The following is a 115,343-nucleotide window of genomic DNA, read 5'->3' on the forward strand; positions in this document are numbered from 1 at the left end:
TTATCACACGTACCCTGCACTATCTCAAAGGACTCTTGGATAGGGGAGAAATCACTTATACAGATTTACTTAGAAAATATACCCAAGAGCTTCATGCCAACGAGATTGTCTTGCTCAGTTACTATATCGCAGCTATCAACATCGAAGCAGTCTTTGATGACCTGAATGGTGAGGAACCTTATATCCCGTTTGAAGGCATTGTTTTGACAGACACCTTTGAATCCACTGAAAACGAAGATACCCTTGATGATAGCTTCTTTGGAACAAATGATAAGCGTTTGAAACGTCAGCAGGAACAGCCCATAACAGCTATTATTGGTAATCCACCGTATTCTAAAGGGCAGGGAGCTGAGAGTGATAACAACCAAAACATACATTATGAAAAGTTAGAAGAAAACATCAGAAAAACATATATTGCAAAATCAAAAGCAAATGCTCAAAATGGTACAATGGATAGTTATGTTAAAGCACTTCGATGGGCTACAGATAGGCTAAAAAAGAATGGCATTGTAGCATTTGTTTCAAATGGTAGTTACCTTGATAGTAGCAGTGCTGATGGATTGCGAGCAAGCCTCTACGAAGAATTTAACGACCTCTATATTTTCAATTTGCGTGGAAATCAACGAACGCAAGGCGAGCAATCACGTAGAGAAGGTGGGAAAATCTTTGGTTCAGGTAGTCGCACACCCGTAGCGATTTCTATTCTAGTCAAGGATGGCTCAGAGAGTCATGAACTCCACTATCATGACATTGGCGACTATTTGTCACAGAAAGAAAAGCTCCGCATTATCGAAGAGTTTGCGGATATTTCAGCTATTGATTGGCAGACTATTCTCCCTGATGATAATAATGACTGGCTTAATCAAAGGGATAGAAATTTTAATTTATACAGTAAGCTAGTCTCTGAGCATGATGGTATTTTCAATTATAGTGCCACTGGTATCGTTACAAGTAGAGACCCTTGGGTTTATTCGTTTAATAAGAAAAAATCATTAGATAATGCTAGAAGACTAACTGAAAATTACAATATTGAAGTTGAAAGGCTTTCAAATATTCCTCAAGTTGAACGAAAAAGTTCATTAAATTATGACCCTAAAATCCTAAATTGGAGTGAGGGATTAAAAAAAGACGCTGTACGATTGAATAAGATAGAATTTGTTGAAAAAACAGCATTGATTTCTTATAGACCTTTTGTAAAGAAAAATCTTTATTTTGGTAAGTCATTACTTCATAGACCTTCAAAATACTATAATCAATTCGGAGAAAATAATTTTACAATTGTAACAACTGGGAATGGTAGTAATAAGGAATTTAGTGTGCTTATCACCAATTGTATTCCTGATTATCAATTTATGATGAACGGTCAAGGCTTCATGCGTTACGACAATGAAGTGGATGAAACCCAACTTTTCCAATCTAATGACAACATGAATCAGGCATTTGCTGACAAACTTGGATTAAGTTTAGATGACACCTTTGCTTATGTTTATGGTTTGCTTAATTCTCGTGAATATCAAGAAAAGTATGCCAATGATTTGAAGAAAGACTTGGCTCGGATTCCGATTGTTAAGCAGAAAGACAAGTATGTGGAGGTCGGCAAAGCCTTGATGAATTTGCACCTTAATTATGAGGAAGTTCCTGTCTATGATGATGTGGAGATTCAGTTATCTGCTCAACCGTCTTACAAGGTTTCTAAGATGAAATTCATCAAAAAAGGTGACCGCTCTGCTATTGTCTATAATAACGATATTACCATCAGAAATATTCCTGAAAAAGCCTATGAGTACATGGTTAACGGTCGCTCGGCGATTGAGTGGATTATGGACCAGTACCAAGTTAAAACAGATAAGAAGTCAGGAATTACTGACGATCCAAATGACTACAGCACTGATGAAAAGTATATCTTTAATCTACTGCTTAGGATTATCAATGTGTCTATCCAGACAGTGGATTTGGTTAATAGCCTGCCGAAGTTTGAAGTGGAGGAGTGAGTTATATGTTTTTCTTCTTTGAAGGTGAGAATGAGACTAACGATCAAGAAATTGAATTGCATTATTTATCGAATGCTATCTCATACGGTGTAGATAAAATTAATGACAAGGAGTTTTTTGATTCCAATGGGAAACTCGAAAAACAAGAGTCAAAAGATGGTTCTCAAAATGAATTTCAAGAGATTGATTTTAAACGTTTGATTAGCGAAAAAATTCGTAAAACTATTTATGGAGAGAGGTATTCAAATATTGTTTTCCTTGCAGGTGCGGGTGCTTCGGTGGTTGGTGGCAATCCTAATTACGGTAAAACAGTAAAAATGATAGCCGATGATATATTTGAAAAACTACATGATATGGAGGATATTTATACACTAGAAGAACTGGCAGAAAAATGCAAATACAATAATGGAAAAATATTAGTAGAGGGACAAATTGAATCCGAAGACAGTCCATTACTTAATAGTAGTTTCAATTTGGAAGACTTCCTATCGACCCTTTTTCATTACCGACCGTATGTATCAGAAAACGAGAAAGAAACATTCAATCATTCTATTCAAAAAATATTGGAACTCATCAAAGAAAATACAAATTATTCATATGATAGCAAAGACTTGAAACATGGAGCGTTATTGAACTTTTTATCTAGCCTATCGGGAAAAGATGGCAATAAATTTTCTGTTATTACAACAAATTATGATGTTTTAATTGAGGAGGCTGCTGCAGAAAATAATTTTGTCATTTTTGATGGATTCAATTTTACTCCACTACCTAAATTTGACAGCAATATGTTTGAGTGGAATCTTGTGAGAGAAGTTCAAAATGTTAATACCAGAGAAGTGGAATATAAAGATAAGACATTTAATCTTGTTAAAATTCATGGTTCACTTACTTGGGAGAAACAAGATAACGGTGATATCGTAAGAAAAAATAAAGATAGTATTACTGAAACAGATAAAATGGTTATGGTTTTTCCTAGCTCAGACAAGTTTGCTCAAAGCTATCAGGAACCTTATTTTGAACTATTTACAAAATTTCAAGAGCTGATAAAACGTCCCAATACTTTACTGATTTCGTCTGGATTTAGTTTTGCCGACGCTCATATCTCTAAAATGGTCACACAAGCATTGAAAAATAATTCTAGTCTTAAGTTATTGGTCACTGACTTTAATATTGATCCAAATAGAGAGTGGGATAAGGAAAACAATAAATATAATGAGATTACTGAGGAGAATTCTAAATATAATCAAAATTGGGCAGAACTGCTACAGTTAATGAATGATGGTTATCCAATTTCATTTTTGAAGGCAACGATGAATAACGACTTAGTTGATTACTTGAGCGGAAGGTATTTAAATGACAAAAATTGATAGTTTTTATGATATAGCGGATAAAAGTAATTATTATCTTGGAATGATTTCTCAAGTGAACCGCTCATATTCTACAATTCAAATAGAAAATCTATCGCTATTCTCATATAGAAAGTTAAGAACAGATATACTGTCTCCCAATACCATAAATTTCTATGTTTTGATTGATTCAAGTAATGGTTTATTCTTTGGAGAAATATTTCAATCTAAGGTTCCAAATACGGATAGTGTTCATGAAATGCTGACAAACGGACTACAAGAGAAAATTTTTCCAGAAATAAGCATTGATATACTTGGCTATATACCACTGGGTGAAAAGTATTTTAAACTGAATGGTACAAATACCGTTGGTATAACTGATAGGGTGTATATTGCAAATGAAAAGGTAGTAGAGCTATTTATTAAATCAATCGAAGTAAGTCCAGACGAAGAGAAGCAGTTATCTTCTTTTGCAAAACTTGCATTTAGCTCACAAGAGTACCCAATAAAATTACAACCTAAAACTCTGTTTAATAGACATTTAATGGCAGTAGGAACTACCAATAGTGGTAAATCTACATCAGCCTTGAGCATTTTGGATAAACTGGTCAATGATGGCATAAGAACTTTGATAATAGATCCAACAGGAGAATATTCGGAGTCGTTTACGGAATCAGAAGTTGATAAATACATACTTGGAGAGAATGCTTTCTTACCGTTATCACAAATATCAATGAATCAATGGTCAATTCTTTTTGAGACAAATGATGGGACTCAGCCAGCTGTATTAGCTGAGGCAATACGTTCTTTACGCTATCAGTATAAGAACAGGTGTAATGGAGTATATAAAAAAGTCGGAAAGTTAGTAACAGACGTAGAACAAGATTTATCCTCCTTATCTGAAGAAGATAAAAATTTTAATATTAAATTATTATCAGAGCAGATAGCAATGGAAACGAATCAACAAGATAAAAAGGGTTTTTTAGTAGCAAATACTTTCAACTTTAATACAAATCAGTATCTTATCCAAAAGGTTAATTATAAGTTAACTAATACTACTCTTGTTAATTTTTTTACTTCAAATGGAAGGAACTTAATTGACATTATCAATAATTTTTCGGAGGGAAAAACTGAAAAATCATTGTATTTAGATGTTTCTAAAATTGGAACAACTGATGGAATTGGTGGGATGATTATTGATCTTATTTCAAATCACTTAATTAATTTAGAAACCAAGGTGATAAAACCATTCGTAATGTTTATTGATGAAGTTCATAGATATACGAAGGGAGTTAATGGTGAAGGCTTCACATTTTATACTGGCTTAACTAGTATTGCACGTGAAGGAAGAAAAAAAGGTATCTTTCTTTTTCTAACTACCCAAAGCCCTAATGATGTGGACAAAGTGCTATTAGGACAAGTGGGAACTCTACTTGTACACAGATTAACTTCTCCCGATGAGTTGAAATCAATTCAGAATCATTTATCAGAAAATCAGATGAATCAGATAAAAAAATTAAATACTGGAGAAGCTGTACTTACTAGTATCAATTTACTAAAAGATTTATATATTCAAGTTAAAAAATGTAATAGAACGCATCTCAATAGGACGCCTAGCTTGTTAGGGAAATAATTTTGAAATTTAATTGACAAGGTATAACTATAATAATAAAATTACATTGATGTTAGTCCTCGGTTTTTGGCACAGGAAGTGCCTAGAAGGAGGAAGAGATAATGGAAGTCGATTGGACGAAAATTATTCTAGCCCTTATTGGACTAGCATCGGATGCTGTTGCTTCATATAGAGAAATCACTCTTGCCCAACTTGCAAACAGTCAGATTACCTCTAAGTAACAGCAAAGCATATGGAATTTTAGTTTCATATGCTTTTTTAAGGAGTAAAAAATATGGCGATTACACCATTTGAAAATAGTGATTATGAAGTGTTGATTTCAGACTTAATTTCTGATATTTATTACTCGGAAATTAGTATAAGTAGTAAGATTGTTTTATTGCGTAAATTGACGGAATTAATTACTCGAAGATTTTTAGATTTAGGCATGGGAGAAAAAATGGAGTTGGGTGATATTACTACACCTGAGAAAAATCCTAAATATAAAACAACTGAAAGGCTAAATAGTATAGACAGATTATTACGGAAAGATTTTGAAAGTACCGTAAACAAATTGAGAGAGATAGGCAATAAGCATTCTCATACACAAAATCATGCAACTGCTGATTTAGAAGAGTGGAAAGATGCTGAAAATCTAGTTTGGGATTTATTTTCTTACTTGTTCGTGCAATATTTTTTGGAATATGAGTTAAGTTTAAAATCTGATAAAAATGTATTATCAATGTTTTCGCAGCTTCCACCCGAAATAAGGTTTAGAACTTTACAAAAATTGGTAGATATGAAAGGTTTTGATAATGTTCTATTATTAGATAAATATATGCTATCTTTAGTAAAAAGTAAGTGCTGGGATGAAGCATATTACTGGCTGATTAGAAATAGAGACAAAATTAGTGAAGTCCCCTATCCTACAGAGGCTGAAATAGTTGATTATATAGAGGATTTTGATGAAAAAGAGCTACCTTTGCAATTAAGAAAATTTCAAAATGCATTTGGGGTACTAAGCTCAGTAATACAAAATTCAAAGGTGAAGTCAGCATCAGGTGGTGCCTATTATAGAACCTTTGAAGAAGCTGCAAAATATTATCATGAGGAAAATCTTGATTTCTATTTATCATCAACAAATGAGCAAATTAAATTCAAAGAGTTGTTGTACTTCTGCTTTATAGGAAGAATACCAACGAATTGAGCATTATAAGCTTCAAATCATATTTATAAAAATTAAGTCTTTTCATAAAGAATAAATCCTAGGATGTTTTCATCCTAGATTTTTTGATTTTTAAGAGGAAAAGTGATAAAGTAAAGGCAAGGAGGACATTGCTATGCAAATCAATTTAGAGAATTTAGTCCCAATCACAGAAGCCAATCAAAATTTTTCAAAAGTTGCCAGAATGGTAGATAGCAAGGGGACAGCAGTTATTTTAAAGAATAATAAACCTAAATATGTCTTGGTTGACTATAATACCTTGGTGCGAGAAGAGAAATCAGAAGCAGCTATTGCTGATCAAGCTAGTGTCGATGAAGTAGCAAATTCTATCTTGTCACGCCACTTAGACGCCTTTAAGGAATTAGCAAAATGAAGCGATTAACGGCTAAGCAAATTGTTCAATTGCATAGTCAGCTCATTTCGACTTCTGGCGGTATTGATGGGGTTCGAGATATAGGAATGGTGGAATCCGCAGTTGACAATGTTTTTGAATCTTACTTTGGTGTTGACCAATATCCTACGATCGAAGAGAAATCAGCTAGACTTTGCTATTCACTAATCAAGAATCATGGATTCTTGGATGGGAACAAACGAATCGGCATATTTGCTATGTTAGTTTTACTAGAAATCAATGGCATTGTTCTGGAATGTACAGATAAAGAATTAGTCTCACTAGGGCTAGGCGTAGCTAGTTCAAAATTTACCCATGATGATATTTTAGAGTTTATAAAGAGTCATTGATTATTTGGACTTTTTGTTGAATAATCAATATCTTATCATAAGCATAATGATAGAGATCTAGCGTCGCCTCTTACTTTCGTAATGCCTACCAGTGCTAGGTCGTTTTTTATTGATCATATTAGCCTTGTCAGTTGGCCACCGTAGGGATATTTACTAATTAATGAACATGGAGCTTTTGGAAAGAGTCATTATATCAATACCAAGCACCAGTATCCAATGTTGGTGCTTTTCCTCTTTTGCTATTGTCTGATGATAATCTGGCCGGATAAGCAGACTCCTTCAAATTTATAATCCAATTGTTTGAAATCCCATACTGGGAGCAGTAAAATAAGGGCGTAGTGGAGAGCGGTTACTTTTCACTGCGGCACAGCTGAAATCCTACTAGGAGATTGGCTTTTTGCATCACGTAAACTTAACGAGAGGCTAGCTCAAACCTCTGCCGTATCTTGAGAATTGCGACACTTCGAACCTACGGTCGATCATACCGAAGGTTCGAAGTTAGTAATTGACATAGCAAACTACCATAGTAGTTTGTGTAGTAGAGCAAGACCTAAGGTCTTAGCGATACTTTGTCAATTGAACACGAAGCTAATCTCTTCGGAAAAAAGATCGACTTCCTTGTGTCCAAGGACACAGCGTCTGTCGCCTATTTTTCGGTCAGAGATTTTCGCTAAGCGAACCGCTTCTTTGTATCTTAACTTAACTGAACTCGCCTACGTTCCTGTGGAATTAGAAAGATGTCGCTAGATTCTCAGTGAATCGTCACTCCATTTCCTAAATTCCTTTGGAACGCTTAACGGCTTTGTATTTTATCAGGAGGTCTATATATGGATAAGCAGAAAGTTGTCATTGTCGGAGCATCGCACGGTGGTCATGAATCCGCCATTGAATTGCTGGATCAGTATCAGAATCTGGATGTCACCATCTATGAGGCAGGGGATTTTGTCTCCTTTATGTCCTGTGGAATGGAACTCTACCTCAAGGATGAGGTGACAGCCAAGGATGATGTTCGCAATTTTGCGCCAGCTGATTTGGAAGCAAAAGGCGGTAAGATTTTTAACAACCACCAAGTCACCGCCATTCACCCAGAGCAAAAGACCGTGACGGTCAAGGATACGCACTCGGGTCAGTCCGAGGAAGTAGACTATGATAAACTGATTTTGAGCTCTGGTGTCCGTCCAGTCAGTCTGCCGGTTGAAGGAGCTGGCCTTGATTATATCTACCTCATGCGCGGGTATGATTGGGCGACTAAAATCAAGGAAGCTCTAGAATCACCCGCTATTCAAAATGTTGTCGTCATTGGTGCTGGCTACATCGGCCTAGAAGCTGTCGATGTTTTTGCTAGCCGTGGCAAGCAGGTTAGCTTGGTTGATGTGATTGACCGACCACTAGAAACCTACCTCAACCCTGAATTAGCTGATTTGGTAGCAGAAGAGCTTAAGCGTCACGATGTTGACCTCTATATGAATGCCAAGGTCGAGCGCTTCCAAGGCGCCGACAAGGTCCAAACAGTCGTCACTGACAAGGGAGAAATCAAAGCTGATCTGGTGATCGTCGCAGCAGGAGTTCAGCCTAACACCGACTGGCTGCAAGGAACGGTTGATTTAGAGCCAGACGGTTTTATCAAGGTTGATGAATATTTCCGCACCAATCTGTCTGATGTCTATGCCATTGGGGATGCTGTTCTGCCTCTGTCAATCCCAGCTGGTAAGCCTCTGCCGATCGCTCTTGCAACAACAGCTCGGCGTGAGGCTCAGTATCTGGTCAAACATCTCTTTGAAGCTAAACCGAGTCAAGCCTTTGCGGGAGTTGTTGGTTCCTCTGCTCTCAGTGTCTTTGACTATCATTTTGCAACTAGTGGCCTCAATGCCTTTACGGCTGCAAAAGCAGGAGTCTCTTACAGGACCAGTTTCTACCACGACCGCCTGCGTCCGGCCTATATTCCTGACGACCATAATCCCGAGGTTTATGTTAGCCTGACCTACAATCCTCTGACCCATCAGATCTTGGGCGGAGCTGTGCTGTCCTCCTATGATGTCACAGCTCAGGGCAATGTTCTAGCTCTGGCTGTCGGTCATAAGATGACCTTGGAAGATCTGGCTCAAGCTGATTTCTTCTTCCAACCAGGATTTGATCGCCAGTGGAGTCTACTTAATCTGGCAGCTCAGCATGCCCTAGATTTAGCACCTTTCTGATTAGGGTTCTAGGAGGCTTACCCTGAGTAAATTAGCCTGAGCGACTTAGCCCTAGCCTAATAAGTTTTAGTCTGGCTGTCTTAGGAATGCTAGCTCGTGATAAGGCTAGTGCCAAGTCTCGTGATCTTGACCGATGCTAAATTGGGCTAGGTGGCTATTCTTGTTGATAATCCACTGCCCACGGAAAAGGCAACCGATAAGGCTCGCCTCCTATCACAACAGCGTGTACAGCTATAAATAGACAAAGAAAGAAGCAGCAGAGGCTGGTCTTGATGAACAGGGCTCTTCTGCTTTTTCTATAGTCTCTTTCTATACCGCGTGATAAAAAAATTCAATGGTTCTGGTGTCTCAAAACTGTGGTATGATTAAGGGACAAGAATTTTTTGGAGGCCCTATGGAAAATCACAATTTTGAAAATGAAGGTCAGTTCCAGCGTAAGATGAGCAGCCGACATCTGCAGATGCTATCAATCGGTGGTATCATCGGTACTGGCCTCTTCCTGAGTTCTGGCTATGCCATTGCTCAGGCAGGTCCGCTCGGTTCGGTCTTGTCCTATCTCTTTGGCTCTGTCATGGTCTATCTGATCATGTTTTCCCTAGGAGAGTTAGCCGTAGCCATGCCGGTTACAGGCTCTTTTCATACTTATGCGACCAGATTCATCAGTCCGGGGACTGGCTTTACTGTTGCCTGGTCTTACTGGCTTTGCTGGACGGTTGCTCTGGCATCCCAGTTCATCGGAGCGGCTAACCTCATGCTGCGTTGGTTCCCCGGCGTGCCTGTCTGGGTTTTTGCAACTGGTTTTGCAGCTTTAGTTTTTTTGGTCAATAGTTTGAACGTCAAGTGGTTTGCTGAGACTGAGTATTACTTTTCTAGTATCAAAGTCTATGCCATTATTCTCTTTATCCTATTAGGAGGGCTAGCAATTTTTGGGATACTTCCATATGAGGGAAGTCATCAGGCACCACTTTTGACCAATTTCGTCAAAGACGGGCTCTTTCCCAAAGGTCTCCTAGGAGTCATCACTGTGATCCTATCGGTCAACTATGCCTTTTCAGGGATTGAGTTGATCGGAGTGGCTGCAGGAGAGACTGACAATCCTAAAAAAGAGATTCCCTTTGCCATTAAGTCTACTATTGGACGCTTGGTGTTCCTCTTTTGTCTGACGATGGCAGTGCTAGCAGCCTTGATGCCAGCGAGTCAGGCAGGTGTCGTAGAAGCTCCCTTTGTCGTCGTATTCGACAAGATTGGGATCCCTTTTGCGGCAGATCTGATGAACTTTGTCATTCTGACTGCTATTTTGTCCGCAGCTAATTCTGGACTTTATGCCTCTGGCCGCATGCTCTGGTCACTAGCCAATGAAGGCATGATCAGCAAGAATATCGTCCGTATCAATGATAACGGTGTACCAATGCGCGCTATGATCCTCTCGATGATCGGTGTTGTGATTGCTTTGATTGCCAGTATCTATTATGAAAAGACTATTTTCTTAGCCCTAGTATCAATTGCAGGATTTGCCGTTGTCGTAGTTTGGCTATCCATCCCAATCGCTCAGATCAATTTTCGTAAGCGCTGGCTCAAAGAGCATCGCTTGGATGAATTGGACTACAAAACACCACACAGCCCGATACTGCCTTATCTAACAATCCTTCTCCTTATCGTTTCTATCATCGGAATCGCTTGGGATCCCTCTCAAAGAGCCGGCCTTTATTTTGGCGTCCCCTTTGTCATTCTTTGCTACATTTATCATTTTATCCGCTTTAAAAAGTGGTAGAAAGGACACTTATGGGAGCATTTCAATCATTACTACAATCACAGGATTACATTATTTTGCACGGTGCCTTGGGGACCGAGTTGGAGTACCGAGGGCATGATGTTTCCGGTAAACTCTGGTCGGCCAAGTATCTCCTAGAAAATCCTGATTATATCCAAGATATCCATGAAACCTATCTGCGAGCCGGCAGTGATATTGTGACAACTTCCAGCTATCAGGCAACCCTACCTGGACTTTTGGATTACGGTCTTAGTCAAGAAAAGGCTGAAACTGTCATCGCCCTGACTGTCACCCTAGCCAAGCAGGCCCGCGATAAGGTTTGGAATGAACTTAGCGACCAAGAAAAGGCCAAGCGTCCCTTTCCTTTGATCAGCGGAGATGTAGGGCCTTACGCAGCCTATCTGGCCGATGGCTCCGAATATACGGGACAGTACGGCTCTATCACAAAAGAGGCACTCAAGGACTTCCACCGTCCGCGAATTGCACTCTTGATCCAAGAAGGCGTCGACCTCCTAGCTCTGGAGACCATGCCCAATTTCCTTGAAGCACAGGCCCTCAGCGAACTTTTGGCTGAAGAATTTCCAGAAGTCGAGGCTTATATGAGCTTCACTTCGCAGGATGGACAGACAATTTCGGATGGTACAGATATTGCAACAGTTGCTGAGCTCGTGAATGCCAGTTCACAGATTTTAGCAGTGGGACTGAATTGCAGTTCACCCAATGTCTATCATGAGTTTCTGAGTCGGCTGAGACAATACACTCAAAAGCCCCTTGTCACCTATCCCAATTCTGGTGAAGTTTATGATGGCGCCAGTCAAACGTGGACTCAATCGGCTGACCATTCTCACAGCCTATTAGAAAATACTAGAGACTGGCACAAACTTGGTGCCAAGGTTGTTGGAGGCTGCTGTCGTACGCGACCGCAGGATATTGAAATCCTATCTGGAAATCTTAGATAAAGAAAAATCACCTTCCCCTGCAGGGAGGCGATTTTTTCTTATAAAATTTTATCGACTTTTTCAAAGGTAACCAGAGCCCCACCTACAATGACTGTAACCAAGGCTAGAATCCACAGCAGTGCATCCCATGTTCCAAAAATTTCCTGACTGTAGCCGAGGACAATGGGGCCAATTGAGGCTAAGAGATAACCGCCAGTTTGAACCATTCCTGAAAGGCGAGCCGTATCTTGAGCATGGCTTGTCTTGAGATTGAAACTAACCAGCATATAGGGAAATAACGCAGCTACTGACAAACCAAGGCTGATATGGCCGATTGCCCAAAGGAAATAGTCAGCTGGCGAAAGCAGCAGAATAGCCAGTCCCAGTATGGTCAATCCAACAAAACCAAGCATGATCGCGGTTCTTACTCGACGTTTTTGTCGGCTTACCAAGGAGGGGATTGTCAGAGACATAGGCAGACTGACCAGATTGTAGAGGCCAAGCAGAGAGCCTGCTTGATCGGCCGACATACCAGAAGCTTGTGATAGTGTCGGCAGCCAGGTTAACTCTGTGTAAAAGAGCAGAGACTGCAGGCCTCCGAAGACCAACATAGCAAGGGCGTAGGGGTTCTTCCAGAGATTTTGCGAGTGGCTGTTTTCTTCTTGTGCGCTTTCTTTTTGGATTTGACGAGGATTTCTGGTATTGGGCAGCCAAAGGATGAAGCCTAACAGGATAATACCTGACAGCAGGATAATAAAACCACGCCAGCTAAAAATACTCGATATTGGGGAAGCTAGAGAGGTCAGAATAGTAGAAGAGAGCCCCATAACGCTGGTGTAAAGCGTAGTGTAGGCACCAGCCTTGTGGGGAAAATAAGTAGCGACAATACTGGGGAGCAAGACATTGACACAAGCAATGGTCGCTCCGATTAGGATGGTTCCTAGATAGAGGGTAGGTAATGAGATGATACGAAGCACTGACCCCATTGCCATGATTAAAAGTACCGCGGCAATCAGCCGCTCAAGACCAAAGACGCGTGCCAGTTTAGGGGCTAGCGAGGAAAAAATTGCAAACATGAGCAGCGGAATAGAGGTCAAGGCCCCTAGCGAGCTGACAGACACCCCCAGACTTTTAGCGATATCAGGTAGGATAGTTGGAATAGTGGTAAAAGGTGAGTCTAATTTTACAGAGTCGTAGGCGGGTTCAGTTAAGTTAAGATACAAAGAAGCGGTTCGCTTAGCGAAAATCTCTGACCGAAAAATAGGCGACAGACGCCGTGTCCTTGGACATAAGGAAGTCGGTCTTTTTTCCGAAGAGATTAGCTTCCTGTTCAATTATTAAGATACAAAGGGAGTCCGCGGATCAAGCAAAAATAGGAGGTTCAACGAAGACGCTTGCGTCTAGAAAGAAACTATCTTTTTTGCACAAGTCGCAGCCCGTGTTCAATTATTAAGATACGGCAGAGGTTTGTTATCTAAGTGCTTCTATCATATCAAAATCAGACGAGCTTTTCACCCTAGTCTAAGAAGGATTTTTCATTTTATTTTATACACAAGCCTTGACACTCATTTAGATCCGTGTTAGTATAATGTTTAGGTTTTATATAACCGACCTAAGACAGCAGGGGAGTTCAACTCATAAACATCCTGCCGAGGCACAAAAACGTAGAACTAAAAGACTCAGAATTTTTCTGAGCTGCTATAAAACGTATTTGTACTTTCGTGTCTGGGTTTGGATGCGAATTTTTTCGTTTCCAGACAAAATAATAACGGAGGTAAAACTAATGAGTGAAGCTATTATTGCAAAAAAAGCCGAACTGGTCGAAGTCGTTGCTGAAAAGATGAAAGCTGCTGCGGCTCTTGTGGTTGTTGATTCACGTGGTTTGACAGTTGAGCAAGACACTAATCTTCGTCGCTCACTTCGTGAAAGCGGCATTGAGCTGAAAGTGATCAAAAACTCAATCCTGTCACGTGCAGCTGAAAAAGCTGGTCTCGACGACATGAAAGACCTTTTTGTTGGACCATCTGCTGTAGCCTTTTCAAACGAAGATGTTGTAGCACCAGCAAAAATCATCAACGACTTTGCAAAAGAAGCTGACGCACTTGAAATCAAGGGCGGTGCAATCGAAGGCGCTGTTTCTTCAAAAGAAGAGATCCAAGCATTGGCAACCCTGCCAAACCGCGAAGGTATGCTTTCTATGCTCCTTTCTGTACTTCAAGCGCCAGTGCGCAACGTTGCTTACGCTGTCAAGGCTGTTGCCGACAGCAAAGAAGAAGACGGTGCTGCTTAAGCAGTTCATCGCAATTGGTAGCCTAGAGCTACAGCCTATCTAAAATAAAAACATATTTGGAGGAAATGACAATGGCATTGAACATTGAAAACATTATTGCTGAAATTAAAGAAGCTTCAATCCTTGAATTGAACGATCTTGTAAAAGCTATCGAAGAAGAATTTGGTGTAACTGCAGCTGCTCCTGTAGCTGCAGCTGGCGCAGCTGGTGCAGAAGATGCAGGTGCTGCTAAAGATTCATTTGATGTTGAATTGACTGCTGGCGGTGACAAGAAAGTTGCTGTTATCAAGGTTGTTCGTGAAATCACTGGCGAAGGTCTTAAAGAAGCTAAAGCTCTCGTTGACAATGCACCATCAGTACTTAAAGAAGGTGTAGCAGCAGCTGAAGCTGAAGAAATGAAAGCTAAGCTTGAAGAAGCTGGAGCAAGTGTAACTCTTAAATAATAGGGCCGCTGCTCAAATTGTTAAGCCATCACCATCTGGTGGTGGCTTTTTAGGTGCACTTGATTCATATGATATTGAGATACTGTGGAGGTTGGCACCGTCTGGTGGTAGACGGCCAAAGCCTTCTGCCTAAAAAGAGAAAAGCAGCAAAGCTCTGAACCTTAAAATAAGAGAGCGAGAAAAATCAAAATTGTGATTTTATCATAATTACTGACTGAATCTCCCCTCCTTTTTTAAATTTTTTAGGAATTTTGTCTCGTAAATTATGATAAATAGAAGCTTAGACCTGTATAATGTAGAAGAATTCGTATTTTAGCAGGATGTCCTGATGCGACTTTTACTATGACGAGGCACTTTTTTGACAGGTGATATATCGAACGAATTGTAAAAAGTACGTCCGCAGTAGAGAGGATTCTTGGTCTAAGCAACCCTCATTTCTCCCCTATGTTAGACTGATGGCACTGAGATGTTTACTTGAAAATTTCAGTTTGGTGACATTGTAAAACGTATGTAAAAATGATAAAATGATAAAATGATAAGCGATATCGCTGTATTTTTAATATTATCTGGGAGAGTAATATCAAGGCATGTTTTCTTAGAATAGGAAGTGATAAAAATTTATGGGAAATGGGCTAACATTGGAGCATGAAATAACAGCAAAACAAGGCATCTACAATCGCTATATCAAACGCGGTTTAGACATTGTGGTTGGCCTTGTCGGTACTGTTGTTTTTTTCTTGCCTTTAGCTGTTATCATTCTTTGCTGTTATTCATTTGGCAAGGACAAGGGAAGAGTTGTCTTTACCCAAGAGCGAATGGGGCTAAATGGCCAAACCTTTAAAATCATTAAATTCCGCTCTATGGTGGAAAATGCCGAAGAAATGCTCAAACAAGATAAAGAGCTCTATCAGAAATATCTGTCTAATGGTTATAAATTCCCTGAGGGTGAGGATCCCCGCTTAACTAAAATCGGTGCTTTTATCAGGAAAACAAGTTTAGACGAATTTCCTCAGTTTATCAATATTTTAAAAGGAGATATGAGCTTTGTTGGTCCTCGGCCAATCTTAGCTGCTGAACTCGAGGAATATACAGAGCAAGGAAAGAAAGAATTGCTGTCGGTGAAACCAGGTGCTACAGGCTGGTGGCAGGTTTCTGGACGCAGCGATGTCTTGTATCCTGAGCGTTGCCAGCTAGAACTTTATTATCCGCGGCATTTTTCTTTTAGATTAGATGTCAAAATAACTCTTTTGACGGTGAGACAAGTATTAAGCGGAAGGGGAGCTCACTGATGATAAAGATTTTGCCGATTGAGAAGAGAGTGGTGGAAAGCTGATGGCTGAAAAGAAGATTTCTGTTCAGATGAATATCATCATGAATTTCATTTTGACCATTTCGAATATTGTCTTTCCCTTAGTAACCTTCCCTTACGTCTCGCGGGTTCTTTTGCCGGTGGGGACTGGTAAGGTAGCCTTTGCGACCTCTATCGTGTCCTACTTTGCCATGATTGGGATGCTGGGCATTCCGACCTATGGAATTCGGGCCTGTGCCAAGGTGCGCGATGATAGGGAGCGGCTGTCCAAGACAGTTCAGGAGATTATGGTCATCAATGGCCTAGCCATGGCGCTATCGCTGACTGCTTACCTAGTCGCTATCGCTGCAGTCCCTCGCATGGCTCAGGATAGAACGCTGTTTATGATTAATATTGCTACCCTCGTTTTCAACTTAATCGGCTGCGAGTGGCTCTATAAGGCTTTGGAACAGTACGCTTACATTACTGTACGCTCGATCGTTCTTAAGTTCGTATCCTTAGCGCTTATGTTTCTGTTGGTTCACGATCAGGGAGATTATGTCATTTACGGAGCTATTACCATTCTGGCCAGCGTGGGATCGAATTTCTTTAACTTCATCAATCTGAGACGCCACCTCAAGCTTAAGTGGTATGCTAATATGGATCTGCGCCAGCATCTTCAGCCTATCTTTAGCTTTTTTATGATGACAGTAGCGACGACTATCTACACCAATCTGGATGCGGTCATGCTGGGCTTTATGAAGGGGGATGCGGCTGTCGGTTATTACAATGCCTCGGTCAAAATCAAGGCTATCTTGGTCAGTCTTGTAACATCGATGGGAAGTGTTCTCTTGCCTCGTCTGTCGTACTATGTTAAGCATGAGCGCAAAGAGGAATTCTATCGCCTGAGCGTGAGGTCCCTGCAGTTTATTGGTTTTATTGCTATTCCACTCTGGGTCTATTTTACCCTCTTTGCTAAGCAGGGCATCTATTTCCTGTCAGGAACGAGCTACACAGGCTCTATCCTGCCCATGCAGCTGATTATGCCGACGCTCTTTTTGATCGGCCTGTCCAATCTCTTGGGAATCCAGATTTTGGTGCCGACCGAACGGGAAAATGAGGTCCTCAAGTCAGTGGCCCTAGGTGCGGTTGTCGATCTCATCATCAACATCATCTGCATTCCTCGTTTTGGCGCAGCAGGGGCAGCCTTTGGTACTCTGGTAGCTGAGACCTTTGTCACTGCCTACCAAATCTATGTGCTGCGTGATTTTCTCAGAGAGATTCTATCTCAGCTGCACTACTATAAGAACTTCCTAGCGACACTTTTAGCAAGTTTAGCAGCTCTAGCGCTCTATATGGGGCTCTTGAGCGGAGCTTCAAATTTTCTTATTTTGGCTGTGACAGCGACTGTATTTGGATTGATTTACGTCCTTGTCAGCCTTGCTATCAGGGATGATTTCATCCGCTATCTTTATCATTATTATAAGAAGTAAGGAGTATTTGTGAAAGACATTACGTTGCTTGTGGCGGCGCATAAACCTTTTGTCATGCCGCGGGATACCAAGCTTTATCTGCCGATTCAAGTCGGCGCTAAAGGCAAGCCTGATATTGGTTACACGCCAGACGATAGAGGTGAGAACATCTCAGAACGCAATCCATACTACAGCGAACTCACGGGTCTTTACTGGGCTTGGAAGAATCTGGATTGTGATTATCTGGGGCTGGTACACTATCGGCGGTATTTTGCTAAAGATGGGGTGCGTTACAAGGAAGGTCTGGATATCAATCAGGCCATTCTCACGCAGGCTGACTGCGAGAAGCTCTTGGATCAGGCTGATGTCATTGTTCCCAAGCGCCGTAAATACTATATCGAAACCCTTTATTCCCACTATGCCCACACCTTTGATGGTGGTCATTTGGACGAGGCGAGGGCCATTATCGAGCAAATTCAGCCGGATTATCTGACGGCCTTTGACCGCGTTATGCAGCAACGCTCAGGCTATATGTTTAATATGTATCTCATGTCTAAGGCAAATTCGGATGCCTACTGTGCCTGGCTTTTTCCGATCTTGCAAGAGCTCTACCAAAGGATCGACACCAAGGTTTTAACAGCCTTTGAAGCCCGTCTCTTCGGCCGAGTCAGTGAGATCCTCTTCAATGTCTGGTTGGATAAGCAGGATCTCACAGTTAAAGAAGTGCCCTTTATCTACATGGAAAAGGTCAATCTGTGGAAGAAGGGGCTGTCCTTCCTGCAAGCCAAATTCTTTGGTAAGAAATACGAAGCCAGCTTTTAAAAAGCAATCACTTTTAGGAGCTCGGCTTCCTTTTGTCAAGAGATTATCATAGTAGATGAAATGATTTTAAGTAAGAGAGAGAATACGATGTCACAATATGATTATTTAGTTGTTGGTGCGGGTTTGTTTGGGGCTGTCTTTGCCCACGAAGCGGCCCTCAAGGGTAAGAGGGTCAAGGTGATTGAAAAGCGTGACCATATCGCTGGAAATATCTATACCAAGGAAGTGGAAGGGATCCAAGTACATGAGTACGGGGCTCATATCTTCCATACGTCTGACAAGGAAATTTGGGATTATGTCAACCAGTTTGCAGAGTTTAACCGCTACACGAACAGTCCCATTGCTAATTATAAGGGGGAAATCTACAATTTGCCCTTCAATATGAACACCTTCAACAAGCTCTGGGGTGTGGTGACACCGCAGGAGGCTCAGGCTAAGATTGATGAGCAGCGGGCTGTCTTAGGTGGTAAGAAGCCTGAAAATCTCGAGGAACAGGCTATTTCGCTGGTGGGGACCGACATCTATGAAAAGCTGATTAAGGATTATACACAGAAGCAGTGGGGCAAGCCAACGACGGAACTCCCTGCCTTTATCATCCGTCGCCTGCCGGTTCGTCTAACCTATGACAATAACTATTTCAATGATACCTACCAAGGAATTCCGATCGGAGGTTACACTCAGATCGTTGAGAAGATGCTGGATCATGCCAATATTGATGTGGAGACTGGCGTTGACTTCTTCGCTAAAAAAGAAGCCTACTTAGCGGCTTTTCCTAAGGTGGTCTTCACCGGTATGATCGATCAGTTCTTTGATTACCAACTGGGTGAGCTGGAGTACCGCAGCCTGCGCTTTGAGACAGAAACCCTCGAGCTGGAAAATTATCAGGGCAATGCGGTGGTCAACTATACGGATGCAGAGACACCGTACACACGGATCATTGAGCACAAGCATTTTGAATTTGGCACTCAGCCTAAAACCATCATCACCAAGGAACATTCTAAGACCTGGCACCGTGGAGATGAACCCTACTATCCCGTCAACAACGATCGCAACAATCACCTCTACAAGGAATACAAGAAATTAGCTGACCAAGAAGGTCAGGTTATCTTCGGCGGCCGTCTGGGTCACTATCGTTACTACGACATGCACCAAGTCATCGCTGCCGCCCTGCAGTGTGTGAGAAGTGAAGTAAGGTAATTATCAGCAGCATAGATCAGATCTTAAAGGGTAAAGTATCTACGCTCTATCTTGCTATCTTATTATTCCTTGAAATTGACGCAAAAATCAATAAAAATTTGACCAGAAAAAATTATGTACCTTTATGAACAGAACACAAAAAAGAAATTCCTCATTTGAATTATTAAGGATACTATCCATAGTAATGATTATTTTTCATCATTTTGCCATCCATGGGGATTTTACAATGGTGGGAGAAACAGAGTCTTGCCTCGTTAGAAGCTGGTATTATTTTATTATAATGGGTGGCAAAGTAGGTGTGAATATCTTTATTCTTATTTCTGCCTATTTTTTGAGCGCAAGCCAAAAGAAACTTAATTTATCAAAATTAGTAAAGTTTTGGGGGCGGGTTATATTTTATTCTTTAGCACTTTTAGCTTTAGGAGCAATCTTTGGCTCGGATCAAGTTGATATAAAGTTTGTTATTAAATCTTTCTTACCCATAACTTTTTCTATGTGGTGGTTTGCAACAAGCTACTTTATACTTTATCTTCTGCATCCCTTTATCAACAAGGGGTTGCAGCAGTTAAGCAAAACTAATTACCAGCAATTGTTAGCGGTGCTGATTACCATTTTCTCTCTGGTCCCCACTTTTTCAGGAACCACCCCTGACTATACAGAATTGACTTGGTTTTGTACACTGTATTGTATCGGCGGTTATATCCGAAAATTTGGCTTGTTAGAAAGTTTCAGCAAAAAAATTCTAACAGCATTTGTGACGCTTATTGTTTTGCTAAATCTTGTTGGTACGGTTATTCTTAGTTACTTAACTGATAAATTTGAAATTATTAAAGGGCATGTCATCTATTTCTACGGCGAGAACAAGTTGCCAATAGTGTTGATATCTATATTACTGTTTCTAATCTTTAAGAAGATACAGCTATCTCACTCAAAAGTCATAAACACCATTGCTTCTACCAGTTTTGCCGTATATTTAATTCACGATCACCCGATTGTAAGACCGTTTCTATGGGAAGAGCTATTTCATGTGAATCAGTATCAAGACAGCTGGTTGATTATACCTGCGTCAATAGTGATTGTTCTATTAGTCTACAGTGCTTGTACCGCTATTGATTTAATAAGAAAAAGGATAATCCGCAGCAAAGTCCCCCTAAAATAAAAGGGTTCTCTTAGTTGTGATTGATAGCTCTTTGATAACTGGGATTCAAGAGGATTTGCCTCACTGTGATAGGCACAAAATTTATCGATGCTATTCTAAGAGAGTAAAAAGAAGTAGAAAACTTATATTCCAAGTCAGTTAAGAGAAGGTTTGAAAAGAAAATTCATGATAATTAAAATTAATAAAGACTCTATTTTAGCTTTAATCCTTTATTTGGTTTTAGCTGTATACCTGTTTTTTGCCGTACTAAATGCATCATTTTTTGTTCAAATTATACCTGATGCTGTTTTCAAACTTGTCAATTATTCATTATTGGCAATAATGATCTTGGTAGAAGTAACTGATTTTAAATTGAGCAAGCAATCGTTGCTAGTTGCTCCTATTCTCTTGATTCTCTTACTGATTGCCGTAAGAACAGCAGGTGTTTTTTCGAATATTTCTGTAATGATACTCTTTAGCTTTTTTTACAGAAAATTTCCTTTGGAAAACCTTGTTAAAGTAGCTGTTTTTTCAAGCTCTTTAGCGCTATCTTTTATTGTTTTTAGTAGTTTGTTAGGCATTATTCCTAATTATTTGGAGCAGACTCCTGATCGTATTCGTCATTACATCGGTTTTAGGTATGCTCTCTTCCCATCTGCAGTTTTACTGAATATTATTTCTGGAAGATTTTTTATTAAAAAGAATCAGGTTAGTCTGTTAGAATTATTTGTACTTTTTGCTATAAATTTTTGGGTTTATTATCAGACGAATTCGCGTCTGACATACTATAGTGTCACCTTGTTGCTGATTATTTGGATCATTCTTAAATACTATCCTAATTTGATAGAGAAAATGAGACCTTTGCTGTCACTCTTTATTTTATCTTATCCAGCCTCATTTTTGCTCAGTCTATGGTTTAGCTTTAAATATACACCAGTTAGTTCTTTTCAACTTTTTCTCAATGGTTTATTTGGGAATCGCCTGTATCTAATGCACAAATCTATGGAACTCTATGGTTTCAAGTTGACGGGGCAACAAATTGATTGGGTTGGTAATGGTTTAAATACTCTTGGGCGGATAACACGGTCCAGATATCTCTATGTCGATAATTTATATATGCAAATGTTGCAACAGTATGGTTTGATTATTAGCTTGGCTTTTGTCCTTGGTATGACTATTGTGATGGTTAGGCTGTATCAGCGCAGAGATATGTACCTTTTCATTATCCTCATCAGCTTAGCTCTTCATGGCTTGGTTGATGACCTGATTGGTAATATTCATTACAATATTTTTCTATTAGTTTTTGGAATACTATATATTGAACAGTATAGGCTAAATAGGCGAAATACTGAGGAAATTTAGAAGAAAATAGTCGATCAATTCAATGACATTTAGATAGTTGCTAAAGAAGGGAAATAGATGTTGAATCATAATGATCCGCTAATCAGTGTTATCGTACCCGTGTATAACGTGGAGCAGTATTTGGAGCGCTGTTTAACTTCTTTGGTGAACCAGACCTATTCCAATCTTGAGATTATTATTGTCAATGATGGAACAAGGGACGGTTCAGTTGCCATTGCCGAAAAATTTGCTCAGACAGATTCACGGATTAGAATTATCCACCAAGAAAATGCCGGTCTTAGTGAAGCCAGAAATACAGGCCTCAAATATATCACAGGAAACTACGTTGCCTTTTTGGATTCTGATGACTGGTTAGAGGAAGATGCCTATGCCTGCATGCTTTCTCTGCTGGAAGAGAATAAGGCGGACATTTGTGTTGGTGCTATTAACCGAACAGCTGTTTTTAAACCTTTTTCTCAGAAAAAGGCTCTTAAGGCAGAAGTTCTGACGCAGAAAGCTTATGCCAAAAAATACTTTAAAATTGGAAGCCAAACCATTGAGTATTATGTTTGGAACAAGCTTTATAAGCGTCAGGTTGTTGAAAATATTACCTATCCTAAAGGGTTTTATGCTGAAGATGTTCCGACAACTTTTCGCTATATTTTAAAATCACAGAAGATTGTTGTGACAGATAAGGCCGTTTATCACTATTTTATCAATAATCAAGGACTAACTTCCCGTTTTTCCAAGAAGCATTTTGATGTCTTAAAGGGATGGGATATAGTGGTCAAGGAAGCTGAAAGAACTACTGATTCTGATTACATAGAATGGGCTAAATTGAACCGGCAGAGAGCAGATTTTGCCTTGCTTACCGAAATTTCTTTATCACCGAATTTTGCTTCCTTGAAAAAAGAATTTGCGGGTGAAATAGAAACCTTATCCCGGCAATTAAAGAAAAATAAAAATAATTTGCTTGATGCAAAACTGCCCCTAAGTCGAAAATTATTGATTAGACTTTACGCCAGTAATTATCCATTCTTTGCGGGCCTAATCAATCGATTGATAAAAATTAAAACGATAGTTAAAAGATGACAAAACACGCGTATTTAATCATGGCTCATGCTAATTTTAAACAATTAGCTCTTCTGGTTTCTTTATTGGATGATACCAGCAATGATATTTTTATTCATATTGATGCCAAAGCCCCTTTTACAAAAAACGATGAAAATCTAATCAAGAGTGCCTGTAAACATTCAGACCTTACGATTACAGCTCGTGAAGCGATTTACTGGGGCGGTTTTTCTCAGGTTAGAGCAGAACTTTTGCTGTTTAAAGCAGCACAGGCGCATGATCATTATGAATTTTATCATCTCTTATCGGGGGCAGACTTGCCTATTGTCAGTCAAAAGAAAATGCATCATTTTTTTAATGACCATAAAGGGCAAGTCTTTCTTAGTCGGATGACCTTAGAAGGAGATCCTGAAAATATTAATCGGCTAAAGTATTATCATTTTTTTGAGCGCTTTACCCCAAGAACCATTCCGGGAATTGTTGGAAAAGGCTTATTTAAAATCTATCGTTTTTTGGAAGTAAGCATTCAAAAAATCTTAAGGATTAATCTGCTCAAAAAATTTGATCTGATACCCATGAAGGCCAGTCAATGGGTCAGCTTGCCAGATGATGTTGTTAGGACTTTGCTAAAAAATGAAGAGTGGGTGCTTAAAACTTTTGGCAGGACTTTTATTCCTGATGAAGTTTTTTTACCAATCTTTTTAGATAAATTTGGCTTTAATGAGCGCATTTTTAATGCAGCTGTCAATCATAATACACGTGATGAATTTCAGGCGAATCTGAGGTTTGTCAATTGGTGGGATGGCAATCCTTATGTTTGGACAGGCAGTCAAGAAGATAGAAAAGAACTGCGCAGGATAAGAGATGAAGGCTACTTTTTTAGCCGAAAATTTGATTTAACCGCTTATCCTGAGTGTCGAACACTTATTAAGGAACTGCTAAATGAATAAGGAACTGGTTTATGTATAAGATACTGATGACGGGGATGTCGCCGGTCTTGGCTGGGACAGAAACCTTTATAATGAATTATTACAGGCATTTGAATCCTCAAAAAATTCAGATTGATTTTATCAAGAGAACTGAGGAGCCTATTATTTTTGAAGAAGAAATATTGGCCAGAGGTTCTAAAGTATATTATCTGCCCCGCAAAGGTAAAACAATCTCAGCTTATCAAAACTATAAAAGAGCGCTGACTTCCTTTTTTGACAAACATGCAAAAGATTATGATGCTGTCTGGTATAATGCTATGGGAATTCCTAATATTGATTTATTGGTCTATGCCCAAAAATACGGCATTAAAGAACGGATTATTCACAGTCACAGTTCCCAATGGAAGGGAAATTTTGCCCGCTTAGTCTTTCATACCATCAATAAAAAACGGATTAAAAAGATTGCGACTCGTTTTTTTGCCTGTTCAGATTTGGCAGCACGCTATATGTATTCTGGATCTGCCTTAGAAAAATCGCGTATTATTCAAAATGCTATTGAATTTAACAATTTTGCATTTTCTGCTAGTGTCAGAAAAGATTTGCGAAAAAGCCTGGGCTGGCAGCAAAATAAAATCATCGGTAATGTTGGAAGACTGGATATCCAAAAAAATCAGCCCTTTTTGATTGATATTTTTAACAAAGCCTTGGAATTAGATGATTCATTAAGGCTAGTTATTATTGGGAAAACCTCTGGAACTAACAGTACAGAAGAGCTGATAAAACAAAAAATCAAGGATTACGATATTGCGGATAAGGTACTAATGGCTGGCAGTCAGTCTGATATGAAAACTTGGCTGAGTGCTTTAGATCTTTTCGTACTGCCATCACTTTTTGAAGGATTGCCTCTTTCTGCAGTTGAGGCACAGGCCAATGGTTTGCCAGTACTGGCTAGCGACACTATTACCAAAGAGTTGAAAATTTTGGACAGTCTTAATTATCTTTCTTTGGATGAAGAGCCAGCTGTTTGGGCTCAGACCATGATAGATATGCTTAAGCTAGATCGCAGTAATACAGTTCAGATTAAGCCTCTTTTTGAAGAAAAAGGATTTGATATTAGCAGCCAAGCCAAGGATATCGAATCCTTATTGTTAGGAGAAGAAGTTGAATAAATACCAAATTGTTGAATCATACGGACATCATAAACATGCTGGCAGTAAGGCAACAAATGACTGTGTCGATATTCTGACAGGCCTAGGCTTTAAGAAATTGGCTGTTTCCAAGTCCAATGAACAGTATGATTTTATTTCTAAAGTCAAAAGACAAGTGTCCTATATTAAAGAATGGTCGGCGATTTATTCTCAAATTGAAGAAGATTCGGTTTTAGTTTTGCAGCACCCTTTCCGAAGAAACCAGAGCAATCGCTTTGCAACCTTAAAGAAACTAAAAGAGAAAAAGAATGTTAAAATCATCTCTTTGGTTCATGATGTGGAGCTGATTAGAAATATATTTTCCGATAAGTTTTACCAAAAAGAGCTGAATCAGATGCTGGCTGTGGCCTATAAAATTATTGTTCATAATGATAAAATGAAGCAGTGGTTTATTGATTACGGTGTTTCATCAGACTGCCTCATTTCTTTGGAGATTTTTGATTATCTCAATAAGGAGCAACAGGATAAAAATATCCATTTCTCAAAGCACGTTCAAATTGCTGGCAATCTAAAGGCTGATAAAAGTCCCTATGCTTATCAGCTAGAGAAACTGTCTAATCTAGACTTTGATTTGTTTGGTATTTTTTATGAACCTAAGCAAATTCCTGATAATGTTCACTATCATGGTTCTTTTCCAGCAGACGAGGTTCCTTCTCAGTTAAATTCAGGATTTGGCCTGGTTTGGGACGGGAATCAACTCGATACTTGTTCGGGGCCAACTGGGAACTACCTGAAATACAATAATCCACATAAGCTGTCACTTTATTTATCTTCAGGTATTCCTGTCATTGTTTGGAAAGAGTCGGCTGAAGCAGAATTTGTTGAAAAACACCATCTAGGCCTTGTTGTTTCTTCTCTTTACGAGCTAGAAGAAAAATTGGAACACCTTGCTGAAGAAGACTATCAGAAATATACAAAAAATGTCAAAAAAATTATGAAAAAACTGCAAGAAGGGTATTACCTTAAAAAGGCAGTCACAGAAGCATTAAAGGATGTTACACAATGAGCTTAACAGAAAAAAGCAAGATTGATCTTGTTGTTACTTATGTTGATGGAAATGATCCTGAGTGGCTCAAAGAAAAGTCACGATTTGACGGAAGCAACGAGTACCTAGAAGGAGACACTGCGCAAAGATACCGCAGCATTCCCTTCTTTAATTACTGGTTTCGGGCAGTAGAAAATTACGCTCCTTGGGTCAATAAGGTCTTTTTTGTCACTTATGGACATGTACCGGTCTGGCTGAATACGAATCATCCTAAACTGCGTATTGTTAAGCATAAAGACTATATTCCAGAGGAGTATCTTCCCACCTATAATTCCAATGTTATCGAACTGAATCTGCATAGAATTCCAGATTTAAGTGAGCAGTTTGTCTTGTTTAATGATGATATGTTTCTTAATAGGACTGTAAAGCCAGAAGATTTTTTCCTTAATGGGAAAGTCAAGGACTATGCTATCTATGCTCCCTTAGTTCCAAGGGAAGAATTCAATCATATTGAATTAAATAATACTATCGTTATCAACAAATATTTTGAGGCTAAAAATGTTTTAAAAAGACACCCTCTCAAATTTTTTAATATCCGCTATAAAAAATATATAGTGAATAATCTATTTGCTAGCTTATACAAAGGGATTTTTGGCTATAAAAACTTCCATGTCAGCCTACCGCATTTGAAATCGACCTTCAAAGAAGTTTGGAAAAAAGAAGGCGAACTGCTGGATAAAGTCTGTCACAACCGATTTAGAAATATCGATGATGTAAACCACTTTTTGATGAGCAATTGGAACATAGAAAAGAATCAATTTGAACCGCAAAAAGTTGGCTTTGGCAGCTATTATTCACTGGAAGATACAGAAGGGATAGCAGGTGAACTGCTCAATCCGCAACATTGTGTTATCTGTCTAAATGATGATGTCAATGACCTTGATTTTGATAAGAAGTGTCAATTAATTGTGGATAGCTTTGAGCGTAAATTTCCGCATAAGAGCAGCTTTGAAAATTAAGGGAAACTAATGAAAGCTAAACGCATGGAATGGATTGATTTGGGCTATCTTTCACATTCCTGTATTTTTGCTTAGTCAGGTTATTTTTAAACCTCTAGCCAAGTAAAAAGAATTTTGTCAGCATATTAAGAAAAAAGCTTTTTTAGCGGTTAAGCCATTATCCTGATTGAGAAAGGACTGGTCTTTGTTCTTAGCGTTTTTCTAGCCTTTTTGATTTATCCGCGTCTGCCTCACGACGGCTTTTTCAACTATTTTGCGGATAAGGGAAAATCCAGTCTGATCATTTATATCTTCCATTCACCGGTGCTCAGTGCCATTCGGATTATGCTTCTGCGGCTTGGAGTTCAAAGCATGCTCCTCCATGTCCTGATTGGTATTGCAGGCGGTTGGCTGATTAGCCTCTTTATCGCCTACCTCTTCAATAAGGTGAAATTTCTCAATTTCTTTTCTTTGTTGCTCCGACTAAGTATATTAGATTTTAAAAATAATTATTTTAACTTTTATATTGCAAACACGCAGTGCGTGTGTTAATATATGTATAAGATGACAAACCCCTCACTTCCTTATGGACAGATACGTCTGACGTGGGGCTTTTTTTGTTGTAAAGGAGAAAAAATGAGTGATAAACCAGTTGCACTTTCATGGAAGGAACAGTTAGACCTTTTCAAAAGTAGAGGAATGATTGTCCATAAAGGTGATATTGATAAACTAAAAAATATTAGTTATTATCGCCTAAAGGAGTTTGCTCGTCCTCTGTCCACGGTTAAAAAGTACCAAAATCATACTGAAATCAGTTATGATGGGATAGAATTCAAAGAGGTTCTTAGTCGCTATTATCAAGACAAAAATTTGAGACTTTACCTGCTACACGCTATTGAAAAAATTGAAGTGTCCGTTAAAACTAGAATATCTTATGTCTTAGGAACTCACTATGGTGCTTTTGGTTATTTAAATTTTTCTTCTTGGTCAAATAGGCAAAATTTTTCTCGGTTTGAGATTGAACGGCAACAGTATGGCATCAAGTCAAAATTATTAAAAATTGTTAAGCGAAGTCAGTCCTCTGAATTGAAAAAAGAAACTAACCTAGATAACGATGGGTTCCCATCGGTATGGCTAGGAATTGATTTATTGATGCTTGGAGATGTGGTTTCCATGCTGAAAATAATGAGTGAGAGCAACTTAAAACAGGTGACTTCCTATTATCAATGCAGTGGGGAAGAGCTTGTCTCTTGGATGAAGTGTCTGAATTTTATTCGGAATATTTGTGCTCATAATTCCAATTTGATTGATATTAAGTTGACGACGAAACCTAAAATTAGGAAAGACTGGCAGGATTATCTTTACTTTATTGAGAGTAAAAAGGGTAAATCTACTGTTAAAAAACCTTCCAATAGATTAGCCGTGGTTATTATGATAGTTGTTTATTTGGTGAAGCAAATTAATCCTAAGTACCAATGGAAGGACATCAAGGCTAGTATCCGTGGATTGTGTAAAGAAAATGAAGAACGTGCTTACTTACTTGGTTTCAATACGCTAGAATCAGCTAAAGACGTCACCTCTTTGGTAAAAAATAACTTTAGGTAGGTAGGACTTCTAAATTAAATTTTAACTAGCTATTAGGTTTTGGAGGTATCTCTTAATTGGAAAAAGTTATCCAATACCGTGGCCTAGGCCGATTAAACCAGTTTATGTGAAGTATGTTTGCTCGTTGCTTCTATTAATAAAGTGAATAGGTTCTTTATGACAAGTAGAAATAGTAGATTTGAGAATTTAGTACAAAATTTTTATAAAAGGAATAAATGGTGGCAATATTGACATCATATTCTTTACTAAGTTAGGAACAAGCCCCCGCATTTTTTCTTAGCTCATATATTCATTTATCGTCGTAACTTAATTTTATAAGAAAAGCACCCCAAAAGTTAGACACAAAATCTAACTTTTGGGGTACAGTTTATATAGCAGATGACAAAAGGATCTTTTTATAAAGGGTGCCATCAATGGAATATTATTGCGTACATTCAAGTGGAATTAATTAAACATAACAGCAGATAAGAAAGCAAACTAATTTACAATTTTTCAAGTATTTTACCAAGTAGTTCTTCTAACTTCCCTAAGTCTCCATAGACTGTTCCGTCCATATAAAGATTATAAATGTCATCATTTTGTTCAACGCGTATTTGTGCCGAATATCCTTTTGATAGTGCTAAAGAACGAATAACTTCTCGTTGAGTTCGTCCGTTACCTTCTCGAAAAGGATGGAAATAATTAAGGTTATCAAGGATTTTTGCTAATTGTATTATAGCCTCATCTTTTGAGTTAGCCGTTTGATGATAGGTATGAATAAGCTGGTTCATATAGGTTTCAGCAGTGTTAAAAGATTGTAATGGCATAAAAGGATTACCACTTTTTGAAATATTAACTCTACGATATTGCCCTGCCCAAGAATAAACATCTTGGAATAAATAGTTATGGATAGCTAAAATATCACTAATAGAATTGACCTCAATAGCCTTTAATCGCAAATCTGCGAGCCTTCTAGTAACGAATAAATGCTCGTTTCGATAGGCTTCTTCAATATTTGTAATGTTTTGTTTGTTGATTAAGACTGTAGAATTTGGATAGGTGTATTGATTATGAGGGTCGATGTACTCATAGCCTTCGTATTGATTTTTAACCAAGGTTCAATTCCTTTCGCCTGTTGATAACATAAGCTTTTAAATCAATCACATCTTGAACAGTCGGTTCATAATTTTCAATCATTGATGAACCGATGGCATACCAGACGGTATCAAAATCTGTAAAGTTATCAAAAGGAATCCCTAAAATTGTTAATTCTTCCTTATTTACATCAAGGGTCATAGCACACCTCCTTGTATAACAGTGTCTCTATTGTACCATAAAATAAGTATGTTCACATGAAGAGATAAGAACTGAAAGATAGATTGGGTTAAATTAAATGTAGGTTGTGTGTCCAAGGGAAAATTGAAGGAGCCTACCGCGATGGAAAAATTTGGAGAATACCAGCGGATGCAGCACAGCCAAGTGATGGTCGTTATAAAAAGGCTTCTAGTTTACTATCAGTGATTGAAGAGAAAAAGTCACTCTTAGCAACAAGGAGGCCTTTGACTAGTGGTGAGCTAGATCGGCTAAATGAGGAATTTCTTGTAGAGTACACCTATAATTCTAATGCGATTGAAGGAAATACCTTGACCCTTCGGGAAACTGATATGGTGCTAAGAGGGTTGACCATTGATCAGAAACCTTTGAAGGATCACCTTGAGGCTATTGGTCACAAGGAAGCCTTTCAATTTGTGCAAAGACTGCTCTCAGAAAACCATCCCTTAACGGAGCAAGTCATTAAAGATATTCATTACCTTGTTCTGTCAGATAAAAAGGAAGATAGAGGTGTCTATAGAAAAGTTCCTGTTAGAATCATGGGAGCTGCTAATGAACCCGCTTCGCCTTATATGATATGTCCTAAGATGGAGCAGCTTCTGCAAGATTATCAAAAGGATCAAAGCGCAATCATTACCAAGTTAGCCAAATTTCATATCGATTTTGAAAGTATCCATCCCTTTATTGATGGAAACGGTCGAACAGGCCGGCTTTTGGTTAATCTTGAATTGATGAAAGCAGGATTACCACCGATTGATATTAAATTTACAGATCGTCTATCCTATTATAAAGCCTTTGATGACTTTCATGCCAAAGGCCAAGTGTCTACGATGGAAGATTTGTTTGCTAAGTATGTTAATGAATGTCTGGATGAGTATCAATGTTGGCAGAGTAAAAAGGAGGAAAACAAACCATTTATTGGGATAAGAATTTTCAATAAGGAATGATGTAGGAATTGGCGGGCAACGCATAATGTTCTAGCTGAGTTAAGTATATCAGTTGGTTGTTTGATTTTACTCCGTTATAACTTTCTAAATATGAATATTGTAGTAGCGATTTCATTCGCTATTTGGCTGATGTTGCCAAACTAAAAGGATTGAAACCTGTGTAATACAAGATTCAATCCTTAGCATAAATTTATAATTCAACTTTTTGGGGCCGCACATTATTTTCTGGTGGGGAACCAAAGTAATTTAGTTCCGCTTTCACATTTTACAACATTTAGAAATGCTGTTAAACCAACCATTTCACTTTAATTTAGTCACCTATTCCCACTCCACAGTTGCAGGTGGTTTGCTGGTGATATCATAGACGATGCGGTTGACGTGATCGACTTCGTTGACGATGCGCCTTGAGATTTTTTGTAAGACCTCCCAAGGCAGTTGGGCGAAATCTGCTGTCATGCCATCGATAGAAGTAATAGCGCGGATGGCAATTGTGTAATCGTAGGTACGGCCGTCTCCCATAACACCAACCGAGCGCACACCGGTATTGACAGTGAAATACTGCCAAACATCGCGTTCCAAGCCGGCTTGGGCAATTTCTTCACGTAGGATGGCATCGGATTCACGGACGGTTTCGAGCTTCTCAGGGGTAATATCTCCCATGATGCGGATAGCTAGACCTGGACCAGGAAATGGCTGGCGCCAGACGATTTCATCAGGCATTCCCAGAGCTGTCCCCAGAGCTCGGACTTCATCCTTGAAAAGGGTATTGAGGGGTTCAATTAGTTCAAACTGTAGATCTTCAGGCAGGCCGCCAACATTGTGGTGTGACTTGATGGTTTGGGCTGTCTCAGTACCAGATTCGATAATATCGGTATAGAGTGTCCCCTGGGCTAAAAAGTCTACCCCTTTGAGTTTGCTGGCTTCGTCATCAAAGACGTAGACAAACTCGTTGCCGATGATTTTGCGTTTCCTTTCAGGGTCATCAACACCGGCCAGCAAGTCTAAGAAGCGCTTGGAGGCGTCCACACGGATGATGTTAAGTCCGAATTTGCCGCCCAGCATGTTCATGACCTGATCGCCTTCTCCCTTGCGCAGAAGACCGTGATCGACAAAGATGCAGGTTAGTTGGTCGCCAATTGCCTTTTGCAGCAGCACGCCGACGACTGATGAATCAACTCCGCCCGAGAGTCCCAGTAAAACCTTGCGCTCGCCAACGGTCTCACGGATCTTAGCAATTTCCATTTCAATAAAGTTATTCATTGACCAATCTGCCTTAGCACCACAGATAGTCACAGCAAAATTACGCAGGATATCATTGCCATAGACTGAGTGCCGAACTTCTGGGTGGAACTGGATACCATAAATCTTGCGCTCTGGATTTTCGATGGCAGCATAAGGGCAGTCGGCAGATTCTCCGATAAGCTGGAAGCCAGCCGGGATTTCAGTCACAGCATCGCCATGACTCATCAGGACGACCTGTTCCTTTGGCGTGTCGGCAAATAGGGCTGATTGTTGCTGCAGCTGGAGTGTCGACTGGCCATACTCGCTGTTGCCGGTCTGGTCGGCAGGGACAACCTTGCCGCCCAAACGGTCGGTCAGAAGCTGCATGCCATAACAAATACCTAGAATCGGAATACCAAGCTCAAAGATCTCTTCATCTATACCAAAGGAATCATCGGCATAAACCGAGTTAGGTCCGCCGGATAGGACGATTCCGATAGGATTGAGCTCCTTGACTTCGGCTGCAGTAATTTTATGGCTTTTAAGTTCTGAAAAGACCCCGAATTCGCGGATACGGCGGGCGATCAGCTGGTTATACTGGCTGCCGTAATCCAAGACGATGATCTTTTCAAGGTTGGTAAATTCAGTCATCTTAACCCTTTCTAGTTTGTCAGTTTGCCTGACAGAATGATTACGTCTATTGTAGCACACTTTATGCCCGAGCGCAGTAGAAATTTCGGGTGAATCCCCCTATTCTCGCTAGGCAAACTATGTTATAATGAACTCTATGCGAGAAAAAATTCCCCCTACTCATAAAGAAAGAGAAAGTCATACCAGTCCCTTACTGAGGGAAAATCGACAAAGACAGCGAGGCAAAGGCCTGTTTCGGGTGCAGGAACTGATTGTGTTAGGAGTATTGGTCGTTGCCGCTATCATTCTTTTGGCGGTTACTGACAGTTTTAAGGTTCTCAAGAAAGATGTTCTTAATGTTGCCAGCAATATCCAGATTGGCTCGGAAAATTTGAAACCTAAGTACGCTGAAAATAATACTGTGCAGATTACTGCTGAGGCACAAACTTCCATCGGTGGTAAAAATTTAGAAAGGTACCGCCAGTGGATCGGCAAGATTGATTCTGAGAATCAAGTTGATACCAAGGACGGGGATTCCGTCATGACTTACACGATCAAGTTTGAGAATGGTGATAAGGTCAGAGGTGTCACTGAAACAGATATTACGGAAGCGCCTGATGCTAAATTCGGCAAGGATGCTACGATTCAGATTAGTCATACCGCTGAGACTGATTTAGATGGTTACGATTTAAGCAGCTATCAGGGAGACGCAGCAGAAGTGACGAATATCAGTTATAATTATTCATCTGGTGGCGGTTATAAGTACGATGTTAAACTGGATGACGGTACAGATATTTCTAATATCGCCGAAGCCAGTGTCAACGATATTTACCATGTTCCTTTAAAGCAAGAGAATTCTGCTGCAGACAATAATCAGGTCTTAAAAGATGCCTTTAATTATGCCAAGGATAATCCTGGAACCATTCTAGGCCTTCCCAGCGGAGATTTCACCATTGGGACACAGACTCCGGAAACAGACTATATTACCTTAGCTTCGGATACGCAGATTCGCGGCGATCGCACCAAACTCATTGTCGATGGTGCCCAGTATTGGTTTGGATTTGCGACGGGAACCGGTGCAACAGATGGTGTACAAAATTTTACCATGAGAGATATCACTGTCGAAGCCAAGGATTTAGAAAAAGGAAACCAGTTCATGATTATGGTTAATCATGGCAGCAACTGGACTATCGAAAACAATACTTTTACTATGGTTCATAAAATAGGAAGTCACGTCTTTGACCTTGGTGGTTTGCAAAATTCAAGTTTTGAAGGCAATACCTTTGAAGGTTACGCACCTGAGCTGACTGATAAAACTGATTTATCGGAAGTCAGCAAAGACCATGATATTTACGCTGAAGCCATCCAGTTCGATACATCGGATAGCAAAGGGGAGTGGGATGGCAATTTCTTAAAAAATATTGACTCTAACTATGGCAATTACAATCAAACAAAAGCTATGACCAGTAATATCAGTGTGACCAATAATTCGTTCATTCCTTATAAGGATAAGTCGGGCAAAATTATTGCCTACGGCGCTAGTATTGGTCAGCACTCTGGAGATGTCAGCAATATTACGGTATCTGGCAACACGCTTACCGATACTTTGACCAGCCGTTTCCACCAAGATGATAACTGGATGTTTAAGCCTATTCATTTTACACCTGGATCGTCTATTTCTGTCTATAGCAACACAACTGACTAACTAGAAGTTGTCTTATGTGTGCTAAAGACAATAAATGTTTCAGCAGAAGCGCTTCACGCTATTTTTCTCAAATTGCGAAAAAAGCCAGTAGCCTTCTGCTTTTTTATGCTACAATACTGGTATAGACTAATCAGGAGGATGCCATGCTACCAGCTTATATTCGGATTCATGATGCTATAAAAAACGAGATTGATCGAGGTGTTTGGAAAATCGGCAGCCGCCTGCCCAGCGAGCGCGACCTATCTGATCAATTTGAGGTCAGCCGTATGACTTTACGGCAGGCGATTACTCTCTTGGTAGACGAAGGAATATTGGAGCGCCGAGTTGGTAGCGGTACCTATGTCGCTAGTCAGCGAGTTCAGGAAAAAATGCGGGGAACAACCAGCTTTACCGAAATTATTAAATCTCAAGGAAAAGACCCCTCCAGCAAACTGATCTCGTATGAGCGTACCTATCCAAATGAGCAGGAGATCCGTCATCTTTCGGTTAGGCCAAAATCCTATATTATACGCATGGAGCGGGTTCGCTATGCAGATAATCTTCCGGTCGCTTATGAAGTAACCAGTATTCCCGAGCGATTGATTCGCCATTTTAAACAGGAAGAGGTCACTAATCACTTTTTCCAGACACTGACAGATCACGGTTATATTATCGGTAAAAGTCAGCAGATTATCTCTGCTGATGTTGCTAATGGAGACAAAGCAGATGCTCTGGAGGTTAAGCAAGGGCATGCTCTATTGACTCGGAGACAAACCTCCTACCTAGATGATGGAACCCCCTTTGAATTTGTTCGCAGTCAGTATGTAGCTGGAAGATTCGAGTTTTATTTGGAGAGCAGTAATTAACCCATTAAAAGGTAAAATAAGGTTGAGACAAGAGTTCTCAACCTTATTGATTCAATTTTATTTGCTAGGCGCAGTGGTTGGGAGAAAAACTGGTTGGCTCTGCCAATAAGTCTTTCCCCTGCACAGTTTATTAGGTACTTTAGCACCAATGAACCACTGCTGGGTGGATATCCAATTCTATAAACGTTAGTTCATCTTATTTCCAACCTCCAAAGGTCCCCCGGACCTTTGGAGCTGTGCGGAGGTGGGATAGAAATTATCCAGTGGAGTTTGGCAGTCTGGGGATAGACTGCCAAATCCTGCCACCTAAAAACAGGAAAGTGGCAGAGGGCTGAGCCTTAAAATAGGAGAGCGAGGAAAATCAAATTCTCCGAATTATTGATTTCTGTCCCAGTCTCATCATTTTAATTTCTGGCATTATCTTTTCTAGGAGCGCCAGAGAAAATCCATGAAAAGTGCCATCTGTTTGGCCCAATCAGCTTCGCTATGCCGCCCACCTTCTTGATAAAAGATATAGGTTTTTGCTCCATGCTTTTGAAATGCTGCTTCAATAGTTAGATTGGATTTAGCTGCAGGACTGTCCCAGATGGTGTACCTATCCTGCCAGCTTGAGCTTTCTTGGCTTCCCCAAGATAGATAAGCGCGTGTGTCTTCATCAATCTGGCTAGCCTTGACATCAGCCTCTATATCTCCCAAGATTGCCGAAGATAGGCAGGCTGCCTTGGAGAAAATAAGGTTATACTTAGCTAGAGCATAGATTGACATTAAACCTCCCATTGAGGAACCAGCAATAGCTGTGGCTTCGCGAAAACTATAGGTGCGATAAGTCGCGTCGATATAGGGTTTAACCTCTTGAACAATCCAGTCCATGGTCAGCTGTCCAATCCCCTTGATAGGATCGCCAAAAAAATCTGAGTTGATATCGTAGGGACTGTATTCAGACAGGCGCTCATTACCCTCGTGGCTACATTCTAAACCGACCACAATTATTTTCTTAGGCCAGTTTTGTAAAAAATCATAGAGTCCCCATGATGTACCATAGGTCGCTTGATTGTTAAAAAATAGATTTTGACCATCAAAAAAGTAGGTGACAGGGTAGCGCTCATCGCTATCTTTATAATCATCGGGTAAATAAATATGGAGCCGTCTAACCTTGTTAACGGCTGAAAAAAGCATATCGTGATAGATAATCATTGCAGAGCCTCCCATATTAGTGTTGATATTCATCAAAAAATTTGCGTTAACCGCGTTTGTTTGACCTCTATTATAAAGTAAATCAATTTCCCAAGCAAGTCGTTAGACAAGGCGGAATCTTGCGCATTTCAGCTATAAATTAGATGATTTTTTTGGTATAATGAAGCTTATGGAAATTGAAAAAACCAATCGCATGAATGCGCTTTTTGAGTTCTATGCCCCCTTATTAACGGATAAGCAGATGAACTATATTGAGCTCTATTATGCGGATGACTATAGTCTGGCTGAAATTGCTGATGAATTTGGTGTCAGCCGTCAGGCGGTTTACGATAATATCAAGCGGACTGAGAAAATCTTAGAAGACTATGAGATGAAGCTTCATATGTATTCTGACTACATTGTCCGCAGTGAAATTTTTGATGCTATTATGGAGAAGTATCCTGATGATGCATATCTGCAGGAAAATATTTCTCTCTTAACTAGTATCGATAATCGTGAATAGTTAAAAAGAAGAAAGGAAAAAGGCAGCTGCTTCTGATAGTTTTGAAAAATACTCTTCTGCTGGTAAACTCTGTTTGACGGTAAGTCGGATCGGGTAGTCCAAAATGACAAATACCGGTGTTTGAGGGCAGTTGCTTCTGATATGTATTAATTATGGCTTTTGAAAGTTTAACAGAACGCTTACAAGGCGTTTTCAAAAATATTCGCGGAAAGAAGAAGCTTTCTGAAAAAGATGTCCAAGAGGTCACTAAGGAAATTCGTTTAGCCTTGTTGGAGGCTGACGTCGCGTTACCAGTTGTTAAAGATTTTATCAAGCGTGTACGTGAGCGTGCTGTTGGTCATGAAATCATTGATACGCTGGATCCTACCCAACAGATTATCAAGATCGTTAATGAAGAACTAACGGAGATTTTGGGGTCGGAGACAGCTGAGATTGAGAGAGCCCCCAAAATCCCAACTATTATCATGATGATCGGTCTTCAGGGGGCTGGTAAAACAACCTTTGCCGGCAAACTGGCCAACAAACTCATCAAAGAAGACAATGCTCGTCCTTTGATGATCGCAGCTGATATTTACCGTCCAGCGGCTATCGACCAGCTCAAGACCTTGGGACAGCAAATCAACGTGCCAGTTTTTGATATGGGAATCGATGTTCCTGCGACTGAAATCGTAAAAAATGGTCTAGCTCAGGCTCGGGAAAATCATAACGACTATGTCTTGATCGACACGGCTGGTCGTCTGCAGATTGATGAGACCCTGATGCAGGAACTGCGGGATGTCAAAGACTTGGCCCAGCCCAATGAAATTCTCTTGGTTGTTGATTCTATGATTGGTCAAGAAGCAGCCAACGTTGCCCGTGAGTTCAACCAGAAACTGGATATTACAGGTGTCGTCCTCACCAAGATTGATGGGGATACACGCGGTGGTGCAGCCTTGTCTGTTCGCCAAATTACTGGCCGTCCGATTAAATTTACCGGTACTGGTGAAAAGATTACTGACATCGAAACCTTCCACCCAGATCGGATGTCTAGCCGTATTTTGGGCATGGGAGACCTACTGACACTGATTGAAAAGGCCAGTCAGGAATACGATGAACAACGTTCAGCAGAGATTGCTGAAAAAATGCGTGAAAACACCTTTGATTTCAATGATTTCATCGAGCAGCTAGATCAAGTGCAAAGCATGGGACCGATGGAAGATCTTCTGAAAATGCTTCCAGGTATGGCTGGAAATCCTGCTCTTAGCAATCTAAAGGTTGATGAGCGTGATATTGCTCGCAAGCGTGCGATTGTTTCATCGATGACACCAGAAGAACGTGAGAATCCCGACTTACTCAATCCTAGTCGCCGTCGCCGAATCGCAGCAGGATCTGGAAATAGTTTTGTTGATGTCAATAAATTTATCAAGGACTTTAATCAGGCCAAGTCTATGATGCAGGGAGTCATGAGTGGTGATATGAATAAAGCCATGAAACAGATGGGCTTAGATCCTAATCAATTGCCGAAAAATGGCTCTGGTATGGATATGTCAGCCCTCGAGGGAATGATGGGACAAGGTGGTATGCCCGATATGTCTGCCTTAGCCGGTGCTAATGGTATGCCTGATATGAGCCAAATGCTCGGTGGCGGCTTGAAAGGGAAAATCGGTCAGTTCGCTGTTAATCAAGCCATGAAACGTCAGGCCAATAAACTTAAGAAAGCCAAGAAAAAGCGCGGCAAGAAGAAGTAGTAGCTGGAAGTACGTTTACGCACTGCGTCTTGCTAGAAAAACTACAAAAAATAAAAGAGGCTGAGACTATTGTCTCAGCCTCATAACAGGAAAATAATGACGAGTAATATAATACAACAACCCCAGCCAAATAATCACAGCCCTAGTCCAAGACAAGGGGATAATGTTTTAGATATTCTAAGGAAATTATGGATTATCTTAAAAGGGATCTGTCGGATGTCGATCAAGTATCTTAAATATCGGGCTCCTGATCCGCTAAAAGTGTTTTTAGCAGCGCTATTAGTCAGTTTGATTTATATCATTCCCCTGTTGATGAGCAACGGTGCCTTGTACGGTGACGATCTGCACTTTCATCTTAATCGGGTTCTCAGCCTAGCCAGTATCCATGAAAGCCCGGTTAATTTCAAGTCTTTTTACAAGATCGGACAAGGGGTTAATTTTTTCTACCCTTATCTAACCTATTATCCCTATTATTTGCTTTATAAATTGACCGGTAGTCTCTATAACGGTTGGATTCTGTATAGTTATGCCTTGACAGTAGTGACCTATTTGATTGCCTATTATTCAAGTAAAGGAATCACTCATAATCGTTTTAACTCACACCTTTTTGCGATATTTTATGTGTTTTCAGCCTATCGCCTTGGCAATATTGTGATCCGCTTTGCGACTGGTGAGGTCATCGCGATGAGTTTTCTGCCTTTAGTTTTTTATGGGCTTTATAATATCCTTAGAGGCAATTATCATAGGTGGTATCCTCTGACTTTTGGTATGGCGCTGCTGATTTACAGTCATATTTTAACAGCTTTTATGGCCTCAGTCGTCGTTGGTCTGATCTTTATTACAGCAATTGCTTTTCAGCAAAATAGGCTTCAGCGCTGTTGGAATTTCTTTATTGCCGTAATGGCTAGTCTAGCTTTGAGTGCTTTTCAGTTTTTTACCATGCTGGAGCAGTTTCGATACAGTCGTATTGATAATCCCGGAGGGATATCGCTGAACGACTCTACCAGAACACTCAGTGATATTTTTCGCTTTAGTCTTAATAATGCCATCAAGGAGCTAGTGCCTGGAATTCTTGTCATTGTCTGTCTCGCTTTGATTTTATTTCAATTTCGAAAATTAAGAATTGAAGACTATTACCTTATCGGCTGGATTGTTCTATTTATCTTTCTGGAGAGCAAGGCAGTAAAATGGCCTGATAGTCCTAACAGCAGTGTCAGCGTTATCCAGTTTGCTTGGCGGGTTAATAGTTTTCTCACACTATTTGCTACCTTCTTAGCCTCTAAGTCTTTTCTTCTTAAAAAGCCACCAATGGGTAGGCGACGATTTTTCTATTCTGCGATTGTGATTGTAGCAGTCTTAGTTACCTTATCTGCTGTCAACATCAGCAGCTCGACAGCGATATTCAAAACTCTGTCCAGTCATAAGCCGATCGTTTTTAGCGAACTATCTCATCGCAATACTCAAAAGAAAGTTCTCAATTCTATAGCACTCAGGGATTATGCAAATAGGTCGACCAAAGAAAAAAATGAAGTAGCTGATACTGGCAAAAAGCTGGGGCATCAGGTTATAGTTAAAGACAGTGATATCCTTTTAGAATCCCAATTTCGTTTCAGAGATAGCTATGCGACAGGAGATATTACGAACAATACAGGCAGTGAACAGCAAATCGAACTCCCTTTTTATCGCTATAAGGGACAGGTCGTCACTGTTGATGGTCAAGAAGTGCCGACGACCCTCAGTAAAGCTGGTGCTACGACTATTCATTTTCCTGAGGGCACGCATAAAGTCAAGATAACCTACCACTATACCCAGTTGGCTCGTGTTTCCTGGGCTGCTTCATTAATCAGTTGTCTGTCCATCCTTCTCTACGCTCTTGTCTACGGACTAGCTGATAGAGGGGTTCTTATCTTCCGTAAAGGCGGCTTGGTCATTTATCACCCTAGGTGGAGCTCAGCTGCTACTAAGTGATAAAGATGGATTGATAAAGGAAATTGGGAAAATATAGAAATGTCTGTTTTTATGGACATTTTTATTTTTGTCTGTTATACTAGACAAAAATAAAAGGAGAAGACCATGACCTACCTTGCTCTTATTGGCGATATTATCAATTCTAAAGGACTCAAAGACCGCGCCCGGGTGCAGGAGGAGCTGCTGAATTTGATGCAGGTCATTAATAAGGACTATGCTTCTGTAATCGTCTCACCCTTTACAGTGACAACGGGTGATGAATTTCAGGCTTTGTTACGACCTAGTGATAATATTTTCCAGCTTATTGATAGCATACAGATGGAGCTGTTTCCTACTCAGATTCGTTTTGGATTAGGATTAGGAGAGATGCTGACTCCGATTAATGAGAAACAAAGTATCGGTTCGGATGGGCCAGCCTTTTGGCGGGCCCGTGAAGCCATCAATCACGTTCACGATAAGACCGATTATGGGGTTGCCCGTATCGCTCTGTCCTGTGAGGATCAGTTACTTCAAGAAAGCGTTAATAGTCTGCTATCCTCTGGAGATTTTATCAAGTCGAAGTGGACAGCAAACCAGCAAGCGGTCTTAAGAGCCTTGTTGAAACAGCAGATTTATCAAGAACAATTTGAGCATCAAATCATTGCTGATGCTTTAGGGATCAAGCCCAGCGGCTTTAGTAAACGCCTGAAAGCGAGCGGATTAAAACATTATTTACGAAATCGCAAAACCGCAGCACATTTGATCATTGCAGAAAGCAAAAGCGATCATCAACAACAGAGTCGCAAGGAGGAGAACCATGCTTGAATCTTTGACTTTCTCGGATTACCTCATAAAGAATCCTTTGCTAACCTTGACCTTATTGGCTCATTTCCTAGCAGATTTTCAGTGGCAAAGTCAGAGGATGGCCGATCAGAAATCTTACAGCATCCAAGCCTTAGCGCAGCATCTTATTATTGTTGCTATACCTCTCTTGCTCTGTTTTATTTTGGATCCACAAGCAGGAGACTATTTTTTGCTGGTCTGGCTGAGCCATGTTATCATTGATAGTGCTAAATTTTATTTCCTACCGAACATGCGCAAACCATCTTGGCAGCAAGCTGTTTTTGTCGGTGATCAGATTTTGCACTATCTGGCTATCTTTTTGATCTACCTCTGGCTCAAGCCAGCGGCAACCTTACTTATCAGTCAAAACAGTGAACTGATTCGTTTAGGACTATTTTTAACCTTGATTACTAAGCCGATCAACATTGTGTTTAAACTCTTTTTCAGCAAGTACCAGGTTCCTGAAAGAGCGGATGAACAAACTGTAGCTGGAGCTGGCGCTCTTATTGGGCTGTTGGAGCGCCTGATTATGGGGATTTTTATTATTCTAGGGCAATTTGCAGCCGTAGGTCTGGTATTTACGGCTAAGTCTATTGCTCGCTACGATAAAATCTCTAAAAGCCAAGCTTTTGCAGAATATTACCTGATTGGATCCCTATTCAGCATCATCAGTGTTTTGCTAGTCTATGGTATCTTATTAGTGTGATAGTTTAGTTAATGCATTTCAATTCCATATAAAAAGACTAGCGTATCTTTATTTCAATTGGTATCTCTAAAAAAGCAGTTCACTTCAATGTGAGCTGTTTTTAAATAGGTTCATCTACAAATAGTACTTTTACGATGATATCAGCCATATCAGCTGTACTTTTGTCGGCTCCTTGATTGATCCAATAGGTAATGAGGCTTTCACTACTGGCTAGGTAAACTTCTAAGGCATAGTCTTCCGGAATATCGTAATGCTGGGCGATAGTCTTTTTCCAGTTAGGGTAGCTGATAATGAGCTGAAAGACAAAATCTTTGATGATTTGGGAGAAATTAACATAAGAAGTTTTTGCAATCACAGAGACAAAATCAAAATCCCTAACAAGATAGTCAAGTACCTCTTTTATCACAGGCCTAGGGTCCTCATCTAAATCTTCCTGCAGTAAGATATTAAAAAGCTGAGTCAGCATTTCCTCTTTCATCTGATTGACCATATCATATTTATCCAAGTAATGAAGATAGAAAGTTCCGCGATTAATTCCCGCTGTCTTGGTCAAGTCCGAGATAGTAATCGTTTCAAAATCCTTTTCCGATAGTAGGCGGATTAGAGCCTTCTTGAGATAGTTTTTGGTTTCAGTCTGTCGTTTTTGAGCCATATGCTTTCCTTAAATCAACACTTTGTTTATTTTTGTTCTTGTTAAATCAACAGGCTGATTATATAATATTTCCTGTTATAAATCAACAATGTGTCCAATTAAGGAGGAAAGAGATGGCTTATATCGAAGTTAAACATTCTACTAAGCGTTATCATATGGGGGATACCACTATCTCAGCTAATGATGATGTCAATTTCGAGATTGAAAAAGGAGAGTTAGTGATTATTTTGGGATCATCAGGGGCAGGGAAATCAACCCTGCTCAATATTCTGGGAGGAATGGATACCAATGATGAAGGGCAGGTCATTATTGATGGCACAGATATTGCTCAGCTCAATTCGCACCAGCGGACCAATTACCGCCGCGATGATGTGGGCTTTGTTTTTCAATTTTACAATCTGGTAGCCAATCTGACGGCCAAGGAAAATGTCGAATTAGCCTCAGAAATTGTCAAAGATGCCATGGATCCTGTAACGATTCTAAAAGAAGTCGGACTTGAGAAACGGATCAACAATTTTCCAGCGCAACTGTCTGGCGGGGAGCAGCAGCGTGTTTCCATTGCACGCGCCGTAGCTAAAAAACCAAAGATTCTGCTATGTGATGAACCGACCGGTGCCCTTGATTATCAAACTGGTAAACAGGTTCTGCAAATCCTGCAGGACATGTCTCGCCAACAAGGCGCAACGGTCATCATCGTAACCCATAATTCAGCTTTAGCGCCTATTGCAGACCGTGTGATTCATATGCGGGATGCTAGCGTAAAATCTATCAAAACTAATGATCATCCGCAAGATATTGCAAGCCTGGAATACTAGGAGGGAGCTATGTCTAAAAAAATCTATTGGAAAGATATGCGCAAGGCTATTACAGGATCCAAGGGACGTTTTATTTCGATTGTTCTGCTCTTGATGCTGGGTTCCTTTGCCTTGGTCGGTCTCAAGTCGACCACACCCGATATGCAAACAACGGCCAGTGACTACTTATCCAAGTATCACACGATGGACCTGAGCATTATGGCCGATTATGGACTGAGCAAGAACGACCAAAAGGAACTGTCTGCTATCAAAGAGGCAAAAGTAGAGTACGGCTATCTGGATGATGTCACGATCAGACATCGTTCTGATGCTGTCCGTATTTTCTCCTATGATAATACTGTTAATGACATCTCTCGCTATGAACTTGAATCAGGAAAATTTCCTAAAAAAGCTAAAGAAATTGCCCTATCCAAGGCTTACCGTAAGGATTATAAAATTGGCGATCACATTACTTTTAAAAGGGGCAATAAAACTTCATTAAAATATGATACCTACACGATCACGGGCTTTGTCAATTCAACAGAAATCCTCTCTAAGACAAGCTTGGGCAGCTCAACAGCTGGTGATGGTAGTCTATCAGGGTATGCTGTTACTTTACCAGAAGCCTTCGACAGTGATGTCTATAGTATCGCTCGCATTCGCTATGATGATCTGGCTGGACTTAATCCTTTTAAAAACACCTATAAGAAAAGACTAGCCGACCATCAAAAAGACCTAAATGACTTGCTAAAGGATAATGGTGCCAAGCGTTTGGCTGACCTCAAAACCGATGCTCAGGAAAAAATTGATAAGAAGCAAGTTCAGGTAGATAAGGTCAAGGAGCAATTAGCACAAGCAGGTGCTCAAGCTCAATTACCACCTCAGCAAGCAGCAGAGATCAGCAAGCAAATAAGTCAGGCGCAAGCAAAGATTGCTGCCGCCCAAAAAGAAAAGAACCAGTTAACAGAACCAGCCTACACCAGCTATACACGCGCTACGCTTCCGGGTGGCGATGGCTATACCTCTTTTTCGGCAACAGCTACCAGTATCGCCATTGTAGCTAATCTTTTCCCTATTGTTCTCTACCTAGTTGCTGCCATGGTCACCTTTACGACTATGACGCGCTTTGTCGATGAGGAACGACAAAATTCAGGACTCTTCAAGGCCCTTGGTTACTCCAATCGAGATATCATCCGTAAATTTGTGGTTTATGGCGCTACAGCTGGTATCGTCGGAACAATCCTAGGAGTGATAGCAGGTACCTATTATCTCCCTGTCAATATCGGTAATATCGCTATGAGCGATCTGACCCTAAATAAGATGAAATTGTCTCCTCATGCTTCTTACATTCTCTTAGCATTTGGCCTAGCCATTCTCTCCAGTATTCTACCAGCTTTCTGGGTGGCCTATCGTGAACTGCGCGATAAACCAGCCCAGCTCTTGCTGCCCAAACCGCCAGCAGCAGGTTCTAAAATTTTCTTAGAGCGGTTAACTTTTCTTTGGAATCGTCTCAGCTTCACCCACAAGGTAACCGCACGCAATATCTTTCGTTATAAACAGCGCATGCTGATGACCATCTTTGGGGTGGCTGGCTCAGTTGCTTTATTATTTGCTGGATTGGGCATCCAGTCGTCCATTTCCGGAGTTGCCGACAAGCAGTTTGGACAGATTTTCTCCTATGACATGATTGCCGTTCGCAACAAACAAGCCTCATCGCAGGAGAAAGCAGCTGTCAAAAAAGCCATTGCTTCCAAAGACTTCGGTAAAAACTTGGACATCTACTATGAAAAGAGCGAGCAGAGCATAAAAAATGTTACGGAAGAGCGGACGGTGACAAGCTTGGTAACATCAGGTAAAGATTTTTCTGGTATGATTAATCTATCTTCATCCAAAGGACAAAGACTCAAACTCTCAGACGATGGGGTTATTCTATCTGAAAAACTCGCCCAACTCTATCAAGTAAAGGTCGGCGATCACTTTGACTATATTGATAAGGATGGCCATAAGGTCTCCTTGAAAGTATCTGGCATTGCTCAGATCTATACTGGTCATTTTATCTTCATGACCCAGAATTATTACCAAAAGGCCTTTAAAACTGATCTCTCAACCAACGCCTATCTCCTACAGACCAAAGATCATTCAGACAGCAAGATTAAAAACCTTTCGACGGATTTGCTGGACTTAAAAGGAGTAGAAGCTGCCTCACAGAATATTGCCATGGTCAATTCTCTGAAAAAGATAGTGGACTCTCTCAACAGCGTCATGCTGATTTTGATTATCGTCTCAATTTTACTGGCCCTCGTGATTCTTTATAATCTCACCACTATCAATGTTGCCGAACGTATTCGTGAACTCTCAACTATCAAGGTGCTTGGATTTCACAGCAAAGAAGTCACCATGTATATCTACCGCGAAACCATCACCCTATCGCTAATTGGTATTTTGGTAGGCCTTGCCAGTGGTTTTGGACTCCACAGGCTTTTGATCAGTCGGATGGGCGGAGATGATTTCAACTTTAGTTACTCGTTAACCTGGTCGGTTTATCTCATTCCAGTGGTAGCCATTATCGTGATTCTAAGTGCATTAGGCTGGCTGGTCAATCACAGACTAAAGAAGGTTGATATGCTGGAAGCCCTCAAAAGCGTTGACTGATAAAATAAAAATATTACCAGAACAATTCCTGAAAAATCTCTGCATAGGCAGGGATTTTTTGGCTCTTTGTCAACTGTAGTGGGCGGCATATAGCTAAACACGAGAGGAGACGAAATTCGTCCTCTCTTTTTGGCTCTTTTAAATTTTTAGGAGACAAGCTAAAACGGTCTCTTCCCAGACCGTTTTACTGTTCAAAGCGAGGTAAACACGTTTTTTAAATTATCAAAGTTCTTCTAGCCAAAAGTATTCCGTTTGATATCTTTTATGAATTTATTGGTTGTTTCTAGTTTTGCGTTAGAATAAGGCCGTTCCATGAATGGCATTAGTGATATAGTTTTTATAGCGAATAAAAGTGCTCAAAGTCGTTTTGAAGGTGTGGTTGAGATAAGGAAGTGCGTCTTGAATTACCCCAAAGAATGGCTCAGTCTTGTTAGGGAACTTGAGATAATTCATCACGGCTGCCATACTCATTGCCAAAATGTTTACCTGTCTGATTAACCATGATGAAATTTGCCGAAGGGTTGATCATTTTAACTTTGCATCTCGACTTATTTTTGATGGTGTGATTATGCTATAATGAAATCAAAAATCAGTCAAGGAGAAAACTTATGTATCAATTAATCGCCTTTGATATGGATGGAACACTTTTAACCAGTCAAAAAAAGATCGCAGCGAGCAGTACTGCGGCTATAGAACGGGCATGTGCATCCGACTGCAAAGTTGTCCTTTCAACAGGTAGATCCTTGTCAGAACTGAATCTCTATCAAAAGAACTTGAAAGGTATCCGCTATGGCATTCTGGCTAATGACTCACTTATCTATGATTTTGAGCTGCAGAAAGTTCTTGCCAAGCAGAATTTGCCTGCTCAAGCAGTAGATAATATCCGAGAAATGGCGAAACCCAAAAATTTGATGGTTGTAGGAGTGATTGATGGTCAAGGCTATCTTCAACGGTCTCACCTAGAAAACATTGCTAGCTACCACATGTCAATCTATACAGAGCTTTATCAAAAAACAGCAATCTTGGTAGACGATATTTACAGTCTGATGGCCCGAGAGCGAGCAAATTTTAGCAAGATCAATATTTATCATTTAACGGCAGAGCATCGAGATCAGTCTTATGATAATTTGCTTTCCCAAGACTCTATTGCCATGATTAAGGCAGAAAAAAGTGGCCTTGAGCTGATGGCAGCAGGTGTGGGAAAAGGGGACGCTTTAGTTCGTTTGACTCAGCTGCTTGAGATACCTCTGTCACAGACTATTGCTGTCGGTGATGATGATAATGACGAGGGCATGATTCGTGAAGCAGGATTAGGAATTGCTATGGGAAATGCCAATCCCTCAATTAAAAGCCTAGCTGATATTATTGTTAATGACAATGACAGCGGCGGCTGCGCTCAAGCGATCGATGATTACCTGCTGAAAAAGTCATGACTAAAAGGTTTATAGTATTATTTGGTCTTGAATTTACAATATAAGTGTGCACAATAAAAAACCATAAGATTTTCTAATAAAATAAGGTTGAACAAACATCTGACGAAAGGAAATCTTATGAGCTATCATCATTTTACCATAGACGAGCGCGAAAAGATTCCTATTTATAGCAGGATATATTTAGATTTGACAGAAATACAAGGGTTATGTTATGCTGTATTTGAGGAATCGACCATCGGTCGGTCGGTGACGAAGGAGGAAGAATGAGAATTGTCAAAGGGTACGATGAGCGCCGGGGTGAGATTCTTGCAGCTGCTACCCAGCTCTTTCAAGAAAAAGGATTTGAAAAGGCAAGTGTCAACGATATTTTGAAGGTCGTTGGGATTGCCAAGGGGACATTTTATTACTATTTTAAATCTAAGGAGGAAGTACTGGAAGCTGTTGTAGATGAAGCGACTGCCGTTCTGAAATCAAGAGTAGCAGCTGTTATCAATATGCCAAACAAGGATCCAATGGACAAGCTGGTAGAGGCTTTCCAAAGTATGAATATTACAGATATCTATGGCGGAAAGCTGCTGGAAGATATGCACAAACCCAAAAATGCTCTCCTCCATCAGAAATCCTTACAAGCTATCCTGCACGAAGTGACGCCTCTGCTAACAGGTATTATTGAAGAAGGGGTGCAAGCTGGCCAATTTGACTGTCCCTATCCTAAACAACTGGTGCAAATCGTACTTGCTGCTGTAGCAACCCTTTTTGATGACGGAATTTTTCAGCTGGATAAGAAGGAGCAGCAGCAATTGCTTGAGGCTTTTCAATTCTTCCTCTTCAAGCAACTTGGTATTGCGAATTGAACCATTCACTAAGATAAAATTGCCCTTGTTGCAATTTTATTTTTGACCACAACCGACCGTTGGTCGACGTATAAAGATATGATTCAAAGGAGAGCAAAATTGAAAAAATTTTTCACCCTATGGTTCGGGGAATTGATTTCCAGTATTGGCGGAGGGATGTCTGCCTTTGCTATGACTATTTACGCTTTGAAGGTTACAAATAGTGTAACCGCAGTTTCTCTTATAACCCTACTGGCATTTTTGCCAACTGTTCTGTTAGCTCCATTTGGCGGTTTTTTAGCCGATCGCTATGATCGGAGAGCCTTGATGATGATTGGTGACAGCTTCTCAGTCCTAGGCTTGCTTTATATCGTACTGAACTTGAATATCGGCTCAACCAATTTAAGTCCCATCTATATCGGTGTAACCATTAGTGCTGTCTTTTCGTCTTTGGTTGAGCCAGCCTATCGTGCAACAGTGAGCGATTTATTGACCAAAGATGAGTATGCCAAGGCAAGCGGCATGGTTCAACTGGCAGCTAGTTCACGTTATTTAATTTCTCCTGCCTTAGCTGGATTCTTTCTAGCCTACTTTGATATTCGCTTTATTCTTTGGCTGGATATCCTCTCCTTTCTAGTAGCTGTCCTCTTGATTTTCTGTGTTAAAAAAGGAATAAAAATTTCAAAACAAAAAGACAAAGAGAGAATTTCATTTGGAGAAACTTGGAAACTTAGCCGGAGCTATAAGGGTTTGCAATCCTTAATTGCTATGATGACCTTGGTTTGTTTCTTTATCGGACTAGTTCAAATTTTAGTTGAACCTCTGGTATTGAATATGGCTGATACGCAAACTGTTGGAATCATGGAAGCTCTTTGCACAATAGGACTTTTAGTCGGCAGTCTCTGGATTGGGATCAAAGGCATTCATCGGCAGCATGCAGCAATTTTAGCTCAGGCTGGATTGCTAGCAGGTCTCTTTATTGGATTGTCCGGCTTTGTCATGAATATATGGTGGGTCGGTATCACAATTTTCCTCTTTTTTATGACTTTGGCCTTTGTCAATACTTGTGCCGATGTGCTGGTCAGAGTAACTATTCCTAATGAATTACAGGGCAGAATCTGGGGAATGATTAGTTTTATCACCCAATTCGGTACCATTATTGCCTATCTATGCGCAGGTTTTCTGGCAGACCATCTATTTGAACCCCTGATGGCCAAACAAGGTGCCTTAGCAGGAACTATTATTGGACAATTGATTGGAAGCGGAGCAGGCAGGGGAATCGGGCTTATGTTGATTATTTCAGGAATTGGTCTGATCCTTAGTTCACTATTGATCGGCAGCAACCGCTCAATCACACAAATGAAGGTAGAGTAAGGAGGTGTCACATGTTCTACAAATTCCTAAAAAGCGATCTCAAGCGGCATCCTATCAAAAATCTGTTGTTAGTTGGTCTGACTAGCCTGTCTCTCTTTATCGTTTGTAGCGTTTTCTTTCTCATAAAACAGACGGTATCCAGCATTTCCGATATGTACCAAGTAGCCCAGCCGCCTCATTTTATCCAAATGCATCGCGGTCAGTTAAACCAAGAAGAGATTGATCAATTTAATCAATCATACTCAGGTGTCAAAGCTTGGCAGACTGTGCAGCTATTAAATGTCGAAGGAAAGCAGCTAACCGTTTATCACCAAAACAAAAAGCGTGATTCCTTAGCGGATTCGCAGCTGGATATTAGCTTTGTCAAACAGAATAAAGCCTACGACCTGCTCTTAAATGCACAGCATGAAAAAATAGCGTTAAAATCAGGAGAAGTAGCCGTTCCAAAAATTTTGCGGGATCAATTTTCCGTGAAAATCGGTGATCGGCTTCGTATTCAGGAAGGCGCATTTAGCAAAACCTTTACTATTACAGAGGTTGCTCACGACGCCCAGATGAATTCAACCTTGGCTTCCTCTACACGATTTTTAGTGAGCGATGCTGACTTTGCAGAGTTAACAAAAAATCTTTCTCAAAAAGAAGCCATCATCGAAACTTACTTTAACGATACAGGTCAAGCAGACAGCTATCAATCGGCCTATAAGAAAGCAAATTTACCACAAAACGGGCCATCCTTGACTTATCGCATACTCTTTTTTCTCAGTGCTTTAACAGATTTGGCCACTGCAGCTATCTACTTTCTAGCGGGAGGTTTGCTGCTTGTTATTACATTGATTTGCCTTCGCTTTATCTTACTGGCAGAGATTGAGGCTGAAAGCGGCGAGATCGGACTTTTAAAGGCTATTGGTTTGCCCAGCAGGACTATCAAACAGCTCTATCTACAAAAGATAGTCTTGACGACTGGCTTAGGCAGTTTAATAGGCTATTCTCTGACTCTTGTTTTTCTACCTGTAACGACGCAAAGAATCAGGGAAACCTTTGGCCAGACAGGTCTCTCATTAGTCGATGGCATATTAGGCTTTGTGATTGCAATCTTGCTTTTCTGCATCATCACTTTCTATTCCTGGATAATTTTGAATCGTATTAAAAAAGCAAGTGTTGTGGATCTCCTTGTTCAGGAAAATGGCTTTGTCTCGCGTAGAAAAAAAAGAAAATTTCCTCCTGTCCGTCATCTATCTGCCAACCTCTTAATAACAAGAAGAAAACTCAAAAACGGTTATGCTTTTCCGTTTTGGCTCTGTCTTTTCATAAGTCTAACTATCCTCCTTCCTTCTCGTCTTATTCATACTATGAATGCACCAGAATTCATTACCTATATGGGGAGCGCCAAATACGATATTTCTCTAGAAGTAACAGAAGGAGTCGACGCAAGAGCAAAAACTGCGAGGCAGACCCTACAAAAGCTCTTGCAGAGCCACTCTGTATCTCTCTCTGAAATCAGGAGAACACAACTGCAAGCCACCTCATCACAAGGAGACACAGTCAGTCTCCCAGTAGATATGGGGCAGTATGCAGGAAAAGAATTGCATTATACCCAAGGACACGCAGCTAGAGATGATCAGGAAATTACCCTGTCTCTTTTGGCAGCCGAGGAATTAGGGAAGGGTCTAGGAGACAAGCTCACTCTTACAGTGAATGGGCAATCCATTTCTCCAAAAATCGTCGGACTCTATCAGGATATTACGAATGGCGGAAAAACAGCGAAATTGTCCAGTGATTTCAGTCAGGCACATTCGCAAAAATACATTTTCTATCTCCGGCTGACTAACCACCATCAGAAGGAAAAAATACTGCAACTATTGACATCGAAGCTTGGTAAGAAAGGCTACCGCATTAACGATGCCAAAGGAATTGTTCAGCAAACCCTAGGCGGAATGATCCAAGAGCTGCAAAAGGCTTCAAATACCACTTTAGGAGTGAGTTTGCTGATTTTTAGCAGCCTTCTCTTCTTATTCTTAAGTTTACATGTCAAACGCAACCTCAAAGAATTCGTATTTAAGCGCACGTTGGGCTTATCCTTTAGCTCTGTCTATTTACAGGAACTTTATCCGCTAGCCATCAGCTCCTTGCTTGGTGCTTTCAGCGGAATCTTATTGGTACAGTATCTAGGAGAACCCTTTATTAGTAGTCTGTTTGGTCTGCTAAATTCTGGTATTCAGCAATTATCATTTGTCGCCATGAGCTGGACCGAACTCGCCGTTTATTTTTGCGTTTTGTTCCTTATTATTGCCATCCTCACTTATATGGCACTCATTCCTGTTAAACAGCAGTCATTCTTAGCCTATAGAAACGGATAACTCGGTCATCAGAAAGGAAAAAGGTCATACCATGTTAAGCATTCAGCATTTATCTAAATTTTTCGGAAAGAACCAAGTTTTAACTGATATCAATGTAACCGTTCATAAAGATGATTTTGTGACCATCATGGGACCATCAGGCTGTGGAAAAACAACCTTTCTTTACCAAGTCAGCGGTTTAGACAGAATTGAGTACGGAGATGTCTCCCTTAATAACCAGTCACTCAGCCAGTTATCTGACAACCAATTAAGTCAATTGCGTCTAGAAAATATGGGATTTGTTTTTCAGAAAAGTCAATTTCTCAGTAACTTGTCGATTATTGACAATATCGTTTTGCCAGCTCTCCAGCTAAAAAAGCAAGCCAAAAAAGAGATTTATCAACGTGCCTATGACTTACTTGAAAAGATGGCAATAGCAGATTTGGCAAATGCGGATATTCGTCAGGTATCGGGCGGTCAGCTCCAGCGTGCCAGTATCTGTCGGGCGCTTATTAATCAGCCTAGCATCATATTTGCGGACGAACCAACAGGAGCCCTCAATTCCCAAATGAGCCAAGAGGTTATGGGCATTTTCCAACAACTAAACCAAGAAGGAAGGACCATCATCCTCATCACCCATGACAGCCATGTAGCCTCCTATGGAAAACGCTGCCTGTTCATGAAAGACGGCCAGCTCATTTCTGAAATCATAAAGGAGGAAACAGAAGATTTCCTACTAAATATTGAACACGAAGCGAAAAAATTAGGGATATAAGACTAACTAATAAAAACCAGCTGCATGAATGTCTTTTATGTGGCTGGGTTTAGTTATGCCTCGAAAAGTTTAGGTATTAATCGTTTCAAGTATTTGTTATAACTTCTTTCCGAAAAACTGTAATTTTCTTGAAAAATATATAGAGGCGTGATATACTACTATCTAGATACTAGATAAAAAAACGAAGGAAACAAAAAATGAAACGTCAACGTTTATTAGAAAAAATCGAGGAATTAAAAGCTCTTATGCCTTGGTATGTTTTAGACTATTACCAGTCTAAACTATCAGTGCCTTACAGTCTGACGACCTTATATGAGTATCTCAAAGAATATCGCCGTTTTTTTGAATGGCTGATTGATGCTGACATTGTTCAGGCTGATAGGCTTGCTGACATTCCGTTAGACATCCTAGAGAAACTAACCAAAAAAAACATGGAATCTTTTATCCTTTACCTGCGCGAACGTCCGTCGCTCAACACCTATTCGACTAAAAACGGAGTTTCTCAGACCACCATCAACCGTACCCTATCAGCCCTATCCAGTCTCTACAAGTATCTAACTGAGGAGGTGGAAAATGATCAAGGCGAGCCTTATTTCTACCGCAATGTCATGAAAAAGGTCTCTACTAAAAAGAAAAAAGAAACACTTGCTGCCAGGGCAGAAAATATCAAACAGAAACTCTTCTTAGGTGATGAAACCATGGAATTTCTGGATTATGTGGACAAAGACTATGAAAACAATCTCTCCAATCGGGCCAAATCATCTTTCCGAAAAAATAAGGAACGCGATCTGGCTATTATCGCCCTGCTGCTGGCTTCTGGTGTGCGTTTGTCAGAGGCTGTTAACCTTGATCTAAAAGATATCAACCTCAATATGATGGTTATTGAAGTCACTCGCAAGGGCGGTAAGCGGGACTCGGTCAATGTTGCTGGTTTTGCCAAACCTTACTTAGAAGATTATTTGAAGATCCGCAAAGCTCGCTATAAGGCTGAAAAACAAGATGTGGCTCTTTTCTTGTCAGAATATCGTGGGGTTCCCAATCGTATCGATGCTTCTAGTGTCGAAAAAATGGTGGCTAAGTACTCGGAGAATTTCAAAGTTCGTGTCACTCCCCACAAGCTCCGTCACACACTAGCAACCCGTCTCTATGATGCTACCAAATCCCAAGTACTCGTCAGTCACCAACTCGGTCACGCTTCTACCCAGGTTACCGACCTCTACACCCATATCGTTAATGACGAACAAAAAGATGCTCTAGATAATCTATAATTTACGTATCATAAATTATGTAAACCAATAATTTAGCTTAAAAATACAAATGCGCTATGCACCTCACCCACTATTCCATGAGACGGGTGAGGTTTTTATATCCACCCTCTGGTTAAAAAATAGACTACGAAAGAGTCTAGTGATAGAAATTCTTTATCGCAGAGATTGAAAATTAGAATAGCCAAATCTGTTGAATTTATAGGAAGGGCGAACTATAATTTACTCATCAATTGAAGCTTCTATGTCATTGCTGAGAGTCATCTCTTTTCCTGTATCGCTTGTATCATAGACAGTCCAGCAATGACTCTGCCTATCATTATAAAGGAGGTTCTTATGACAGAAAATGTTTTAGCAAGTCTGATTGTGGGACTTGGTGGTATCGTTCTAGCTATCTTGGCTTATTTGCACCGCAGAAAAACAGGATTCACAACACTTGTCTTCACTGCACTGATTGCGGGAACAATTTTTGGACTACTACTGCAGCTCAGCTTAGGTGCTGATCATCCAGCTCTTTTAACAGCTCTCGATTGGTTGGGTATCGTAGGCAATGGCTATGTCAGTCTCTTAAAAATGCTGATTATTCCTTTAGTTTTCATCTCCCTCGTTAGCGCTTTTACTCAATTAAAAATCGCGCAAAATATTAAAAAAATTGCAGGAACGACCTTAGCTGTTTTACTAGGGACAACTTCTGCCGCCTCTTTGATTGGCTACCTTTCGACCATCTTGTTTAAATTACAGGGGGCTAATTTTTCAGGGATTGCAGATAAAGCAGCTTTGACCAACATTCAAGAACATCAAGATGAGCTGGCAGGCCTGACTCTGCCCCAGCAAATTGTCAACTTTTTACCAGGCAATATCTTTGCTGATTTTTCAGAAACACGCGCAACAAGCACTATAGCTGTTGTTGTCTTTGCTATTTTTGTAGGTGCCGCCTATTTAGCTGTCAAAAAATCGGAGCCAGAGAGTGCTGAGGTTTTTGCTAAACTTATCAAAAGTTTGCAATTGATTATTAATCGTATCGTTAAGCTGGTCCTTTCACTGACACCATATGGTATCTTTGCACTCATTACAAACGCAAGTGCGGTTAATTCTATAAAAACGATTGGACGGCTGGGTATCTTTATTATTGCAGTCTATCTAGCTTTAGTCGTCGTACTCTTGGTTCATACACTTTTATTAATAGCCAGTGGGATCAACCCTGTTGTTTATTATAAAAAGGTTTGGCCTGCTTTAATATTTGCCTTTAGTTCGCGAACCAGTGCAGGTACCCTGCCCCTGAATGTAAAAATCCAAACAGAGTCCCTCGGAGTTGACTCAACCATCGCAAACTTCGCTGCTAGTTTTGGCCTAACAATCGGTCAAAATGGCTGTGCTGGTGTTTACCCTTCGATGGTTGCGACGATTATTGCACCAACCATTGGAATCAATGTCTTTTCATGGCAGTTTATCCTTACTCTCATCTTAATCGACGTGATCGCTTCTTTTGGTGTTGCAGGTGTCGGCGGCGGAGCTTTGTTTACAACTTTGATTGTTCTTGGAACTTTAAACTTACCTGTAGCAACTTTGGGTATTTTGATTGCCATTGATCCAATTGTTGATATGGGTCGTACCCTGGTCAATGTCAATGACAGTATCTTGGCAGGTGTCATCACGGCCAAACGCACAGATCAACTGAATGAAACTCTGCTAAATGATACGAATATTACTGTTTCCGGTGCTCTATGATTTTAGAAACACAGGAAATCAGGCTGATTTTCGTCAGCATCATTCAAATGACTTAAAGCGGAGCTTATTAAAAAATAATAACCAGCTAGAGTAGAGATTCCCTAGCTGGCTATTTCTATGTATCTGATTACCGATTATCAATCGTTTCTGGATACAGGTCATGGTTCATGAGGCGGTAATTAGCCATCTCTTCATACTTGGTTTTTGGTCGTCCATAGTTAAAGTAGGGGTCGATTGAGATACCACCGCGCGGGGTGAATTTTCCCCAGACTTCAAGGTAACGGGGGTTAAGCAGTTCAATCAAATCCTTACCAATAGTATTGATGCAATTTTCATGAAAATCACCATGATTACGGTAAGAAAATAGGTAGAGTTTCAGCGATTTAGACTCTACGCAGAGTTCATCTGGGATGTAAGACAGATAAATAGTTGCAAAATCAGGCTGCCCAGTAATGGGACAAAGTGAAGTGAACTCCGGACAGTTAAACTTGATAAAGTAGTCATTTTCTTGATGACGATTTTGGAAGGATTCCAGAATGCTTGGATCATAGTCGAAAACATAAGGAACCCGCTGATTACCCAGCAAGGTTAAATCTTTCATTTCTTCTTGAGATGTTGTCATAATAAGTGCTTCTTTCTCTTATAATAATAATTTAGACACCGCGTTTATTATCGTAGACAAGGGTATGGAGCTGCGGTAAAACACGGACATTACCCCAGCTATCATCATTTGCAACGCGATCCCAGAGCTCATGCAGGCGCTGCAGCTGATTCTGAACAATGTTCCCTTGCGCTTTTGGCTCTGGATTTCCTGCTGAAAGATAGAGGACATCTGGCTGGTAGCGCTCCTGAATCATTTTGGCAAAGGATAGATCGTCATCGTTAAAGATGGGGATTTTAAAGGTGACACGCTCTCTTGGCAGCTTAGATACGATAAAATCCAAGGTTTCCATATTGACTACCATCTTACTGGAAGGTGGTTTGGGGCTTATCGTCACATCATCGATGTCTAAGAGCCAGTCCTGCCAACGTGAACCTTGCGTCTCAACAGCTAGAGTGACCCCGCGTGCCTTGAGTTTAGAAACCAATTCAGCCATATTGGCAGCTAAAAGACAAGGATTGCCGCCAGATAGGGTGACATAATCGTAGCTTCCCAGCGCATCCAGTGCCTCGATCACTTGGTCGCTGGTCATACGGGTAGGCTTCTCTGAACCATCCCAGGTAAATGCCGAATCGCACCAGTCGCAGTGATAATCACAGCCACCGGTGCGGACAAACATGGTTTTTTGCCCGATCGCACGTCCCTCACCTTGGAAGGTTGGGCCAAAGATCTCTAGAACAGGCAGTTTTAATACACGTTCCTTAGGCATTACTCTTCCTCCCATTCTCGGCGAAACTCCGCATAGGAACTTGGAGTTTCATACAAGCGTACATGCTCCATGCGTAAGCTGCGTTCTTTAGGTAAGGCAGCTTTGACGGTTTGGTAAATCCAGTAAACCATGTTCTCAGCTGTTGTATTCATATAAGGGAGGCTTTCATTGAGATAGCGATGGTCAAGTCTAGGCTCTAAATGCTCTTTATAAATAGCCTTTAGCTCACTGAAATCATAGACCATTCCTCGTTCGTCTAGCAATCCGCTGACAGCTATTTCTAAATGGTAGGTATGCCCATGCAGAGCCTTACACTTACCATCGTATTGAAAAAGATGATGAGCTGCATCAAAGGTAAAGGATTTTGAAACTAAAATACGCTTGGGCGCGTAAACTAATGACTCACCCGTTTCTTCTTTAATTTCCTTGGGTGCTGAAAACATTACTGCACCTCCTTTTGTGTTTGTGCTAAATAGGTATCTAGCCCACGCTGACGGAGCTTGCAGGCAGGGCATTTTCCACAGCCTGCACCGATAATGCCATTGTAGCAAGTCAGCGTTCTTTCTCGAATATAGTCAAAAGCACCTAAGTCATCAGCTAATGCCCAAGTTTCTGCCTTATCTAGCCACATGAGTGGGGTTTGAATGACAAAGTCATCATCCATAGCTAGATTAAGAGTGACATTGAGCGATTTGACAAAGACATCACGGCAGTCCGGATAACCAGAAAAGTCTGTTTCACAAACACCTGTCACAATATCTGTGATTCCTTTTTGCTTAGCTAGAACAGCCGCAAAGGAAAGGAAGAGGTGATTGCGTCCATCCACAAAAGTATTGGGAACTTCGCCTTCTTTTGATTCGATGGTCATATCTGTTGTGAGAGCGTTAGTTGTAATTTGCCCAAGCAGGGACATATCAAGAATATGATGGTCGATTCCTTGCTCCTTAGCAATATCCTTTGCAACCTCTACTTCTTCTTCATGGCGTTGACCGTAGGCGAAGGTCACGGCTTCAACATGCTGGTAGTGTTTCATGGCCCAGAACAGACAGGTTGTTGAATCTTGGCCGCCGCTAAAGACAACCAAGGCAGATTGGCGCTTCATATATGAATTCCTCATTTCTCAACTGGTGCGCATAAGAAAAAGCCTCTACCCAAGGGTAAAAGCCTGAATTTGCTTGTGTCGTAAAGCAGGTTTTTTTTAATGATGGCTTTTCCCAAACATCAGTTATTTGATTAATGCTTTATTATCTTAGCACGTTGAGAGTGGAAAATCAAGCTTTGAACCATAATAAAAGGAAGGCAACTGACTAGCTTGCTGCTTCCTTTTGTAACTTGACTATTTTTAGCGACGGTCGCGGCGTGAGCGGCGCCCTACTGGCCTTGGAATTTCCAATTCTTCAGTGTCAGCTGAGTAACGCTCAGAGCGGCGACCTTGCCGATAATCTGCTGCTTCCTCTTCTTCTACTAATAGACTTTCTGATTCCTCTGCTTCGCTATCAATTACTGTCTCTCTTGCTTGGGAACTGATTTCTTCACGAGTATTTTCGCTTTCAGAAAAAGCGTAATCCACTTCTTCATTTTCATCTTCATCTTCGTAGGCCTGTCTGCGATGGCGAGAAGTTTCGCGTTCTCGGGACGGAGCATCATCAACGCGTCTAGAGCCAGATACGTCTTCATTTTTTGTAGCCTTAAAGAAATGAATCAAAAGACCGAGGAAAAAGAGTAACTGCAGGACAATCCAGGCAGATACCCACCAGACGAACTGCTGAACGGAATCGTCCAGCTGGACGAGCTTGCCTTTACTAGCTGTAAAGTGAAAGCCAATCCTTGTCGCAACCTGTTGAATGTGCCAAACATTCATGACAATAAAAGCAAATAATACAATAGAAGCTAGTAAGGTCAAGATGACAATAACACGTTGAAAAATATTTTTTGAACTTTGTGACATAATCAATCGTCCAACTTTCTTAAAAATCTGCTATCATTATAGCATGATTAAGCCTATTAAGCTAGGGGTTATAAAGTGTTTTCACCGCTATCAAGGGCTGTTTCAGCTGCCGTTTTAGCGTGAACGTTATTTCTAATGAGCTTATAGACCGTTGCTGCAGTCGGAACAGCTAACAGCATCCCCAGAATTCCCCAGAGAGATGCCCCAACAGTAATGGCTAGAAGAACCCACATAGGAGGAAGACCAATGGAGCCACCAACGACGCGCGGATAGATTAGATTGCCTTCAAATTGCTGAAGGACAACTAGATAGATAATAAAGAAGAGCGCTTGTGGGACAGACTGGGTCATAATTAAAACCGCACCGATTGATAAGCCTATATAGGCTCCGACAACTGGAATTAAAGCTGTAAAACCTACCAGTACTCCAATTGTCGCAGCATAAGGGATCTTGAAAACAATCATCCCCAAAGAGCAAAGGCTCCCTAGAATAATGGCCTCAATCGTCTGTCCTCTAAAGAAACCATGAAAACTTTCGTGAGCAATTTGACGTACATAGTGAAACTGTTTCTCAATTTTAGGCAAATAAGCATGGACCAGCATATTACCCTGACGGCCTAATTTTTCCTTACCAGCTAAGACATAAATAGAAAAGACAAAACTAACAAAAACAGATATGAGACCGGAGGCAAAGCTTGTCACAGAAGTCAAAAGACCCGTTAGGATTCCGATCAGGGTTTCTGAAATCTGCTTATTGTAATTGGCTAAGAGATTGTTGGTAGTTTTGTTTAGGTCAATGTCAAAATAAGCTAAGAATCTTCTAATAGAAGGACTTTTTTGCACATCATCTAAATATTTTCCAATCCCCTTGATATCAATATTGGAGAGGGACCTTAAACTAGTCAATAAATCTGGCAAGACAATGTAGAAAATCAGGAAAATAGCAACCGCAAAAGTCATATAGGACAGAACGAGACTGATAGCGCGTTTGCCTGGAATATCGCGGCCAAAAGCCAAGTACATAAGCTTTTCATAGCCACTCAGGACTATGTTAATGATATAAGCCAATCCTGCCCCTGTTAAAAATGGGAGGCTGGCCCGATAACAAGTCAATAAAATATCCTGCCCTACTGACCAATATGTCACGGTAGCGTAAATAAGAGCGATAACTAAAAAAAGATAACCAAAGTGTCGTTTTGTTAATTTCATAGGCTTATTATAACTCAAAAAACTTGCTGGCTCAACAGCTCTTCCTAATAAGGTATAAATGCATTAAAAACTTTATAAAAATGAGTTTGGCGTAAAGTCAATATTCTATAAAATAGACAAACTCTTTTTTCTTGCTATTGCTGTTTTGATTTCTAGACAGAAGCAACGCCTACCCTGATTTGATGAACTTCGTAGAAGCATTAAAAAACAAGCCTACCCTAAGAGGGAACTAAAGCTTGTCTTTTACTTTTCTATAATGTAATTTTTTCGAGATCCGCCAAGGCGCGCTCCGCAATTTTTTCGTAGCGCTCCTTCTTATCACGAATTCGCGGTCCTTCCAGCTCCTTAATAATCCCAAAGTTAACGTTCATGGGTTGGAAATGCTTACTGTCGGTATGAGTGACGTAGTGCGGCAGGCTACCAATAGCAGTTGTTTCTGGGAAAATCAAGGGATCTTCTCCTTTAAACAGCCGAGTCGCATTGATGCCCGCGACAAGTCCAGAAGCTGCTGATTCAACATAGCCTTCAACCCCAGTCATCTGACCGGCAAAGAAGAGATTAGGATTTTTACGAGACTGGAAAGTCTGTGTCAATAGATTAGGCGAATCCATGTAAGAATTGCGGTGCATGACGCCGTAGCGAACGAACTCGGCATGCTCGAGCCCTGGAATCATTTGAAAAACACGCTTTTGCTCTCCCCATTTGAGGTGAGTTTGAAAACCGACCATATTATAGAGACTGCCTGCTGCATTGTCCTGACGCAACTGGACGACCGCGTAAGGCGTCTTATACTCGCCGTCACGCGGTCCTTGATAGTCGTCTGGATATTCCAAACCGACTGGCTTCATAGGACCGTAGAGCATGGTCTTGATCCCGCGTTTAGCCATAACCTCAATCGGCATGCAGCCTTCAAAGTACTTCTCCTTCTCAAAGGAATTGAGCGGAGCTTCTTCGGCATTGATGAGAGCGTCATGAAAAGACATGAACTCTTCTTTAGTCATCGGACAATTTAGATAAGCAGCTTCTCCCTTATCATAACGTGATTTCAGATAGACCTTGTTCATGTCAACAGTGCTGATGTCGACGATTGGAGCCGCCGCATCGTAGAAATAAAATCCTTCCCCGCCATTAAGGGCATGAATCTTTTCAGCCAGCGCATCTGATGTCAAAGGGCCAGTTGCCACGACTGTGATGGCATCCTCTGGAAGTTCAGTGATTTCGCCACGGATAACCTCAATGAGGGGATGCTTGCTGATTTCATCAGTCACCGCTTGGGCATAGCCCTCACGGTCTACTGCCATAGCACCACCCGCTGGAACGCGGTGATCTTCACCATTACGCATAATAATGGAATCCAAGCGGCGCATTTCCTCTTTCAAAAGGCCGACTGCATTGGTCAAGCTATCTCCACGAAAGGAATTGGAACAAACCAACTCTGCAAAATTACTTGTCTTATGCTGGGGTGTTGGCTTAATGCCACGCATTTCGTAAAGTTTAACGGGGATACCACGCTTGGCAATTTGATAAGCAGCCTCGGAACCTGCCAAACCCGCTCCGATAACATTGATATAAGATTGAGACAAAACTAATACCTCTTTGCTAGGGATCCCTAGCTCAAATCTTTCTAAAACTAATAGCTTAAGTATATCAAAAAATGCCTATTTAAGCGAATAAACTCACTAAGTTCAACACTCTCAAAAAGTAACTTAAAAAGATTCGCTTTTGCGAACCTTTTGCTTATATAACACATCAGTCTTTCCTAAACAACTTTTATAGACTAGCCATTATTTATTATAAATACTATTAAATAGTTGCTTTTGGTATTTGTCCTTGACGATGAGATATAGGATCATTTCTATGATGATACACACACCATAGCAAATAAATGCTAGTTCAGTATAAGACGTTAGGGTAACCTGATTGATAATGATCACAAAGAGCCCAGATACCCCGAGAGCAATTGCAAATGGCGCTAGAAATAGCCATCTAAGCGTACTTGCTGTAACAGCTTTTAAACGTGATTGGCTTAGGCCAATCTTCATCATGATGCTGTACTTCTTACTTTCTTCCTCTAGAGCAGAATAGAGTCTTGAGTAGATAATGCTAGCCATTCCGATTAGGAAAGAAACACATAAAATACTGCCGACATAAGAGACTAACTTTCTAGTCAAACTTTCATTGTCATAGTATTTATAATAGGATATCAAGGTCTCTTTCCCTTGTTCAAATCCGATCGCTTTCTCCAGTTCTGCTATTTTTCCTGCTTTACCCTCTTGATAGTGGACTTGGTCAAAGGCATAGATGGTGTCTTTGTTTAATTTCTGGGACAGCTCTTCGTATTTTTTATCGGAGATAACGGTAACACTTGTAAAATAGCCTGACAAGGCAATCACTCTCTTATCTAGTCCACTCTTCTTTGTGATGTGATAGCTTGATAATTTTTCTCTAACATTATCTGGTAAAACTGGCTCTGCTTTACCATCCACTCCAACCAGAAAATAGCTGTCATCTGTAAGGTTGAGCTTATTTCTATGCAAAAAGTCGGCGACTGCATTGTACATGCTATTGGATAAGATAATATGTCTAGTCGTTCTAAGGTCACTTTTTAGCTGAGCATAGTCAATAGTCAGCTGTTTAAAGTCATCAGTCTCGGATAATGTTTTAGAAAGGGTATCTGCCTTTTTAGCGCCATCTGCTTGATTTTCCCAATTAGCGTACATATAAGAGTAAGGGACTACTTTTTTTGTGTCCTGCGCAATATTTCTAGGCGCTCCGACAATATAGACTAGGGAGGTTAAGACGATACTAAATAAAATCACAACGCCAGTCATCGTCTTGATATTTGTATTGATTTTATATTTAAAATTACTCACAGTCACTATGAGTAACGTTTAAAGGCTTTTCGTATGCGGTTTTCATGAGTCTAGCGTACCAGTTTTGGTTGCCGAACAAATCTATTATACAATAATTTAACTCAAATGAAACCGCTCTACTAGGGGAATCAGGCGCTGGGGGAGGTAACTGATCTTCGATCAATTGTGGCGTTTTGAATACGTAAAAAGGGAAGGCCAAACTGCCCCTCCCTCACTGTGGATGATGAGCTCTTTTTGTGAAAGACATAAGAAGCAAGCACCGTTTTTCATTTCTGTCTCTTTCCTTACCAGCCTTCGCCGATAATCTAAACAACTGGACTGTACCGATAGTTATCATAAGTCACCTACTGGTTGGAGTTTTTATAGCTAATATCCACTAAAGCCATAATCTCCTTATCAGTCAGCGTATCATCCATGATTATTGCCATCCAATGCTTGTCCTTTTTATAGAGGCTGGGCAAAAAATACGAATCTCCTCTTTTTTTGAAATCCGTAGGGCAAGAGAGTTTCCTCCGCTAACCTATATTTTATGAATAATTCATCTATCAGCCTCATTGCCCAACCTTTCTCTCGCACTTCATAGTATATTTGAGTTTTGGTGTTTCGAATACTTCATCGATTCTGAATCCAAGTTTGACATAAAGCTTCTTGGCATTTTGATTGAAATCAAAAACAGTTAAGGTGATACTTTTTATATTTTCATCCTCAAAAATTAAATTCACAAATCTGTTCAGTGCTTCTTTTCCAAGCCCCATTCCTGTTTTTCGGGGGTCTAATACAAATCTCCCTATGTGTACATTATCCTTTTTAATCTCTACTTTCTGTATCACACCTATAAATTCATCATTGTTAAAGATTGAAAATATATTTTCTAATTCTTGTATTTTGCCATAACTCAGTGGATAAGAAATCTGCGGTCCCATCCATTGCTCTTGGAAGTCCTTTCCCTCTTTGTTAGACCACTCACATAAAAGCAAAGCATGGTCTTTATTTATCCCTTCTTCAAATCTGATAGCCATCTTACACCTCCACAAATTAAAATTTGTTTGTTCTGTTATACCCACTCTATAAACCCCTAACACGAACTATCACAATCCTGTACGCACAGCATTTCTGTTGAGTTCTGCTTTATCCGCCTTGCAACTGAAAACATTCATTGCCAAGTATTTATTTATTAGCCGATTCGCTCGAGGATTTTTAGGGAAGATAGAGACTCAAACAGCGATTGTCTTCACTTATAGATAGGGTACCATAATTGAAGGATAAAAATCTTCTTTAGTGCGCTCAAAAATAACCCAAACTAAAAACTATTCCATTTTATGTCGAAAAATCAACACTTTGGAATAGTTTCCTTTACTTTAATACCTTAGCTGACTGATATTGTAAAATACCAGTGTTTTTTTGATTCCCGTATCTATAGCAGCTCCAAAGGCATTAGTGATTTTCTTCTGGAGGTGTTCCGTTCCCAGGGAAGGCCGGATGGTGCCCATTTGGCAAAAGCGGCACAGTGTCTTTGGGAATGTGACGACGAGTTTCCGGATGAGGGGTTGTTTCCTTAGTGGCTTTTACCTTTGCCGGATGCCCATCAGCTGTTGTGATAGTATAAGTCTTTCCTTCCTTGAGGTCTTTGCTTGAATAGACAACATTATCAAAATCAACACCAGCCTTAGTTTCGGCCACCACACGTCCCTTCTCGTCTGTAATAGTAATAGTATCACCAACTAAGCCTGAGACGATACCGATAATATAAGCTTGTTTGGTCCCAGTTGAGAATCCTTGAGCAAAGCCCATATGGCCGATTCCCCAGATGGTTCCACCGGAAGCCAGACCGATACCATCATAATCTAAGGCTGAGCTGTAGTCAGTCTTAGACTGAATCTTAAGGTTACCGCCGGTTACAGTCAGATTGCCATTGGAGTCGACACCATCATCATAGCCAATTCCGTCTATATTAGCGCCAGAGAGGATGATAGCAACCTCATTTTTAATATCAGATGGGCTGTTGGTCAGCTGAGAAAGGTCCGCATCATCCTTGGCTGTCCACTCAGTAGCATTGATCACATCATCACCAGAATCAATGGTGATATTCCCCTTTTTCAGCTCGATGTGACGTCCTTCAATTCCTTCGGAATCAGACTTAATGGTCATAGTCGTGGAGCCTTTAACAGTTACTTGGTCATTAACTGTGATGCCTTTACTTGCGGCTGTGATATTCACGGTTGAATCTTTGATTTTGAGATCACCGGCATTGACATCGGTATCATCGCTGACCTGAATACCATCATCACCAGCTGTGATAGTGATATTGGACTCTTTGATAGTCACCTCTGTTTGAGCATTAATACCGTCTTTCGCAGCTGAATTAAGATTTAGATTAACTTCTTTAGCTTTGAGGCCCCTCGCCTTAATAGCATGTGACCCAGTACTGGTCAGCGTCAGGGTACTTTTTTTCTTACCAGTAATGAAGAGTGCTCCACCCGCTTCAATCGTGGCTTCAGACGATGACAGAGAGCTGTCCGCTGAAACCTTGATGGCTAAATCTCCTGCAGAAGAGATAGTAGATTCCGTCAAATTAACGGCTTTGAGTTTCAGTTTGACCTTGCCCTTTGTACCGTCAGCGACTGCAATATGGTACCCATCGGCAGAACCAGTCAATGTGTATGTACCAGCTGCAGAAATAGTGACCGTTTTCCCATCAATAGCTACACGTGATGATGAAGAGGTCGCACCAGCATCGCTAAAAGTGATATTTGACTTTTTCTCATCATCGTCTTCGTCTTCATCATCATCAGATTCTTGGTTGTCGGCGATATTTTCAGATGATTCGATTTCTGTATCTTCCTCCTCCTCATCATTCTCATCATCATCGTCTTCTTCATCGTAGGAAGCCGTTTGAATGGATTCAGAAGGGACTTCTTGATCTGCAACATCTGCAGGTTGCTCATTAGCTTGAGCAGCCTCGTCAACCTTATCAGCCTCATTGTCCACCTCAGACACAGCCTGCTGTTCTTCTGTACTTTGATCAGTATCGAGATTGGCTGTCGCTGCAGCTTGGTCCTCAGCCGCAGAAGCTTGATCGGCTGAAGCTGTTTGACCAGCTCCTAACACAAGGAGAGCTCCTGCCAGGACAATTCCTGCCACTAGACCTTTAGATGATTTACGTTTGCTGTCATGTCCCTTGGCTTTGGCAAAGGCTTGACGGTTAAATAAATAATTTTTGTTCATAATAACTTTTAATCCTCCTAAACATCGAACTATTATATCAAATTTTTTAAACTTAACAAATTTTAAAAGTAATCGATAATCTAAACTGGATATTTATGGGTATCCTTTTATTATTTTTCCTTGCTGGACAAGATAGCAGTCAACGAAAAGAGGGCGTTTATCGAGGCTATTCTGGTATATAAAAAGCAGCGATTGCATTGAGCTGCTTAAAATCAATTAGTGATAATGACAGTACTTTCATTAGCATGCTGCAAATGAATACCGGTATGACCTATTCCTAAAATAATTAACGTAAATAGCAAGGCAAAAGAAGGCTAAGATTGGCAAGGTCGCTCCTGCTAAGGGAATGCCTGTGAAGGATGCGTAATAATCTTTCATTGTTTTTGGGCTTGAAAAATAGCGGAGCCAATCCCCCCTCATAGGCTAAATGGCTTTCACTGCTTCTTTTTATGAGCAAAAAAACGCCAAATATTACTGGTTAGTGATATTATAGTGATAAAAAAGGAGGTTATTATGGTGATTGAACTAGGTATTTCTACATTTGGTGAAACAACACCACTAGAATCAACCGGTGAAACTTACAGCCATGCTGAGCGCATTAGACAGTTGGTGGCGGAAATTGAATTAGCGGATCAGGTGGGTCTGGATGTTTTTGGAATAGGGGAGCACCATCGAGAAGATTTTGCAGTATCTGCTCCTGAGATAGTCCTAGCTGCGGCGGCAAAGCAAACCAAGTATATTCGCTTAACACCAGCTGTGACAGTCTTATCTTCTAATGATCCTGTCCGTGTTTATCAACAATATGCGACATTGGATGCTATATCAAATGGACGGGCTGAGATTATGGTTGGACGTGGCTCCTTTGTTGAAAGTTTTCCTTTATTTGGCTATGATTTAGCGGACTATGAAGAACTGTTTGATGAGAAATTAAACATGCTGCAAGCTATTAGAGACCATACAGTTCTTAAGTGGCAGGGGCGTTTGACTCAGTCTGTTCAAGATCGTCCTGTCTACCCTAGAGCTATTCAGGATAATCTTCCCATCTGGGTAGCGACGGGTGGCAATTTAGAGTCGACCGTCCGCATTGCGCAGGCAGGTTTGCCGATCGCTTATGCCATTATTGGTGGTAATCCTAAGACTTTTGGTCAGTTAATCAAGATTTATAAGGAGATTGGGCATCGTCAAGGCTATCAGGAACATCAGCTCAAGGTAGCTTCCCATTCTTGGGGCTGGATTGAGGATGATAACCAAGAGGCGATTGAACATTATTTTTACCCGACAAAGGTATCGGTGGATAATATTGGACGGGATCGTTCGCACTGGCGTGAAATGACTAAGGCACAATATTTAGATGCTGTTGGGACTGATGGGGCTATGTTTGTTGGTGATCCTGAGCATGTTGCTCAAAAGATGATCACGATGTTTGAGAAACTTGGGATTAATCGCTTTATGCTTCATTTACCTGTCGGCTCTATGCCTCACGCTGCTGTACCTTTCGGCACCGTTCAAAAGGTCCGGGAGAAGACATTTTTGGAGTGAAAATGTGGTGAACACCGTTCATGGGATTAGATACGCCACGAGTTTATTCCAAATCAGAAATTCTGGACAAGTTTTTAGCCAGCCTCTTTCGAGAGACAAGAAAATACCATCGCAGTGCTATAATACTGCGATGGTATTTTTCTATTCTTCCATATCTTCAACATCATTTGGGATGTCTTTGATTTTTCTAGCTGGTACGCCGCCAACCAAGGTATTATCTGGAATATCATGCGTCACGACTGCTCCTGCTGCTACGACGACGTTGTTGCCGATTGTGATTCCTGGTAGGATGGTGACATTACCACCGATCCAGACGTCATTTCCGATATGGACAGGTTCTGCAAAACCAAGATGCTTGCGCCGTCCCATAGGAGTCAGAGGGTGCCCTACTGTCGTAATGAGGCTATTTGGTCCAATCATCACGTTATCCCCTATATAAACTTCCCTAATATCCAGAACTGTGAGATTGTAATTCCCTGTAAAGTTATCACCGATATAGATATTTTTTCCATTATCACAATTAAAAGTCTTGGCTATCCACACTTTTTGACCAATACTTCCGAGATTTTCCTCCAGCATTTCTCGCTGCGAGTCAGTATCTAAGGGATCCAACGCATTGTACCTCTGACACCAAAGGATAGCCCTTTCTTTTATAGCATTCACCTCAGGATCATCGTAGCAATATTCCTGACCTGCCTTAAGTTTTTCTAGTTCTGTCATCATATTATCATCTCCTATGCTAAGATACAAGCTGTTAAGCGCTCCAAAGAAAAATTGAGAACCTGACGATGAATCACTAAAGATTCAAGGAAGGCGCATTTTTTCACAGGAGTGTAGGTGGGTTCAATTATTATCAAGATACTAATCTACTTAAATTCCCAGTAGATAGAATAATTAAAAATTGATCATAAAGCCATCATGCAGAAAACACCGATAAAAGCTATCCACAGTAAAGGGGCAAGTCCTACACTGTGAATTCGATTAGAACTATCACACGAAGGCGAAAGAATAAGAACAATCGGCTGCTGCCTTTTGTATTATGAGCAATCACTTATTAACTGATGGTATCGTCTGTCAAACTGGCCAGTCCCTCCTCCAGCATCTGCATAACTGTTAAAGTCTGCTCTTCTTTCACCAGCGGCGCCTTGCCCTTTGACAGAGTGTCATAAAGAGCTTGATAGTAACGGCTATAGTCACCGTTTTCAGAAACAACAGCTTCCTCGTGATAAGTACCGACATCATCCAGATAAGTCAGTCGGCCATAGTCCTCAGGACGATCCAAACCAAAGTCGCTGTTTGTCGGCATGTAAAAATGCTTCAGATCCTCTTCCTGACGGTCCTTACCCTCCTTAACAAACATCCCTCTATCACCATAAACAATAAAACTAGGGCGGGGTTTAACGCGAAAATAGCTCGATTTGACTGAGACCTTCAAGTCGCCATAAGTTAAATCGATATCAAAATAGTCATTCATCCGCCCTTTGCCTAAGAGTTGGCGCAAATCATAGTGTATACGATCAGGAGAACCAAAGTAGGACACGACTTGATCCAGTGTATGACAGGCATGATTGTAAAGAAAGCTAGTATCCAAAGAGAATTCCTCTACTGATTCAGGAACCTCGGGCCTAAAGTAATCATAATGCATTTCCATCTCTTGTAGTTTTCCCAGTTTTCCAGACTGGATGACCTTTTGTACTGTCAAAAAATCTGAATCAAAGCGACGATTTTGATAGCCTTGAAGGAGCAGTCCTCTCTCACGCGCCAGCTCAAAGAGTCGCTCAGCTTGTTCTAGGCTCTCGGTAAAGGGTTTCTCTAGGATAACATGCTTATCATGCTCTAAAGCCAGTTTAGCATACTGATAATGGGCTGATATTGGTGTGGTGACCACAACAAGTTCAATGTCAGGATCATCGAGCACGTCAGAAAGTTCCTCCGTATAAGTTACCCCTTCAATACGCTCCCACTCATCTCGTAAGGTTCTCGCCCAAATAGTCTTGACTTTAAATTTACCCGACTTTTTCACAAAAGGTATATGGTAACGGTTGGTTGACTTCCCATTGCCGATAAATCCGATTGTAATCATAACTTACCTCCACTTACTTCATCATAGGCTCACCGATTATGATTCAAGAAATCATTTGAGCAATCTTGATAGTCTCTTCTGAAAATTTATAAATGATACAAGGTCTTTTTTTATTAACCGCCTAAATTCTTACACACAAGAAATGTTATACGACTGTGCTCCTATTGTTATAAAAGGAGCAGTCGCAACTATGCTACTACTCCATCACTCTTTTTAGACTGATTTAGAAGCCAAGTAAGTCTACGACTTATTGATACAAGCTCTCCCCATTGCTGGCGATAACTTCTTTATACCAGTCAAATGATTTCTTCTTGTATCGAGCTAGACTACCACTGCCATCATCGTTACGATCGACATAGATAAAGCCGTAACGCTTGCTGAGCTGGGCTGTCGATGCTGAAACCAAATCGATTGGTCCCCAAGTCGTGTAGCCAAGAAGTTCGACACCGTCTTTGATGGCTTCGCCAACTTGAACTAAATGCTTTTGCAAATAATCAATGCGGTAGTCATCCTCGACAGTTGGTCCGTTAGGGCCATCCACTAAGACATCCTTAGCCCCTAGACCGTTTTCAACGATGAAGAGCGGCAACTGATAGCGGTCGTAGCAATGATTGAGAACTAGGCGTAAACCAACCGGGTCGATCTGCCAGCCCCATTCGGAAGCTTCCAAGTAAGGGTTAGTAACGCCGCCCATGATATTACCACGACCTGAGTTGTAGTTTTCAGGATCGTGCGCTTGAGCAACACTCATGTAATAAGAGAAGGAAATAAAGTCCACAGTGTTCTTAAGGATCTCTTCATCACCTGGTGCAAACTGGATCTCAATATCATTTTCTTCAAAGAAGCGTTTGATATAGTTTGGATATTTTCCACGCGCATGAATATCTGAGAAGAGATAATTTTGATTTTCAAAATCACGAACAGCCAACTGATCCAAAGGATTTGACGTCATAGGATAGGCCGGCATAGCCAGTACCATGCAGCCAATCTTGAAGTCTGGATTGATTTCATGGCCAACCTTGGTAGCTAAAGCTGACGCTACTAATTCATGGTGGACAGCTTGATAGAGATCCTGTTTACTGAGCTCTTCGACTGGTGTGGCAATGCCGCCTGACATAAACGGCGCGTGAAGGACAGAATTGACTTCATTGAAAGTCAGCCAGTACTTGACCTTATCTTTGTAACGAGTGAAGACCGTGCGGACGTAGCGCTCATAGAAACCGATCAAATCACGGTTAGCCCAGCCATTGTACTGACGTGCTAAGTGTAAAGGCGTTTCATAGTGAGAGAGGGTTACCAAGGGCTCAATACCGTACTTGGCCAACTCATCAAAAACATCGTCGTAAAACTGCAGACCAGCTTCATTTGGCTCAGTCTCATCGCCATTTGGGAAAATCCGTGACCAAGCGATAGATAAGCGAAAGGTTTTGAAACCCATCTCTGCGAAGAGAGCGATATCTTCTTTGTAACGATGGTAAAAGTCGATGCCTTTTAGTTTAAGGTTGTTCTCGGTTGGCTGATCAGTGATCAAAGGATTAAGGTCGCCTTCTTTAGCAGGAATCCCACCTTGAGGGGTCACATCTTGGACAGACAAGCCCTTACCATCAACATCATAGGCCCCTTCAAACTGGTTAGCCGCTGTGGCACCACCCCAAAGGAATCCTTCTGGAAATACTGATTTTGTCATAATATTACTCCTTACTACTCTTCTATTAATTTACAAATAATAGTATAGAATTAATTGCACGGTTTTTCCGACATTATCCTTGGTAAAAATGATACTATCCTCTGAAAATATGCTAAACTAGAAGAAAGAATTTACGGGAGAAAATCCATGAAACAAACAGCACTAAAGGAGCTCAAAGAAGAGATCCAATTCAACCATCATCTCCTCCCCTACAACTACTATCATACTATTATTGAGAACGGCCGGCCGGATACTCTCTTTCATTGGCATCCTGAAATGGAGCTTAGCTATATCTATGAGGGACACGCCCAATACCATATCGACTACGATTATTTTGATACCCAGCCTGGTGACATCGTTCTTATCCGGCCTAATGGCATGCACTCCATTCACCCTATTGGCAATGAGCGCCAAGTCAGCGATACCTTTCAGTGCCATCTGGATATAGTCGGATACTCCATCGTTGACCAAGTCAGCCTGCACTATCTGCAGCCCTTGCAAAATAGTGATTACAAGTTTATTCCCATTATCAAGCCGAACATGGCGGGTTACGAAGAACTGCAGAGCTGCCTTTTTGCCATCTTTAAACTTGTCAAAGAAGAGCACCGTCACTTTGAACTTTTGCTCAAAGCTAAAATTAATGAGTTTCTCTATCTGCTCTTTCATTATCGCTACGTCATTCGTAAAGTTACTGATGATGCCTATCGCAAGAATGAAAAAATTCGTGAGCTCGTTGATTATATCAATCAGCACTATGAACAGCCCATGTCTATCGAATTTTTAGCGGATATGATCGGCTACAGCAAGACCCACTTCATGGCCGTTTTCAAGAAGCACACTGGGACATCCTGCACCGAATTTATCATTCAGGTTCGCCTCAGCAAGGCTTGCTACGAGCTGATCAATTCCAGCCAGTCTGTTCTTGAGATTGCAACCAAGGTCGGTTTTAACAACCTTTCTAACTTTAACCGCCAGTTCAAGCGTTATTATCAGCTAACTCCCAGTCAATACCGCAAGCAGCAAAAGCACCAACAAAGTGGAGCGGCCATGGTCAATCCTGCAAAAAATAGCTAGCCTCTTTGAAAATCTCATGGCAAATTGTTGGTACTTAGAATATGAGAATGAGACCGACTTAGATAATTGCTGTGCAATCAGTTAGCCTGTCCATCTCTTTTTGATTCCCCTAACTAGTATAAAACAGAAAAAAAGCTTGAGTTCTTATTAACATCTAGAAACTCAAGCTTTTTGATATGATTATCCAGCTGCTACATTTACCATTTCACTATTTTTAACCTCAGTCTACGGTAAGAATAATCCTCTTGTAGGCCTTCAGATTATGCTCCCCATCATCCTGTACCTCAGCGATGATATGAAAGGTATCACCTGATTTAGCATCTTTTGGAATAGTAAACGAGACGGTCTTAGTATGATTTCCAGAAAGTTCAACTGGATCAACAACGTCTCCATCATCTAAAGGTCGAACCAAGTCTAATTGTAAACCATCAGCTTCGACCTTTTTGACCTTGCTTTTTCCGCTGGATTCTTGATAGCTATCGGCTTCAAAATACCTCCACCAATTATAAGTTAGTTTATCCTTATCAGGATCTGTACCTTTTGCAGTTAAAGTTACTTTTTCTCCAGCTTTTACATTTTTATCGTAGTTCTTGATAGCAATTCTGGGAGCGTGGTTGGCATCTGAATAATTCGAAGCAGTTCCCCAATCGACACGGGTAGCAAAGTCATTTTCAATATCATCAATCCAGCGAGTCAAGGTATAGGAAGCTTCAAATTGTTTTGAATAGGGATTATAGTCAAGAACTGTATTTTGGTAAAGCGATTTGTTTTTCTTTGAAAATCTACCGCCCCATCCCCCGTATTCTGGATGTGCAACATCTCCTAAGCCATTATTAAATAAATAGAAGTATGAAGGTGAGTCGCCCTCTGAAATAAAATCATACGGTTTATAATTAGGATTATTCACGAGGTAATCTTTCGAACCACGCTGTTCTTCAGCCAGCTCACCGTTTATCATTTTTCCATCCCCCATCGAAGCATATAAATCCATTAGCGGACCGTGGTTTTGAAGGAGGTTTTCTTTTTGCCAATCACCATGCAAGGTTTTATTCAATTCTTCACTATGGGTCTGCCAAGCGTAGGCGAAATGCCAAAAATTAGAGCTGTCATTTATGACCATCAATTTCGGCCAATTTTTGGCAATATACCCCTTATAGGTCTCATCTTGATCAAGGATGATATACAAAACTAATTTATTATAGACTTTTTGCTGAATATTTTTCCAATCTTTTGAATCCTTATAGGTCTCTTCAATGGATTTAAGGGCTCGAGCCGTTGTGTTAGTTCCTCCCCACGTTTGTACATAGATCGGCTTATTAGAATTATCTAGGAATAGTTTTTCAAGAAAGCGCGAACCTTCAGTCTCCTCCTTCATATCGCCTTTGTTTTTTATATTGCCAATCTTAGTTATTTTCTTTAATTCAGACGCTTTTGGATAGCCCTTAGCGTGTTTTCTAAGATTTGGCTGTATCTCATCATAAGCATTCAACATATCATTAATCCAGTCCGTACCTGTCCATCGATATGCTTCAATCCCTTTTTCTTTGTCTCCTGCATAATGGTAAGTTGAACTTGTTAAAACAATTCCAGAAAGGTCTAACTCATTTGAATAATATAAATAACGAATCATTGAGTTCATATCGTCGACCTCACCATCAGTTGTAATGACGGTTCGGTAATTGGAAGCTTTGAGCGGATTAATGGCTTTTATAGCGCTAGAGTTCTTCAGTTGACTACAAGCGACTAAGGCTAAACCAATGATCGCAAGCGCAGTAAATTTTAAAAATTTCATACTTATCACCCCAAAAAACACTACGAATTATTTTTATAATACCCATAGCTAACCAGGCTTATTAAAAGCTAGTAGGCTAAATGATATATTAATGTTGGCAAGTGTTTATTAAAGTCATTTGAGCTTGGCTTTCCGCTCCGCTGAGCCACTGCCTATTTGTTTTACAAGATATTATTCGCCTATCTTTCGTCAATCGGTTGGCTGAACCAGCGGCCATTGAGGACATTGTGGTTAAGGTAATCTTTTGACTCTTGAGAAATGCTAGTGTCAGCATCCATTTGATTCAGCACATCTTGGGCGGTTTGGGTATCTCTTGTCGCTTTAATATCAGCCTTATCTTTTGTTGCATCAATCGTGAGAACTTCTCCATCTGAAGTCCATGGTTTCCATGAAACCAGCCCTTTTTGATTAGGATTTCCATCAGCTAAGAAGGCTTTGAGGTAGGTCTTGAAAGCTTGAGACATATCCCTGCCCCCTTGGGTTTGGAAATAGTCACCGATATAGTCTTGATAATTAGACGGTTTTTGCAGCATGGGCTCAAAGATACCATGGAAGGAACCCAGTGTCTTGGTCAAGTCTGGTGTCACCTCAGCATTATCACCATAATAGATCTGGCCGACATAAATATTTGACTGATACTTGCCATCCATTTGTCGCGTACTATCGATGGTATTAGACATGCGGTAGAGCTGACCGCCGTACTTTTTAGCATAAGTAAATTCGGCTGTCTTTTCAGGATCTTTGAAAAGGTTGCCGCTCTTAAAGTCTTCTTGGAAGTAAGGATCACTGGCTGCAAACATCGAGAATTCATCTGTACCGGTTACCAACATCAAAGGCACATCATTGTAAGTTTTAGTAGCAAATCCTTCCTTAGGGATAACGGTACCATCCTTATAGAGATGAGGAAAGACAGACATCCGAATACCGGCATTTCCCATCAGTTTTGCTAAGCGTTTAGCATCAACTTTGTAGAGGTAATTGCGTACATCTTGACTATCAGTCTGAAGCCAGCTTTGTGCTTCTTCTTCGCTGGTCTTTACTCCATCTTCAACAACCAATGGTGCAATTGCTTTGGCAAAGGTTTCCTGACTAGGGGTCGTATCTGCCAAAGTCATACCGCCACTGAAGGAAATAGCCTTATCATACTTATTTTTAAAGAGAGGGGAGATAAGAGTCGCCATGACATCGCGGCCGCCAGCAGAAAAGCCCGCCAGAGTGATGTTATTTTTATCGCCACCAAACGTTTCAACATTTTCCTTGACCCAGTCCAAGGCCGCTGCAATATCAAGTAAGCTATAGTTACCGGAATTTTCCTCAGCCGTGCCAGTTTTCAGAGCCTGCAAGGGATTGAAACCGAGAGCTCCAAGGCGATAATTGACAGAGACATAGACAGCGTCAACATCTTTAACAAAACTATTTCCTTTTATTTCTTGAGCAGAGCCAGTCTGATTATTTCCGCCGTGGATAAAAACAATGACTGGAAGCTTCTTTTTATTATTATCTGGTCGTACGACATCCAAATTTAGGGCATCTTCCGAACCTGTAACTTTACCATTTGAAAATTGGATACTTTGTTTACCAGCTTTAGTGACATCTCTGGTTCCCTTCCAGTCTTCAACCTTTTGTGGCGCCTTCCACCGAAGTTTTTTAACGGGGGCTTTAGCGTAAGGAATCCCCAGCCATTCGATAGCCTTATTCTTGGCATCTTTATGTCCTTTTAATTTTCCAGAAGCAACAGTCTTTTCAACCTTATTATCAAAATGATTCTTGCTGCTATTGACCGATTGGCAGGCAGCCAATGTCACTAAAGCAAGTCCGATCATAAGATATTTTAAATATTTCTTCATAGTAGTTTCCTCCGCTAGTTTATCAACCAGTTTCTTTTAAAGCTTAGTTCTCCCATTCTTGTCAGCGCTTACATTTTTTCTTAAAAATATGATGTCAGAGGAACTCCCTAACATCATATCTGTACTTATTTGACCGCTGTCAAGAGGTAGTCTCCTGCATTGACGCGGCTTTCCTGTGTAAGCAAAACATCGTCGAATTCTGCTGAGTTTGTGACAATGACAGGTGAAATAACTGGCAGACCAGCATCACGGACAACTGCCAAATCGAATTCAAGAAGTTTTTGACCAGCTTCAACTTTTTGGCCAACTTCAACTAGGCTCTTGAATCCTTTACCAGCTAGAGAAACGGTGTCCATACCAATATGGATGAGAATCTCCGCACCGTTTTCAGTCTTCATGCCGACAGCATGACCCGTTGGGAAAACGAGGGTGATTTCACCATTAGCAGGGGCAACAACAGTCCCATCAGTAGGATCAATCGCGACCCCTTTGCCCATAGCTCCTGAGGCAAAGACCTGATCAGGAACATCTTCTAACTTGACCACGTTACCAATCATTGGTGAGGCAACAATTTCTTGTTTAAGTTCCTTTAGTGGTTGGGCTTCTACCTCTGTTTCTTCTTTAGTTTCAGCTGCTGCGGAAGGTCCACCGTAGAGGTAAGGAATTTTAACAAATTGTGTCAATACGAAACCAAGGATGAAACTCATTGCAATGGCAATCAGATAGTAGGTCAAGTTCATTGGATTTTTACCTGAAATGAACGATGGAATAGTAAAGAGTCCAAGACCACCCATAACAAACATTTTGACATTCATCAAACCAAGGAAGGCACCCTGAATAGCACCGGCGATACAAGTCATGATAAATGGCGTGCGCATAGGCAATGTAATACCGTAAATTGCTGGCTCAGTAACTCCAAAGAAGGCTGAGATCATCGCTGGAACAGCTAATTCACGTACTTTTTCTTCCTTGGTTCGTATCATAATGTTGATGAGCGAACCTGCTTGTGAGAAGCAGATAGCTGTCGTTGCTACAAGGATAAAGCCTGATGGGTTAGACTGCAATTCAAGGATAGCCAAAGGAACAAGACCCCAGTGAAGTCCAAACATAACCATAACTTGCCATAAAGCACCAAGGATAAGACCGTAGAGAATTGGGCTAATACTATAGATATTAGTAAAGATTAGACCAACTAAGTCACTAGCATAATTCATAACAGGACCGATTGCCAAATAAGCTAACGGTACTGTTATTAAAAGAACAAAGAAGGGAACAAGGAAAACCTTGACAACATCTGGAATAACCTTCTTCAAGAAATGTTCAATTTTAGATCCAACCCATACTGTCAGGATGATAGGCAAAACTGTTTGCAGATAACTTGATGTTGGGAAAATGACAGGAATCCCTAAAAAGGTGACTCCACCTTTTGCAAAGCTTGCCGCAATATCCGGGTAAACTAAAGAAAAACCGAGAGCAATAGCTGTAAATTGATCCATCTTAAAGCGCTTAGCTGCAGTTAGAGCCAAGATCAAGGGCAAGAATTGGAAAAATCCGTCACCAGCTGCATTCAAGACGATATAGAGACCATCAGTTTCCTTAACTCCTACTGCTACTAGGATAGCAACCAAACCTTTGAGCATACCAGCTGCAGATAGAGCGCCGAGCATAGGTTGGAACAAGCCAGAGACCAAGGCAATAAAGCGATCGAACAAGTTTCCTTTAGGGACATCACCCTCGTCGACATCGATGCCGCCGTCACCGGAGATACCAGCTACTTTAAGAACCGTATCATAAACATCAGGTACGTGGTTGCCGATAACAACTTGGAATTGGCCGCCTGCTTTAACGACCGTAACAACACCGTCACGCTGCTTGAGATAGTCCTCATCTGCCTTGCTTTCGTCTTTGAGGGTAAAACGCAGACGCGTAACACAGTGGACAAGCTTCACAATATTGTCTTTACCACCGACGTGGTCCACAATATCCTGAGCTAATTCAGTATAATCTTTAGCCATACTTTGGCTCCTTTCATAAGATGCTAAGCCGTGAATGACTCGTTTATCTAAACCACCTCTAAACCACCCCAGCTAGCTAGCATATATTTTCAGAAGTGTCGCTAGTTTGGCAAACAAAAAACCTAAACAAATACTAAACAGCTATCTGCACTCCCAGTGCAAACTATTTCGCATTTATTTAGGTTTTGCCTGCCTACCAGTAACAATCCTCTTCAATGATTATTATATTAGCAAATTTTTCTTACAATTGCAAGGGTTTTCATAAAAAATTTTAAAATATTTACCGAGGCTTTTCAGGGTTCAGGCGAACTAGCTCTCATTTTGACGCTGGATATGAATGGTTAAGTACACTTGCTCATCTTTACTCATTTCAAACTGGTAATGGCTCTGGATGTAATCCTTAATTTTTTGGGTGCAGGCAAAGGCTTCTTTATAGTTAATTTGGACTTGCTCAAAAAGAAAGTCGTCATTATTTCCCTGCACGGTTCCACTGGCAACCCTTTGCGCAAAATATTGTAAATGGGTCACAAAACGATTGTAGCTAACAGAATCTTCTGCTGCCAGCCGTCCAAAATGCAAGCGAACAATCTCTAAACAATTGACAACAATTTGTGTAATCTGATGATTGGTTTCAACTAAGCTGCCATCCTTTTGAGCATTAATAAAATGCAGAGCGATAGAAGCCGCTTCACTCTCTTCCATACGGAGGTGCATCCTCTCATCAATCAGCTCCAGTGCTTTTTGACCGATTTTATACTCATTGGGATAAAATTTTCGAATTTCCCAGGCCAAAGGATTTTGCAGACTGATTCCCTCTTTGGTCCGCTGTATAGCATACTGGAGGTGATCTGCCAAAGCGATATAGAGGGAGATTTCAAAAATCTGCTTCAGGCTTTCTTGTCCATACTCGATAATGGAGAGGACAAGCTGAAGTTCCTCGCTACTTAAATCCAGATAAACACGGGCCAGCTCACTCATCATATCAGAGGCTGGGACATCATCACTCTGCTGCAGAACAAACCGTTTTTCGATTTTTTCTGGATCAATGCTGTCGCCCGATTTTTTCTGGAAGCCCAGTCCTTTGCCCATCAAAATAGCTTCCTGTCCATTTTCATTGACCTGAACAACATTATTATTATAGACGCGCTCTATTTTCATACTACTCTCTTTTTCTGCCTTTCTACTTTATTTTAACAAAAAAAGTTTAAAATTAGTACCTTAATTGAATACAGCCTAAATTTAGAATAACAGAGGAATAATAAGTACTTTTAAGGAACTCCACTTGGGAAAAATTGGCTCCCCTCATTGTTGCAGCTTTATCTCCTTAAAATCGTAACCCTAAAGATTACGTATAAAAGGATGAGGGAAAAGCGATTTTTCCTCATCCTTTTACTTAATGACGGTACATTTTAAATTGAAGATAAAGATCATTGTAGATCCCTAACCATTTTTGACCGAGATTGTCGTAGACTTCCAGTCGGCTGATAACTTTATCTGAAGGATAAAAAGCTTTATCGGCTGTAAGCTCCTTTGGCAGGAGCGCTTCTGCTTTTTCATTAGGTGTTGCGTAACCAATATATTCCGCATTCTGGGCAGCGTTTTGTGGTTCAAGCATGAAATTGATAAAACGATAGGCCGCTTTTTTATTTTGCACCGTTTTAGGAATGACAATATTATCAAACCATAAATTGGAACCTTCACTAGGCAAGACATAGTGGAGGTGGGGATTGCTGTCAGTCATTTCGCGGGCTTCACCAGAAAAAGTGACGCCGATGGCAGCATCTCCATTTTTCAGGTATCCCTTCATTTCATCCCCAACAATGGCTTTAATATTGGGAGTAAGACCGTTGAGCTTATTGGCTGCCTGCTGAAGATGCTGTCTATCTTTACTGTTCAGGCTGTACCCCAGCGCATTGAGGCCTAATCCCATGACTTCACGGGCACCGTCGACAAGCATGATACTATCGTGATAATCTGTCTGCCATAAATCTGACCAGTGCTGAGGTGGGGTGGCCACCATAGTATCATTATAGACAATACCAACGGTTCCCCAAAAATAAGGAACAGAGTAGTCATTATGCGGATCAAAACTCTTTCCCAAAAATTCTCTGCCGATGTGGTCGAACCCCTTTATTCTAGATTTATCCAACTTAACGAGCAATTCTTCTTGTTTCATTTTGTCAATCATATAATCGCTAGGGATAGCAATGTCATAACGGGTTCCCCCCTGCTCTATTTTGGTATACATAGCTTCATTGGAATCAAAGGTTTCGTACTGAATATCGATACCTGTCTCTTTTTCAAATCGACTAAGAAGCTCAGGGTCAATATAGTCACCCCAGTTATAAACAACGAGGCTATCAGCCTTAGAAGTAGAGGAATTCTGCTTTTCTGCCGCTGCCATAGCTAGGGCTAACAACAATACTATTATCACCAGACCGCCAAAAAATGAATACAACCTACGCATCCTGTCCCCCTTCTTCTTTGCTGATAAAATAGTAACCGATAACTAAAAGGATACTAAAGAGAAATATGATAGTAGACAGGGCATTGATTTCTAAGGAAATTCCGCGGCGGGCGCGTGAGTATATCTCAACAGCTAGAGTCGAAAAGCCATTACCTGTGACGAAAAATGTAACAGCAAAGTCATCCAAGGAATAAGTGAATGCCATAAAATAACCTGCGATAATGCTGGGGGTCAGATAAGGCAACATAACTTCTTTTAACATCTGGAGTCGGTTGGCTCCTAAATCATAAGCAGCATTAATCATATCCTGATTCATCGCCTTGAGTCTGGGCAGGACCATCAGCACAACAATGGGAATAGAGAAAGCAATATGACTAAGCAGAACCGACCACATTCCTAAATGAAACCCAATAAGCGTAAATAGAATCAAAAAACTTGCTCCTGTCATAACATCAGGTGACACCATGAGAACATTGTTGAGGGCAAGAATGGTATTTTGACTCCTCTGCTTAGATTGATGGATAAAAATCGCCCCAAATGTACCAATAACCGTAGCTAAGAGTGCACTGAGAAAGGCCAGAAAAAAAGTCTGAGTAAGAATCAGCATCAAATGACTGTCAGAAAAAACTTGCCTGTAATGTTCCCAAGTGAAAGCTGTAAAATGGTTCATGTCCCCGCCACGATTAAAAGAATACACAATCAAATAAAAAATTGGCAGGTAGAGCAGGATAAAAACGATTCCTAAATAGAGTATTGACAGCTTTCTCCTCATTCCTGCCTCCTTTCTTTGGTCAACTTCATAATCACCAACATGGTTAAAATTAGGATGACGCCGATGGTAGCTCCCATGCCCCAATTCTGGGTGATAAGAAAATGCTCTTCAATCGCTGTTCCCAGTGTAATGACACGATTGCCTCCAATCAATCTCGTTAGCATAAAAAGGCTGAGACTGGGGATAAAGACCGATTGTACACCAGCTCTAACACCGTTGAGTGATAACGGCAGGGTTATTTGAGCAAAGGTCTGCCAATCGTTAGCACCCAAATCCTTACTAGCATAAATAAGATTGCGATCAATATCATCCAAGGCGTTGAAAATAGGAAGAATCATAAAGGGCAGTTCGATATAGGAAGCCACAAAAATAAAGGAAAAATCAGTAAAAAGCCACTGTTTTGGCCCAATACCAAAAAAGGCTAAAAAGGTATTGAGACCGCCCTCGTGTCCAAAAATTCCCATGAAGGCGTATGCCTTGAGTAAAAGATTAATCCAAGTTGGCAGGATCACCAGCATTAGCCAGAGCTGTTTGCGTTTAAGCTGAGTTAGAAAAAGAGCCGTTGGATAACTGAGCAGCAAAGTTACTAGTGTAATCAAACCAGCATAGAAGACCGAATTAAAACCCATTTGTAGATAAGTCCAAGAACTAAAAAAGGTCTGATAATTACTCAAGGTAAGCTGCCCTTGAGAGTTAAAAAAGGACTGATAAACAATTAAGGTCACAGGCATTAAAACAAAAAGCAAAAGCCAGAGCAGATAGGGAAGGGCAAAGAGATTAGCCTTCTTCTTCATGTCGCCCCTCCTCAATAGCATTTAGCAAGCCTTCCTCGTGTTCCTCAATTTCCACATATTCCTCAATTCGTGCGTCAAACTCTGCCTCAGTTTCATTAAGACGCATGATATGAATATCTTCAGGAGTGAAGTTTAAGCCAATCACTTCTCCTTCAATGGCTTTACGGGTGGAATGAATCAGCCACTCGTTTCCTAAGTCATCGTGTGCAATGATTTCGTAGTGAACTCCGCGGAAAAGCTGGGTATCTACCGTGACTCGCAGCTTGCCCTCTTCCGGCAGGGTGAGCTGTAAGTCTTCCGGTCGGATTACTACTTCAACGGGCTCATTAGGCCGCATCCCACCATCAACAGCCTCAAAACGCTTGCCGTTGAACTCAACTAAGTAATCCTCGATCATTGTACCGTTGAGGATATTTGATTCCCCAATAAAGGTCGCAACAAAGTGATTGATCGGTTCATCATAAATATCAACTGGGCTGCCAGACTGAACAATTTCCCCGTTGTTCATAACAAAGATCCAATCAGACATGGCCAAGGCTTCCTCCTGGTCATGAGTAACAAAGACGAAGGTAATTCCTAAGCGCTGCTGGAGCTCGCGCAGCTCATACTGCATTTCAGTGCGCAGTTTCAAGTCTAGAGCTGATAAAGGTTCATCTAGGAGGACAACTTTGGGTTGATTGATGATAGCGCGTGCAATGGCAACGCGTTGGCGCTGGCCACCTGAAAGCTTTTGGATGGAGCGTTTTTCATATTCCTCTAATCGCACCAATCTCAAAGTTTCTCTGACCCGCTTCTCCACTTCTTTCTTATCAGTTTTTTTAAGCTTTAGCGGAAAGGCCACGTTTTCAAATACGGACATGTGCGGAAAAAGAGCATAGTTCTGAAAAACTGTATGAACATCCCGTTTATTTATCGGAACGTCATTAATACGCTTACCATCCAGATAAACATCGCCTGTGCTAGCATCCAACAGACCGGCGATAATGTTAAGAATGGTAGATTTTCCAGAACCAGAGGCTCCAAGGAGAGTATAAAATTTTCCTTCTTCTAATTCGAAGTTAATATTTTTAAGAACTTGTGCTCCACTGTCCTCAAACGTTTTTGTCACATTGTTAAAGGCAATAATCGGATTGGTCAAAAGGCATCTATCCTCCTAATCATCTTTGCACTCTTGGAAAATCTCATGCTACGCCGCTGACTTAGGACTTGGCATAAAAAATCCAGCATTAGTGGATTTTCTTAAGTCCTTATCCAGTCTGATGAGTTTTCTTTGAGCATTAAGACCTATAATCTCCAATAATACGAACTTCAGGCTCTAAGCGGATACCTGAGTGCCGCTCTACTTTATTGATAACATCAGCAATCAGATTTTCGTAATCCTCTGCTGTCCCCTGATTGACATTGACCATGAAACCAGCATGCTTCTTACTAACCTCAACTCCGCCAATTCGATGTCCCATTAGGCCAGCTTCCATAATCAGCTGGCCAGCAAAATGATCAACAGGACGCTTGAAAACAGAGCCGCAGGATGGGTATTCTAAAGGTTGCTTGAGTTGACGCAGATGATTGAGCCGCTGCATTTCATTTTTTATCTGATTGTAATCACCCGGCTTGAGGGCGAATTTAGCAGAAATAACGACTTCACCAGTTTCTTGAATGGCTGAGCGACGATAACCAAAAGCCATATCTCGTGCTTCAATCACCCGGACCTCACCGGTCTTGGTTAAAACCTGGATTGAAACCAAAATATGCGAGATTTCTCCGCCATAAGCACCAGCATTCATGAAGACTGCCCCACCAATGCTGCCCGGAATACCAGCTGCAAATTCAAATCCAGTCAGACTATGAAACTGGGCCACTTTCGTTGTTTCAATCAAATTGGCCCCTGCTTCGGCTTCGATAGTATATCCATTGACAGTTACAGTGCTAAGTTTATCAAACATGATAACAAATCCACGAATACCACCTTCGCGGACAATGAGATTGCTAGCATTTCCCAAAACCATCCAAGGAATGCCATTTCCATTAGCAAATTTTACGATATGAGCTAATTCATACCGATTGCGGGGGAAAGCCAAATAGTCTGCTGGTCCGCCGACTTTGGTATAGGTGTAATGTCTCAAAGGTTCATTGGTACGGATATCAATTCCTTCGAGTGCTGTTTTCATTTTTTCTAACATTATGAGTCCTAAATCCTGTACTATTACTCAAACAAAATCACTCTGAAAGCGACAGCTCCCGGCCGATTAAACGCAGACGAAAAGCGACAAAGAAAGTTGGAGCCACTTGTTCCCTTGTGAATGCAGACATTCTGAAGTGAGGGTGAGATAAACAGCCCATAGCTTTCCTTTATCTGCAAAACAAGATATCGTTTTGATTTTCAATGAGTACAAAAAATCGGCACAAGGCCGATAATATTATACCAAAAACTAAAGATTTTTGCGATAGGCTTCAAGAGTTTAATCTGATACCAGAACAATCTAACTCTGCCAGGTAACTGGCGTAGGAAAGGCCAGTCGAAGGTTCAGTCAGCTCTGCTTCGATTTCTAAAAGCGGCACTAGCACAAAGGCTCGCTGGGTCATATAGGGATGAGGTAGCTGGAGCTCAAGATTGTCCATAGTTACTTGACCGTAGAGCAGGATGTCGATGTCCAGTGTCCGCGGCCCCCAATGCTGGTGGCGTACACGCCCCAAATCTCTCTCAATACTCTGACAGAAATGGAGCAAGGCTAAAGGAGGTAGCTGGGTCTCCAGTTTGCAAGCAAGATTGAGAAAATCAGCTTGATTTGTCACCCCCCAAGCCTGACTTTCGTAAATAGACGATAGACTTTTCAATTGCGTTTGAGGCAAGGCCGATAAGCGTGCCAACGCCTGTTTCAAATAAGTCTGGCGATCTCCCATATTGGAACCTAAACTGAGATAGACCTCGGTCATCGGCGGCGCTCCAATTCGATACCCACCCGATTATAGTGTCCCTTAATGGGTGGATTCTCCTTAGTAATTTTAATTTTTATTGTCTGAATGGGCAAAAACTGTTCAAAAATATCTTGGCAGATAGCCCCTGCTAGGCCTTCCAACAGTTGATAAGTCTGGTTTTCAACCTCATGTCTGATGGTTTCAAAAATCAGTCCATAGTGAACAGTATCGGCTAGCTCATCTGTCTGGGAAGCTGAACCTAGGTCAAGGCCTAATTCAACGTCAACAATAAAAACTTGACCGAGGGCGTTCTCTTCAGGCATAGCTCCATGATAAGCATAAAAGCGACACCCCTCTAGAATTATTTTATCCATTACTACCTCACACTAGCTGACTGATGACCTTAACAATATCGCGATTAGCCCCGACATTGTGGACACGTACAATTTGACAGCCCTTCTCAATGGCATAGGCTGATAGGGCGGCGGTCCCCATGTCGCGTTCTACCGCTTGGGTATTACCGCCAAGTAAATAATCGACCACGCGCTTGCGGGAAATCCCAAAGAGAACGGGATAGCCCAACCCAGTGATACGATCTAGTCCCTTGAGCAGGTCTAAATTCTGCTGGGCATTTTTAGCGAATCCAAAGCCTGGATCAATCCAGATATTTTCCTTGGGCACTCCAGCTTCGAGGGCAGCTTGAGCACGTTGGGTCAGAAAATCAGCTACGTCCTGTGTAATATCCTTATAAATTTCATCTTTTTGATTATGCATGAGAATGATGGGAACCTGATTTGAGGCTGCCAGCGCAAGCATTTCCCCATCGTACAAACCAGCCCAGACATCGTTTAAAATATCGGCACCGGCTATTAGAGCTGCCTTAGCTGTCCCTGTCTTATAAGTATCAACGCTAACAAGAATATCATAATTAGCCTTAATAGCCTTAATAATAGGAACAATGCGAGCGATTTCTTCTTCTTGGCTGACAAAATTAGCACCGGGCCGTGTCGATTCTCCCCCTACATCAATAATGGCCGCATCTGCTGCAATCATTTCTTCAACCTGCTTAAGGGCTGCGTCAACTGTCAGGTAAGAGCCACCGTCAGAAAAAGAATCGGGGGTGACATTGAGCACTCCCATGATACAGGCCTTTCCTGCTATATCAAACTGTCCAATTTTCATCTTATCATCCTCTGATTAAGTTAAGAATTTCTTGCCGCTCATTAAAATCATCTTTAAATAAACCGCGAGCAACAGTCGTAACAGTTTTACTACCCGGTTTTTTGATTCCTCGCATGGTCATGCACATATGCTCTGCTTCTACCATGACAAAGACGCCACGAGGGGACAGAGCCTCCTCCAAGGCGGTCGCTACTTGCTCAGTCAGCCGCTCTTGCAGCTGAGGACGCTTACTGGCTACCTCCACAGCTCGAGCTAACTTGCTAAGACCGGTGACCTTTCCTTGACTTGGAAGATAAGCGACATGAGCAACACCATAAAAAGGTACCAAGTGGTGCTCGCACATGGAATAAAAAGGAATATCCTTGACTAAGACAGCCTCGTCATGCTCTTCAGAAAAGACAGCGGTAAATTGTTCCTTGGGATCTTGATGCAAGTCTGAAAACATTTCAGCGTACATGTTTGCAACACGCTTAGGAGTTTCTAGCAATCCTTCGCGCTCAGGGTTCTCTCCCAAGGCTTCCAGCAGTTGGTAGATGGCCTCTTCTGCTTTTCTATGATCTATCATAATTTCCTCTTACTAATCATTAATATGCCTTTTATTATACCCTAATTAAACTGACTTTTCAAAAGCCACTGGCGTACCTGTGCAATAAAATAAAGAGAGCCTGTAACCACATAGAAGTCCCCTGATTCCCTTTGATAGATCGTATGAAACCATGCAGAAAAATCCTCAATCTGGGGGTACCGTTTAGGATATTTACTCAAAGGAAGGCTGTTAGGATAAGGAAAGGTTGTGACAGTTACCTGACCAATATCTGCCAATTGCTTTAGCATAGCAGCACTTGGTTTACTATCAATAGCGGCAAACAGGAAGTGCAATTTTCTATCGGCGTAGTCGCTTTGCAGCAACTCTACCAGAGCTGCTATGCTTTCACTATTGTGGGCACCATCAATCATAAGATTATCAGCCATAAGCTCCGTTCGCCCCAGCCATTTAGCGTTAGCCAGTCCCTGTCGAATAGCTCGTTCATTAATCCTAGGATAGCTAGACTTGACTTGCAGGGCCGTCTGAACGGCCAAGGCAGCATTTATCAATTGATGCTGCCCCGGCATAGCAAGGGTCAGGGCAGTTAATGTCCCCCCTGCTGCTCGAAAGGTTAGACCATCCTCCGCTCTTTCAAGGGTAAAATCCTTACCGAATTCAAAGACTGGCGAACTGACTGTTTTAGCACGTTCTAAGAAAACTTGTCGAGCTTCTTGTTGAGTTAAAGCTATAATAAGCAGCTCCCCACCCTTTAGGACTGCAGCCTTATTGGCTGCGATTTCCGCATGAGTCTGCCCCAAGACAGCCTGATGATCAAGGCCAATAGATGGGCATACAACAGCCAGAGCCTTAAAGAGATTGGTTGAGTCGTCACGCCCTCCCATACCAGCCTCTATCACAGCGATATCAACAGGGTGCAAGCGACCAAAATAGATGAACATTATTAGGGTAATAACTTCAAATTCAGTAGCTGAGTCGAGTTCTGTTTCCAAATCCAGTCGTTCAACAACAGGTTTGACGACATCGACACAGCTAATGAGATCCTCTTGGGACATCATCTGACCATTGAGTGAAATACGTTCGCGAAAATCCATAATATATGGTGAGGTAAAGCTCCCCACTTCATAGCCTGCTTCGGAAAAGATATGCTGGAGATAATTGACAACAGAGCCCTTGCCGTTGGTACCAACCACATGAATAGCACGCAGCTCCTTTTGCGGATTATTTAATTCATTGAGCATCCAGGCCATGCGTTTCAAGCCAGGTTTAATACCAAATTTTAATCTATCATGAATCCAATCTAGGGCTTCTTGGTAATTCATAAGTTCCTCTTATTTTTTATTGATTTTATCAGCTCAGAAATTAGCTTATTACGAAAAAACCAAGAGCTGTTCGCTCAAGGTTTTGATTCCTAGAGAGCAATATCTGACCATCTACAAAGGGGACAATAACCGTCTGGAATGACCACTACAGTCCAATACAAAAGGTGTTATACACGAATTCACACCTGAGCAAAAATTCCATCAGAGAGCAAAGAAAGTCTGTAGGAGATAGGAGCAGACACCTAAGCAGCAATCCTTTTTGAATTTTAGCTGAGATGAACCCCTCTTGGATCCACACTCAAAACAGCTAGCTCTCCATCTAGGTCAAGTGCAGTAATTTGCTGAACAATTGCTTGACTGCTCTCTCTAGGAGCGATAGTCATGATGGTTGGGCCGGCACCGGATAGATAGGTGGCATAAGCTCCGTTTTCTTGGGAAACAGCCTTGATAGGAGAAAATTCCTTGACCAATTGTTGGCGGTAGCGTTCATGGAATTTATCGCTTTGTATGGCATGTCCAGCTGTCTCTAACTGCCCCTTCAGCAAGGCCGCAACAGCTACGTTAGCAATTGACGAAGCCGCAACTGCTTCCTTATAAGCGAGAGTTTCTGGCAAAACATCTCGACTGTCGCTTGTTTTTAATTCATAGTTGGGAATAAAGGCAATAAAATCACAATCTGGAAAATCAGCCACAATATGATCCGTACGCCCGTCAACATAGCTAGCGACAACTAAATTACCGAAGATAGCAGGGGCTACATTGTCAGGGTGGCCCTCAATCTCTACGGCTATCTTAAGCTTGTCCTGAGCGGAAAGTTGTAAATCAGCTATTTGATTTGCCAACTCAATACCCGCCACAATAACAGAACTTGATGACCCCAAGCCGCGTGCTAAAGGAATATCAGAAACCATCCTGATGCGCTGAGGCGCAAGGCTTGGCTCAACTTTCAGGGCTGTTTTTACCAGCAGGTTCTCTTCATCCGTTGGAACATTATCGCCCAAATCATGGCTGATTTCCCAACGTTTCGCTGCTCCTAGGACTTCAATCGTCAGATACTTCGAGAGGGCAACGCCGACCGAATCAAAACCTGGGCCGATATTAGCTGATGTAGCTGGAACCGTAATTTTCATATCCGTTTAGTCTCCTAGTACCTTGAAGCTATTAACCAAGGTAAAATCATTCTCAGCCTGCAGTTTAGCCTTAACATTTTCTAACTGGGTTAGGCTAAGAGCATGGGTGATAATCACGATATGAGCCTTCTCACCATCCCCTCGTTGCTGTAAGACTTGAGAGAAGGAAATATCTTCGCCATTAAAGATTTGCGCCAGACGCAGAATCTGTCCCTTTTTATCCGGAACAGTCAACGAGAAATAATAACCACTCTTGACATCATCAGAATGAGCCAACTGAGTCGGACGGTTGAATTCATTAAAGGATTTCCCGACATTGCCATCCGTTACACGGCGGCCGATACGGATGATATCAGCAACAACTGAAGTTGCTGTAGGCTTTTGTCCTGCGCCCGGTCCGTAGTACATGGACTCGCCAATACCGATTGATTCAACAAAGACGGCGTTCATGACACCATTGACACTGGCCAGCGGATGTTCCTTGGGCAAGAAGGTTGGAGATACTTCCGCTGAAATCCCCGATGCCGTCTCGCGAACATCACCAACCAACTTGATAACATAACCCAGCTCTTGTGCGACTGCAACATCGTCAGGTGTAATGGTGGAAAGTCCTTGGTGGCTTACCTGATCAAAATCAATCGTCATCCCAAATCCAAATTGACTGAGAATAACCGCTTTATAGGCTGCATCAATCCCTTCAACATCGTTGGTAGGGTCACTTTCGGCATAGCCCAGTTCTTGGGCTGTCTTGAGAGCCTGCTCATAGGTCCAGCCTTCATCGACCATTTTAGTCATCATGAAGTTGGACGTACCATTAAGTACTCCAAGAATGCGCGTCACCTTATCAGAGGTCAAAGAATTGGCCAGAGTACGTAAGATTGGAATACCGCCCGCTACTGCTGCTTCGTAGTAGAAAGCTAGACCCTTGTCTTGTGCCAGTGCAATCAAGTCTTTGCCATGGGTTGCAATCAGGTCTTTGTTAGCTGAAACGACATGTTTACCAGATTCTAAGGCCTTGGTAATAAAGGTCTTGGCAGGCTCAATACGTCCCATCAATTCCACAACAATCTGAATATCAGAATCGTTGGCAATATCATCTATACTCGTCACGAAATTATACTGGTGACCTGCTGCCAGCAAACGATTTTTTTCTTCGTCATCCTTGACCAATACTTTAGCAATTTCAAATTCTGCGCGAGCCGCTGCTGAGATTTTATCGCCATTTTCTTGAAGTAAAAAAGGAATCCCGCTGGCAACCGTTCCAAAACCAAGCAAACCAATTTTTATTGTCATTTTGTTCTCCTCATTTATAAGAAATCTATTCCAGCTCATTATACCAGAAACCTCTTGGAAGTTACAGAAAATATTCATTTATGCTATAATTCTACTTGCAAAATACGAATATTTGAAAGGGATAATATGGTTTCTTGGAGAGGTTTTTCAAAAAAAAATCCTGCTGAGCGTTGGGAATATCTGAAAGAAAGCCAACTGCTATCTCATTGCGCATTGGATAGCTTGACTCAGGGAGAGCTACTGCCACTAGCTAGAGCCGATCAGATAGCAGAGAATGTCATCGGACGTTTAGCGCTGCCTATGAGCTTGGCTCCTGATTTTCTGATTGATGGCAAGACTTACCATCTCCCTATGGTGACCGAGGAACCTTCTGTTGTTGCTGCAGCCAGTTACGCAGCTAGGTTGATTAGGCGCTCGGGAGGTTTTACCACCAAGGTCCACCAAAGACGGATGATTGGCCAAATCACCTTGACTGATGTTCCAGAACAAGAGGTCGCTGGTCAAACTATCTTAGCCCACACAAAAACCTTGATTTCTCAGGCCAATGCAGCCCATCCTTCAATTCTTAAGCGCGGCGGCGGTGCCCGTGAACTTTGGATAGAGCACAAGGATAGTTTTCTTATTGTGTATATAAGTGTCGACACCAAAGAAGCAATGGGAGCCAATATCGTCAATACCATGATGGAAGCCCTATCTCCTACCCTAGAGAAGCTTTCTGAGGGCCGCTGTTTAATGGCAATTTTGTCCAACTATGCGACTGAAAGTTTGGTCACAGCTGAGTGTCGGCTTGATTGGCGCTTCCTCAGCCGCAAAAAAGCAGAGGCCAGAGAACTCGCGTATAAGATAGACTTGGCTTCTCGCTTAGCCCAAGTCGACTCCTATCGAGCAGCAACGCATAATAAGGGAATTTTCAACGGCATTGATGCCCTAGTCTTAGCCACTGGTAATGACTGGCGAGCCATCGAGGCCGGCTGTCATGCCTATGCTAGTGCTTCGGGCAGCTACCGTGGTCTCTCTCAATGGACAGTTGATCTGGATGCTAAGCAAATTATTGGACGGATGACCTTACCTATGCCAATCGCAACTAAGGGGGGCTCTATCGGTCTAAACCCTAGTGTTCAGACTGCTTTTGAATTATTGGGAAATCCTGATGCTAAAACCTTGGCAGGCTTGATCGTCTCACTCGGACTGGCGCAAAACTTCGCAGCCCTTAAGGCTCTTGTCAGTACCGGTATTCAAGCGGGACACATGAAGCTTCAGGCAAAATCCTTGGCCCTACAGGCAGGAGCGACAGACAAACAGATTACTCAAGTTGTTGATCAGCTATTGCAAGCTGAGCACATGAATCTGGAAACTGCCCAAGCCATAGTAAAAGAACTGGATTGACAAGATCCAGTTCTTTTTTGCAACATCCTTCAAGGTAAGAGCTACTCCTTAGACAGAGTATCAGCGATTATTTTAGTGTAGGCAATAGCTCCTTGGTCATTAGGATGGGTCATATCTTCAGTTAGAAGTTGACCTTCTTTATCATGGGACAGGCCATACCAATCAATGATATGCAGATTGTCGTATTTTTGATCAGCTTCATTAAGGACTTGGTTGACATCGTTGGTCCAATAATACTGTGACTTTTCAAGATTGATATTGATCCAATAAACCTGACGATCCCCTGCTGCTGCCATGACCTGATCAATCTGGCTGGCTTGAAGTGTCGCACCATTTTCATCACGATTTATACCAATACCGATGACTAGGGTATCGAGATCCGGATGGTTAGCCACCGCCTCCTGTACAGTTTCTAAGGCATGCTCAGGTTTACGGCCAGTTGCCCCGTCAAAGAAAGCATTGGGGAAGACTTCTAGTAGATCATCGTAAGTCATGGCAATCATAGAATCACCCAAAATACCGACTTTCTTCTGATTAACAGTATCGTACTCCTCTTGGCTTATACCATACTTATTGAGGATAGCAGGGTCAGCCGGCGTTCCAGCTGGTTGCGGATTTTGCTGCTGGTGAGTCATTTTCGCTTCGTTTTGTTTTAGCTGATCGGTTATCTTGTTCTGGGCAGCTGTTTTGTCGGGTGCGGTAAAAACAAGGGTAAGTGCAGCAATTACAGCTAGCCCTGTCATCAGCGTTAAAGGCCACTTGAACGGGAAGGGATGACCTTTTCGAGCATAAAATTCACGAATTTGCCGCCAAGTAATCCGCCGCAAAGGGACTTCTACCAATCGATAGGTTATCTCTGTTAAAACAACTACGAGAGCTAAAGCAATCAGAACCGATAAGGGGGATTTGGGATTAGGCAGCTTTAACTCTGCGAAAGTTAGAATAGGAATCTGCCAGAGGTACATGCCGTAAGAACGAGTCCCTAAATAAGCCGTTATAGGGTTGGACAGCCATCTATTAACACGCAATTGGGGATGGACTATGGTAGCGATGAGGATACATGACAAGAAGCTAAAGAGCCACATTCCCCCTCTGTAGGTGAACCACTCTTGGTCAGGCAAAAAGAAAAAACAAATGCCCAGGACAAGCATGCTGGTCAGAGCAATACCGTTGAACACCCGCCGATCCAGTTGAGATAGACGGATATTTGCCGCCTTATCACTAGGATAGACAAAAGCCAGTGCAGCTCCCATTAAAATACTGAAAAGCCTAGTATCTGTTCCGTAGTATATCCTTGTCGGATCGACATGCATGCGATAGAGAAAAGACATTTCCAAGAAGGATAAAAGTAGGATAACATCCAATACGTTAAAAATCAGGGTACGCCTATTTTTAAAGACCTTCATCAGCAGGATAATAATCAATGGCCAGAACAGATAAAACTGCCCTTCGATTGATAGGCTGTAGTAATGCTGAAAAGGCGCCTCTGCTATCAGCTTGGCAAAATAGGATCCTCCTTTAGCAATCTGCCACCAATTATTGACCGAAAAAATACTGGAGACAAAGACCATGCGTATACCATTCAGGAGATTCCTTTGGAAAAAATACATATAAACGGTACTTAGGAGTATTACTGCTACCATATTGGGATAGAGCCGCTTGAAGCGTCTGAGCAGGAAGGATTTAATATCAATTCCACCAGTCGCCTCATACTCTTTCAATAGGAGATCTGTGATTAAATAGCCAGATAGCACAAAGAAGAGGGCAACCCCGAGGTAGCCACCCCTAAATATAGAAGGATAGATATGATAGAGAATAACAGCCAGAAGACCAATTGTTCTTAAGCCGTCGAATCCTGTAATATAGCGTTTTTTCATGTTTAATTCCTTTTTGCGCCAGAGGCGTTTAATGTTCAAAATATACCATAAAATACCAGGCTTAGCAAGGTAGGGCGCGTAATTTAAGCACCTTACAGAGTGAAAAAAGGAAAATGCTCTAAAGTTTAGCCAAGGATAAAACAGTGCTGGTTTGTACTGACCCCAATTGTTAGATTTTCTGTCTAACTTTTGAGGTGCAAGTTAGTTTATCTTAACCGTTTTTCCTTGACTTCCGTTTTTATAAATGTATAATCTAGTTATTAAAACTAGATGAAAGGAGGATAGTAATCTTATGACAACCGCTTATCCCAAATGGGAAGAACTTCCCAATATTGATTTATATTTAGACCAAGTTTTGCTTTATGTCAACCAGCTAGCAGCACCCGCTGCCGTTCCTAATGATAAAGGCTTGACCTCTTCGATGATTAATAATTATGTTAAGCATGGTCTGGTTGAAAAACCGGTCAAAAAGAAATACAGTCGTAAACAACTTGCCCGCTTGATCGCTATCACTACTTTCAAACCGGTATTTTCCATCCAGGAATTAGGCCAAGTTTTAGAAGCTTTGACGGCTGATAACCAGTCACAAAGGTATTATGATGCCTTTGTGTCCTGCATGAATGGCGAACAGGATCGAGATATCCCCGAGATTATCGTATCAGCCTGCCAAACATTAAAACTTTATCATCATACGCACAAACTCGCCCTCAACCTTCAAGGAGGTCAAAAATGAATGCAGCACAAACTCTAAAACTTAGCAAGCGCCTTTCTTTTGGTGAAGAGGTTGCAAATAGTGTTACTCATGCTGTCGGTTCGGTAGCGATGCTTGTCTTGCTTCCCATTACAGCGTCTTACAGCCACCAAGTCTACGGGATCAAAGCAGCTGTCGGTATGTCTATTTTTGTTATCAGTTTATTTTTAATGTTCCTCTCCTCTACAATTTATCACGCCATGCAGTATGACTCTCCTCAAAAGTATGTTCTGCGCATTATTGATCACAGCATGATCTATATCGCTATTGCTGGTTCTTACACACCAGTAGCTCTATCCTTGGTTGGTGGCTGGCTTGGTTATCTCATCATCGTTCTACAGTGGGGGACAACTATCTACGGGATTCTTTACAAAATTTTTGCCAAACGAATCAATGAAAAATTTAGCCTGCTTCTTTATCTTTTGATGGGATGGCTGATTATCTTTATTATTCCTGCCGTTATTGCCAAGACAGAGCCAACCTTTTGGGTATTGATGCTGGCAGGAGGGTTATCATACACTGTCGGAGCCTTTTTCTACTCCAGAAAACAGCCTTACGACCATATGATTTGGCACCTCTTTATTCTCTTAGCATCAACTTTACAATATATTGCCATTGCGTACTGCATGCTATAAAGTGCTTTCGCGTTCGCGAATAAATGGGAGTTTAAAGCCTTGTTAGAGTCATCAGCTTAGCTGGTGGTTTTCTTTATTTTTCTCAAAGAGAAAAGCTAAAAACTAGGGCATGAAACCATAAAAAAATAAGAGTCTGAAACAAAAGTTCAGACTCTTTAGCATTATCTAGATTTACCAGATTGACGCAGTGGTTGATTGGCGGTCCTTATCATGGGGCGCTTCCTTATCTTTAGGCGACCCCTTAAACAGTCCAGTAGCTAAAAAGCAACAACAGTTGCTCTCGAGCACTGGCATTTGCATTTCACTACTTTATTTACGCTTCAAAAGGAGCCCAATCAAAATTTACAAATGTCTTAAATAGCTCCCCAAAAGTTCCATGAAAGCCAAGGTCTTTTCCATGATAGGTCAGGCTGGTTACAGGGTAATACTCCGGAACAGTTGAACAGCCCATAAGAGCTCTGATAAAGTCATTAGGGTTCTCAAATTTTTGATGGCGTTCAATTTGATAAGCATCTGTATAAGTCATTTCAATCATAATATTCCCTCTCTTTCTTCTTTAGTTTATGCTCTTAGTTAAGAAAGGTCAATTATTTTGACCGAAAATTAGCGATTGGCCTCACTTAGTTTTCCATAAAGTAGGTAGTCAACCAGCCTTAGTTCGCTTAAATTTTGACAGTTGAGAGCACACATAATCAGACGAAGATCCTCTTTCCAACCGTTGACTATCTCAATAACTTTCCCAGCAGGATAGCGCTCAACCAACTCCAATATCGTACGCGAAAGTCCTACTGCTTTTGCACCGAGAACAAATGCTTTGACCATATCAAGTGGATTTCTAACTCCACCGCTGGCTAAAATTTCAGCCTGATTTGTTAGAGTCTGCAGATTAAGCAGGGTTTGAACGGTTGACTGCCCCCAGTTATTAAGGTAAGAACGATTCCCCCCGCGCTCATTTTCGATATAGGCAAAACTCGTTCCTCCACGTCCAGAAATATCAAATGTTTGGATACCTGACTCCAACCCATATTCTACTGTTTTTATATCCATACCAAAACCGACTTCTTTTAGGATAAGAGGCACAGAAATTTGGCTGGCATAATCAGTTAAATGTGACCGCCAAGTTTTAAAGGTTCGCTCCCCTTCAGGCATAAGAAGTTCCTGCATGAGGTTGAGATGAACCTGTAACAGTAAGGGCCGCATTGCTGCTACAGTCTGCAAGCCCAACTCAACTGGTTTATCCAATCCAATATTTGTTCCCAAAAGCACTTCAGGTGCAATCTTTCTAACATCATAAGAGTCATCGTTAGAATTCTTCAGGGCTGCGCTATAAGAGCCCGTAACAAACAGCAAATCACAGCTTTCGGCAACTTGGGCTAATTTTTGATTAATGCTCCTAGCCTTACTTGACCCTCCAGTCATGGCATTGATATAAAAGGGAAACTCCCAATCACGTCCAGCGAAGTGTGTACTGAGATCAATGTCCGACAAGTCATATTGAGGGAGAGATGAATGAATCAGCTCCATATCATCAAAGCTATTATAAGGTGCTTTGTAGGTAAGGGCATACTTAATGTGGTCATCTTTACGGTTGCTCATGTATTTCCTCAATTCAAAAAATAGTCTGCCTTCTGTATCTATCTCACCAGCCAAACAATCCGATAAATCGGTTGCATTTAGTAAATTCACTGTGCGAACTGGCACAAACGCTCTATCTATAATTTTAAAGCGTTGGATCAGCTGGAATTGTGCCAGCTACAGCAATTTTCTACCAGACAAATTATCGGCGGTTCTATTGGCAACAAACTATAAAAAGTAGATCGCCAAGGATTCAAGGAGCTAGCTCACCAACTCACCATTTCTCTCTATGTAGTATTTCAATATCTTTTTCTCGCCACTGTTTTTCCAGAATGCAACTATGAACCTCGTCAAAAGACAGAGCGATACCACAGTCGCCACCACCTGCACCCGAGGATTTAGCAACAGCATCTAAATTTTCTGCGGCCGCCTCTAAATTCAATAGTTCCTGAGTATAAATGGCTGGGTGGAGATCTTTCAACAATTGGCTAACCCTTTGTAACTGCTCCTTAATGGCTCCCTTGTCCCCAACTTTTAGACCCTCTGCTACAGACATAACAGCTGCCTGCGTCTGCTCTAAAAAACGAGGGGTAATGGCTGACTTCACTTGATTAATCATGTTCGCAGAAATGGCAGGCTTCTTGGTCCATCCTACCAAAAAATCACAATTGAGAGCAGTTTTAATTGGTTCAATACGATAGCCCCAGTCTCTCTTTAAAACATCCCCTAAATCAGCAGTCTCAATCCAGCTGCGTATTTGGGAGCGGTCAAAAGAGGTAAAAAGAATTAAATTCTCGTAGGCAATGCAGGCCAAGTCACCCATAGAACCATTATCTCCTCGCTTGAGCAAGGTATAGGCTGCCAATTTAAAAAGGAGTTCCTCCGACCAATCTTGATGGTATAAAGCTGCCATTGCCTTCAAAACCAGCAGCGTTACACTACCACTAGAGCCTATCCCAATTTTTTTACCCTCCTTCTCCATTTTGCCACTGACAGTAAGAGCAAAGGGGTGAGGCTTCAGCCCTTGACTGACTAGAAAGGAATTAGCAACAGTTATCGTTTCCTGGATCAAGGCATAGCTACTGTCTGGCGTCATATCGGCAATGTAGCCGAACATATCTGAGCTCAGCTGGTAGCGAGATGCTGACTCAATCTCTGCACTCATATAAATTGGGATATGCTTGATAAGAGCCACTTGTCCTGGCGTCAAAATAGCATATTCACCTGCGATATAGAGCTTACCGCCAGTCTGTACGCTATATTTAGTCATGAGCAGGATCCTTTGTTTTTGATACTATCGTACGATAGTGTTCCTGAAAAATCGGGACGAGTTGATCTAGGTCCTCCTGACGGCAGAGAACTTTAACATTTGGCCCTGCATCCATAGTAAAATAGCAACTATACCCCTGCTGGCGTAATGATTTAACAAACTCCATAGCTTTGTAAGATTCCTGAGTTAAGTATGAAAATGGAGGCTGAGCTGCACTCGTTGTTGCATGCATCAGCAAGGCATTGGATTCTGCTAACTGGCCGACCTTATGAAAATCATTTCTAGCTAGGTAGGTCAACATATCCTGATAATCAATTTCAGACTGCCGGACCCATTGTTCAAAATTGCTAGACGTTTCTGTACAGCGTTTCATTCCTTCACGACTGGAAATAGTTTTGGGCTGATCATTTAAAACTAGCATAATCATAGCCAATTCTAAGTCGGTTTTCACCTGATAAATCTCACCTGTATCCTTATCCCAAGCCGAAAGTGGTCCAAAGAATGAACGAGCAGATGATCCTGAGGCGAACTTGGCATATTGAGCCAGCTGGGTTTGATTAAGACCAAAATCAAACAGTTGGTTGCAAGCCTTAACCAAGGCTGATAAACCGCTGGAACTGGAGGAAAGTCCTGCTGCAGTCGGCATATTATTAACAGTATCAATACAGACACGATCTTTTCGATCCTTGCGGAAAAAATCAACGATTTTCGTCATCTTGTCATGCTCAGCTTGACTCTGCAAAACTCCATCAATGTAAAATTGGTCTGCTTCAGCAGTTTCTGGTAAGAAAGACAGACTAGTCTCTGTATACATATTTTCCAAAGTTAGCGAAATGCTGCTAGTAGCTGGAATCATCTTTCGTGTGTCAGCCTTCCCCCAGTATTTGACAATAGCAATATTGGCATAGGATTTTACATTTACAGACTTTCTATCCACGTATTGGCCGCTCCTTCTTTTTTTAGCATGTGAGACATATCCTGTGCTTCTTTTTCATATCGGCAAAGTGCAATAATACAGCCACCTAAGCCTCCCCCACTCATTTTTGCACCAATTGCCCCTTTAGCTTGGGCGACTTGGACTAAGTGATTGGCTTCTGGACTCGAAACCCCTAAGAGATCCAATTCTTGATGGGCTTGACTCATTGCCTGCCCAATCACAGACAAATCCTTGGCCAATATTCCCACTTCAATAAGATTTGCCAAGTCACCCAGACGGTGTAAATAGGGTAGGGCTTTTTCTTCCAAATTACGTACCTTTTGAACCGCCTCGCGTGTATGCCCATGGATACCTGTATCAGCAATCACTAGGTAAGCCCCCAAATCAATAGGCATCTCTGAAAATCCTAAATTTCGGATAAATTTGATAGCAGTGTCGCTCAAGCATGTCTTTGCATCCAAGCCACTAGGATTTTCATGAGCAATAATTTCTGCCTGATTAGCTAGCATTTCCAGAACTGGACCTGATAAGGATCTGTCGAAATAATCAAACACTGCTCGAATAGCTGCGATAGCTACTGCCGCTGATGACCCCATCCCTCGTTTTTCAGGAACATTAGATTCAATCACAATTGATAGCTTTTCATCTGCCTTCTCTAGGTATTCCAAAGCAGCAAAAACCGCAGTTGACAAAGGATCAGCAATATCAATCTCCATGGGCTTCTGGGCTTCCTGCACACGGCAAACGACTTCAATATTTTTCAAAGGCAGGGCTATGGCTGAATACCCATAAACCACTGAGTGCTCACCAATTAGGATAATTTTGCTGTGGGCACGTCCAAGTCCAATTTTTTGCGTCATTTTCTATTTTCTCTCGTTATATTCCTCATAATATTTTAGCTTAAAAAAGTAAAAAAAGCGACCATAAACACAAAAAAGCTTTTATCGTCATATTAAACTTTCAGAAATTGAGGGCGCAGAAATATTATAGCCGCTATTGTTTTACATAATTAATATTACGTATTATCCTTACTATAAAAAGGAAAAAGCGCAAAAAGTATGAAAAAGGGAGTGGGGAAAGAACCCAAAAATTGAAAATTTTGGTTCTCACCACTCCCTAATTTCTAGGCGGTGACCTGAAACGGTCTCTGTCTCTCCCCAGACCTTTTTAATCGGGAAATAAGATGAACGCTGTTCATCACATTTATTTAGGTTTTCTGCCTTGGCTTTGTGACAAAAAGAAAGCTAGCCAATCACTGGGCCAAAGACTTATACCAAAACAAGAATACTGGACAAGTTTTTGCCCTCCTCTTTACAGACACTCTAAAATAGTATCCCAAGCCTGATCATACCCTTGACGAGTCTGGGAAGAAAAGACAATAAAATAGTCATCATGCTCAAAATTAAAAGCTTTTTTGATAAGAGATTCCTGCTTATTCCATTTACCCCGAGGAATTTTATCAGCTTTAGTTGCCACCATAATAACAGGAATTTCATAGTATTTAAGAAATTCATACATCTGAATATCATCCGCTGTCGGTGCGTGACGCATATCTACTAAACTAACAACTACACGCAAATTATCGCGTGTCACTAGATACTCTTCAATCATTTTGCCCCATTTAGCTCGCTCAGACTTAGATACTTTGGCATAACCGTATCCCGGAACATCTACGAAGCGCAGCTTATCATCAATATTATAAAAATTGAGCAGCTGTGTCTTTCCAGGCTTACTGGAGGTACGCGCCAGATTTTTACGCCCCAACAGTGTATTGATGAAACTGGATTTCCCGACATTAGAACGGCCGGCCAAGGCAACTTCCGGCAGGTCATCCTTAGGATAATGAGATTTATTAGCAGCGCTGAGTAAAATTGAAGCGTTATGGGTATTTAAAAATTGCTCGTCCGTCATCGTCTATCTTCTTTTCTAGGCTGTTTTTAAAATCGGTTTGTCGGTGCCGTCGACAGCAGCTTTTGTGACACGCACACTAGCTACCTCTTCCTGACTCGGAATCTCAAACATGATATCCATCATTGTCTCTTCAATAATAGAGCGCAGTCCACGGGCACCGGTCTTACGATCAATGGCTTTGGCAGCAATGGCTTCCAAAGCTTCCTTGTCAAACTCTAAATCAACACCATCATAAGAAAGTAAGGTTTTATATTGTTTAACCAGAGCATTTTTAGGCTCCGTCAAAATACGAACAAGGTCTTCCACAGTTAGCTGTTCCAAGGCTGCCAAAACAGGTAAGCGACCAATAAATTCAGGGATCAAACCAAATTTTTGAATATCCTCTGAGATAATTTGCTGCATGTAAGAAGCATCGTCATCTAAGTTTATATTATTCTGACCAAAACCAATGACTTTCTCACCGAGACGCTGTTTAACAATATCTTCAATACCATCGAAAGCTCCGCCCACAATGAAGAGAATATTTTTAGTATCAATTTGGATCATCTCTTGATTAGGGTGCTTGCGTCCTCCCTGAGGTGGAACACTTGCAACAGTTCCTTCAATGATTTTGAGGAGAGCCTGTTGAACCCCTTCTCCAGATACATCGCGGGTAATCGAAACATTTTCTCCCTTTTTGGCAATCTTATCAATTTCATCCACGTAAATAATGCCGCGCTCAGCTCGTTCAATATTAAAATCCGCAGCTTGAATCAACTTAAGAAGGATATTCTCAACATCCTCTCCGACATAACCAGCTTCAGTAAGTGCTGTTGCATCGGCAATAGCAAAAGGAACATTGAGGCTTCTTGCTAAAGTTTGAGCTAAAAAGGTCTTCCCAGATCCTGTAGGTCCAATCATGAGAATATTTGATTTTTGCAAATCGACATCATTGTCCTGACTGCTTTCTGAAAAACTAATACGTTTGTAATGATTATAAACAGCTACAGCCAGAGCTCGTTTGGCCCGATCTTGGCCAATAACATAGTCGTCTAAAATTTGCAGGAGCTCTTTTGGTTTTGGTACTTCTGCTAAATCAGCCAGAACTTCTTCAGCCAATTCTTCCTTGATGATTTCCTGCGAAAGCGCTACGCATTCATTGCAAATAAAGACGCCGTTGCCAGCGATGATCTTCCTCACTTCTGTTTGATTTTTGCCACAAAATGAGCAATAAACCATTGTATCATTCGTTGTTGTGTTGTCTGCCATAATAGTCCAATCTTCCTACTTTAAAAAAGTGTGCCATAAAAGGCATGGATGGTATTGATAAGATTTGTCAAAGCGTTCAGGAGAAACAGTGCTCCTAGGCCATAACGATTTTTACGAAATGCCGGAAGCGCACAAAGCACACAAATAATGGCTAGTAGCGCTGTAAATACTCCAAAGATACTTCTTTGCATGAATTATTAATTCCTTATTCTATTTTAATTTTCTTAATACCGAGACAGTAAAATCAAAAGGATTCTTATCATCCTTTTGATAAACTTCCTCCGAAATCAGCTGGTAATTGTCTTGCTGGATATCAGGAAAATAAGTATCCCCTTTAAACTTAGCTTGGACACTGGTTTTTATTAAAACGTCGAAATATCTCTCAAAGGCCTTATAAACCCCAGCTCCACCTGCAATATAGAGGTCTTTTTCCTGCTGTTCAAACCATGAAAGTACTTCTTCTATACTAGATACAGTTTGAACCCCATCAACTTGATACCCCTTATCATGGGTTAAAATCAACAGTTCACGTCCAGGCAAAACCCGTCTTCCCATGCCATCAAAAGTTTTGCGCCCCATGAGAACTGCTGCTTCCATGGTCGTTCGCTTAAAATGCGCTAACTCAGCAGGTAAATGCCAGGGCATCGTCTGATTAGCACCGATGAGATGATTTTGATCCTCAGCCCAGATCGCAATAATTTTCTTTTTTAAATGCTCGCTCATGTTACGTTTATTCTATCAGAATTCGAGGGAAAATGCATTTGAAAAAATTCAAACAAATTTCTGCTATACCCTTTCTTATCAGTCTTTAACAAGCAGATGATTAAATGGCTAAATCAAATTTCAGCTGGGGTTTTACCGGCTCATAATTGATCAGCTCGAAATCCTCTGGCTTGATATCGAAAAAATTCGTTCCATCTGGAACATTCAAAACTAAGCGGGGCTGACAGTCAGTTGGCTGACGACGCAGCAGTTCTTCTGCCTGATCAAACTGATTATCATAGATATGGAGGTTGTTGACAAAATAGAAAAACTTACCTACTTTCCAGCCAAAATGTTTCGCAATCATCATCTGCAGGGCCACATACTGCATAGCATTAATATGATGAGCAACCAACATATCATTGGAACGCTGAGTCAGGGTGGCATCCAAGTAGATTTCACCGTCTACCCGCCGAACATCAAACATAGTTTGAAAAGCACAAGGAAGAAGGCCTTCTGATTCCTCGAAAGCTTCATAATCCCAAAGACTGATGACATTGCGGCGGTTCCAAGGGTTTTCTTTGAGCTGCTTGAGAATTTTAGTTATAATATCGTGCTTTTTGACAATAGCACCGTAGCGCTCACCGATAGTACCCGTATCTCCGATTTCCCAATCATTCCAGTATTTAACGTGATACTTATCGTTTAATATGGTAAGATCATTGCTCTGCTCTTGGTAAATCCAAAAAATTTCTTTGATAGCTGATTTTATTGGAATTGGCCTCAAGGTTGTAATTGGAAATTCTCCCCTAGCTAAATCATATTCAGCAAAGGAGCCCGTAATATATTTTGAATTAGCGGTTCGTCCATCCTTGTATTTGGGACGGGCTTGCTCCGAAAGTACCCCTTGTGTCATAATTTTTTGAATATTGTCCTTAAAAATATCATCTGCTTTTGTCATGGTATATCCTTAAAATAATTATTACTTCATATTCTAGCGAATTTTAAACAAAAAAGCCAATAGCTGCTACCTAGCTAATTAAAAACCTATGTTTAGGAGTGATTTGAAGAGGCTTTAAGTTTTTCCTTCAGAGCTTTCATGTCATTTATGTTACAATAGAATCATATTAAACTTGCAAATAGAAGGTAGATGTATGACCATTGGAATTGATAAGATTGGTTTTGCGACAGCCAGATATCAGCTTTCTATGGCTGATTTAGCCTCAGCTCGCAACACCGATCCTAATAAATATTCGATTGGATTAATGCTGGATCGTTTAAGTATTGCGCCTATCACAGAGGATATTGTCACTCTAGGCGCCGCTGCTGCTGAAAAAATCCTGACGGATGAAGACAAGGCAACCATTGATATGGTCATTGTCGCCAGTGAATCCAGTATTGATCAGAGTAAGGCTGCTGCAGTCTTTGTACACGGCTTATTAGGTATTCAGCCCTTTGCCCGAAGCATTGAGATGAAGGAAGCTTGCTACAGTGCGACAGCAGGGCTTAACTATGCTAAGCTGTACGTCTCAGCTAATCCCCAGTCTAAGGTGCTCGTTATTGCTAGTGATATTGCCAAGTATGGCATCAAAACATCCGGAGAGCCGACCCAAGGAGCAGGTGCCCTTGCTATGCTGGTAACGGCACAACCTAGAATCATCGCTTTCAATGACGATAATATTGCTCAAACTCGCGATGTTATGGATTTTTGGCGTCCCAATTATTCTGTAACCCCCTTTGTTCAAGGCATGTTTTCGACTAAACAATACCTAGACAGTTTAAAGACAGTCTGGACCGAATACCAAAAGCGGCAGAATCTCAGTCTGGAGGACTTTGCAGCCTTTTGCTTTCACATTCCATATCCTAAACTGGCTAACAAGGGACTTAATAAATTGATGGACAAAACCCTCGATGATAAGGTACGGGCGCAATTGCAAGAGCATTTTGACAGTTCCATTCATTATAGCAGACAGGTGGGAAATATCTATACTGGCTCGCTCTATCTTAGCTTCCTATCACTATTGGAAAATGCTCAGTCTTTACAAGCTGGTGATCGCATCGGCTTCTTCAGCTACGGTTCCGGTGCGGTTTCAGAGATTTTTAGCGGAAATCTTGTTGATGGTTTTAAAAACATGCTGGGGGACAGCCAGCAAAAAGAGCTTGATCAACGTAAACTTATCAGCGTCCCTGAGTACGAAATGATGTTCTTTGAAGAAGCTGATCTTGATCAGGATGGCAATGCTTCATTTATAGATTATGATACTCATACCTTTGTTCTTGATAGTATTGTAGAACATCAACGTCGCTATAAGAGGAGATGAGCAAAAAATGACTGCTAAAAATCGTCATAATCACACCAGCCGCAACTTGCTAGCTATTATCTGCCTTGTTTTTATTCTTGGGGCAGTGGCCTTTATGATAAAGAATCACAGCTCCAAACCCAGCCAGTTGTTAAAGACGGAAAAAACACAGAGTCAGCAAACAGCTAAGAATCCTAAACAGGTTAGTGAAGCAAGAAAATCTAACAAGACTAAGGTCAATTGGGAAAAGCAAGATGAAGCTATCAAAGTTCCTATTTTGATGTACCATGCCATCCATGTTATGGACTCTTCTGAAGCGGGCAGTGCCAATCTCATTGTTGATCCTTCAACCTTCGAAAGTCATATTAAGGCTCTATCGGAGGCTGGTTATTACTTTTTGACTCCTGAAGAAGCCTACAAAGCGCTATCAAAAAACGTTTTACCTAATGGCAACAAAAAAATTGTCTGGCTAACTTTTGACGATGGAGATGCGGACTTTGTAAATGCCTACAATATCATGAAACAGTATGGGGCTCACGGCACCAATAATATCATTACCAGTTATATTGATAAGGACGGTTTTTTAACTACTGACCAGATTAAGGAAATGAAATCAGACGGCATGTCCTTCCAAAGTCACACTGTGAACCATCCCGATTTATCAGCAACGGCCGAGGATACTCAAGGCACAGAACTCAGTGAATCCAAAAGATGGCTGGACCAAACTCTAGATCAAGAAACGGTCGCGCTTGCCTATCCTTCTGGACGTTACAATGACACTACTCAGTCATTAGCTGAACAAGATGGATATAAAATGGCGGTAACAACCAATGAAGGGTTAGCCAGTGCCGATAACGGTTTTTATACTCTTAATCGCGTTCGTATCCTGCCGACAACAACGGCCGAGGAGCTGTTATCCACAATTTCATGGTAAAGACTTTGGGGACAGGTACTCTTTCCTTTATTATAAACGGAGAAATCATTACTGATTTACTTAACAAAACTAGGATAAACAGATGGACAGTACCGCTATCTTGTTTATCCTAGTTCTTTTTTTCAGCTTGTTGTCCCAACTATTTCTGATAAATCGCGCTTGTTTAAGATTATAAAAAACACTCCAGTGCGAACCACTCTCCAAAGTGGATTGCTAGTCTACTTTGAAAGGGGACAATAGAGCGTTTTTCATCTATATAAAAATGGGCAGGTGCTGCTCAGGGCTTTATCTAGTCATAAAACAGTAGGCAGCTCGATAAATTATTTAAGATATAAAGAGCCAATTTGCTTGGCGAAAATTCCCGGCAGAGAAGTAGAGTCGAATGGCACCGTATGCTTGATATACAAGTACTCCTTTTCCCTCAGGTTCAGACGCTTAAGCTAATTTGGTAAAATCGAGAACCTTGCGGCCTTGAATTTTACCAGCTTCCATTTCATCGAAAACGTTAGGTGCCGTATCCACCTCAACTGTTTCAACGACTGGTACCACTAAACCGCGTGCACCAAAATCAAAAGCCTCTTCCAAATCTTTGCGTGTTCCCACGAGTGAACCAACAACACGGATCCCATCAAGAACTGTCTTAACAATAGAAAGTTCCATATATTCTGATGGGAGACCTACAGCAACTACTGTACCGCCCGCACGAACGCTGTCGATAGCTTGATTAAAGGCAACCTTTGAAACAGCTGTTACAACAACACCATGACAGCCGCCAGTTTTTTCTTGAATATAAGCAGCAACATCGCCAACTTCTTTACCATTGACAATAATGTCTGCTCCAGATTCTTTAGCGAGATCGAGCTTATCTTGGTTAATATCCACAGCAACAACCTGTGCATTGAAAACCTTTTTAGCATATTGAACAGCTAGATTACCAAGGCCACCAGCACCAAAGATACAAATCCATTGGCCAGGGGCTGCGCCCGCTTCTTTAATAGCTTTGTAAGTAGTCACACCTGCGCAGGTAATTGATGAAGCTTGAGCAGGATCTAAACCTTCTGGAACTTTGACAGCGTAATCAGCTGTAACAACTGCATATTCACTCATGCCTCCATCAACGCTGTATCCAGCATTTTTAACAGAGCGACAGAGCGTCTCGCGTCCTGTTGTACAATACTCACAGTGACCGCATCCTTCGAAGAACCAAGCGATAGAGACACGATCGCCAACCTTTAACGATTCGACACCTTCTCCAATCTCTTGGACGATACCGATACCTTCATGACCCAGAATACGTCCGGGCACTTGTCCAAAATCTCCGTGAGCGACATGCAAGTCTGTATGACAAACTCCACAATACTCAACTTTTACTAGTGCTTCACCGTGTCCAATTGTTGGTAAAGCATGATCTACAACCTCAACACCATTTGATGCTTGGTTAACAACAACTGCTTTCATCTCGCTTCCTCCTATGTGCGATTAATTTTTTTGAAATCGATTACAAGAATATTGTACATTATTGCACAATCTTGTCAAGTATTTTCTGCAAACCAAGCGGGAGCTACCAAAATTCTGCTAAGACAAGAGGCCCAGACGCTCAAATCCCTTATAAAGACCATCTTCTTCAACATCCTCAGTCACCATATCAGCCATCGCTAAAATCTCAGGTCCACCATTGGCCATGGCAACCCCAATTTCACAATAGTTTAACATAGGAATATCTACCTTGGCATCTCCAAAAGCAATGGTATCTTCCTTAGTCAGCAGCAGGTGATTCAAAAGGACATCGATCGTATGGGCCTTATCAATATTAGCTACTCCTAAATCGCCAAAAAGGGCTGTCTCGCCCCTGCCTCCCCAGGTACCTGCTTTTAATTTCGGAAAGGCTGACTTGGAATCTAAATGATCTTGATAGGAAGACAAAATAAAACTAATTTTGTTAACATCATTGCGATAAAGTCGATCACCATAAATTAGGCCGTGGAGGGCATCTTCAGCCTCCAAGTTAGCAACATCTTGCTCCCTTGCCCCCTTGCGTTTAGCATAGGCTCTTATCGCCGGTCTTGCTACCTCTTTAAAATTTTCACTAGCAAATAAACCGTTATTGCTTTCAAGGTAAAACTCTAAACCTCGCTCGTGTAGCCAATCGACAATAGCATGCGTGTCTTGTTCAGAAATTAGTTGGTGCATTAAAACATGTCCCTGATGTTCTAGGTAGGAACCATTACCACCAATCATACCGTCTAAGCCGATATCCCACAGTTCAGGCTGTACCTCAGCCCTGCTACGTCCCGTACACATATAAACCAAGTGTCCCTGAGCTCTTGCTTGGCGAATAGCCACTATGGCAGACTTAGGAATGCGATTCTCATAGTCTACTAAGGTTCCATCCACATCTAAAAAAATAACCTTTTGCTTCATAAACATGCTCCTCCATTAAGATTTAAGATACCAAAGGCTTTAAAAACTCGACTGAGAAAATATGAACTTGGACGAAAACCTTGGATTGCAAAGTGTGCTAACTTTTTCAAAGATTTAGGCTAAGTTCAATTCTGCTCCACCACACCTATTATAACGGAGAACCAGCAGCAAAGATAGGCTCTTTCTTTTAAAAACTGATACTATCCTATGATCCTTAGACTTCTCTTTCCAAACAAGTCAAAAATCCATTAAATACGATACTTCATTTTTAAAAAGAGCAGCCGCAAATGAATGGGCTTTATGCTAGAAGAGTTCAACAATCATAGCAGATAGATAGGCTTTACAAACTTGATTTCTTGCATTTTTTACATAAAACCACTATGATAAAGGTTATGTTAAACCACGATGCACTAAAATTTTTGAATCACTTGCCTTATCATCTGAGCTTTTATAATAAAGACTTGCAACTTGTTTATTCAAATAATTACTCTGGCGATAATTTATTTTTAGGCGAGGAGCCTTCAGTTTTACCAGAATGGATCTGGGAAGCACTTCAAAATTCTTCTGACCACAGCCTGCATACACAGTTACCTATCGAGTCCTTTGGCCGTATTTTGATACAATCCTATCAGTTACTACACGATGAAGAGGGTATCTGCTTAGGCGTATGCTCTTATATTCAAGATCTTAAACCACTATTGACCACCTACCTGAAGGAGACCGGGCAAGCTATTGTTGGCTGGTCTGATACGACCTCCGGTGCCTCTATCAGTGATCATCAATTTGACGATGACTAGTTTTAACCGTGAGTCGTTGTAATCAAAAGAGTGCGAAACCACCACATTTTTTAATGCTGCTTGTCACCCTTCCTGAAAGGCCTTTTCTCCAAAACATCTGCTTACTCTTCTGGTTTAGGGCCCACACCTCAGACAATTTGAATTTTACCTTATACAAATGAATCAACTATCTGGAAAAGAGTTGAAGCTTGTTGACAAGGAGAGCGTTGAGCGGGTCACTTTACTCACTGCTATGCTAGTTTATTTCAAACAAAGAGAGTGGGAAAAACCAAAAATTGAAAATTTTGGTTTGTATTCCCACCCCCAAACAGTTGGTCAGATGTTCCGCTTTGGCTTTGCGGCAAAATGAAAGCCAGCCAGCAGTGGTTCATTGGTGCTAAAGCACCTAATGAACTGTGCAGGGGTAAGACTTCTTGGTCTAGCCAACAAGTCTTACTCCCAACCACTGCGCTAAGAATTTATTTTAAAATAGGATACTGGACAAGTTTTTCACCAGTCATTTTTAATGATAGGTGCCCTGCACCTATTTTTTTTCGCGATAGACTGGCTGTGGCCCAAAACTTTGCGATGTTGGCATAATCTCGATACGATTGACATTCACATGTTCTGGTTGCTCAACCAACCAGGAAACCGTATTAGCAATATCTTCTGGGCGTATCGCATTAGCGCCTTTATAAAGATCGGCAGCACGCTGATTGTCCCCTTTAAAACGGACATTTGAAAATTCAGTACCCTCGCACAAACCTGGTTCTATATTACTAACTCGTACTTTCGTTCCTGCTAAGTCGGCTCGTAAATTTAACGAAAACTGCTTGACAAAAGCTTTGCTGGCACCATAAATATTAGCTCCAGGATAGGGAACTGTACCAGCTGTTGATCCAATATTAATGATATAACCCGACTGACGCTCTACCATCTGGGGAAGAACTTGCCGTGTTAAGTAGGTTAAACCTATAATATTGGTCTGAATCATAGTCTGCCAGTCATCAAAATTAGCTTCATAGGCTTTATCTAATCCTAGAGCCAGACCAGCATTGTTAACTAAAATATCAATAGAGGACCATTCCGCCGGTAAGCTGCTAAGAGCCGCTGAAATGTTATCTACTGACATCATATCCATCTGGAGAGTGTAAAAATGCTCCCCTAATTTTTGGGACAGCTCCTCTAATTTTTCTAGGCGTCGCCCTGTACCGATAACACGATAACCCTTAGAGACAAAGAGCTGAGCGATAGCCTGACCAAACCCTGCAGTGGTTCCTGTAACCATTATTATTTTTGTCATATCTTTTTCTCCTCATAAATTTTTGATAATCCCTCTCATCGCAAGTCTTTTGGTCCTCTCAAAATCATTTTTGTAAATATTTTAGCTCCACAGCTCCCAATCTTTTTATTTTTAAAACTGGCGTATAAATGTTCCAAGTTTTAGCCTTCTGCTATAATGTTCATGCTTAAAACAAGGGAGGGGGCTCCTCTAACAACCGAGCTTGGCTGACTATGGATGGAAATAGTACCACTAATTTAATTTTAGAAACAGCTAAAGGCCGCAGATGACTTTGTTCAGCATTTGCTACATAAACCCCGTAAGGGTCAAAACGAGACATCAGAAATGCCTCCTTACTCTGTTTTAGCGATACAAGCTGGTATGTGCCTAACTCCTAATCCCAAACTATAGGGGAATTAAACTGTCTGCGATCCGTCATTTATCTGATTTTTGTTTTCCTTGAGTATCACAAAACTAGAAGAGGTCGGGATAAAAATCCTGACCTTGATATACCTTTATAACAGTCCTTATCACAATAAATTTTTATTCGACAGACTGCGCCGCTGTGATAATAGCCAACTTATAGATATCTTCTGCACTAGAGCCACGGGATAAATCGTTAACAGGCATATTTAATCCCTGTAGAATAGGCCCGATCGCCTCAAATATACCTAGTCGCTGTGCGATCTTGTAACCGATATTGCCCGACTGAAGATCAGGAAATATAAAAACATTAGCTTGTCCTGCTACATCACTATCCGGTGCTTTGATTGCTGCTGTTGCAGGAACGAAAGCAGCATCAAACTGGAGTTCACCATCAAGGGCTAGATCGGGCGCCATCTCTTTGGCCAGTCTGGTAGCCTCCTGAACTTTTTCAGCCTGAGGAGCTTTAGCACTTCCTTTAGTAGAAAAACTAAGCAGAGCAATCTTGGGGTCAAGATCAAAAATTTTCGCAGTGTCCGCTGTATTCACAGCTATTTCAGCCAATTCCTGAGCATTGGGATCGATATTGATAGCGCAGTCCGCAAAGATCAGGCGTTCATCAGTATTGTCCCGATTCATTAAGAAAACACCTGATGTCCGTGAGATACCTGGCTTCGTTTTAATAATTTGCAAAGCTGGCCGCACGGTGTCTGCCGTTGAGTGAATCGCACCCGAAACCATACCATCAGCCACTTCCATTTTGACCAACATAACACCGAAATAATTAACATCGCGAAGGAGCCTATCTGCTTCTTCTGGGCTAACCTTCCCTTTTCGAATATCTAGGAACAAGGACTTCATATCCTCAAAATAGGGAAAGTTATAGGGGTCAATAACAATATAGTCTTGGTTAACGAATCCTAACTCATGAAGGAGGCCACGGACCTCTGCATCATTTCCCAGAATAATCGGTTCAACCAGCCCTTCAAACTTGAGACGAGCCGCAGCTCTGACAACTCTTTCGTCATTTCCTTCAGGGAAAACAATTCTAATTCCCTTACCGGCAATTTTCGTCCTCAAGTCGCCAAATAAACTTCGTAACATGAATAACTCCTCTATTCTAAATCAGTTTGTAGGTTCATGATAACGTTTTCAAAATCATCTGTCAAGCCGGATTCGAAAAAGCGCTCCTGCTCAGTGAAGGGATCCCAAAACCTCAGGGTATGACAATGCAGAGCTTGACGCTGAATACCATAGGTCATCGCTCCTCCATAGAGATCATCCCCCAGCAAGGGATACCCAATGTGTCTAAAATGGACCCTAATCTGATGTGTACGTCCTGTGTGTAACTTGATATCAACTAAGTCAACATCACCAAAACATCCAATAAGGCGGTAACTCGTATGAGCATACTTACCAGAAGGATGAACATGACGCGTAATAATACTATCCTCATCGCGAGCAATCGGCGCTATAATTTCTCCTTGTTCAGGTAAATGTTTACCACCACCCATCACCAGAGCATAATAACGCTTCTCAATGGTCTTGGCTTGAAGCTGTTTATCCATACGAGCATGAGCGTAGCCGTGCTTAGCAAACAGCATAAGACCGCTGGTATCTTTATCTAATCGCGTAACAATGTGAATTTGCTGGTTGGGGTACCCTTTATCCAAATAGTAGGCTTTAACAAAATTTGCCATCGTATTAGAATGCAGACTGCTCGGGATACTTGCATAACCTGCTGGTTTATCCAGCACCAAGAAATGCTCATCTTCATAGACAATATTCAAGTCATGCTGAATTGGCTCTAGGCTGTTATTTTGGTCAATCTCATTAGGAATATCGATAGTGACCTTATCTCCTATATCTAATAAATAAATGGCATTTTGTTCAATGCCATTTACCCAGATATTCCCACCTTTGAACTTAATCTTGGCTAGAAGAGCTTTAGAAATGTCGTGCCCATGCAGTAAGGTTTTGATTTTACAGCGCCTGTCTGCCACGAATTCAAATATCACGTTTCTACCTCGCCGATAAAGGCATCCTTCACACGCTCCCAAAAACCTATATGGTTAGGTGAGGACAGAAAACTAATTTTTTTATCATCAAGCGAGAATTCCATCTTGGAAACATTGCGATAGTTGAAAGATTTATTGTCAATAGAAACGGTATAGGAACCGACTCGCTTAGGTTCAACAGTAACGACTTGACCTTTAGGTATGATAGCAGAGCTTCCCAAAGTCCGGTAAACACGATTATTAAGGCTAGCAATTTCCGTTATCTGAAAAGCTTCAACAGTAGGGTGGAGCACTGCACCTCCGATAGATTTATTATAGGCTGTACTGCCTGTCGGTGTTGATACAGTTAGTCCATCCCCACGAAAACGTTCCAGCTGAGTCCCGTTGATAGCGATATCAGCCACCATGGTTTTTTCTAATCGCCGCAGGCTAGCCTCATTTAAAGCTCTAGCCGTCACCACCCGTCCGTCTGCCATGGTAACTGTCACGCGCAAAAGAGGGTAGGAGATTTTCTCACCTCGATCAGTACGTAAGTTTTTCAAAAACTCGTCCACTTCAAAATCACGATAATCGGTATAGAAACCTAGATGTCCTGTATGAATACCGACAAATCGCACTTTGTCTAAAGATTTTTCATACATATGAAAGGCGGATAAAAGCATTCCGTCTCCCCCAACAGAAATTACAATATCAGGATTTTCCTTACTTAGATAAAAATCATGATCATGCTTGAGGGCACTAAAAATCTTTGACGCCACTCGCTTACTCTGATATTTCCCATTAGCGATAATGGCGACCCTAGCTTGAGGCTTACCTGTATAATTCATCTGTGTCATCACTGTTTCCCACACCGTCACTTAATTTTCTGCTTACTGGGTCGAATAGAAGCTGAGCTTCCTTGATGTCATCTCGGATTTTGCGCATCTCTTCATCTAATTCGCGAGCAATACGAGAAGTGACCTCTAAACGTTGTTTAATCTCCTCTGGAAAGTCGCCCTGATATTTATAATTGAGAGAATGCTCAATCGTAGCCCAAAAATTCATGGCCAAAGTCCGTATCTGAATCTCGGCTAAAACCTTCCTTTGCCCTTCAATGGTATCAACAGGGTACTCAATAATCACATGGTAAGAGCGATATCCGCTGGCCTTACGATTATTAATGTAGTCGCGCTCTTGTACAATACGCATATCATGACGCCGGCGAATCAGTTCCAACACTTCCTGAACGTCATCTACAAACTGCACCATGATACGAATACCAGCAATGTCCTGCATATCTTCTGCTAGGTGCTTCTCTTTAATCGCACGGAGAGCCATTTTTTCTTTGATGCTTTCAATAGGTTTAACGCGGCCTGTGACAAACTCAATTGGCGAATGGCGGTTTTGTTTACGAAACTGCTTACGAATACCACGAAATTTAATTTTTAATTCGCCAACAGTCTGAATATAGGGGTCTAAAAAGGCTTCCCATTCCATAATTATTTTTTGTTAAACTCCTGTTTTTACAAGGGGCATTTACAGTCAAATCTTGTAAAAACCCCCACTTTTTTATAGAATTATTTTAATCAGTATTATACCATAAATAGGTCTGCAAAGGAAAATCATGATATGAACCACTTGGAAATAGAATATAAAACTATGCTCAATAAGGCAGAGTTTCAGCGCATGGAAGCTCTCTTTTCGCACATCCTTCCAATTACCCAAACCAACTACTACTTTGACACTGATAATTTTACTATGCGTCAAAAGCGCCTGTCCCTTCGGATTCGCACTTTTGATAAGAGGGCTGA

At 41.2% G+C, this 115,343-nt stretch carries 104 protein-coding genes, 2 pseudogenes and 1 other annotated feature (2 of these 107 only partly in view); of the genes and pseudogenes, 52 read left to right on the plus strand and 54 right to left on the minus strand.

All coding sequences use genetic code 11. From position 1 onward, the window contains the following. The 9 genes from ACVR1G_RS00875 to mmuM all read left to right on the plus strand — a co-directional run. A protein-coding gene (locus ACVR1G_RS00875; protein WP_447451339.1) for a DEAD/DEAH box helicase crosses the window boundary here: on the plus strand, positions 1 to 1,991 show its end. 2,683 nt of this gene lie to the left of the window's left edge; 1,991 of the gene's 4,674 nt are visible here — the last part of the coding sequence; its start codon lies off the left edge, out of view; it ends in the stop codon at positions 1,989 to 1,991. 5 nt (positions 1,992 to 1,996) lie between these two features. Beyond that, positions 1,997 to 3,358: an SIR2 family protein gene (locus tag ACVR1G_RS00880; protein WP_447451340.1), complete on the plus strand. Its 1,362-nt coding sequence runs from the start codon at positions 1,997 to 1,999 to the stop codon at positions 3,356 to 3,358. Continuing rightward, a complete protein-coding gene (locus ACVR1G_RS00885; RefSeq protein ID WP_447451341.1) occupies positions 3,345 to 4,970 on the plus strand; it encodes an ATP-binding protein in 1,626 nt (541 codons plus the stop codon). Before ACVR1G_RS00880 ends, ACVR1G_RS00885 begins: the two co-directional genes overlap by 14 nt. 274 nt (positions 4,971 to 5,244) lie before the next feature. Next, positions 5,245 to 6,156 (plus strand): hypothetical protein, encoded by a 912-nt coding sequence (locus ACVR1G_RS00890; RefSeq protein WP_447451342.1) that lies wholly within the window; start codon positions 5,245 to 5,247, stop codon positions 6,154 to 6,156. A 133-nt stretch (positions 6,157 to 6,289) separates the two neighbouring features. Beyond that, the gene (locus tag ACVR1G_RS00895; RefSeq protein WP_447451343.1) at positions 6,290 to 6,547 is read left to right on the plus strand and encodes a type II toxin-antitoxin system Phd/YefM family antitoxin; all 258 of its coding nucleotides are present in this window, start codon (positions 6,290 to 6,292) and stop codon (positions 6,545 to 6,547) included. Continuing rightward, entirely contained in the window at positions 6,544 to 6,915 is a 372-nt protein-coding gene (locus tag ACVR1G_RS00900) for a type II toxin-antitoxin system death-on-curing family toxin (RefSeq protein WP_447451344.1), read from the plus strand. The genes ACVR1G_RS00895 and ACVR1G_RS00900 overlap by 4 nt, the downstream gene beginning before the upstream one ends. 827 nt (positions 6,916 to 7,742) lie before the next feature. Next, positions 7,743 to 9,110 carry an FAD-dependent oxidoreductase gene (locus ACVR1G_RS00905; protein ID WP_447451345.1) on the plus strand — a complete coding sequence of 456 codons (1,368 nt, stop codon included), beginning with the start codon at positions 7,743 to 7,745 and terminating at the stop codon, positions 9,108 to 9,110. Between the two features lie 394 nt (positions 9,111 to 9,504). After that, positions 9,505 to 10,881 (plus strand): amino acid permease, encoded by a 1,377-nt coding sequence (locus ACVR1G_RS00910; protein WP_447451346.1) that lies wholly within the window; start codon positions 9,505 to 9,507, stop codon positions 10,879 to 10,881. 11 nt (positions 10,882 to 10,892) lie between these two features. Next, on the plus strand, positions 10,893 to 11,840 hold the full coding sequence (gene mmuM, locus ACVR1G_RS00915; protein ID WP_447451347.1) for a homocysteine S-methyltransferase: 948 nt from the start codon (positions 10,893 to 10,895) through the stop codon (positions 11,838 to 11,840). Positions 11,841 to 11,878: 38 nt separating this feature from the next. On the opposite strand, the gene ACVR1G_RS00920 is transcribed toward mmuM, so the two are convergent. After that, positions 11,879 to 13,042: an MFS transporter gene (locus tag ACVR1G_RS00920; RefSeq protein ID WP_447451348.1), complete on the minus strand. Its 1,164-nt coding sequence runs from the start codon at positions 13,040 to 13,042 to the stop codon at positions 11,879 to 11,881. A 370-nt stretch (positions 13,043 to 13,412) separates the two neighbouring features. Then, positions 13,413 to 13,576 (plus strand) — a sequence feature (ribosomal protein L10 leader region). Positions 13,577 to 13,602: 26 nt separating this feature from the next. On the opposite strand from ACVR1G_RS00920, the gene rplJ reads away from it, so the two are divergent. From rplJ to ACVR1G_RS00995, 15 genes and pseudogenes are all read left to right on the plus strand, one after another. Beyond that, a complete protein-coding gene (rplJ, locus tag ACVR1G_RS00925) occupies positions 13,603 to 14,109 on the plus strand; it encodes a 50S ribosomal protein L10 (protein WP_447451349.1) in 507 nt (168 codons plus the stop codon). Between the two features lie 71 nt (positions 14,110 to 14,180). Further along, entirely contained in the window at positions 14,181 to 14,552 is a 372-nt protein-coding gene (gene rplL / locus ACVR1G_RS00930; protein WP_447451350.1) for a 50S ribosomal protein L7/L12, read from the plus strand. A 620-nt stretch (positions 14,553 to 15,172) separates the two neighbouring features. Continuing rightward, entirely contained in the window at positions 15,173 to 15,841 is a 669-nt protein-coding gene (locus tag ACVR1G_RS00935) for a sugar transferase (RefSeq protein WP_447451351.1), read from the plus strand. A 43-nt stretch (positions 15,842 to 15,884) separates the two neighbouring features. Further along, positions 15,885 to 17,333, plus strand: coding sequence for a flippase (locus tag ACVR1G_RS00940; protein WP_447451352.1), 1,449 nt, complete (start codon positions 15,885 to 15,887; stop codon positions 17,331 to 17,333). Positions 17,334 to 17,342: 9 nt separating this feature from the next. Next, the gene (locus ACVR1G_RS00945) at positions 17,343 to 18,134 is read left to right on the plus strand and encodes a DUF4422 domain-containing protein (protein WP_447451353.1); all 792 of its coding nucleotides are present in this window, start codon (positions 17,343 to 17,345) and stop codon (positions 18,132 to 18,134) included. 87 nt (positions 18,135 to 18,221) lie between these two features. Beyond that, positions 18,222 to 19,331: a UDP-galactopyranose mutase gene (glf, locus tag ACVR1G_RS00950; protein WP_447451354.1), complete on the plus strand. Its 1,110-nt coding sequence runs from the start codon at positions 18,222 to 18,224 to the stop codon at positions 19,329 to 19,331. A gap of 124 nt (positions 19,332 to 19,455) precedes the next feature. Next, entirely contained in the window at positions 19,456 to 20,490 is a 1,035-nt protein-coding gene (locus tag ACVR1G_RS00955) for an acyltransferase (RefSeq protein WP_447451355.1), read from the plus strand. A gap of 165 nt (positions 20,491 to 20,655) precedes the next feature. After that, positions 20,656 to 21,831: a hypothetical protein gene (locus tag ACVR1G_RS00960; protein ID WP_447451356.1), complete on the plus strand. Its 1,176-nt coding sequence runs from the start codon at positions 20,656 to 20,658 to the stop codon at positions 21,829 to 21,831. Between the two features lie 57 nt (positions 21,832 to 21,888). Then, positions 21,889 to 22,902: a glycosyltransferase family 2 protein gene (locus ACVR1G_RS00965; protein ID WP_447451357.1), complete on the plus strand. Its 1,014-nt coding sequence runs from the start codon at positions 21,889 to 21,891 to the stop codon at positions 22,900 to 22,902. Continuing rightward, entirely contained in the window at positions 22,899 to 23,831 is a 933-nt protein-coding gene (locus tag ACVR1G_RS00970; RefSeq protein ID WP_447451358.1) for a beta-1,6-N-acetylglucosaminyltransferase, read from the plus strand. The genes ACVR1G_RS00965 and ACVR1G_RS00970 overlap by 4 nt, the downstream gene beginning before the upstream one ends. A gap of 11 nt (positions 23,832 to 23,842) precedes the next feature. Next, positions 23,843 to 24,979: a glycosyltransferase gene (locus ACVR1G_RS00975; RefSeq protein ID WP_447451359.1), complete on the plus strand. Its 1,137-nt coding sequence runs from the start codon at positions 23,843 to 23,845 to the stop codon at positions 24,977 to 24,979. Continuing rightward, positions 24,972 to 26,024, plus strand: coding sequence for a glycosyltransferase (locus tag ACVR1G_RS00980; protein ID WP_447451360.1), 1,053 nt, complete (start codon positions 24,972 to 24,974; stop codon positions 26,022 to 26,024). The genes ACVR1G_RS00975 and ACVR1G_RS00980 overlap by 8 nt, the downstream gene beginning before the upstream one ends. Next, positions 26,021 to 27,022, plus strand: a complete 1,002-nt coding sequence (locus tag ACVR1G_RS00985; protein ID WP_447451361.1) for a stealth family protein — start codon at positions 26,021 to 26,023, stop codon at positions 27,020 to 27,022. Before ACVR1G_RS00980 ends, ACVR1G_RS00985 begins: the two co-directional genes overlap by 4 nt. Positions 27,023 to 27,193: 171 nt before the next feature. Next, positions 27,194 to 27,504 (plus strand): annotated as a pseudogene (locus tag ACVR1G_RS00990) (acyltransferase family protein); the annotation flags it as partial. A gap of 133 nt (positions 27,505 to 27,637) precedes the next feature. Next, the gene (locus ACVR1G_RS00995) at positions 27,638 to 28,606 is read left to right on the plus strand and encodes an Abi family protein (protein WP_447451362.1); all 969 of its coding nucleotides are present in this window, start codon (positions 27,638 to 27,640) and stop codon (positions 28,604 to 28,606) included. 482 nt (positions 28,607 to 29,088) lie between these two features. Here ACVR1G_RS00995 and ACVR1G_RS01000 read toward each other — a convergent pair whose 3' ends face one another. Both ACVR1G_RS01000 and ACVR1G_RS01005 read right to left on the minus strand, forming a co-directional pair. Next, positions 29,089 to 29,700: a Fic/DOC family protein gene (locus ACVR1G_RS01000; protein WP_447451363.1), complete on the minus strand. Its 612-nt coding sequence runs from the start codon at positions 29,698 to 29,700 to the stop codon at positions 29,089 to 29,091. Next, positions 29,693 to 29,881, minus strand: a complete 189-nt coding sequence (locus tag ACVR1G_RS01005; RefSeq protein WP_165213058.1) for a hypothetical protein — start codon at positions 29,879 to 29,881, stop codon at positions 29,693 to 29,695. Before ACVR1G_RS01005 ends, ACVR1G_RS01000 begins: the two co-directional genes overlap by 8 nt. 104 nt (positions 29,882 to 29,985) lie before the next feature. Here ACVR1G_RS01005 and ACVR1G_RS01010 point away from each other — a divergent pair, with 104 nt between their 5' ends. Then, complete coding sequence (locus ACVR1G_RS01010; RefSeq protein ID WP_447451364.1) at positions 29,986 to 30,864, plus strand: Fic family protein; 879 nt, start codon at positions 29,986 to 29,988, stop codon at positions 30,862 to 30,864. Between the two features lie 318 nt (positions 30,865 to 31,182). Here the strand turns inward: ACVR1G_RS01010 and guaA are convergent, their stop codons facing one another. Continuing rightward, a complete protein-coding gene (guaA, locus tag ACVR1G_RS01015) occupies positions 31,183 to 32,736 on the minus strand; it encodes a glutamine-hydrolyzing GMP synthase (protein ID WP_447451365.1) in 1,554 nt (517 codons plus the stop codon). 136 nt (positions 32,737 to 32,872) lie between these two features. On the opposite strand from guaA, the gene ACVR1G_RS01020 reads away from it, so the two are divergent. Together ACVR1G_RS01020 and ACVR1G_RS01025 are read left to right on the plus strand one after the other, a co-directional pair. Continuing rightward, positions 32,873 to 34,420, plus strand: a complete 1,548-nt coding sequence (locus ACVR1G_RS01020) for an HlyD family secretion protein (RefSeq protein WP_447451366.1) — start codon at positions 32,873 to 32,875, stop codon at positions 34,418 to 34,420. Between the two features lie 143 nt (positions 34,421 to 34,563). Beyond that, complete coding sequence (locus tag ACVR1G_RS01025) at positions 34,564 to 35,265, plus strand: GntR family transcriptional regulator (protein ID WP_447451367.1); 702 nt, start codon at positions 34,564 to 34,566, stop codon at positions 35,263 to 35,265. 426 nt (positions 35,266 to 35,691) lie between these two features. Here the strand turns inward: ACVR1G_RS01025 and ACVR1G_RS01030 are convergent, their stop codons facing one another. Next, a complete protein-coding gene (locus ACVR1G_RS01030; RefSeq protein ID WP_447451368.1) occupies positions 35,692 to 36,459 on the minus strand; it encodes an alpha/beta hydrolase in 768 nt (255 codons plus the stop codon). A gap of 169 nt (positions 36,460 to 36,628) precedes the next feature. Here ACVR1G_RS01030 and ACVR1G_RS01035 point away from each other — a divergent pair, with 169 nt between their 5' ends. From ACVR1G_RS01035 to ACVR1G_RS01055, 5 genes are all read left to right on the plus strand, one after another. Continuing rightward, complete coding sequence (locus ACVR1G_RS01035; RefSeq protein ID WP_447451369.1) at positions 36,629 to 36,961, plus strand: putative DNA-binding protein; 333 nt, start codon at positions 36,629 to 36,631, stop codon at positions 36,959 to 36,961. Positions 36,962 to 37,113: 152 nt separating this feature from the next. Further along, a complete protein-coding gene (gene ffh / locus ACVR1G_RS01040) occupies positions 37,114 to 38,688 on the plus strand; it encodes a signal recognition particle protein (RefSeq protein WP_447451370.1) in 1,575 nt (524 codons plus the stop codon). Between the two features lie 216 nt (positions 38,689 to 38,904). Then, a complete protein-coding gene (locus tag ACVR1G_RS01045; protein ID WP_447451371.1) occupies positions 38,905 to 40,656 on the plus strand; it encodes a putative glycosyltransferase family protein in 1,752 nt (583 codons plus the stop codon). A 105-nt stretch (positions 40,657 to 40,761) separates the two neighbouring features. Next, positions 40,762 to 41,460, plus strand: a complete 699-nt coding sequence (locus ACVR1G_RS01050) for a SatD family protein (protein WP_447451372.1) — start codon at positions 40,762 to 40,764, stop codon at positions 41,458 to 41,460. Beyond that, complete coding sequence (locus ACVR1G_RS01055; RefSeq protein WP_447451373.1) at positions 41,453 to 42,184, plus strand: DUF3307 domain-containing protein; 732 nt, start codon at positions 41,453 to 41,455, stop codon at positions 42,182 to 42,184. Before ACVR1G_RS01050 ends, ACVR1G_RS01055 begins: the two co-directional genes overlap by 8 nt. A 100-nt stretch (positions 42,185 to 42,284) precedes the next feature. Here the strand turns inward: ACVR1G_RS01055 and ACVR1G_RS01060 are convergent, their stop codons facing one another. Then, positions 42,285 to 42,836 carry a TetR/AcrR family transcriptional regulator gene (locus tag ACVR1G_RS01060; RefSeq protein ID WP_165211072.1) on the minus strand — a complete coding sequence of 184 codons (552 nt, stop codon included), beginning with the start codon at positions 42,834 to 42,836 and terminating at the stop codon, positions 42,285 to 42,287. A 113-nt stretch (positions 42,837 to 42,949) separates the two neighbouring features. Between ACVR1G_RS01060 and ACVR1G_RS01065 the strand changes: the two genes are divergently transcribed. After that, a complete protein-coding gene (locus tag ACVR1G_RS01065) occupies positions 42,950 to 43,651 on the plus strand; it encodes an ABC transporter ATP-binding protein (RefSeq protein WP_004227891.1) in 702 nt (233 codons plus the stop codon). Positions 43,652 to 43,660: 9 nt separating this feature from the next. Then, positions 43,661 to 46,282: an ABC transporter permease gene (locus tag ACVR1G_RS01070; RefSeq protein WP_447451374.1), complete on the plus strand. Its 2,622-nt coding sequence runs from the start codon at positions 43,661 to 43,663 to the stop codon at positions 46,280 to 46,282. Between the two features lie 138 nt (positions 46,283 to 46,420). Here ACVR1G_RS01070 and ACVR1G_RS01075 read toward each other — a convergent pair. Then, a pseudogene (locus ACVR1G_RS01075) lies at positions 46,421 to 46,708 on the minus strand (transposase); the annotation flags it as partial. A 182-nt stretch (positions 46,709 to 46,890) separates the two neighbouring features. On the opposite strand from ACVR1G_RS01075, the gene ACVR1G_RS01080 reads away from it, so the two are divergent. The 8 genes from ACVR1G_RS01080 to ACVR1G_RS01115 all read left to right on the plus strand — a co-directional run bounded on the left by ACVR1G_RS01080 (position 46,891) and on the right by ACVR1G_RS01115 (position 56,026). Further along, a complete protein-coding gene (locus ACVR1G_RS01080) occupies positions 46,891 to 47,715 on the plus strand; it encodes an HAD family hydrolase (RefSeq protein ID WP_447451375.1) in 825 nt (274 codons plus the stop codon). Between the two features lie 117 nt (positions 47,716 to 47,832). After that, positions 47,833 to 47,982 (plus strand): hypothetical protein, encoded by a 150-nt coding sequence (locus ACVR1G_RS01085; protein ID WP_447451376.1) that lies wholly within the window; start codon positions 47,833 to 47,835, stop codon positions 47,980 to 47,982. Beyond that, positions 47,979 to 48,569 (plus strand): TetR/AcrR family transcriptional regulator, encoded by a 591-nt coding sequence (locus tag ACVR1G_RS01090; protein WP_447451377.1) that lies wholly within the window; start codon positions 47,979 to 47,981, stop codon positions 48,567 to 48,569. The genes ACVR1G_RS01085 and ACVR1G_RS01090 overlap by 4 nt, the downstream gene beginning before the upstream one ends. Positions 48,570 to 48,668: 99 nt before the next feature. Continuing rightward, a complete protein-coding gene (locus ACVR1G_RS01095; protein WP_447451378.1) occupies positions 48,669 to 49,922 on the plus strand; it encodes an MFS transporter in 1,254 nt (417 codons plus the stop codon). 11 nt (positions 49,923 to 49,933) lie between these two features. After that, a complete protein-coding gene (locus tag ACVR1G_RS01100; RefSeq protein ID WP_447451379.1) occupies positions 49,934 to 52,279 on the plus strand; it encodes an ABC transporter permease in 2,346 nt (781 codons plus the stop codon). A gap of 31 nt (positions 52,280 to 52,310) precedes the next feature. Continuing rightward, positions 52,311 to 53,033 (plus strand): ABC transporter ATP-binding protein, encoded by a 723-nt coding sequence (locus ACVR1G_RS01105; protein ID WP_447451380.1) that lies wholly within the window; start codon positions 52,311 to 52,313, stop codon positions 53,031 to 53,033. A gap of 197 nt (positions 53,034 to 53,230) precedes the next feature. Further along, a complete protein-coding gene (gene xerS, locus ACVR1G_RS01110; protein ID WP_447451381.1) occupies positions 53,231 to 54,301 on the plus strand; it encodes a tyrosine recombinase XerS in 1,071 nt (356 codons plus the stop codon). Positions 54,302 to 54,634: 333 nt separating this feature from the next. After that, complete coding sequence (locus ACVR1G_RS01115) at positions 54,635 to 56,026, plus strand: cation:dicarboxylate symporter family transporter (RefSeq protein ID WP_447451382.1); 1,392 nt, start codon at positions 54,635 to 54,637, stop codon at positions 56,024 to 56,026. A gap of 127 nt (positions 56,027 to 56,153) precedes the next feature. On the opposite strand, the gene queF is transcribed toward ACVR1G_RS01115, so the two are convergent. The 10 genes from queF to ACVR1G_RS01165 all read right to left on the minus strand — a co-directional run bounded on the left by queF (position 56,154) and on the right by ACVR1G_RS01165 (position 66,650). Next, positions 56,154 to 56,648, minus strand: a complete 495-nt coding sequence (gene queF, locus ACVR1G_RS01120; RefSeq protein WP_447451383.1) for a preQ(1) synthase — start codon at positions 56,646 to 56,648, stop codon at positions 56,154 to 56,156. 31 nt (positions 56,649 to 56,679) lie between these two features. Beyond that, complete coding sequence (gene queE / locus ACVR1G_RS01125; RefSeq protein WP_447451384.1) at positions 56,680 to 57,396, minus strand: 7-carboxy-7-deazaguanine synthase QueE; 717 nt, start codon at positions 57,394 to 57,396, stop codon at positions 56,680 to 56,682. Then, entirely contained in the window at positions 57,396 to 57,839 is a 444-nt protein-coding gene (gene queD, locus ACVR1G_RS01130) for a 6-carboxytetrahydropterin synthase QueD (protein ID WP_447451385.1), read from the minus strand. The genes queE and queD overlap by 1 nt, the downstream gene beginning before the upstream one ends. Then, positions 57,839 to 58,498, minus strand: coding sequence for a 7-cyano-7-deazaguanine synthase QueC (queC, locus tag ACVR1G_RS01135; protein ID WP_447451452.1), 660 nt, complete (start codon positions 58,496 to 58,498; stop codon positions 57,839 to 57,841). Before queC ends, queD begins: the two co-directional genes overlap by 1 nt. 240 nt (positions 58,499 to 58,738) lie before the next feature. Then, positions 58,739 to 59,344: a hypothetical protein gene (locus tag ACVR1G_RS01140; protein ID WP_447451386.1), complete on the minus strand. Its 606-nt coding sequence runs from the start codon at positions 59,342 to 59,344 to the stop codon at positions 58,739 to 58,741. 68 nt (positions 59,345 to 59,412) lie between these two features. Then, positions 59,413 to 60,552 carry an AI-2E family transporter gene (locus ACVR1G_RS01145; RefSeq protein WP_447451387.1) on the minus strand — a complete coding sequence of 380 codons (1,140 nt, stop codon included), beginning with the start codon at positions 60,550 to 60,552 and terminating at the stop codon, positions 59,413 to 59,415. A 251-nt stretch (positions 60,553 to 60,803) separates the two neighbouring features. Further along, complete coding sequence (trmFO, locus tag ACVR1G_RS01150) at positions 60,804 to 62,135, minus strand: methylenetetrahydrofolate--tRNA-(uracil(54)-C(5))-methyltransferase (FADH(2)-oxidizing) TrmFO (RefSeq protein ID WP_447451388.1); 1,332 nt, start codon at positions 62,133 to 62,135, stop codon at positions 60,804 to 60,806. Positions 62,136 to 62,336: 201 nt separating this feature from the next. Further along, positions 62,337 to 63,425 (minus strand): hypothetical protein, encoded by a 1,089-nt coding sequence (locus tag ACVR1G_RS01155; protein WP_447451389.1) that lies wholly within the window; start codon positions 63,423 to 63,425, stop codon positions 62,337 to 62,339. 551 nt (positions 63,426 to 63,976) lie between these two features. Next, the gene (locus ACVR1G_RS01160; protein ID WP_447451390.1) at positions 63,977 to 64,444 is read right to left on the minus strand and encodes a GNAT family N-acetyltransferase; all 468 of its coding nucleotides are present in this window, start codon (positions 64,442 to 64,444) and stop codon (positions 63,977 to 63,979) included. Between the two features lie 415 nt (positions 64,445 to 64,859). Beyond that, a complete protein-coding gene (locus tag ACVR1G_RS01165) occupies positions 64,860 to 66,650 on the minus strand; it encodes a carbohydrate-binding domain-containing protein (protein WP_447451391.1) in 1,791 nt (596 codons plus the stop codon). A gap of 516 nt (positions 66,651 to 67,166) precedes the next feature. Between ACVR1G_RS01165 and ACVR1G_RS01170 the strand changes: the two genes are divergently transcribed. After that, positions 67,167 to 68,189, plus strand: coding sequence for an LLM class flavin-dependent oxidoreductase (locus tag ACVR1G_RS01170; protein ID WP_447451453.1), 1,023 nt, complete (start codon positions 67,167 to 67,169; stop codon positions 68,187 to 68,189). A 141-nt stretch (positions 68,190 to 68,330) separates the two neighbouring features. On the opposite strand, the gene ACVR1G_RS01175 is transcribed toward ACVR1G_RS01170, so the two are convergent. From ACVR1G_RS01175 to ACVR1G_RS01185, 3 genes are all read right to left on the minus strand, one after another. Beyond that, complete coding sequence (locus ACVR1G_RS01175) at positions 68,331 to 68,909, minus strand: sugar O-acetyltransferase (protein ID WP_447451454.1); 579 nt, start codon at positions 68,907 to 68,909, stop codon at positions 68,331 to 68,333. Positions 68,910 to 69,243: 334 nt separating this feature from the next. Continuing rightward, on the minus strand, positions 69,244 to 70,272 hold the full coding sequence (locus tag ACVR1G_RS01180; protein WP_447451392.1) for a Gfo/Idh/MocA family oxidoreductase: 1,029 nt from the start codon (positions 70,270 to 70,272) through the stop codon (positions 69,244 to 69,246). Between the two features lie 247 nt (positions 70,273 to 70,519). Beyond that, the gene (locus tag ACVR1G_RS01185) at positions 70,520 to 71,959 is read right to left on the minus strand and encodes a glycoside hydrolase family 1 protein (protein WP_447451393.1); all 1,440 of its coding nucleotides are present in this window, start codon (positions 71,957 to 71,959) and stop codon (positions 70,520 to 70,522) included. A 147-nt stretch (positions 71,960 to 72,106) separates the two neighbouring features. On the opposite strand from ACVR1G_RS01185, the gene ACVR1G_RS01190 reads away from it, so the two are divergent. After that, positions 72,107 to 73,033, plus strand: a complete 927-nt coding sequence (locus ACVR1G_RS01190) for a helix-turn-helix domain-containing protein (protein ID WP_447451394.1) — start codon at positions 72,107 to 72,109, stop codon at positions 73,031 to 73,033. Positions 73,034 to 73,253: 220 nt separating this feature from the next. Here the strand turns inward: ACVR1G_RS01190 and ACVR1G_RS01195 are convergent, their stop codons facing one another. From ACVR1G_RS01195 to ACVR1G_RS01270, 16 genes are all read right to left on the minus strand, one after another. Beyond that, on the minus strand, positions 73,254 to 74,825 hold the full coding sequence (locus ACVR1G_RS01195; protein WP_447451395.1) for a DUF1593 domain-containing protein: 1,572 nt from the start codon (positions 74,823 to 74,825) through the stop codon (positions 73,254 to 73,256). 179 nt (positions 74,826 to 75,004) lie between these two features. After that, positions 75,005 to 76,672, minus strand: a complete 1,668-nt coding sequence (locus tag ACVR1G_RS01200; RefSeq protein ID WP_447451396.1) for a carboxylesterase family protein — start codon at positions 76,670 to 76,672, stop codon at positions 75,005 to 75,007. Between the two features lie 125 nt (positions 76,673 to 76,797). Continuing rightward, positions 76,798 to 78,687 (minus strand): beta-glucoside-specific PTS transporter subunit IIABC, encoded by a 1,890-nt coding sequence (locus tag ACVR1G_RS01205; protein ID WP_447451397.1) that lies wholly within the window; start codon positions 78,685 to 78,687, stop codon positions 76,798 to 76,800. A gap of 309 nt (positions 78,688 to 78,996) precedes the next feature. Continuing rightward, the gene (licT, locus tag ACVR1G_RS01210) at positions 78,997 to 79,845 is read right to left on the minus strand and encodes a BglG family transcription antiterminator LicT (protein ID WP_447451398.1); all 849 of its coding nucleotides are present in this window, start codon (positions 79,843 to 79,845) and stop codon (positions 78,997 to 78,999) included. A 235-nt stretch (positions 79,846 to 80,080) separates the two neighbouring features. Then, the gene (locus ACVR1G_RS01215) at positions 80,081 to 81,154 is read right to left on the minus strand and encodes an ABC transporter substrate-binding protein (protein WP_447451399.1); all 1,074 of its coding nucleotides are present in this window, start codon (positions 81,152 to 81,154) and stop codon (positions 80,081 to 80,083) included. Continuing rightward, a complete protein-coding gene (locus ACVR1G_RS01220) occupies positions 81,147 to 81,926 on the minus strand; it encodes an ABC transporter permease (protein ID WP_447451400.1) in 780 nt (259 codons plus the stop codon). Before ACVR1G_RS01220 ends, ACVR1G_RS01215 begins: the two co-directional genes overlap by 8 nt. After that, positions 81,923 to 82,720 (minus strand): ABC transporter permease, encoded by a 798-nt coding sequence (locus tag ACVR1G_RS01225; protein WP_447451401.1) that lies wholly within the window; start codon positions 82,718 to 82,720, stop codon positions 81,923 to 81,925. The genes ACVR1G_RS01220 and ACVR1G_RS01225 overlap by 4 nt, the downstream gene beginning before the upstream one ends. Then, positions 82,704 to 83,858: an ABC transporter ATP-binding protein gene (locus tag ACVR1G_RS01230; protein ID WP_447451402.1), complete on the minus strand. Its 1,155-nt coding sequence runs from the start codon at positions 83,856 to 83,858 to the stop codon at positions 82,704 to 82,706. Before ACVR1G_RS01230 ends, ACVR1G_RS01225 begins: the two co-directional genes overlap by 17 nt. A gap of 139 nt (positions 83,859 to 83,997) precedes the next feature. Then, positions 83,998 to 84,900, minus strand: a complete 903-nt coding sequence (murB, locus tag ACVR1G_RS01235; RefSeq protein ID WP_447451403.1) for a UDP-N-acetylmuramate dehydrogenase — start codon at positions 84,898 to 84,900, stop codon at positions 83,998 to 84,000. A 271-nt stretch (positions 84,901 to 85,171) separates the two neighbouring features. Next, positions 85,172 to 85,654, minus strand: a complete 483-nt coding sequence (gene folK, locus ACVR1G_RS01240) for a 2-amino-4-hydroxy-6-hydroxymethyldihydropteridine diphosphokinase (RefSeq protein ID WP_447451404.1) — start codon at positions 85,652 to 85,654, stop codon at positions 85,172 to 85,174. Continuing rightward, complete coding sequence (folB, locus tag ACVR1G_RS01245) at positions 85,651 to 86,010, minus strand: dihydroneopterin aldolase (protein WP_447451405.1); 360 nt, start codon at positions 86,008 to 86,010, stop codon at positions 85,651 to 85,653. The genes folK and folB overlap by 4 nt, the downstream gene beginning before the upstream one ends. 7 nt (positions 86,011 to 86,017) lie before the next feature. Continuing rightward, positions 86,018 to 86,818, minus strand: coding sequence for a dihydropteroate synthase (gene folP, locus ACVR1G_RS01250; RefSeq protein ID WP_447451406.1), 801 nt, complete (start codon positions 86,816 to 86,818; stop codon positions 86,018 to 86,020). A 4-nt stretch (positions 86,819 to 86,822) separates the two neighbouring features. Next, positions 86,823 to 87,383, minus strand: a complete 561-nt coding sequence (gene folE, locus ACVR1G_RS01255; protein WP_447451407.1) for a GTP cyclohydrolase I FolE — start codon at positions 87,381 to 87,383, stop codon at positions 86,823 to 86,825. A 41-nt stretch (positions 87,384 to 87,424) separates the two neighbouring features. Continuing rightward, positions 87,425 to 88,684, minus strand: coding sequence for a bifunctional folylpolyglutamate synthase/dihydrofolate synthase (locus ACVR1G_RS01260; RefSeq protein ID WP_447451408.1), 1,260 nt, complete (start codon positions 88,682 to 88,684; stop codon positions 87,425 to 87,427). Positions 88,685 to 88,950: 266 nt separating this feature from the next. After that, entirely contained in the window at positions 88,951 to 89,814 is an 864-nt protein-coding gene (gene thrB / locus ACVR1G_RS01265) for a homoserine kinase (protein ID WP_447451409.1), read from the minus strand. 6 nt (positions 89,815 to 89,820) lie between these two features. Then, positions 89,821 to 91,107, minus strand: coding sequence for a homoserine dehydrogenase (locus ACVR1G_RS01270; protein WP_447451410.1), 1,287 nt, complete (start codon positions 91,105 to 91,107; stop codon positions 89,821 to 89,823). A 126-nt stretch (positions 91,108 to 91,233) separates the two neighbouring features. Here ACVR1G_RS01270 and ACVR1G_RS01275 point away from each other — a divergent pair, with 126 nt between their 5' ends. Next, positions 91,234 to 92,493 (plus strand): hydroxymethylglutaryl-CoA reductase, degradative, encoded by a 1,260-nt coding sequence (locus tag ACVR1G_RS01275; RefSeq protein WP_447451411.1) that lies wholly within the window; start codon positions 91,234 to 91,236, stop codon positions 92,491 to 92,493. 41 nt (positions 92,494 to 92,534) lie between these two features. On the opposite strand, the gene ACVR1G_RS01280 is transcribed toward ACVR1G_RS01275, so the two are convergent. Then, positions 92,535 to 94,370 carry an acyltransferase family protein gene (locus tag ACVR1G_RS01280; protein WP_447451412.1) on the minus strand — a complete coding sequence of 612 codons (1,836 nt, stop codon included), beginning with the start codon at positions 94,368 to 94,370 and terminating at the stop codon, positions 92,535 to 92,537. Positions 94,371 to 94,662: 292 nt separating this feature from the next. On the opposite strand from ACVR1G_RS01280, the gene ACVR1G_RS01285 reads away from it, so the two are divergent. Both ACVR1G_RS01285 and trhA read left to right on the plus strand, forming a co-directional pair. Then, the gene (locus ACVR1G_RS01285) at positions 94,663 to 95,103 is read left to right on the plus strand and encodes a DUF1836 domain-containing protein (protein ID WP_447451413.1); all 441 of its coding nucleotides are present in this window, start codon (positions 94,663 to 94,665) and stop codon (positions 95,101 to 95,103) included. Then, a complete protein-coding gene (trhA, locus tag ACVR1G_RS01290) occupies positions 95,100 to 95,756 on the plus strand; it encodes a PAQR family membrane homeostasis protein TrhA (RefSeq protein ID WP_447451414.1) in 657 nt (218 codons plus the stop codon). The genes ACVR1G_RS01285 and trhA overlap by 4 nt, the downstream gene beginning before the upstream one ends. Positions 95,757 to 96,069: 313 nt before the next feature. On the opposite strand, the gene ACVR1G_RS01295 is transcribed toward trhA, so the two are convergent. The 9 genes from ACVR1G_RS01295 to ACVR1G_RS01335 form a co-directional block, all read right to left on the minus strand. Further along, positions 96,070 to 96,291, minus strand: a complete 222-nt coding sequence (locus ACVR1G_RS01295) for a DUF4649 family protein (RefSeq protein WP_447451415.1) — start codon at positions 96,289 to 96,291, stop codon at positions 96,070 to 96,072. A 68-nt stretch (positions 96,292 to 96,359) separates the two neighbouring features. Then, positions 96,360 to 97,352, minus strand: coding sequence for a type 2 isopentenyl-diphosphate Delta-isomerase (gene fni / locus ACVR1G_RS01300; RefSeq protein ID WP_447451455.1), 993 nt, complete (start codon positions 97,350 to 97,352; stop codon positions 96,360 to 96,362). Positions 97,353 to 97,605: 253 nt separating this feature from the next. After that, positions 97,606 to 98,601 (minus strand): phosphomevalonate kinase, encoded by a 996-nt coding sequence (locus tag ACVR1G_RS01305; protein WP_447451416.1) that lies wholly within the window; start codon positions 98,599 to 98,601, stop codon positions 97,606 to 97,608. Further along, a complete protein-coding gene (mvaD, locus tag ACVR1G_RS01310) occupies positions 98,594 to 99,538 on the minus strand; it encodes a diphosphomevalonate decarboxylase (RefSeq protein WP_447451417.1) in 945 nt (314 codons plus the stop codon). The genes ACVR1G_RS01305 and mvaD overlap by 8 nt, the downstream gene beginning before the upstream one ends. Next, entirely contained in the window at positions 99,520 to 100,398 is an 879-nt protein-coding gene (gene mvk, locus ACVR1G_RS01315; protein ID WP_447451418.1) for a mevalonate kinase, read from the minus strand. The genes mvaD and mvk overlap by 19 nt, the downstream gene beginning before the upstream one ends. 451 nt (positions 100,399 to 100,849) lie before the next feature. Then, on the minus strand, positions 100,850 to 101,449 hold the full coding sequence (gene yihA / locus ACVR1G_RS01320; RefSeq protein WP_447451419.1) for a ribosome biogenesis GTP-binding protein YihA/YsxC: 600 nt from the start codon (positions 101,447 to 101,449) through the stop codon (positions 100,850 to 100,852). Positions 101,450 to 101,464: 15 nt separating this feature from the next. Then, complete coding sequence (clpX, locus tag ACVR1G_RS01325) at positions 101,465 to 102,697, minus strand: ATP-dependent Clp protease ATP-binding subunit ClpX (RefSeq protein ID WP_447451420.1); 1,233 nt, start codon at positions 102,695 to 102,697, stop codon at positions 101,465 to 101,467. A gap of 210 nt (positions 102,698 to 102,907) precedes the next feature. Continuing rightward, a complete protein-coding gene (locus tag ACVR1G_RS01330; protein ID WP_447451421.1) occupies positions 102,908 to 103,420 on the minus strand; it encodes a dihydrofolate reductase in 513 nt (170 codons plus the stop codon). 100 nt (positions 103,421 to 103,520) lie between these two features. Beyond that, positions 103,521 to 104,360 (minus strand): thymidylate synthase, encoded by an 840-nt coding sequence (locus ACVR1G_RS01335; RefSeq protein ID WP_447451422.1) that lies wholly within the window; start codon positions 104,358 to 104,360, stop codon positions 103,521 to 103,523. Between the two features lie 193 nt (positions 104,361 to 104,553). On the opposite strand from ACVR1G_RS01335, the gene ACVR1G_RS01340 reads away from it, so the two are divergent. Together ACVR1G_RS01340 and ACVR1G_RS01345 are read left to right on the plus strand one after the other, a co-directional pair. Next, the gene (locus ACVR1G_RS01340) at positions 104,554 to 105,720 is read left to right on the plus strand and encodes a hydroxymethylglutaryl-CoA synthase (protein WP_447451423.1); all 1,167 of its coding nucleotides are present in this window, start codon (positions 104,554 to 104,556) and stop codon (positions 105,718 to 105,720) included. Positions 105,721 to 105,727: 7 nt separating this feature from the next. Beyond that, positions 105,728 to 106,633 (plus strand): polysaccharide deacetylase family protein, encoded by a 906-nt coding sequence (locus ACVR1G_RS01345; RefSeq protein WP_447451424.1) that lies wholly within the window; start codon positions 105,728 to 105,730, stop codon positions 106,631 to 106,633. 435 nt (positions 106,634 to 107,068) lie between these two features. Here ACVR1G_RS01345 and adhP read toward each other — a convergent pair whose 3' ends face one another. Then, positions 107,069 to 108,091 (minus strand): alcohol dehydrogenase AdhP, encoded by a 1,023-nt coding sequence (adhP, locus tag ACVR1G_RS01350; RefSeq protein ID WP_447451425.1) that lies wholly within the window; start codon positions 108,089 to 108,091, stop codon positions 107,069 to 107,071. A gap of 117 nt (positions 108,092 to 108,208) precedes the next feature. Beyond that, entirely contained in the window at positions 108,209 to 109,054 is an 846-nt protein-coding gene (locus ACVR1G_RS01355; protein ID WP_447451426.1) for an HAD family hydrolase, read from the minus strand. Between the two features lie 392 nt (positions 109,055 to 109,446). Here ACVR1G_RS01355 and ACVR1G_RS01360 point away from each other — a divergent pair, with 392 nt between their 5' ends. Together ACVR1G_RS01360 and ACVR1G_RS01365 are read left to right on the plus strand one after the other, a co-directional pair. Then, positions 109,447 to 109,851, plus strand: a complete 405-nt coding sequence (locus ACVR1G_RS01360) for a sodium transporter (RefSeq protein WP_447451427.1) — start codon at positions 109,447 to 109,449, stop codon at positions 109,849 to 109,851. A gap of 157 nt (positions 109,852 to 110,008) precedes the next feature. Further along, the gene (locus tag ACVR1G_RS01365; protein WP_447451428.1) at positions 110,009 to 110,200 is read left to right on the plus strand and encodes a hypothetical protein; all 192 of its coding nucleotides are present in this window, start codon (positions 110,009 to 110,011) and stop codon (positions 110,198 to 110,200) included. A 174-nt stretch (positions 110,201 to 110,374) separates the two neighbouring features. Here the strand turns inward: ACVR1G_RS01365 and ACVR1G_RS01370 are convergent, their stop codons facing one another. The 6 genes from ACVR1G_RS01370 to yjbM all read right to left on the minus strand — a co-directional run bounded on the left by ACVR1G_RS01370 (position 110,375) and on the right by yjbM (position 115,029). Continuing rightward, the gene (locus ACVR1G_RS01370) at positions 110,375 to 111,133 is read right to left on the minus strand and encodes an SDR family oxidoreductase (protein ID WP_447451429.1); all 759 of its coding nucleotides are present in this window, start codon (positions 111,131 to 111,133) and stop codon (positions 110,375 to 110,377) included. Between the two features lie 166 nt (positions 111,134 to 111,299). Next, positions 111,300 to 111,452 carry a hypothetical protein gene (locus tag ACVR1G_RS01375; protein ID WP_447451430.1) on the minus strand — a complete coding sequence of 51 codons (153 nt, stop codon included), beginning with the start codon at positions 111,450 to 111,452 and terminating at the stop codon, positions 111,300 to 111,302. A gap of 203 nt (positions 111,453 to 111,655) precedes the next feature. Further along, positions 111,656 to 112,639, minus strand: coding sequence for a phosphate acetyltransferase (gene pta / locus ACVR1G_RS01380; RefSeq protein WP_447451431.1), 984 nt, complete (start codon positions 112,637 to 112,639; stop codon positions 111,656 to 111,658). Between the two features lie 11 nt (positions 112,640 to 112,650). Then, positions 112,651 to 113,553, minus strand: coding sequence for an RluA family pseudouridine synthase (locus tag ACVR1G_RS01385; RefSeq protein ID WP_447451432.1), 903 nt, complete (start codon positions 113,551 to 113,553; stop codon positions 112,651 to 112,653). Then, positions 113,550 to 114,389 (minus strand): NAD kinase, encoded by an 840-nt coding sequence (locus tag ACVR1G_RS01390; RefSeq protein ID WP_447451433.1) that lies wholly within the window; start codon positions 114,387 to 114,389, stop codon positions 113,550 to 113,552. Before ACVR1G_RS01390 ends, ACVR1G_RS01385 begins: the two co-directional genes overlap by 4 nt. Continuing rightward, positions 114,364 to 115,029 (minus strand): GTP diphosphokinase, encoded by a 666-nt coding sequence (yjbM, locus tag ACVR1G_RS01395; protein ID WP_447451434.1) that lies wholly within the window; start codon positions 115,027 to 115,029, stop codon positions 114,364 to 114,366. The genes ACVR1G_RS01390 and yjbM overlap by 26 nt, the downstream gene beginning before the upstream one ends. A 132-nt stretch (positions 115,030 to 115,161) precedes the next feature. Here yjbM and ACVR1G_RS01400 point away from each other — a divergent pair, with 132 nt between their 5' ends. Next, positions 115,162 to 115,343: the 5' end (the start) of a CYTH domain-containing protein gene (locus tag ACVR1G_RS01400; protein WP_447451435.1), read on the plus strand. The gene runs 388 nt beyond the window's last position; the window shows 182 of its 570 coding nt (coding positions 1–182); it begins with the start codon at positions 115,162 to 115,164; the stop codon falls past the right edge of the window.

Source organism: Streptococcus dentasini (assembly GCF_053206945.1).

Coding starts and splice junctions, on each gene's coding strand:
- ACVR1G_RS00880 (WP_447451340.1), top strand. CDS start 1,997: ATGTTTTTCTTCTTTGAAGGTGAGAATGAGACTAACGATCAAGAAATT.
- ACVR1G_RS00885 (WP_447451341.1), top strand. CDS start 3,345: ATGACAAAAATTGATAGTTTTTATGATATAGCGGATAAAAGTAATTAT.
- ACVR1G_RS00890 (WP_447451342.1), top strand. CDS start 5,245: ATGGCGATTACACCATTTGAAAATAGTGATTATGAAGTGTTGATTTCA.
- ACVR1G_RS00895 (WP_447451343.1), top strand. CDS start 6,290: ATGCAAATCAATTTAGAGAATTTAGTCCCAATCACAGAAGCCAATCAA.
- ACVR1G_RS00900 (WP_447451344.1), top strand. CDS start 6,544: ATGAAGCGATTAACGGCTAAGCAAATTGTTCAATTGCATAGTCAGCTC.
- ACVR1G_RS00905 (WP_447451345.1), top strand. CDS start 7,743: ATGGATAAGCAGAAAGTTGTCATTGTCGGAGCATCGCACGGTGGTCAT.
- ACVR1G_RS00910 (WP_447451346.1), top strand. CDS start 9,505: ATGGAAAATCACAATTTTGAAAATGAAGGTCAGTTCCAGCGTAAGATG.
- mmuM (WP_447451347.1), top strand. CDS start 10,893: ATGGGAGCATTTCAATCATTACTACAATCACAGGATTACATTATTTTG.
- rplJ (WP_447451349.1), top strand. CDS start 13,603: ATGAGTGAAGCTATTATTGCAAAAAAAGCCGAACTGGTCGAAGTCGTT.
- rplL (WP_447451350.1), top strand. CDS start 14,181: ATGGCATTGAACATTGAAAACATTATTGCTGAAATTAAAGAAGCTTCA.
- ACVR1G_RS00935 (WP_447451351.1), top strand. CDS start 15,173: ATGGGAAATGGGCTAACATTGGAGCATGAAATAACAGCAAAACAAGGC.
- ACVR1G_RS00940 (WP_447451352.1), top strand. CDS start 15,885: ATGGCTGAAAAGAAGATTTCTGTTCAGATGAATATCATCATGAATTTC.
- glf (WP_447451354.1), top strand. CDS start 18,222: ATGTCACAATATGATTATTTAGTTGTTGGTGCGGGTTTGTTTGGGGCT.
- ACVR1G_RS00955 (WP_447451355.1), top strand. CDS start 19,456: ATGAACAGAACACAAAAAAGAAATTCCTCATTTGAATTATTAAGGATA.
- ACVR1G_RS00960 (WP_447451356.1), top strand. CDS start 20,656: ATGATAATTAAAATTAATAAAGACTCTATTTTAGCTTTAATCCTTTAT.
- ACVR1G_RS00965 (WP_447451357.1), top strand. CDS start 21,889: ATGTTGAATCATAATGATCCGCTAATCAGTGTTATCGTACCCGTGTAT.
- ACVR1G_RS00970 (WP_447451358.1), top strand. CDS start 22,899: ATGACAAAACACGCGTATTTAATCATGGCTCATGCTAATTTTAAACAA.
- ACVR1G_RS00975 (WP_447451359.1), top strand. CDS start 23,843: ATGTATAAGATACTGATGACGGGGATGTCGCCGGTCTTGGCTGGGACA.
- ACVR1G_RS00985 (WP_447451361.1), top strand. CDS start 26,021: ATGAGCTTAACAGAAAAAAGCAAGATTGATCTTGTTGTTACTTATGTT.
- ACVR1G_RS00995 (WP_447451362.1), top strand. CDS start 27,638: ATGAGTGATAAACCAGTTGCACTTTCATGGAAGGAACAGTTAGACCTT.
- ACVR1G_RS01005 (WP_165213058.1), bottom strand. CDS start 29,881: ATGACCCTTGATGTAAATAAGGAAGAATTAACAATTTTAGGGATTCCT.
- guaA (WP_447451365.1), bottom strand. CDS start 32,736: ATGACTGAATTTACCAACCTTGAAAAGATCATCGTCTTGGATTACGGC.
- ACVR1G_RS01020 (WP_447451366.1), top strand. CDS start 32,873: ATGCGAGAAAAAATTCCCCCTACTCATAAAGAAAGAGAAAGTCATACC.
- ACVR1G_RS01025 (WP_447451367.1), top strand. CDS start 34,564: ATGCTACCAGCTTATATTCGGATTCATGATGCTATAAAAAACGAGATT.
- ACVR1G_RS01030 (WP_447451368.1), bottom strand. CDS start 36,459: ATGATTATCTATCACGATATGCTTTTTTCAGCCGTTAACAAGGTTAGA.
- ACVR1G_RS01035 (WP_447451369.1), top strand. CDS start 36,629: ATGGAAATTGAAAAAACCAATCGCATGAATGCGCTTTTTGAGTTCTAT.
- ffh (WP_447451370.1), top strand. CDS start 37,114: ATGGCTTTTGAAAGTTTAACAGAACGCTTACAAGGCGTTTTCAAAAAT.
- ACVR1G_RS01045 (WP_447451371.1), top strand. CDS start 38,905: ATGTCGATCAAGTATCTTAAATATCGGGCTCCTGATCCGCTAAAAGTG.
- ACVR1G_RS01050 (WP_447451372.1), top strand. CDS start 40,762: ATGACCTACCTTGCTCTTATTGGCGATATTATCAATTCTAAAGGACTC.
- ACVR1G_RS01055 (WP_447451373.1), top strand. CDS start 41,453: ATGCTTGAATCTTTGACTTTCTCGGATTACCTCATAAAGAATCCTTTG.
- ACVR1G_RS01060 (WP_165211072.1), bottom strand. CDS start 42,836: ATGGCTCAAAAACGACAGACTGAAACCAAAAACTATCTCAAGAAGGCT.
- ACVR1G_RS01065 (WP_004227891.1), top strand. CDS start 42,950: ATGGCTTATATCGAAGTTAAACATTCTACTAAGCGTTATCATATGGGG.
- ACVR1G_RS01070 (WP_447451374.1), top strand. CDS start 43,661: ATGTCTAAAAAAATCTATTGGAAAGATATGCGCAAGGCTATTACAGGA.
- ACVR1G_RS01080 (WP_447451375.1), top strand. CDS start 46,891: ATGTATCAATTAATCGCCTTTGATATGGATGGAACACTTTTAACCAGT.
- ACVR1G_RS01085 (WP_447451376.1), top strand. CDS start 47,833: ATGAGCTATCATCATTTTACCATAGACGAGCGCGAAAAGATTCCTATT.
- ACVR1G_RS01090 (WP_447451377.1), top strand. CDS start 47,979: ATGAGAATTGTCAAAGGGTACGATGAGCGCCGGGGTGAGATTCTTGCA.
- ACVR1G_RS01100 (WP_447451379.1), top strand. CDS start 49,934: ATGTTCTACAAATTCCTAAAAAGCGATCTCAAGCGGCATCCTATCAAA.
- ACVR1G_RS01105 (WP_447451380.1), top strand. CDS start 52,311: ATGTTAAGCATTCAGCATTTATCTAAATTTTTCGGAAAGAACCAAGTT.
- xerS (WP_447451381.1), top strand. CDS start 53,231: ATGAAACGTCAACGTTTATTAGAAAAAATCGAGGAATTAAAAGCTCTT.
- ACVR1G_RS01115 (WP_447451382.1), top strand. CDS start 54,635: ATGACAGAAAATGTTTTAGCAAGTCTGATTGTGGGACTTGGTGGTATC.
- queF (WP_447451383.1), bottom strand. CDS start 56,648: ATGACAACATCTCAAGAAGAAATGAAAGATTTAACCTTGCTGGGTAAT.
- queE (WP_447451384.1), bottom strand. CDS start 57,396: ATGCCTAAGGAACGTGTATTAAAACTGCCTGTTCTAGAGATCTTTGGC.
- queD (WP_447451385.1), bottom strand. CDS start 57,839: ATGTTTTCAGCACCCAAGGAAATTAAAGAAGAAACGGGTGAGTCATTA.
- queC (WP_447451452.1), bottom strand. CDS start 58,498: ATGAAGCGCCAATCTGCCTTGGTTGTCTTTAGCGGCGGCCAAGATTCA.
- ACVR1G_RS01140 (WP_447451386.1), bottom strand. CDS start 59,344: ATGTCACAAAGTTCAAAAAATATTTTTCAACGTGTTATTGTCATCTTG.
- ACVR1G_RS01145 (WP_447451387.1), bottom strand. CDS start 60,552: ATGAAATTAACAAAACGACACTTTGGTTATCTTTTTTTAGTTATCGCT.
- ACVR1G_RS01160 (WP_447451390.1), bottom strand. CDS start 64,444: ATGGCTATCAGATTTGAAGAAGGGATAAATAAAGACCATGCTTTGCTT.
- ACVR1G_RS01165 (WP_447451391.1), bottom strand. CDS start 66,650: ATGAACAAAAATTATTTATTTAACCGTCAAGCCTTTGCCAAAGCCAAG.
- ACVR1G_RS01175 (WP_447451454.1), bottom strand. CDS start 68,909: ATGACAGAACTAGAAAAACTTAAGGCAGGTCAGGAATATTGCTACGAT.
- ACVR1G_RS01180 (WP_447451392.1), bottom strand. CDS start 70,272: ATGATTACAATCGGATTTATCGGCAATGGGAAGTCAACCAACCGTTAC.
- ACVR1G_RS01185 (WP_447451393.1), bottom strand. CDS start 71,959: ATGACAAAATCAGTATTTCCAGAAGGATTCCTTTGGGGTGGTGCCACA.
- ACVR1G_RS01190 (WP_447451394.1), top strand. CDS start 72,107: ATGAAACAAACAGCACTAAAGGAGCTCAAAGAAGAGATCCAATTCAAC.
- ACVR1G_RS01195 (WP_447451395.1), bottom strand. CDS start 74,825: ATGAAATTTTTAAAATTTACTGCGCTTGCGATCATTGGTTTAGCCTTA.
- ACVR1G_RS01200 (WP_447451396.1), bottom strand. CDS start 76,672: ATGAAGAAATATTTAAAATATCTTATGATCGGACTTGCTTTAGTGACA.
- ACVR1G_RS01205 (WP_447451397.1), bottom strand. CDS start 78,687: ATGGCTAAAGATTATACTGAATTAGCTCAGGATATTGTGGACCACGTC.
- licT (WP_447451398.1), bottom strand. CDS start 79,845: ATGAAAATAGAGCGCGTCTATAATAATAATGTTGTTCAGGTCAATGAA.
- ACVR1G_RS01215 (WP_447451399.1), bottom strand. CDS start 81,154: ATGCGTAGGTTGTATTCATTTTTTGGCGGTCTGGTGATAATAGTATTG.
- ACVR1G_RS01220 (WP_447451400.1), bottom strand. CDS start 81,926: ATGAGGAGAAAGCTGTCAATACTCTATTTAGGAATCGTTTTTATCCTG.
- ACVR1G_RS01225 (WP_447451401.1), bottom strand. CDS start 82,720: ATGAAGAAGAAGGCTAATCTCTTTGCCCTTCCCTATCTGCTCTGGCTT.
- murB (WP_447451403.1), bottom strand. CDS start 84,900: ATGTTAGAAAAAATGAAAACAGCACTCGAAGGAATTGATATCCGTACC.
- folK (WP_447451404.1), bottom strand. CDS start 85,654: ATGACCGAGGTCTATCTCAGTTTAGGTTCCAATATGGGAGATCGCCAG.
- folB (WP_447451405.1), bottom strand. CDS start 86,010: ATGGATAAAATAATTCTAGAGGGGTGTCGCTTTTATGCTTATCATGGA.
- folP (WP_447451406.1), bottom strand. CDS start 86,818: ATGAAAATTGGACAGTTTGATATAGCAGGAAAGGCCTGTATCATGGGA.
- folE (WP_447451407.1), bottom strand. CDS start 87,383: ATGATAGATCATAGAAAAGCAGAAGAGGCCATCTACCAACTGCTGGAA.
- ACVR1G_RS01260 (WP_447451408.1), bottom strand. CDS start 88,684: ATGAATTACCAAGAAGCCCTAGATTGGATTCATGATAGATTAAAATTT.
- thrB (WP_447451409.1), bottom strand. CDS start 89,814: ATGAAAATTACGGTTCCAGCTACATCAGCTAATATCGGCCCAGGTTTT.
- ACVR1G_RS01270 (WP_447451410.1), bottom strand. CDS start 91,107: ATGACAATAAAAATTGGTTTGCTTGGTTTTGGAACGGTTGCCAGCGGG.
- ACVR1G_RS01275 (WP_447451411.1), top strand. CDS start 91,234: ATGGTTTCTTGGAGAGGTTTTTCAAAAAAAAATCCTGCTGAGCGTTGG.
- ACVR1G_RS01280 (WP_447451412.1), bottom strand. CDS start 94,370: ATGAAAAAACGCTATATTACAGGATTCGACGGCTTAAGAACAATTGGT.
- ACVR1G_RS01285 (WP_447451413.1), top strand. CDS start 94,663: ATGACAACCGCTTATCCCAAATGGGAAGAACTTCCCAATATTGATTTA.
- trhA (WP_447451414.1), top strand. CDS start 95,100: ATGAATGCAGCACAAACTCTAAAACTTAGCAAGCGCCTTTCTTTTGGT.
- ACVR1G_RS01295 (WP_447451415.1), bottom strand. CDS start 96,291: ATGATTGAAATGACTTATACAGATGCTTATCAAATTGAACGCCATCAA.
- fni (WP_447451455.1), bottom strand. CDS start 97,352: ATGAGCAACCGTAAAGATGACCACATTAAGTATGCCCTTACCTACAAA.
- ACVR1G_RS01305 (WP_447451416.1), bottom strand. CDS start 98,601: ATGACTAAATATAGCGTACAGACTGGCGGTAAGCTCTATATCGCAGGT.
- mvk (WP_447451418.1), bottom strand. CDS start 100,398: ATGACGCAAAAAATTGGACTTGGACGTGCCCACAGCAAAATTATCCTA.
- yihA (WP_447451419.1), bottom strand. CDS start 101,449: ATGACGGACGAGCAATTTTTAAATACCCATAACGCTTCAATTTTACTC.
- clpX (WP_447451420.1), bottom strand. CDS start 102,697: ATGGCAGACAACACAACAACGAATGATACAATGGTTTATTGCTCATTT.
- ACVR1G_RS01330 (WP_447451421.1), bottom strand. CDS start 103,420: ATGAGCGAGCATTTAAAAAAGAAAATTATTGCGATCTGGGCTGAGGAT.
- ACVR1G_RS01335 (WP_447451422.1), bottom strand. CDS start 104,360: ATGACAAAAGCAGATGATATTTTTAAGGACAATATTCAAAAAATTATG.
- ACVR1G_RS01340 (WP_447451423.1), top strand. CDS start 104,554: ATGACCATTGGAATTGATAAGATTGGTTTTGCGACAGCCAGATATCAG.
- ACVR1G_RS01345 (WP_447451424.1), top strand. CDS start 105,728: ATGACTGCTAAAAATCGTCATAATCACACCAGCCGCAACTTGCTAGCT.
- adhP (WP_447451425.1), bottom strand. CDS start 108,091: ATGAAAGCAGTTGTTGTTAACCAAGCATCAAATGGTGTTGAGGTTGTA.
- ACVR1G_RS01355 (WP_447451426.1), bottom strand. CDS start 109,054: ATGAAGCAAAAGGTTATTTTTTTAGATGTGGATGGAACCTTAGTAGAC.
- ACVR1G_RS01360 (WP_447451427.1), top strand. CDS start 109,447: ATGTTAAACCACGATGCACTAAAATTTTTGAATCACTTGCCTTATCAT.
- ACVR1G_RS01365 (WP_447451428.1), top strand. CDS start 110,009: ATGAATCAACTATCTGGAAAAGAGTTGAAGCTTGTTGACAAGGAGAGC.
- ACVR1G_RS01370 (WP_447451429.1), bottom strand. CDS start 111,133: ATGACAAAAATAATAATGGTTACAGGAACCACTGCAGGGTTTGGTCAG.
- ACVR1G_RS01375 (WP_447451430.1), bottom strand. CDS start 111,452: ATGTCTCGTTTTGACCCTTACGGGGTTTATGTAGCAAATGCTGAACAA.
- pta (WP_447451431.1), bottom strand. CDS start 112,639: ATGTTACGAAGTTTATTTGGCGACTTGAGGACGAAAATTGCCGGTAAG.
- ACVR1G_RS01390 (WP_447451433.1), bottom strand. CDS start 114,389: ATGACACAGATGAATTATACAGGTAAGCCTCAAGCTAGGGTCGCCATT.
- yjbM (WP_447451434.1), bottom strand. CDS start 115,029: ATGGAATGGGAAGCCTTTTTAGACCCCTATATTCAGACTGTTGGCGAA.